A 114,155-nucleotide genomic window follows, 5' to 3' on the forward strand; every position below is an offset into this window, starting at 1 on the left:
CCGGCTCCGCGAGGAACACCCCGCGATCGTGCCGGGCTGGCACATGAACAAACGCCACTGGAACACCGTGAACACGGCGGAGCTCCCGGACCGCATGGTCCGGGAGCTCATCGAGGACTCGTACGACCTGGTCGTCGCCGGCCTGCCCAAGGCCGAGCGGCTCCGGCTCGACCGGGCCTGAACCCCGGACCCCGAAGCCGCACCGGACGGCGCGGACCCGGCCCGGCCGCGGCGGGCACTAGGCCTTGCCGCGGCCGACGCCGAGACCGACCGCGACCAGGGCCGCCGCCGCGACCACGAGGCCCGCGTCGATCGCCAGCACCGTACGCACCCCGTCGAACAGCGAGGACTGCGTGGTGGCGAGCACCCCGAGCAGCGGGATGCCCACGGTCAGGCCGACCTGCTGGGTGGTGGTGACGAGCCCCGTCGCGAGGCCCTGCTCCTCGTCCGGGACACCACTGGTCGCGGTCACGCCGTACGAGATGATCGCGCCGAGGTGGCACATGCTGGCCAGCGAGACGGCGACGGTGGCGAGCAGGGCGCCCGAGTGGCTGCCGAGGCCGAGCAGCGCCCCGATGAACACGCCCTGGCCGAGCAGCGAGCCGGCCAGGACCCGCCGGGAGCCGAAGCGGCCGATGAGCCGGGCCGCGTACGTACCGGCGAGGGCCGACGCGATGCCCTGGATGCCGAAGACCAGGCCGGTCTCGAAGGACGAGAGACCCAGGGTCTCCTGGAGGTAGAGGGTCAGGACGAAGACGACCGTCGACATCATCGAGAAGGTGACGAGGCCGCCCAGGTTGCCCCAGGCCACCGAGCGGCGCTTCAGCATCGGCAGCGAGACCAGCGGCGCCTCGGCCCTCGACTCGACGACGACGAACGCGGCGAGCAGGGCGAGGCCCACGACCAGGGTGCCCCACACGTCGGCGCCGCCGAAGCCGCGCTGGGCCGCCGTCGACAGGGAGTAGATCAGCGCGAGCAGACCACCGGTGACGGTGACGGCGCCGGGCACGTCGAGGCGCGGCCGCTCCGGGGTGCGGGACTCGGGCAGCAGACCCGGGGCGAGCGCCAGGACGACCGCCGCGAACGCGACGAGCAGGCCCATCGTGGAGCGCCAGCCGAGCGTGTCGGTCATGACACCGCCGAGCACCATGCCGATGGTGAAGCCGAGCGAGAGCAGCGTGCCGGAGATGCCGAGCGCCTTGTCGCGCTGCGGGCCCTCGGGGAACGTCGTGGTCAGCAGGGACATGCCGGTCGGCACGATGACGGCCGCGCCGAGCCCCTGCAGGGCGCGCCCGGTCAGGAACGACACCGGGTCCCAGGCGAGGGTGGCCAGCAGCGAGGCCGTGCCGAACAGGGCCAGACCCGTCAGGAACAGCTTCTTGCGGCCGAAGAGGTCCGCGATCCGGCCGAACAGGAGCAGGAAGCCGCCCGAGGGCAGGGCGAAGGCGGTGACCGCCCACTGCAGCGCGGACCGGCTCAGGCCGAGGTCCTTGCCGAGGGCCGGCAGCGCCACGTTCAGCACGGAGAAGTCGAGCGCCACCATGAACTGGGCGGCGCAGAGCACGAACAGGACCAGCTTGGCCCGGCCGCTGAGGCGGGCGTCCGCGGGGGACGCCGGGCTGCCGGCCGGGGTGCTCGCCGGGGTGGTGGGGGAGAGGGGGGAAGAGGGGGAGGGGGCCGGGCCGGTGGGCCCGGTGACTGCCGTCACCGTCGTCGTCGTATCGATCGCCATGGCCCTACCTTCGCGGCCCGGGAATGCCCGTGGAGAGTGGGAACTTATCCTGTTGGTGGCACCACCAGGCAGCCGGCAGGGGGAGTTCGTGGCTACACCGATCGACAAGCGACGCCGCAGTGAACTGCGCGAGTTCTTGATGAGCAGGCGGGCGCGGATCACGCCCACGCAGGCGGGGCTGCCCGACGGCGGGGCCCGCCGCCGCACCCCGGGGCTCCGCCGCGAGGAGGTCGCCGTGCTGGCCGGGGTCGGCGTCTCCTGGTACCAGTGGCTGGAGCAGGGCCGCGACATCACGGTCTCCCCGCAGGTACTGGACTCGGTGGGCCGGGTGCTCCGGCTGACCAGCGCCGAGCGCCGCCACCTGTACGTCCTGGCCGGGCTCAACCCGCCCGCCCCGGAGGTCGACCCGGCCAACGTCGACATGTGCCACGGGCTGCAGCGCCTCATCGACGCCTGGATGCCGTTCCCCGCGCACATCATGGACGCGTACTGGAACACCGTCATGTACAACGACGCGGCCGCGCTGGTCCTCGGGATGCGCCCCGAGATCGTGCAGAACTGCCTGATCGCGTTCTTCACCGACCCCATCTACCGCGAGCGCGCCAAGCAGTGGGAGGAGATCGCCTGCACCGTCGTGGCGCAGTTCCGGGCGGCCTGTTCGGAGCGGCCCGACGACGAGGGGTTCCAGGCGGTCGTCGAGCAGGCAAGGGAGCTGAGCCCGGAGTTCGTGGAGCTGTGGGAGCGGCGCGATGTCCAGCCCGGAGGGCAGCTCCGCAAGGAGATCGTGCATCCGGCGGTCGGCGCGCTGCACGTGGAGTCGACGCAGCTGCGCGTCCCGGCCCGCCCGGACCTGGTGATCGTGCTGCACACCCCGCTGCCGAACACCGGCACGGCCGAGAAACTGGAGTGGCTGACCTCGCCGGAGGGCCGGCGCGGGTCGATGTACCCGATCGCGGGCTGAGCCGCCGGTCGGCTCCGGCGGCCCGTTCCTTATGCTCGGGGCATGACACAGAGCACCGAACTCGACCCCGAGGACCGCAAGATCATCACGCTGGCGCGCAGCGCCCGCGCCCGCAACGGCGTGGCCGAGGGGGCGGCGGTACGCGACGAGACCGGCCGCACGTACGTGGCGGGCACGGTCGAGCTTCCCTCCCTGAAGCTTTCCGCGCTCCGCACGGCGGTGGCGATGGCGGTCGCGAGCGGGGCCACGTCGTTGGAGGCGGCGGCGGTGGTGTCGGAGTCCGCGGTGCTTGCGGAGGGGGATGTGGCGGCGGTACGGGATCTTGGTGGGCCGGGGGCCGTGCTTCTGCTGGCTTCGCCCAGCGGTGAGCTGAAGCCGGCGTCGTAGCCCCCGGGGGCCGGTTTTCCCACCCACCCACCCGTGCGGCGGGGTTGGCTGGTTCCGCCCCCCTGGGGCTCCGCCCCAGACCCCGTTCGCGCCTGAAGGGCGCTCGTCCTCAATCGCCGGACGGGCTGAGGATGCCGATGCTGGCCACCCTGCCAAGGTCAGCCCACCTAGGGGCACGGCTCGGGTTCCCTACAGGGGCGCGGGGAACTGCGCGAGAAGCGGGCACGGTCCGCAGGCGAAGGCGGGGTGCGGCCCGTAGGGGCCGAGGGAGCGCCGGTCGGCACCGAGTGGTCAGGGGCGCGGGGAGCGGGCGGGGCAAGAATCAAGGCGGTGCCCCTTGCAATCCCACCCCGCCCGCGCATCAATGGACGACAGTCGAAACCGACGGGCCGTCAGATCTGTGGGGCGGACCGGCGCGGGGCGCAGAGCCGCAGCCCCGGGCCGGAGTCGGACTCCCTCCGCGCGCTGAAGCGCAGCCCAGGCAGAGCCATGCCCGCACGCCCGCGCACCCGTGCACGTGGGCCGCCAGGGCTGCCGCGCGGTCGTGTGTCGATGGACGCGGCAGACGATCAACTCCCTGTCAGGGGAAGGGGAATCATGCGCACAAGCACCAGCAGGCCGGTCGCGCGGGCCGCACTCGCGGTGGGAGCGCTGGCCGTCGCCGGCCTCGCCCTCGCACCGAGCGCCGCCGCCGTGACACCGACCACCGCGACCGCCACGTACGACTGCGGGAGCTGGGGCGGCGGTGGCGCCACGCTCACCGCGACCCAGAGCGGCACGGCCGCGACCATCACGCTGACCTCGGCCGTCACCACCCCGATCGCCGTCGGCGCCAACCAGATCAGCGCCAACCTGACCCTCGCCAAGGGCGGCGGGGGCACCAGGGTGTTCAGCGGCAAGGCCAACCCGGCTCTGCTGGCGGGCAGTTCGGTCAAGATCGGCCCGTTGAACGGCACCGTGGCCGCCGGTGACAGCCTCAACTCGTACTTCGCCGGCACCGCTCTGAAAATGGTGATCTTCGGAATCACCGTCAACTGCGACGCGACGACCTCCCAGTCGCCGGGCCCGTTCGTGTTCTGACCCCGCACCAACGCCCCACCCCGCACCAACGCTCCACGCAGCATGGCCGGTGCCGTCCCGGGCGGCGCCGGCTTTCGTGTGCCCGGCCTCAAATGGCCTGGTCCTGCCGGATCTTGACAGTATCTGATGGGTCATCAGTTGCTGCGCCGGGATTCCATTGACTTCTTTTCGCGCCGAGCCGTCAATGGCCCCCTGTCGGCGCAGCCGAGCCGCGCTGTGCCACTTCATGAAGGGGGGCACGCCCATGTCGGAACGTCGAAGACGGCGTCTGGCCGCCGTATTGGGGGCGGTCGCACTCGCCGCGGGGACCGGTGCGCTCGCCGCACCCGCGAGCGCCCTGGCCGCGACGCCCGTCGACTTCGCCACGCACTGCATCCCGCCGGCCATCGCCGGCATCCCGCCCATCGACGGCACCACGAACGCGACCATCACCGTCGACAACGCGGCGCCCAAGGTCGGCGACAAGGTCACCGTCACCTACACGGTGAACAAGCCCGCCGCCAGCAACCCCGTCGACATCGCCCTGCCCGCCGACATCATGACCCCGACCGGCAAGGTCGTCCTCGCGGGCGCCCAGACCGGCACCGTGGACGTCACGGGCCCCAAGAAGAACGACCCGGTGCCCGGCAAGGGCGCGTTCCCGGCGTTCTCCATGAGCGGCAGCTTCACCGCCACCAAGGCCGGCGCGATCAGCCTCTCGCCCGGCGACTACAACATCCACACCAGTTACATCATGGAGCTGGACACCCCCTGCACCGTCACCAACCCGCCCGCGCCCGTCTCCGAGACGGTCAACGCCACGGACGGCGGCGGCCAGGTCAACCAGCGCACCATCACGGCCGACCCGGCCTCCGGCAACGCCGGTGACCGCACCACCGTCACCGGGGCCGCGTTCACCCCGAACGCGGACGTCACCGTCGCCGGCTGGAACGGCACCGCCACCACCGCCGACAAGATCACCTTCACGTCGGACGCCAACGGCGGCTTCACCGCCCGGCCGAAGATCACCGACCCGGCGACCACCGGGATCGTGGCCTACGAAGGAGCGGCCTGGGACCCCGCCAAGGGCGCGGGCCCCGTCGCGTACACCGTCAACAGCGGACCGCCGCCGACCGGACCGAGCCAGAAGCTCAACGCGGCCGTCACCGCGGGCACGCTGTCGATGTCCCAGGCCGGTGACAGCGTCGATCTCAGCGCCGTCGACTTCGGCAAGGGCGGCGCCTCCACCGGCGATCTGAACACGGTGACGGTCCAGGACTTCCGCGGCGGCCCCGCCGGCTGGTCCCTGACCGGCAAGGTCACCGACTTCACCGGCCCCGGCGGCTCCATCGGCGCGGGCAACCTCGGCTGGACCCCCGCCTGCACCGCCAAGGCCGGCTCCCCGTCCGTGTGCGCCGCGGGCTCCGCCGGAACCGTCGGCAGCGCGGGCGCGACCCTCGCCTCCACCCCGAACGCGGCGCTCACCGGCGGCGAGTTCACCGTCGACGCGAAGCTCTCGCTCGACGTGCCGGCGTTCACCCCGCCCGGCACCTACAGCGGCGTACTGACCCTCACCCTCACCTGATGTCCACCCGTGGGCCGGGCGCGCACCCGGCCGGCCCACCCGTACCCGGGGGTCCCGCACCGTGCCCAAGCCGTACCGCAAGCCGTCCGCACTCCTCCTCGCCGCCGCCGTCCTGCTCCAGTCCCTGCTCGCCCTCGGGCTCACCGCGCCCGCTGCGGACGCCGCCGACAACGGCAACTGGGCTGTGTTCCCCGCGAGTTCGGGGTCGGCGCAGCGGCCGTACTTCTACCTCTCCGCCACCCCCGGAACCACCGTCGACGACAAGGTGACCGTCACCAACAAGACGGCGGCGCCCCTCACGTTCCGGCTGTACGGGGCCGACGCGTACAACACCGAGCGCGACGGCGGGTTCGCCGTGCGCACCGAGAAGGAGCAGCAGACCGGGGTGGGCGCGTGGGCGAAGCCCGCGCGGAGCACGGTCACCGTGCCGGCGCGCTCCTCGCTCACCGTGCCCTTCACCCTCACCGTGCCCGACGGCGCGGAGCCCGGGGACCACGTCGGAGCCCTGGTCGCGCTCGACGACCGGGTCGCACCCGGGTCCACCGCGAACGGCAAGGTCGCCGTCGGGATCCAGCAGGCCGTGGGTGCCCGGATCTATCTGCGGGTCGGCGGACCCACCGTGCCCGCCCTCGCCGTCGAACACGTCGTGCTCTCCCAGCACCGGCCCCTCGTGCCCGGCACCGGCGCGAGCCGCACCGACATCACGTACACGCTGCACAACCGCGGCAACGTCACGCTCGCCCCGAAGGTCGACCTCGCCGCGAAGGGCCTCTTCGGCCGTACGCTGCTCAGCCGCGCCCTCACCAAGGTCCCCTCCGAGCTGCTGCCCGGACAGAAGGTCACGCTCACCGAGGAGTGGCGGGGTTCGCCCCAACTCGACTGGGGCGACGTCACGTTGACGGCGGCCGCGAAGGATGCGAAGGGGTCTGCGGGGGCCTCGTTCCTGGCCGTGCCCTGGTTGGCCGCGGCCCTGCTGCTGATCGCCGCCCTCGCCTTCGCCGCCCACCGCGTGGTGCGGCGCCGCGCCGGACGGCGGACCGTGCGTGTGAGCGGCCCCCTCAGGTCCGCAGGTATGACGCCCCGTTGAGGTCGAGGACCGTCCCCGACGCCCACTCGGCCGCCGGTGAGGCCAGCCACAGCACGGCCGCGGCGATCTCGTCCGCCGACGCCACCCGGCCGAACGGGCTCTGCGCACGGATCGCCTCGCCCTCGGCCCCGCTCAGCCGGTGCGCGACCCGCTCCGTCTCGAAGAACCCGGGGGCGACGGAGGCGACGCCGATCCCGTACGGGGCGAGGTGCACGGCGAGGGACTGGCCCAGCGCGTGCACCGCGGCCTTCGTCGCCCCGTAGGCCGGGTGGTCGGGCTCCCCGCGGAACGCGCCGCGCGAGCCGACGTTGATGATCCGGCCGCCCGAACCCTGCTCGATCATGCGGCGCGCGGCGAGATGGCTGAGGTTCGCCGTCGCGAGGAGGTTGACCGACACATGGCTCTGCCAGGCGGCCGCCCAGTCCTCGTACGCGGTGGTGGCGAGGGGGTGCGGGAGGTTCACGGCGGCGTTGTTGACGAGCACGTCGATGCCGCCGAGTGCGCCGGCCGCGGCGTCGGCGACGGTGCGGGCGCCGTCGGGGGTCGACAGGTCGCCGCCGACCAGCACGTGTCCGCTCCCCGCGAGGGAGGCCAGGGTCCGCTCGGCCTCCTCGCGCCGCGAGCCGAAGTGCGCGGCGACGGTGTCCCCCTGCGCCGCGAACCCCTGCGCGAGCGCACGGCCCAGTCCGCGGGTGGCTCCGCTGATGAGGATGCGGCGGGGGGTATGGGGGGAGGCCATGTCCATCCCCCCATGATGCCGCCCCCCTCCAACCCCGCCCCAAGGGGCCCCCTCAGCCGGCCCGACCGCTCGCACCTCGGCCCGTCCGGCGTTCGCTTTCAGCCCGTCCGGCGTTTGAGGACGAGCGCCCTTCAGGCGCGAACGGGGTCTGGGGCGGAGCCCCAGGGGCCTGTACCTCAGCCCGTTCATAACCCCCGGAGGGTTTCGGGAAGGGGCGGGGTGGGGCATCCCCCGGGGCCTGGGGCGGAGCCCCATCAACCCCGCCCCGGCTTTTGTCTGCGGACCGTGCTGGGGCACCCGCGCAGTTCCCCGCGCCCCTAGAAGTAGGGCACCCGGCGTCGCAGCCCGCCACCCGCGCCCGCCGCGGCGGAGCCGCGCAAACGGCACAGCCCCGCGCCCCTAAAGACGTAGGGCACCCGGCACCGAGCCCGCAGCCCGCGCCCCCGCGGCGGTGCCGCGCAGAAGGTGCAGGCCCGTGCCCTCGTAGGGCACCCAACACCGACCCGTCGGGGGTGGTGAGGGGGGTGGGGCGGAGCCTCGGGGGAGGGGCTGGGCGGCGCGGGGTCCGGGATCGGGGAGAATGGCGGCATGAGCGCTCGTACCCCTGCCGCTGACACCGCCGCCGAGACCACCCACCGGGCCGGCTTCGCCTGCTTCGTCGGCCGCCCCAACGCGGGCAAGTCCACCCTCACGAACGCTCTGGTCGGGCAGAAGGTGGCCATCACCTCCAACCGCCCGCAGACCACCCGGCACACCGTGCGCGGCATCGTGCACCGCCCGGACGCCCAGCTGATCCTGGTCGACACCCCCGGGCTCCACAAGCCGCGCACCCTGCTCGGCGAACGCCTCAACGACGTGGTCCGCACCACATGGGCCGAGGTCGACGTGATCGGCTTCTGCCTGCCCGCCGACCAGAAGCTCGGCCCCGGCGACAAGTTCATCGTCAAGGAACTCGCGGGGATCAAGAAGACCCCCAAGATCGCCATCATCACCAAGACCGACCTGGTCGACTCCAAGACGCTCGCCGAGCAGCTCATCGCCGTCGACCAGCTCTCCACCGAGCTCGGCTTCGAGTGGGCGCAGATCGTGCCGGTGTCGGCCGTGGGCGACGTGCAGGTCAAGCTCGTCGCGGACCTGCTCATCCCGATGCTTCCCGAGAGCCCGCCGCTCTACCCCGAGGGCGACCTCACCGACGAGCCCGAGCAGGTCATGGTCGCCGAGCTGATCCGCGAGGCCGCACTCGAAGGCGTACGGGACGAGCTGCCGCACTCCATCGCCGTCGTCGTGGAGGAGATGATCCCGCGCGAGGACCGGCCCGCCGACAAGCCGCTCCTCGACATCCACGCCAACGTCTACATCGAGCGCCCCAGCCAGAAGGGCATCATCATCGGCCCCAAGGGCAAGCGCCTCAAGGAGGTCGGCATGAAGTCCCGCAAGCACATCGAGGCGCTGCTCGGCACGCCCGTCTTCCTCGACCTGCACGTCAAGGTCGCCAAGGACTGGCAGCGCGACCCGAAGCAGCTGCGCAAGCTCGGTTTCTGACCGCACCGCCGTACGTACGCCACGACCCCCGCCGGGCACGTTCCGGCGGGGGTCGCGTGGCGTACGCAGGGGCTGATCCCGGTCAGGCCGCCTTCGGGGCGCAGCGCATCCCGATGTAGCAGCAGTCGGTGCCGTCCGGCAGGGTGGCGAAGACGACCGGCATCCAGTCCGCGCTGTACGCGCCGGAGCCCCCGCCCGCGAACACGGTGTCCGTGACCGCGACGAGCTCCATCTCCAGCGGCGGCGAGAAGTTCTTCATGCCGCCCGTGAACGCGTACACCAGATGCGGCTTCCCGTCCCGCTCGGAGACGGTGATGCGGACGCCCTCGCGTTGGTACACGCCGGTGAGCGGCGTGAAGTCGACCGCGACCGGCTCGGCGGGCGGCGCGAAGGGCGCGGGCATCCGCACGCCGGCCAGCTCGTCGAGGAGCTCGGCGAACAGGTCCTCGTACAGCCGGCGCGCGTCACCCCCGTTGGTCAGGAGCACCACCGCCACGTCGGCGCCCGGCACCACGCGCAGGAAGCCGTACTGGCCGATCGAGGCGCCGTCGTGGCCGAAGCCGTGGACGCCGTTCCAGTCGTACAGGGTCCAGCCGAGGCCCCAGCCGTCGGCGGCGACGGTCCACTTGTCGGGGGAGTCGACCTCGCGGGTCTGCATCGCGGCGACGCTCGCGGGGCTCAGGACCCGGGTCCCGTCGGGGGCGGTGCCGCCCGCGAGGTGCATCCGGGCGAGCCGGGCGACGTCGCCGGCGCTGGCGATGACCCGGCCGTAGGGGCCGGCCGAGCGGGGCATGAGGTCCCAGGCGGGCGCCGGCGCGGGGTCCTCGCCGTACTCCCCGAGGTGACCCATCGCGGCCCGGAACGCGAGCGCCTCCTCGGGCAGCGTCATCGTGTGGCTCACGCCGAGCGGGTCGAGCACCAGGTCCTTGAGGGCCTGGTCCCAGGTCGTGCCGGTGAGGACCTCGACGATGCGGCCCAGCACGTTGTAGCCGAGGCTGCTGTAGGAGCAGGCGCTGCCCGACGGGCAGTCGAGGGCGACCCCCTTGGCGGCGTCGACGTACCGTTCGAGACAGTCGTCCCCGCGCCCCGAGTCGACGGTGAAGTCGCAGGTCAGGCCGCTGGTGTGGGAGAGCAGCTGCCGGGGGGTGATCGTGCGGCTCGCCTTGTCGTCGGCGACGGTGAAGTCGGGCAGTACCGCGCGGACCGGCGCGTCCAGGTCGAGCTTGCCCGCGTCCACGAGCCGCATGACCAGCGTGGCGGTGTACGTCTTGGCGAGCGAGCCCAGCTGGAAGACCGAGTCGGTGGTGGCGGCCACGCCGGTGCGGGTGTGCAGCACCCCGGAGGCCAGCTCGTGGACGGTGCCGTGCGCCAGTACGGCGAGGGCGGCGCCGGGGACGTGGTGGGTGCGGCGGAGCTGGTCGAGCCGCGCCTGCCACCGGTCCAGATGGACGCGCTCACCGGCGGACCCGCTGACGCCCCAGGCCCCCTCGGCGCGCCACGCCCCCCGCTCGTCCCAGCTCACGTTCTTCGCCATCGGGTTCCCCTCCCGCAGTGCGTACGCTGTTCGCTCGCTGCGCACACTGTACGCAGACGGGTGCGGCCGGGGCAAGGGCCGGGCCGCCGGGCGGCCCCAACGGGCGTCAGGCGGCGACCGGTTCGGCGATCAGGGCGGTGCCGGCCGGGCGGAAGCCGAGGCTCGCGTACATCCGCGCCACGTCCGCGTCGCCGGCCGAGAGGAAGACCGTCGTCGCCCCCGCCGCGCGCGCGTCCGCGACCAGGGCCGCGGTCACCGCCCGCGCGAGCCCGCGGCGGCGCGCGGCGGGCAGGGTGCCCACAGCGACGATCTCGGTCACGGGCCCCACCGGGTTGTGCATTCCGGAACAGAGCGGGAGGCCGTCCTCGAAGGCGGCCGCCATCGCGGTGCGCCCCGCGCGGAGCCGCTCGGCGACCTGCTCGGCGTGGCCGTCACCGGCGTGCGCGGTGATCGCTGCGGTCAGCTCGGCCCGCCCCGCGGGGCCAACTCCCGTCCCGGGCGCGGCGAATGCCAGCCGGGGCACGACGAGCGCCGCGTGCAGCAGCGGGTCGGCGGCGTCCAGGACGCGCACCAGGGGATGGGGGCCGGCCGGGGGCGCCGCGGGGTCGAGGACCATCAGCGGGTGCTCGTGCACGGCGAGCCCCGACTCCTCGACCGCCGCGCGCAGCCACGGGCTCACCTCGGCGACCCACTCGAAGGCCTCGGGAGCGCCGAGTTCGCGCTGGCGGGCCCGTACCGCGTCCACGTCGGCGGCCGTCACCGGCCCGGAGCGGCCCAGCGCGGGCCGCGCGTAGTAGGGCCATCCCGCGCCCTCCCGGACGAACAGGGTCAGCGGGCCGAAGTCCTCGGCGCGGGCCGAACTCCTGGGCGCGGCATCGTAGTAGCGCTCCAGGGCGTCGAGCGGGGCGGGTGAAGGTGGGTTCATGGTCCGCATCCAAGCAGGGCGGCACCCCGCCCGCACCCGCGTTTCCGCCCGCCCGGACCAGGAGCCCGCGGACGCTACGCGCCTTCCTTCAACACCCTTGAGATCAGCTCGCGTTGGGCGTCCGTGAGGCGCGGGTCGGCACAGTGCACCGTGCGGCCGTCCACGGTGATCACATAGTGGAAGCCGTCCGGAACGCCCGTGACGGGCTCCTCGTGCCCCTCGTCGAGCGCCGCCTTCACCAGCGCCTGCCACGCCTCGGCATCGGGCCGGCCCGAGGTGTCGATCTCGGCCCGGCGCTCGATACCGGCGAACCCTCCTGAGCGACATACCTGGATACGCATGGCCCCTGTCTAGCAGCCGGCGCGGACCACGTCACCGGATCGCCCTCGGCCCGGCCGCGCACCTGCCCCGGCCGGGCCGCCCCGCTCACACCGGCTCAGGTGGCCGCGACCCCCACCTGCGACCAGGCCTTGACCACCGCCTGGTACTCCGCGCCGTCGCCGTACCGGGAGCGCGCCGCGGCCACGGTGAGCCGGGCGAAGTCCTTGAACAGCGGCTGGGTGCCGAGCCGGCCGCCGGTGAGCACGTCGTACCAGATCTGCCCGGCGCGCTCCCACGCGCTGCCGCCGAGGGCGTCCGCGACCAGGTAGAACGCGTGGTTGGGGATGCCGGAGTTGATGTGCACCCCGCCGTTGTCGCGGCCCGTCGTGACGTACTGGTCCATCGTGGCGGGCTGCGGGTCCTTGCCGAGGACCGGATCGTCGTAGGCGGTGCCGGGCGCCTTCATGGAACGCAGCGCCGACCCGTGGATGCCGGGCGCGAGCAGGCCCGCGCCGATCAGCCAGTCGGCCTGCGCGGCGTCCTGGCCGAGGGCGTACTGCTTGACCAGCGAGCCGAAGACGTCCGACATCGACTCGTTGAGCGCGCCGGGCTGGCCGAAATAGGTGAGGTTCGCGGTGTGTTGTGTGACGCCGTGGGTGAGCTCGTGGCCGATGACGTCGACGGGGAGCGTGAAGTCGAGGAAGACCTGGCCGTCCCCGTCGCCGAACACCATCCGCGTGCCGTTCCAGAAGGCGTTGTTGTACCCCTGGTCGTAGTGGACGGTGGCGTCGAGCGGCAGCCCGTTCCCGTCGATCGAACGGCGTCCGTACGCCGTGAGATACAGCTCGAACGTCGCGCCGAGCCCGTTGTAGGCGCGGTTCACGGTGGCGTCCTGAACGGGCTCCGCCCCCTCGGCCCGCACGGGCTGTCCGGGCAGGTCGGTGGAGTGCCGGGTGTCGTAGACGGTGCGGTGCGGCCGGTCCCCGGCGCCCTCCGGCGCCGCGGGCCCCTCGGGTGCCTCGGCGCCGAGAACGGTGGTCAGCCGGCGTTCGGTGCGCCGAGCGGCGTCCGCCACGAAGGTACGGCGGGCGAGCCGCGCGAGCGCGGGGTCCTCGGCCTCGATGAGCCGGTCGAGGACGTGGGGCGGGACGATGCCGCAGAAAACGGCCTGCTGTGTGCTGGCGTCCATGCCTGGAATGTGGCACCGGGTCATGCCGCTGTCACTACATGGAGCCAAGATGGTGAAGCGTGCTTTTACTACGCACGTGTTCCGGCCATTGCCGGGGCAGGGGGCTCGGGGCCGGTGTTGCGTCCCGTCGTCCCGCCCGCGTGAAGGCGTGGCCATGGCATTCGTCACGTTTCGGGCGGTTTGATCGATGCGTCCCGCATACTGATACGGGTCCGGCGTTCGCGCCGACCCTCGGCTAGGCTGCGGCATCATGCGTATCGGGCTGCTTCTTCTTAGCTGCCGCGGCGAGGGCCTGTAGTCGTAGGCCGACCCCCTCCCCGCGGGATCTGGTGTTGCGCTCGACAGTCGGCCGTCCCTCTCTTTGCCCCGAGGAGCCGCACGCCATGTCTCAGCCCGTCGGTCGACCGACCCCCGTCACCAACGCCACCCGGATGCAGAAGCCCTCCGGGATGCCGATCCACAAGTACGGCCGGTACGACGCCGTCGACATCCCCGACCGCACCTGGCCCGACGGCCGCATCACCCGGGCCCCGCGCTGGCTGTCGACGGACCTGCGCGACGGCAACCAGGCGCTGATCGACCCGATGAGCCCCGCCCGCAAGCGCGAGATGTTCGACCTGCTGGTGCGCATGGGCTACAAGGAGATCGAGGTCGGCTTCCCCTCCTCCGGCGAGACCGACTTCAACTTCGTACGCTCCATCATCGAAGAGGGCGCCATCCCCGAGGACGTGACGATCTCCGTCCTGACCCAGGCCCGCGAAGAGCTGATCGAGCGCACCGTGGAGTCGCTGCGCGGCGCCCACCGCGCCACCGTCCACCTGTACAACGCGACCGCCCCCACCTTCCGCCGCGTCGTCTTCCGCGGCACCAAGGAGCAGGTCAAGCAGATCGCCGTGGACGGCACCCGGCTGGTCATGGAGTACGCGGACAAGATCCTGGGCGACGAGACGATCTTCGGCTACCAGTACTCCCCGGAGATCTTCACCGACACCGAGCTGGACTTCGCCCTGGAGGTCTGCGAGGCGGTGTGCGACGTCTGGCAGCCCGAGGAGGGCCGCGAGATCATCCTCAACCTGCCCGCCACGGTGGAGCGTTCGACGCCGTCCACGCACGCGGACCGCTTCGAGTGGATGAGCCGCAACCTGTCGCGCCGTGAGCACGTGTGCCTGTCCGTCCACCCGCACAACGACCGCGGCACGGCGGTCGCGGCGGCCGAACTGGCGATCATGGCCGGCGCCGACCGCATCGAGGGCTGCCTGTTCGGCCAGGGCGAGCGCACCGGCAACGTCGACCTGGTGACGCTGGGCATGAACCTGTTCTCGCAGGGTGTCGACCCGCAGATCGACTTCTCCCAGATCGACGAGATCCGCCGCACCTCGGAGTACTGCAACCAGATGGAGGTCCACCCGCGCCACCCCTACGCGGGCGACCTGGTCTACACCGCCTTCTCCGGCTCCCACCAGGACGCCATCAAGAAGGGCTTCGACGCGATGGAGGCGGACGCGGCGGCCCAGGGCAGGACCGTCGACGAGATCGAGTGGGCGGTCCCGTACCTGCCCATCGACCCCAAGGACGTCGGCCGCTCCTACGAGGCCGTCATCCGCGTCAACTCCCAGTCCGGCAAGGGCGGAATCGCCTACGTTCTGAAGAACGACCACAAGCTGGACCTGCCGCGCCGGATGCAGATCGAGTTCTCGAAGATCATCCAGCAGAAGACGGACTCCGAGGGCGGCGAGGTCACCCCGGCCGCGATCTGGTCGGTCTTCCAGGACGAGTACCTGCCCAACCCCGAGAACGCCGGGGCTCGTTGGGGCCGCATCCAGCTGCGCTCCGGCCAGACGACGACGGACACGGACGGCCGGGACACCCTGACCGTCGAGGCGGTCGTCGACGGCAAGGACACCGTTCTGACCGGTACCGGCAACGGTCCGATCTCGGCCTTCTTCGCGGCGCTGGCGGCGACGGGGGTGGACGCGCGGCTGCTGGACTACCAGGAGCACACGATGAGCGAGGGCGCGTCCGCGCAGGCGGCGTCGTACATCGAGTGTGCGATCGACGGGGCGGTGCTGTGGGGGATCGGCATCGACGCGAACACGACGCGGGCGTCGCTGAAGGCGGTCATCTCGGCGGTCAACCGCGCGGCGCGCTAGCCGTTTCGCGTCCGCGGGTGCCCGAGGTAGTGCGGGCACCCGCGGACGCGCGCCGCTCCTCGCGCCCCCAGGGGTCCGGCCTTCAGGGTGCGGGTTGTGCGTGGCTGGCCCCGCGCCCCTGGCTACGCCATGCCGGGCAGCGTGCACATCCCCAGCCCGTCCGGCGTTTGAGGACGAGCGCCCTCAAGGCGCGAAACGGGGTCTGGGGCGGAGCCCCGGCAACCCCGGCTTTCGTCTGCGGACCGTGCCCGCGTCCCGCGCAGTTCCCCGCGCCCCTGGCTACTCCATGCCGAGCAGCATGCACATCCCCAGCCCCGGCGACCCCGCTTACGTCTGCGGATCGTGGTCGCGCGCCCGTAGGGGCCCCGCGCCGGGCGGCTGGGGGGTGGGAATTGGCCAATTGGCGGGGGCTCCTTCTTCCGGGGTGCTGACGCAACATCATTGATGTGGCTAACATCACGTCAACGCGGCAACGTTGCCGGAGCGTTACGGAGGTGCGCGGTGCGGCCAGCACAGGGACAGAACGGTACGAACCTGGGCATCGGGTCGACGCGCGGCCCGCGCCCCCGCCTCTGGTCCACCCGCACGCTGTGGCACACCGTCGGCGACGGAGAGTTCTTCTGCCCCGACTGCGGCGGCGACCGCAACTACCAGCGCCGCACGGGCCGCAGGCGCCTCACCGTCCTCGGCATCCCGCTGGTCACCCGGGGCAGCGCGGGACCCGTCGTGGAGTGCGCCGCCTGCCGGGGCCACTTCGACACGGAAACCCTGGACCACCCCACCACGACCCGCTTCTCCGCGATGCTCCGCGACGCCGTGCACACCGTCGCGCTCGCCGTCCTCGCCGCGGGCGGCACCTCGTCCCGTACGGTCACCGGCACCGCCGTCGCCACCGTCAGGGCCGCCGGGTTCGAGGACTGCACGGAGGACCAGCTCGTCGCCCTCATCGAGGCCCTGGCCGCCGACACCGGCCGCTTCCTCGCCGACCCGGTCGACGACACCGACCCCTGCGGCGCCGCGCTCGCCATCGAGCTCCACGAGGCGCTGGAACCCCTCGCCCCGCACCTCGCCCCCGCCGGCCGCGAGTCGATCCTGCTCCAGGGCGCGCGCATCGCCCTCGCGGACGGCCCGTACAGCCCGGCCGAGCGCGAGGTCCTCAGCACGGTCGGCGGCGCCCTCTCGCTCTGCGCGGACGACACCGCCCGCCTCCTCGCGGCGGCCCGCACCCCCTCCTGAACCCCGGGCCCCCGGGCCCCGGGCCGCGGCGGCTCAGGACGGCTGGGACGGCAGCCAGCCGTGCTGCACGGCCCGTACGCCCGCCTCGAACCGGCTGCGCGCCCCCAGCCGCTCCATCAGCTCCGTCGCGATGCGGCGCGCCGTGCGCTGGGACACTCCGAGCCGCTTCGCGATCGCCTCGTCGGTGTGGCCCTGCGCGAGCAGCGTGACCGTGGTCGACTCCTGCGGGCTCAGACCGTGCTGGTCGCGCACCGAGACGTTCCCCAGCGCACTGGCCGCCGCCCACACGCTGTCGAACAGCGCGCACAGCGCCGTGAGCGTGCCCTGTCCGGTGAGGACGACCGCACCGGCGGCCGTGTCGTCGCTGCTGACCGGAATGACGGCCGTCGACCGGTCGACGATGATCATCCGGGTGGGCAGTACCGGCACCGTCCGCACCTCGCCGCCCAGCTCCGCGATCCAGTTCACGTAGTCGACCGTGGGCTGGTGGTTGCGGACGCTGTCCAGATAGACCGTGCGCATCCGGATGCCGCGCCGCAGCTGAGCCTCGTTCAACGGCTTCGCCGCGGCGATGTTCGCCTCCGACTGCGCCCCGTTGGGCGCGAACGTGGCGACCTCGGTACGGGTCTCGCGCGCCAGCCTGGTGAGCCGGTCCCGGATCTGGTCGAGCCCGATGAGCTGCTCGACCCCCGGGCTTGTGGCCGCCGGACGCAGGTCGGCGTACTCCGCGATCAACTGCGCGGCAACGGCCCGCGATGCCTCCACCTTCTGCTGCTGCGCGGCCAGTTCGGCCTGCTGACGGGCCATCAGGATTTCCATCCCGATGTCCGGCGAGACCGCCCGGAGCCGTCCCTGCTGCTCGGCCGACGGCCGGATCAACGCGAGCTCGCTCAGCGTGTCCAGGGCCCGGCGCACATCGGCCTCCGGCATCCCCAGCGCCGCGACGAGCTCGGCCACCCCGCCCCGCGGATCGGCCAGCATCGTCCGGTAGACGGACTCCGCGGCCGCGTCGAGTCCCAACGCGGTCAGCATTCTCCCCAACCCCCCTCTTACCGTGGGGCTCCCCAGCCCCATCGTCCCCCCGCCCTCGGATCATGCCACGGTTGTCCCAGGTCAGGAACGTGCAAATCGGGCTCGGGACCCTCCTGGACGGAACCGGCCAGGGACGGAACCGTCCCTACCGTTTCCCCCCGGAGCGGGGTGCCGGGTTGAGAGAGTCGCCTCATGTACCTCGTGCACGCCCGACTTCTCGGGCCTCCGGGCGCCCCGCTGCCCCTGGACACCCTGGACCTGGTCAACGCGGGAGCCCGGCCGGACGACGGCCTGGAGCACGTCGCCGTGCACCCCGCCGCCCGGCCCCACCCCGTGATCGGCCTGTACGTCCGGGCGGACTCCCTGGCCGCCGCGGAACACCGCGCCTTCGCGCTGTGCCGGCGCGCCCTGAAGGAACGGGCGTTCGGCGGCTGGTCCCTGCTGAACGCGCAGGTCCCCCTCCTCGGCGCGTACTACGACGCGATGCTCGCCGCGCCCGGACCGGGGGAGGACCGAAACGGCCACGAGGAGGGCGGCCTGGACGGAAGGGGCCAAGGCCCCTTCGGGCCACCGCACACCTCTTCCACCCGGTCTGACCAGCGACGAAAGTAGTTCTCGCCAGCAGGGAACACCGCCCGGCAGGCAGGAACCGGGAAGCGCCACCGCGGGACGCGGACCGGTTCAGACCAACGAAATCGCCGTCAGAAATCCGGCACGGTCCCAGCGCCGTCCGGCACGAGAGGAACGAACCATCATGCTGCGCATCCGTATCGCCAAGGCCGCCGCGGTCACCGCCTTCGCCCTCGCCGCCGCCTTCGTCGGCCACTCCCTCGCCGCCCCGGCCGCGACTCCGGCCGCCATCCCGGCCCCCGCCTCCGCCCCGGCCTCCGCTCCGGTCGCCACCACCCCCACGACCGTCACCCCGGCCGTCAGCACCGGCGCCGGCACCGCGACCGTGACCCCCGCCGACTACATCTGGGGCTGACCCCGCCCGGCCCAGGGCCCAACCCCAGGCCGGCCCGCCCGACCCTGGGCTTCAACGAGCCCTCCACCGCGCCTACTTGAGCGTTGTCGGACCCGCCGGCGCCCACGCACCAGCTGCTCCTGCAGGGCAGCTGCAGCAGCCAGAGGCGCCCGGCCGACCGCCGCCCGGCCCACGTCACCCGGCCCCACGGTCACCCGGCCGACCGCCATCCCGGTCGACCCCTCGCGGCCCCCGCGCGCCGCCCCTCGTCGTCAGCACCATCTCCGCAGCATCACTTCCGAGGATCTGTCATGCCCAGAACAGAGCAGAACTCCCGTCCCCGCAGGGGGAAGGCGGCCCTGACCGCCCTGGCCTTCACGGGTGTCGCCGCCGGTGCCCTCTCGCTCGCCGGAGCGGGCCCCGCCGGTGCGGCGTCCGTCGCCACCTGGGACAAGCTCGCCCAGTGCGAATCGTCCGGCAACTGGTCGGTCGTCGACCCCACCCACCACTTCTACGGCGGGATCCAGTTCGACCTCCAGACCTGGAACGCCTACGGCGGCCGCCAGTACGCCACGTATCCCAACCAGGCCACCAAGAAGGAGCAGATCCTCATCGGGGAGAAGCTCCTGGCCGCCCGGGGTGCCGCACCCTGGCCCACCTGCGGCGGGCCCAGCGGCATCGCCAACGACCACGCCGACCCCTACCCCGCCGAGCCGCCCGCCCCGGTCGGCGTCGTCAAGCTGACCGCGGCCGACTTCAACGGCGACGGCACGAAGGACATCGTCGGCGTCGAGGCCGCCACCGGAAAGCTGTGGCTCTACCCCGGCAACGGCAACGGCACCCTCGGCGGCCGCATCCAGATCGGCTCCGGCTGGGACGGCATGAGCAACTTGGCCGCCGCGGACTACACCGGCGACGGCAAGGCCGACCTCGTGGCCGTCGACAACGCCACCGGCAGACTCTTCGTCTACCCGGGCTCCGGCGCCGCCGCCGGCATGAACACCCTCGGCGACCGCGTGCAGATCGGCACCGGCTGGAACTCCCTGCGCGACCTCACCGCCCTCGACGTCACCAAGGACAACAAGCCCGACCTGCTCGGCATCGACAACAACGGCGCGCTGTGGGCCTACCCGGGCAACGGCGACGGCGCCCTCGGCGCCCGCGTCCAGATCGGCTCCGGCTGGGACACCATGGCCGAACTCTCCAGCCCCGGCGACCTGAACGGCGACGGCAAGGGCGACCTCGTCGCCGTCGACCAGGGCGGCAAGCTCTGGAACTACCCCGGCACCGGCGCCCTGAACGGCACCGGCACCCTCGGCGCCCGCACCCAGATCGGCACCGGCTGGAACGCCATGCACCAGCTGGTCGGCGCGGACTTCAACGGCGACGGCAAGGGCGACCTCGACGCGGTCCAGGCCCCCACCGGCGCCACCGGCGCCTTCTACTTCTACCCCGGCAACGGCAGCGGCGGCCTCGCCGACCGCGCCCAGATCGGCACGGGCTGGTAGGCCCCGACGGCCCCGCCCCTCACCGGCCCCACCCGCCCCACCGCGCGGGCACCTCTCGACTTCGCTCCACCGAGCTCCACCAGCACCCCTGGCCACTCCCTCAACTTCGCTCACCCGGCGCCCAGTTCACCGCGCCCATTTTCTTGGAGAACACCCCATGTCGAAGTTCACCGGCACGCTGAAGAAGTCCGCCGTCGCCACCCTCGTCGCCGCCGCCGTCATCTCCGGCGTGAGCATCGCCGGCCCGACCGTCACCCCGGCCGCCGCGGCCGCCACGTCCTCCGTCGGCGGCACCATCACCACCGCCGAGGTGCTCTCCCGCGCCCAGAACTGGGTCGACCGGGGCATCCCCTACAGCCAGTCCGCGTACGCCACCGATGTCCAGGGCCGCACCTACCGCCAGGACTGTTCCGGGTTCGTCTCGATGGCCTGGCACCTCAACACCAGCCTCACCACCTGGTCCCTCCCGCAGGTCTCCCACCAGCTGAGCACCTACGACGACCTGCAGCCCGGCGACATGCTCGACAACATCGACGAGCACGTGGTCCTCTTCGCCGGCTGGGCCGACTCCGGCCACACCACCGCCCGGATCATGGAGGAGGCCCACACCGGCACCAACGCCCGGATCGACTCCTCGTACTACACCAAGTCCCGGCTGAGCTCCGGAGGCTTCAAGGCGTACCGCTACAACCACATCAGCGAGTCCACGCCCACCCCGACCGACGCCGGCATGACCAACCTCGCCGGCGGCGACTTCAGCGGCGACGGCAAGGCCGACGTCATCGCGGTCGAGGCGTCCAGCGGCAAGCTGTTCTACTACCCGGGCATCGGCGGCGGTTCGCTCGGCGCCCGCGTCCAGGTGGGCACCGGCTGGGACACGATGAGCGAGCTCACCTCGGGCAACTTCACCGGCACCGGCAACCTGGACCTCGCCGCCGTCGACAGCGACGGCGTGCTGTGGATCTACCCGGGCAACGGCAACGGCACCTTCGGCACCCGCATCAAGGCCGGCACGGGCTGGGACTCGATGCACGACCTCGCCGGCCTCGACCTCAACAAGGACGGCAAGAGCGACCTGGTGGCCGTCGACTCCGCCACCGGCAAGCTGTACGCCTACCCGGGCACCGGCAACGGCCAGTTCGGCGCCCGCGTCGAGATCGGCTCCGGCTGGAACGCCATGGACCAGATCGTCAGCCCCGGCGACCTGAACAAGGACGGCAAGCCCGACCTCGTCGCCCGTGACGTCGCCACCGGCAACCTCTACGTCTACCCGGGCGCCGGCGTCTTCAAGGGCGACGACACCCTCGGCGCCCGCGTCCAGATCGGCTCCGGCTGGAGCGCCATGACCAACCTGGTCAGCGGCGACTTCAACGGCGACGGCGTCGGCGACGTCGACGCCGTCCAGGCCAAGGCCGGCTCCACCGGCACCTTCTACTCCTACCCGGGCACCGGCGCCATCAACGGCATGAACACCCTGGGCGACCGCGTCCAGATCGGCACCGGCTGGTAACCCGCCCCGCGCCAGGGCCGTCCTCGCATCCCAGCGATGCGGGGACGGCCCTTCCCGGTCCGCCCGCCCCCTCTCCCGTACGAGTCCGAAAGGACCAGCACCGCCATGAAGACCCCGCTCCGCAGAACCGCAGGCACCGCCGCGGTGCTCGCCTCGCTCGTCACGGGGGCCCTCGGCACCGGCACCGCCTCCGCGGCCTCCACCGCGTTCCCCGACGGATCCATCGCCACCTACAACGCCATCACCCGCATCGACGCCTCCGGCATGGGCCTGCAGGGGGACAACGGCCGCGACGCCGGCCGCGTCTCGGCCTTCGAGGCCGCCAGCCCCGGTCTCACCCGCACCACCGTCAACGGAGTCCTCGCGAGCGGCACCGCCGCCATCGCGGCCCGCCCGCTGTGCCACGACACCAACATCGCCGGCGCCCGGGGCTTCTGCCCCTCCGTCCAGGACGACACCACCAGCGCCTGGGTGCCGCAGGGCATCACCGGATCCGGCGAGTCACCGCAGGCCGCGCAGCTCGTCAACGGCCGCAAGGTGCTCATCACCAGCGCCCACGCACCCGACGACCAGGGCGAGCGGCTCACCTTCGCCGACGTCACCGACCCCGCCCATGTCACCTACAAACACGCCCTGTTGGTGGGCGTGTCCGACGACAGCAAGAACTTCGCCCAGCTCACCGGGCACGCCAACAGCGTCGTCTGGTCCGGCAGCCGGCTGTACGTCGCGGCCATCGGCAGCGGCTTCGACGTCTTCGACCTCAACGACATCTGGCAGATGGACACGACGTCCGACACGGCGGTCGGCCGCGACACCGCGGGCAGGACCCACGGCGCCGGATTCACCTACGTCCTTCCCCGGACCGGGAGTTACGCCTACACCGGCGCCGGCAGCGGCTGCGGCTCCTACGCCGGCGTCCCCGACCGGCCCTGCATCACCGCCGCCTCGCTCGACACGTCCGGCGACACCCCCGCCCTCGTCACCGCCGAGGGCGACGGGAACAGCACCGAAGGCAACTTCGGCCGCGCCACCGCGCCCGTCGTGCGCTGGCCCATCGACCTCACCACCGGCAGGCTGAGGGCCGACGCCTCCGGACACGTCACCGCCTCCGAGGCCTACGCCTCACCGATGGGCGGTGTCCAGGGCGTCGCCATGAACAAGGGGCGCTTCGTCCTCGCCGGCGCCTGCCCCGAGTGGGTCGCCGCCGAACACCAGACGAAACCCGTCGTCGAATTCGACAGCTGCCTGTACGAGGCCCGCGCCGACGAGCCCGTACACCTCGTCACGCGTACCGCCGTCAACCTGCAGAACTTCTCCTACTGGCCCGGCACCGACCAGCTGTGGATGGTCAACGAATACGGCGGCGGCCGCATCGTCGCCAACGCGCCCTGGCCCGACGCCTCCCCGGTACCGGCCGGCATCATCCGGACCACGTCGGCCGACTTCACCGGTGACGCCCGCGCCGACCTCGTCGGCGTGGAGGCCGCCACCGGCAAGCTGTGGCTCTACCCCGGCAACGGCAACGGCACCTTCGGCGACCGGATCCAGATCGGCACCGGCTGGGGAGCCATGGACAAGCTCGCCGCCGCCGACTACACCGGCGACGGCAAGGCCGACCTGCTGACCGTCGACACGGCCACCGGAACCCTGTACGCCTACGCGGGCACCGGCACCGCGAACGGCATGAACACCCTCGGTGCCCGCACCCGGATCGGCACCGGCTGGAACGACATGCGCGAGCTGACCGCGCTGGACGCCGACGCTGACGGCCACACCGACCTCGCCGCCATCGACCGCGCCGGAACGCTCTGGGTCTACCCCGGCACCGGCACGCCCAACGGGACGGGCACCCTGGGCAACCGCACCAGGATCGGCTCCTCCTGGAACACCATGACCGAGCTGACCAGCACCACGGGCCACGACCTGCTCGCCCTCGACTCCACCGGCGCCCTGTGGTCCTACCCCGCGACGGGCGGCATCAACGGCACGAGCACGCTGGGCGCCCGCACCCGGATCGGCACCGGCTGGGACAGCATGCGCCAGCTCACCGGCGCCGACTTCGACGGCGACGGAACGGGCGACGTCGACGCCGTCCAGGCCCCCGCGGGCGCCACCGGCCCCCTGTACTTCTACCCCGGCACCGGCCCCGTCGGGCTCGGCGAGCGCACACAGATCGGCGTCGGCTGGTGACACGGAACGCGCCGCGCTGACACCGACGCCCCACACGAGGCGGGCCGGCTCCACGGCCCGCCTCCGCGCGTCAGCCCTACAGCGTGTACGCGCACATCTAGCTCTTCGACATGCCGTCCCGATGGCCCGCGACGGCCCCCCGAGGCCCGCCCGCCCGTACGCCTGCGCCCGCCCGCCGCTACTCCCCGGGGAGTAACGGCAGCCGCCCGGACACCCGGGGACGTACGGACCATCTCGCCCGTGGGCCCGACGAACCGCGCCCGAGCGGGCGGAACGCTGGAACCAGCCGGGCAGGCCACAGGGGCCCTACCGAAACACCCGGCCGGAGGGGGACCCGCGATGGGGTCAGCCACAGCGGGGCCGGCGCAGGCCAAGGCCTCAACTCCCGTACGACGCCGCGCGGTTCCCTGGGGCGTGCTCGCCCTGTGGGTGATCGTGCTCGCCGTCGCCGGATCGTTCGCCGGCCGACTCGGCGACGTACAGCGCGACCAGAACACCGACTACCTGCCGGCCGGCGCCGACTCCACCCAGGTCGCGAAAGTCCAGGACCGGCTGCCCGGCGGCGAGATCACCGGCCTCGTCCTCGTCTACCACCGCTACGGCGGACTCACCCCCGCCGACCGCGCCACCGCGACCCGCCAACTCGCCACGCTCACCGTCCCGCCCGGCACCCACGCCACGAAGACACCCGCCGAACTGGCCGCCGCCACCGACCCCAAGGACTTCGCCGCCGTCCCAAACGGGCCCGCCGCCACCTCCAAGGACGGCGCCACCCTCATGTACGCGCTCTCCACCACCGCACCCGCCAAGAACGACGACGCGAAGAAGACCTTCGTCGACGACGTACGGGAACACGCCGCCGACACCGACGGCATGAGCGTGCGCGTCGGCGGCGACGGCGCGCTCGCCGTCGACGCCCGCGGCGTCTTCGGCTCCCTCGACGGCACCCTGATGCTCGCCACCGGCCTCGTCGTCGCCCTGCTCCTCATCCTCACCTACCGCAGCCCCGTGCTGTGGCTCGTGCCGCTGCTCGCCGTCGGCGCCGGCGCGGTGTGCGCACGGGCCGCCGTGTACGCCCTCGCCACCTGGACCGGGATCACCGTGACCAGCCAGAGCGCCGGCATCATGACCGTCCTCGTCTTCGGCGCCGGCACCGACTACGCGCTCCTCCTCGTCGCCCGCTACCGCGACGAACTGCGCCACACCCCCCAGCCCTACGACGCGATGCGCGCCGCGCTGCGCGGCTGCGGACCCGCGCTGCTCGCCTCGTCCGGCACCGTCGTCGCGGGCCTGCTCTGCCTGCTCGCCGCCGACCTCAACAACATCCGCGGCCTCGGCCCGGTCGGCGCCGTCGGCGTGCTGTGCGCCCTGGCCGCGATGCTCACCCTGCTGCCCGCCCTCCTCGTCCTGCTCGGACGCCGCGTGTTCTGGCCGCTCGTCCCCGCGTACGGAAGCCAACCGCGGCGCCGCCGCCGCGACCTGTTCGCCGCCATGGGAAGCTCCGCCGCCAAACGACCGACAGCCGTCCTGCTCACCGGGGTCGTCCTCCTCGGCGCCCTCGCCCTCGGCGCGTTCCACCTGCCCGGCGCACTCAAACAGGACGACAGCTACACCACCAGACCCGAATCCGTCGTCGCCATGACCACCCTCGCCACCGCCTTCCCCGACCGCAGCAGCCGCCCCATCGACGTCGTGGCCCCCACCGCCACCGCCGACCAAACCCTCGCCGCGGCCCGCACCGTCGACGGCGTCGCGAGCGCCCGGCGCGGCCGCACCGGCGGCGGCTGGACCGAAATCGCCGTCACCGCCAAGGACGCCCCCGAATCCGCCGGCGAAACCGCCACCATCACGCGGCTGCGCTCCCGCCTCACCGGCGCGCACATCGGCGGCGCCAGCGCCCAGGCCCTCGACCTCGCCGACACCAACGCCCACGACCGGCTCGTCGTCATCCCCCTCGTCCTCGCCTCCGTCCTGCTCGTCCTCGCCCTGCTGCTGCGCAGCCTCGTCGCCCCCCTGCTGCTCATCACCGCCGTCGTCCTGGTGTGGGGAGCCGCCCTCGGCATCGGCGGCCTCGTCTTCGGACCACTCCTCGGCTTCACCGGACTCGACCCCGGCCTGCCCCTGCTGACCTTCGTCTTCCTCGTCGCCCTCGGCGTCGACTACGGCATCTTCCTCATGCACCGCACCCGCGAGGAAACCCGCCACGGAGCCCCACCACGCGAAGCCGCCCTCACCGCGCTGCGCACCACCGGCGCAGTCATCGCCTCCGCCGGCACCGTCCTCGCCGCCACCTTCGCCGTCCTCGCCTCCCTGCCGCTCGTCATGTTCGTCGAACTCGGCACGATCATCGCCGTCGGCGTACTCCTCGACACCTTCCTCGTCCGCACCTACCTCGTGACCAGCGCCAACCTGCTGCTCGGCCGCGCCGTGTGGTGGCCCGGACGGCTCTCCCGCACCCCCACCGCCACCGAACAGGCCCCGCAGCTCCTCGACACCCGGCACTGAGCGAGAGGATGGCAGGGTGCCAGACGTGAACCGACCCACCGGCGAGCCGAGCCCCGATGCCCGGCCGGGCAAGCGGCTGACGCACCTGCTGCACCGCGACCCCCGCACCGCCGCCCACCCGCTGCGCACCGACACCGCGCTCGCCGCCGGCGCCGGACTCCTCGGCGCGGCCATCGCCTACGCCGACACCACCCTGCGCCCCGACACCACCGGCTGGGCCCTGCTCACCGCCTCGGCCCTCGCCCTGATCGGGCGGCGCGCCCACCCCATGGCCACCCTCGCCCTGGCCGTGCTCTGCATCGCCCCCTACCAGCTCCTCAACAACGCCCACATGGGCACCATGCCGATGGCGATGACCGCCCTCTACACCGTCGCCGTCACCGGCACGGTCCGCCGCACCGCGACCGTCGGCGCCTGCGTCGTCGCCATCGCCATCGCCGGCATGTCCTTCAACGGCGTCCACCGCGTCTTCGACGTGTTCCGCACCTCCGGCTGGCTCGTCGCCGCCCTCGTCCTCGGCGTCGCCGTGCACAACTCCCGCATCCACGTCGCCGAACAGCGCGCCGCCGCCGCCCGCGAAAGCGAACGCCGACTCACCGAGGAACGCCTGCGCATCGCCCGCGACCTGCACGACCTGCTCGCCCACAGCATCACCCTCATCGGGGTCCGCACCTCGGTCGCCGCCCACGTCCTGACCGCCACCCCCGACCGCCTCGACCGCGCCGGCCTCGCCGCCGCCCTCGACTCCATCGCCGACACCTGCCGCGAGGCCCGCGCCGAACTCCGCACCACCCTGACCGTGCTGCGCGCCGACGAACACGGCCCGCTGCCCGACCTCACCGGCCTCCCCGACCTCGCCCGCAGCGCCGGCGCCGACCTCGCCGTCGACACCACGGGCACCCGCGTGCCGCCCGCCGTCGGCGCCGCCGCCTACCGCATCGTCCAGGAGTCCCTCACCAACGCCGTCCGCCACGCCGGGCCCGACGCCACCATCCGCGTCCGTGTCGAGACGGGCGGACCGGCCCTGCGGGTCACCGTCACCGACGACGGCCACGGCCCCGCCGCCACCGGCACGGGCTTCGGCATCCTCGGCATGCGCGAACGGGCCCGCAGCGTCGGCGGCACCCTGGACGCCGGCCCGCACCCCGACGGCGGCTTCCAGGTCACCGCGCACCTGCCGCTCCCGCCGAGCCCCGCGCACGACACCACCCCGGAGACGACCGCATGACCACCGCGCCCGGCGACCCCATCCGAGTCCTCCTCGCCGACGACCAGACCCTCGTACGCTCCGCCTTCGCGATGCTCGTCGAGTCCGCGCCCGACATGGCCGTCGTCGGCGAGGCCGGCACCGGCGCGGAAGCCGTCGCCCTCGCCCACGCCGCGCGCGCCGACGTCGTCGTCATGGACCTGCGGATGCCCGGCACCGACGGCATCGAGGCCACCCGGAAGATCGCCGCCGCGGAAGACCTCGCCGGAGTGAAGGTCCTCGTCCTGACCACGTACGACACCGACGACAACGTCCTGGAGGCCCTCCGCGCCGGCGCCTCCGGATTCCTCGTCAAGGACACCCGGCCCGCGGAACTCCTCGACGCCATCCGCACGGTCGCCGCCGGCGACGCCCTGCTCTCACCCGGCCCCACCGCGAGCCTCATCGCCCGCGTCCTGCGCGCCCCCGGCCCGGCGACGGGCGGCGGCACCGGAGCGGTGGCCGCGCTCTCCGACCGCGAACGCGAAGTGCTCACCCTGGTCGCCCGCGGCCTCAACAACACGGAGATCGCCGACACCCTCGCCCTGAGCCCCCTCACCGCGAAGACCCACGTCAGCCGCATCATGGGCAAGTGCGGCGTACGCGACCGGGCCCAGCTGGTGATCCTCGCGTACGAATCGGGCCTGGTGGTCCCGGGCGGATGAGCCGAAGGGGACGGGACACGGCGGGGCGGGGCGGGCGGCTCAGCCCCGGCCGGGCTGCTTCGACCGCGTACCGTCGGCCGGCTGGATCAGCGAATCCTCGGAAGGCCGCGTCGTGACGGAGCCCCTGGCCGGATCGGCGGCGGCGGGCAGCGGGGCGAGCTCGGCGCCGTTCCAGCGCAGCGTCGTCGCGGACTGGTGGTCGCGGCCGCCCGCGGGCTCGGTGACCACCAGGTCCGTGCCGAGCGTCTCCGCACTCAGACCGGGCCGCCCCGCGTATTCGAGGACGGCGTGGGCCCGCTCGCCCACCGCGGTGTACACCCACAGGATCGTCCGGCCCAAGTCGTCGTAGGCGAGCACCAGTTCACGCTCCCCGTCCCCCGTGAGATCGGCATACGCCGGCGGCCGCAGCCGGCACGACGAACCGTCCGGGCACTCCTTGAGCCCGCTCTGCACCGCACGGTCCGTACCGGGATCGGCGGCCAGCAGCCGCACCCCGTCGATACGCGTGAAATCCCCGCCCGGCACCGTCACGCCCGGCACCGGCCCCCGCGCGTGGAAACCCTGACCGGGCTTGGCGGGCGCCGCGGACGCGGTGCGGCCGGGCCACAGCGGCGAAGCGGTGACGGACGCCGACGGCGTCGGCGCGGGCCCGTCGTCCCGCACCCCCTCACCCGCCGAGCACCCCGCGAGCACCAGCACGACAAGCGCACAGCCCGCCGCGCGAGCACGGCGGACGGTCGTCGGCAGCGGCATTCCGGTCCGTCCAGGGGTGAGATCGACGACAAGCGTCAAGGCCAAGCGGAACGAGAAGGCCCGCTGCCGCAATGGTGCCCCATCGGGCTGTGCGAACCCGGTGAACCGAGGAGCTCCGCCCCGCACGAGCTGCCCGGAGCGCTTGAACGGCAAGGGCGGCGCCCAGCGGCGTGATCCCTGCCACGTAGCCCCGCCGGGCCGGTGGCCCCGCTCGCACAGTTCCCCGCACCCCTGGCGGGATGGGAGCCGCCCGGCGCGCCCGGGGTCTGGGGCCGAGCCCGGAAGGCGTGCGGGAGAATGGGCGCATGAGCCTGTTCCGCGACGATGGCATCGTGCTGCGCACCCAGAAGCTGGGTGAAGCCGACCGCATCATCACGCTGCTCACCCGCGGACACGGGCGGGTGCGGGCCGTCGCGCGCGGGGTGCGGCGCACCAAGTCGAAGTTCGGGGCCCGGCTCGAACCGTTCAGCCACGTCGACGTGCAGTTCTTCGCACGCGGCAGCGAACTCGTCGGCCGCGGCCTCCCCCTGTGCACCCAGAGTGAGACCATCGCCCCGTACGGTGGCGGCATCGTCGCCGACTACGCCCGCTACACCGCCGGCACCGCCATGCTGGAGACGGCGGAACGGTTCACCGACAACGAGGGCGAACCCGCCGTCCAGCAGTACCTGCTCCTCGTCGGCGGCCTGCGCACCCTAGCCCGCGGCGAACACGCCCCCCACCTCATCCTCGACGCCTTCCTGCTGCGCTCCCTCGCCGTCAACGGCTACGCGCCGAGCTTCGACGACTGCGCGAAGTGCGGCATCCACGGCCCCAACCGGTTCTTCTCCGTCGCGAGCGGCGGCGTGGTCTGCGGTGACTGCCGCGTACCCGGCAGCGTCGTACCCTCTGCGGAGGCCGTCGGCCTGCTCAGCGCGCTGCTCACGGGGGACTGGGAGACGGCGGACGCGAGCGAGCCGCGGCATGTGCGGGAGGGAAGCGGGCTCGTATCGGCCTATCTGCACTGGCACTTGGAGCGCGGCCTGCGCTCCTTGCGGTACGTAGAGAAGAACTGAGCGGCGTCACAGCGGCACAGAGCATCTGACGCAGAGCATCTAGGGAGAGAGCTCCACATGGCAGTACGCGGAATCCTGGGCGGCCGGTCCCGGCGCGACTACAAGACCCCCGAGCCCCACCACTCGGGCGCGGTACCGCCGAAGATCCCGGCCGAGCTGGTGCCGAACCACGTCGCGTGCGTCATGGACGGCAACGGGCGCTGGGCCAAGGAGCGCGGGCTGCCCCGCACCGAGGGGCACAAGGTCGGCGAGGGCGTCGTCCTCGACGTGCTCAAGGGCTGCCTGGAGATGGGCGTCAAGAACCTCTCCCTGTACGCCTTCTCCACCGAGAACTGGAAGCGGTCGCCCGAAGAGGTCCGCTTCCTGATGAACTTCAACCGTGACGTCATCCGGCGCCGCCGCGACGAGATGAACGAGCTCGGCATCCGCATCCGCTGGGTGGGCCGCATGCCCAAGATGTGGAAGTCCGTGGTGCAGGAGCTCCAGGTCGCGCAGGAGCAGACCGTCGACAACGACGCGATGACGCTGTACTTCTGCGTCAACTACGGCGGGCGCGCCGAGCTCGCGGACGCGGCGCAGGCGATCGCGCGGGACGTGGCGGCGGGCAAGCTCGATCCGTCGAAGGTCAACGAGAAGACCTTCGCGAAGTACCTGTACTACCCGGACATGCCGGACGTCGACCTGTTCCTGCGGCCGAGCGGGGAGCAGCGGACCTCCAACTACCTGATCTGGCAGTCGAGTTACGCGGAGATGGTGTTCCAGGACGTGCTGTGGCCGGACTTCGACCGGCGTGACCTGTGGCGGGCCTGTCTCGAATTCGCCTCCCGCGACCGGCGTTTCGGGGGAGCGATCCCCAACGAGGCGCTGGCCGCGCTGGACAAGAGCGGCGACGCCCCCCGCCCCTGACCCCGCCCCACACGAACGGGGTCCCCGGGGCCCCGCCCCGGCCCCCGTTCCGCACCCGAAAGCCGCTCGTCCTCAACCGCCGGACGGGCTGGGATGGCCTGGATGGGGCATGCCGCCAAGACCAACCCCGCTAGGGGCGCGGGGAACTGCGCGCCAAGCCACGCACGGTCCGCACCCTGAAGCCGGCCCCTGGGGCTCCGCCCCAGACCCCGTTCGCGCCTGAAGGGCGCTCGTCCTCAAACGCCGGACGGGCTGAGGTGGCCCGCACGGGCCGGGGTCGAGCAGCCGGACGGGCTGGGGTGGCCGATGCTGGGCACCCTGCCCGAGAGCAGCCCACCTGGGGGCGCGGGCACGGTCCGCACCCGAAGGCGGGGTTGCCTGGGGCTCCGCCCCGGGGCTTGGCGGGTCGGCGTCCCGCGGAGCTACTCCGCGCCCGCGCACACCTCACACGTCCCGAAGATCTCCACCGTGTGGGCCACGTTCACATACCCGTGCTGCGACGCGATCGACTCCGCCCACTTCTCGACCGCCGGCCCCTCGACCTCCACCGCCTTGCCGCACACCCGGCACACCAGGTGATGGTGGTGGTCGCCGGAGGAGCAGCGCCGGTACACCGACTCCCCGTCGCTGGTGCGCAGCACATCCACCTCGCCGGCGTCCGCGAGGGACTGCAGCGTGCGGTAGACGGTGGTCAGGCCCACCGAGTCGCCCCGGTGCTTGAGCATGTCGTGCAGCTCCTGCGCGCTGCGGAACTCGTCCACCTCGTCCAGCGCCGCCGCCACCGCGGCACGCTGCCGGGTCGACCGGCCTCGTACGGGGGCGGTATTGGACCCGCCGAGCGGCGCTGTCGTCACAGGTGCCTCCAAGCCTTGACCCGTACAAACCTTCCTCGGGCCATTGTGCCAGCTCCCGCTCAGGCCGTGACCTCGCCGGCCTGAGGCTTTGCGGGGCCGGGCACGCCACCGGGTGCCCCGCCGGGTACGTCGAGGCCGCACTCGCCCTCGCCCGGCGACGCCGCCGCCGTGGCGCGGGCCCGCCGCCTGGCCAGGGGCGCGGCGAGCGCGGTCAGGGCGATGAAGATCGCGATCGTGAACAGGACGATGACGGCGCCGGGCGGCACGTCCTCGTAGTACGTGACGACCGTTCCGCTCAGCGTGACCGTCACGCCGATCGCCACCGCGATCGCGAAGGTCCAGGCGAAGCTGCGGGACAGCTGCTGGGCGGCGGCGACCGGCACCACCATCAGCGCGGAGACCAGGAGCAGGCCCACCACCCGCATCGCGACCGTGACGGTGACCGCCGCCGTGACCGCGGTGAGCAGGTTCAGGGCGCGCACCGGCAGTCCCGTCACCCGGGCGAACTCCTCGTCCTGGCTGACCGCGAAGAGCTGGCGGCGCAGGCCGACGGTGACGATCAGGACGAACGCGGCGAGGAGGCTGATGGCCCACACGTCGGAGCGGGAGACCGTCGCGAGGGAGCCGAAGAGGTAGGAGTTGAGGTTGGCGGTGGAGCCGCCGGGCGCGAGGTTGATGAAGAGCACACCGCCCGCCATGCCGCCGTAGAACAGCATCGCGAGCGCGATGTCGCCGCGCGTCTTGCCGTACCAGCGGATCAGTTCCATGGTGACCGCGCCGAGCACGGAGACCAGGGTCGCCATCCACACCGGTGAGGTGGAGAGCAGGAAGCCGAGGCCGACGCCGGTCATCGCCACGTGGCCGATGCCGTCGCCCATGAGGGCCTGGCGGCGCTGGACGAGGTAGATCCCGACGGCCGGCGCGGTGATGCCGACGAGGGCGGCGGCGAACAACGCCCGTTGCATGAAAGCGGAGTTGAGGAGTTCCATCATGATCAGGTCAGCAGTCCCGTGCGTACCGGCTCGGCGGCCGTGTGCGGATGTACGTGGTCGTGGCCGGGCAGCGCGTGCTGGCCGACGGCCCTCGGCGGCGGCCCGTCGTGCACGACGCAGCCGTCGCGCAGCACCACCGCCCGGTCGATGAGGGGTTCCAGCGGCCCGAGTTCGTGCAGGACGAGCAGGACGGACGCACCGGCGGCGACCTGTTCGCGCAGGGTCGCCGCGAGGATCTCCTGGCTCTCGATGTCGACGCCCGCCATCGGCTCGTCCATGATCAGGAGTTCGGGTTCGGCGGCCAACGCCCGTGCGATCAGGACGCGTTGGTGCTGGCCGCCGGAGAGTGCGTCGACGGAGTCCTTCGCGCGGTCGGCGAGGCCCACGGCCGCGATCGCCGCGTCGACGGCCTCGCGGTCGGCCTTGCGCAGGACGCCGAAGCGGGCCCGGGAGAGGCGGCCGGTGGAGACGACCTCGCGGATCGTGGCGGGCACGCCGCCCGCGGCCGTGGTGCGCTGCGGTACGTAGCCGACGCGCCCCCAGTCGCGAAAGCGCCGGCGGGGGGTGCCGAAGATCTCGACGGTGCCGCCGCTGAGCGGCACCTGGCCGATGAGGGTGCGGATCGCCGTCGACTTGCCGGAGCCGTTCGCGCCGAGCAGGGCCACGACCTCGCCGGGCATGACGGTCAGGTCGATGCCGCGCAGGACGGGGCGCGAGCCGAGCTCGGCGGTCACCTTGGTGAGGGCTATGACGGGGGAGGGGGATGCGGCGGGGGTGGGGGCCGCGGAGGGCGTGGCAGGGGCTGCGGGTGTGACGGGCGCCATGGCGGGAGCCTCCAAAGCGGTGGGCAGGATGGTCACTTGGCGGTGAGCGCCGTGGTCAGGGCGGTCAGGTTGGACCGCATCACCGAGAAGTAGTCGGTGCCCCTCGACCGGTCGGTGATCCCCTCCAGGGGGTCCAGGACGTCGGTCTTGAGCGAGGCGTCCGAGGCGAGGGTCTTGGCGGTCTTGTCGCTGACCAGCGTCTCGTAGAAGACGGTCGTGACGCCGTCGGCCTTCGCCATCTTCTGGAGGTCCCTGATCCGCGCGGGGCTGGGCTCGGAGTCCGGGTCGAGGCCGTTGATGGCCTCCTCGGTCAGCCCGTAGCGCTCGGCGAGGTAGCCGAAGGCGGCGTGGGTGGTGATGAAGACCCGGGAGGTGAGGGCCGTGGAGTTCTTGAGGGCGGCCGCGTACTCCTTGTCGAGGGCGCCGAGCCTGCCCACCAGCGTGTCGGTGTTCTTGCGGTAGTCCGCGGCGTGCGCGGGGTCGGCCTTGGCGAGGGCGGCGCCGACGCCCTTGGCGACCTCGGCGTACTTCACCGGGTCGAGCCAGATGTGCGGGTCGTCGCCGGCCTCGGAGTGACGGTGGCCGTGCTCGCCCCCGCTCCCTCCCGCCTCGTCGCCCTGCTCGCCTTCGGCGCCGGTGGTGTGGTCGTGGGCCGCGGCGTGGCCGCCCACTTCGTTGCCGTGCTTCTCCATCGAGGTGAGCGTCGAGGCGTCGATCTTCGTCTTGAGGTCGGCCTGGGCGACCGCCGCGTCGACGGCGGGCTGGAGGCCCTTGAGGTAGACGACCGCGTCGGCGTCGTTGAGCTTCGCGGTCTGGCGGGCGCTGATCTCCAGGTCGTGCGGCTCCACGCCGGGCTTGGTCAGCGCGGTGACCGCCACATGGTCCCCGCCTATCTGCTCGGTCAGGAACTGCAGCGGATAGAACGACGCCACCACGTCCAGCCTGCCGTCCTTCCTGCCGTCGCCGGAGCCTTCCGCACCGCAGGCCGTGAGGGCGGTGAGGCCGAGGAGGGCGGCGCAGGAGAGGGCGGCCGTGGGTATGAGGCGGCGTACGTTCATGACATCCATTTTCAACAAAGATGGAAACGGTTGTCAATAATCAGTACGGGTGGCCCCCCGCACAGGACCCCGCGCGACAACCGATTTGATAGAGGGGGTGCGACCGCCGGTAATCTGAAGGCTTCGCCGTTCCCCCGTTCACGTCGTCGTTAATGAAGAGAGCACCGTGGCCGCCGACAAGATCGACACCATCGTCAACCTGAGCAAGCGCCGTGGCTTCGTCTACCCGTGCAGCGAGATCTACGGCGGCCAGAAGGCCGCCTGGGACTACGGGCCGCTGGGTGTCGAGCTGAAGGAGAACCTGAAGCGCCAGTGGTGGCGCTACATGGTCACCTCGCGTGAGGACGTCGTCGGCATCGACTCGTCGGTGATCCTGGCCTCCGAGGTCTGGGAGGCCTCCGGCCACGTCGCCACCTTCACCGACCCGCTCACCGAGTGCACCTCCTGCCACAAGCGTTTCCGCGCGGACCACCTCGAAGAGGCGTACGAGGAGAAGCACGGCAAGGCCCCCGAGAACGGCCTCGCCGACCTCAACTGCCCCAACTGCGGCAACAAGGGCACCTTCACCGAGCCCAAGAGCTTCTCCGGCCTGCTCTCCACCCACCTCGGCCCCACCCAGGACACCGCCTCCGTCGCCTACCTGCGCCCCGAGACCGCCCAGGGCATCTTCACCAACTTCGGCCAGGTCCTGCAGACTTCCCGCAAGAAGCCGCCGTTCGGCATCGCGCAGATGGGCAAGTCCTTCCGCAACGAGATCACGCCCGGCAACTTCATCTTCCGCACCCGCGAGTTCGAGCAGATGGAGATGGAGTTCTTCGTCAAGCCCGGCGAGGACGAGCAGTGGCAGGAATACTGGATGGAGCAGCGCTGGAACTGGTACACCGGCCTCGGCCTGCGTGAAGAGAACATGCGCTGGTTCGAGCACCCGCAGGAGAAGCTCTCCCACTACTCCAAGCGCACCGCCGACATCGAGTACCGCTTCAGCTTCGGCGGCAGCGAGTGGGGCGAGCTCGAAGGCGTCGCCAACCGCACCGACTACGACCTCAACGCCCACTCCAAGGCCTCCGGCCACGACCTGGTCTACTTCGACCAGGAAGCCGGCGAGCGCTGGACGCCGTACGTCATCGAGCCCGCAGCCGGTGTCGGCCGCGCCATGCTCGCCTTCCTCCTCGACGCCTACAGCGAGGACGAGGCACCCAACGCCAAGGGCGTCATGGAGAAGCGCGCCGTGATGCGCCTCGACCCGCGCCTCGCGCCCGTCAAGGTCGCCGTCCTGCCGCTCTCCCGCAACCCGCAGCTCTCCCCGAAGGCCAAGGGCCTCGCGGCGGACCTGCGGCAGAACTGGAACATCGAGTTCGACGACGCCGGTGCGATCGGGCGCCGCTACCGCCGCCAGGACGAGATCGGCACGCCGTTCTGCGTCACCGTCGACTTCGACACGCTCGACGACAACGCGGTGACGGTGCGCGAGCGGGACACGATGGCGCAGGAGCGGGTCTCCCTCGACCAGATCCAGCAGTACCTCGCCACCCGCCTCCTCGGCTGCTGACCCCCCGGGGCTCCGCCCCCGCCCGACCCCACCACGGGTCTCGGACGGGAGCGGGGCCCCGCGCCCCTGAGCGGGTTGCCCTCGGCAGCGTGCCCGGCGTCGGCATCCCTCCCCCTGGGCAGGGCGCCCGGCCGCGGCATCTTCAGCCGGTCCGGCGTGCGAGGACGAGCGCGCTTTCAGCCGGTCCGGCGGTTTGAGGACGAGCGCGCCCTTTCAGTCTGTCCGGCTGCTCGGTGCCGGGCGCCCACCTCCAGCCCGTCCGGCGTTTGAGGACGAGCGCCTTTCGGGCGCGAACGGGGTCTGGGGCGGAGCCCCAGGAGCCTGGACCTCAGCCCCCTCTTCCCGCCCCCGGAGGGTTTCGGGAAGGGGTGGGGTGGGGCATCCCCCGGGGTCTGGGGCGGAGCCCCAGCAACCCCGCCTGCCGTCTGCGGACCGTGCTGGGGCACCCGCGCAGTTCCCCGCGCCCCTAAAAACGTAGGGCACCCGGAGCCACACCCGCGACCCGAGCCCGCTGCGGCGGAGCCGCGCAGAAGGCTCAGCCCCGCGCCCCTAAAGACGTAGGGCACCCGGAGCCGCACCCGCGACCCGAGCCCACCGCGGCGGAGCCGGGCAGAAGGCTCAGCCCCGCGCCCCGAGTAGGGCACCCGGCACCGAGCGACCGGCCGAGCCCACCGCGGCGGAGCCGGGCAGAAGGTGCAGCCCCGTGCGCCCACGCAAGGCGCCCGGCGCCGCTACGGTTTGCGGAGGGCGACCCTCGCGCAGACCGCCGCCATCGGCAACTCCGCCACCAACGCCAGCGCCAGCGCAGTCGCGAACTCCGTACCCGCCGCCGCAGTCGTGACATCGAACCACGCGTCCACCAACAACACCGCCCCCGTCGCCGCAGCAACCTGCGCCGCACGCGGATCATCACGCCGCAGCAACACCCCCGTCCCCGTGAGCCCCAACGCCAGCAACGCGTCCAACCCCACCCACGCCGTAGCCCAGTTGGACACCTCCGTCGACCGCGGCAGCGTCTTCGCCAGCACCACCATCCACGGCACCAGCGCAAGCCCCGCCCCCGTCACAACCGTCGCCAGACGCGGCCGGCGCCATGCGCCCCAACCACCCACAACGGTGGACACCGACCGGCTCGGACGGGTCTGCGGGGCGACGAGAGTCATGACGACGGGCTCCTTCCGGCCCGACGGTCCCTCCGCCCGAGCACAGCCCCAGACTTCCCCGCCGCACCACCCCAGGTCAGTAACGCGACTGTCCGAACCCACGGTGGTGCTGGCTACACCCCCCACCGGGCAACAGCATGATGGAACGCCCCCCACCAGCCCAACTACCCTGAGCACATGGCAACTCCCGGCCCGCTGCGGCGCGCGTACCACTGGAGCGCAGCCCACGCGCCGTGGTCGGCGTGGGCCTGGCGCAACACCGCCCTCGTGGCCGCCGCCGTCCCCATGGCCACACCCGCCGCACTCGCCGTCACCTTCCTCACCTTCCACCCCGGCAGCGCCCTCACCGCCCTCGCGGCCGTGCTCGCCCTGTGCCCCCTGCTCACCACCCTCCAACGCAGCCGCTTCTGGTCACTGACCGGCCACGACATACCCGCCATCCACTGGCCCCGCCCCTGGTACCACCGGCACGGACTCATACCCCGGCTGCGCGCCGAAACGACCTGGCGCCAATACGGCTACCACCTGCTGGTCTCCCCGCTCGCCGCACTCGGCGGCGCCCTCGTCGTCATCGGCTGGACCGCCGGCGCCGCCTTCGCCCTCGTCTTCTCCTGGGCCTGGGCCCTGCCCGCCGGCCAGCGCCCCACGGGCTGGAGCGACAAGTACGTCGGCTTCACCATCCTCGGCGTCCTGCTCCTCCTCGCCACCCCCGCCCTCGCCGCGCTCATCGCCCGCCTCGACACCGGCGCCGCCACCGCCCTCCTCGGCCCCAACCGCGCCAAAGAACTCGAACGCCGCGTCGAGGACCTCGCCGAAAGCCGCGCCGACGTCCTCGACGCCGCCGACCTGGAACGCCGCCGCATCGAACGAGACCTCCACGACGGCGCCCAACAACGCCTGGTCTCCCTCGCCATGAACCTCGGCATCGCCCGCGCCACCCTCACCGACCTGCCACCCGAAGCCCGCGCCGTCATCGACGAAGCCCACCGCGAGGCCAAAGAAGCCATCGAAGAACTCAGCAACCTCGTCCGCGGACTCCACCCCGCCGTCCTGGAGGACCGCGGCCTCGACGCCGCGATCTCCGGCATCGCCGCCCGCGCCCCCTTCCCCGTCGACCTCACCGTCGACCTCGACCGGCGACCCACACCCACCATCGAAGCCGTCGCCTACTTCGTCGTCTCCGAAACCCTCGCCAACATCGCCAAACACGCCCACGCCACCCGCTGCTCGGTCCACGTCCGCCGCCACACCACCACCCTGACGATCACCGTCACCGACAACGGCATCGGCGGCGCCGACCCCGCCGCCGGCACCGGACTCCTCGGCCTCCACAAACGCGTAGGGTCCATCGACGGAACCCTCACCATCACCAGCCCCCACGGGGGCCCGACCACCATCACTGTGGAGCTGCCGTGCGGGCTGTGATCGCCGAAGACTCAGTACTGCTGCGGATAGGACTCGTCAAAGTCCTCGACATGGCCGGATTCGACGTCGCCGCCGAAACAGGCGACGCCGAAACCCTGCTCACCGCCGTCGAAACCCACCGGCCCGACCTCGCCCTCGTCGACGTCCGCATGCCACCCGGCTTCACCGACGAAGGCGTACGCGCCGCCCTGATGATCCGTCAACAATGGCCCGGCACCGCCGTACTGCTCCTCTCCCAATACGTCGAAGAACGCTACGCCGCCGACCTCCTCGCCACCCAGAGCGGCGGCATCGGCTACCTCCTCAAGCAACGCGTCGCCGACGTCGAGGAGTTCATCGACGCCCTCAGGCGCGTCGCCGCCGGAGGCACCGCCCTCGACCCCCAAGTCGTCGCCCAGCTCCTGCTGCGCCGCGGCGGCGGACCCGACCCCCTCGAACGCCTCACCCCCCGCGAACGCGAAGTCCTCGCCCTCATGGCCGAAGGCCGCTCCAACGCCGGCATCGCCGCCGAACTCGTCGTCAGCGAAAGCGCGGTCGCCAAACACATCAACAACATCTTCGCCAAACTCGACCTGCCCATCGCCGACGGCGACCACCGCCGCGTCCTCGCCGTCCTCCGCTTCCTCAACGGCGGCCCCGCATGACCCCCACCGGCACAGACACCGAGCAGCCCACACCACCCCGGGCCACCACACCCCCCGGCGGCACGACCGGCCCGAGCACGACACACGGACCCGACACCCAACGCCCCCGCCACCGCCTCCCCTGGATCCTCGTCGCGATCACCGGCGCCCTGTTCATCGTCGTGCCGCTCACCACCTCCCTCCTCGCCGACCACGCGAGCCGCACCGGCGCCTACACCGGCCCCGACAACGACCGCCCCCACACCGTGTCCGCCGTCGAAGTCGACGCCGGATCAGCCCAGATCACCGTCACCACCGGCCCCGCCCGCCACGTCGCCCTGGACGCCACCCTCAACTGGCTGCTGAAAAAACCCACCATCGACCGGACCTGGGACGGCGACACCCTCAAAGTCCACGCCCAGTGCAACGGCTACGTCGACCGGTACCTCCAGAACTGCCAGATCGACCTCCACCTCACCGTGCCCCCCGAAGTCGCCCTCACGGTACGCAGCGACTCCGGCGCCATCCGCGTACGCGACCTGACGGGACCGGCCGACCTCACCAACGGCTCCGGCGGCATGACCCTGCGCGGACTCAAAGGCACCGTCCGGGCCACCGTCGGCTCCGGCGAGATCGAAGCAACCCAACTCGCCACCCCAGAAGCCGACTTGAAGACGGGCTCCGGCACCATACGCGCCGAATTCACCGCCCCTCCCCGCCGCGCCAACGCCGTCGCCGGCTCCGGCACCGTCGCCCTCACCGTCCCCGACGGCACCCACTACCGCATCCTCGGCCACTCCGGATCGGGAGCCCGCACCATCGCCGACACGCTCGCCGACAACACCTCCGACCACACCCTCGACGTCTCCAGCGGCTCGGGCTCCGTCACCGTCGGCTACCCCGCCTGGGGCCCGCCGGCCGGCTGACGCCGCAAACCCTGCACCAACAGATCCACCACCGCCCCGAACTCGTCCCGGATCGACGGCCGCGACCACTCCGCCGCATACACCGGATCATGGAAGCGGCCCGTCGCGTCGAACACCGCACGCGCCGACACCGCCGCCGCGTCCGGCACCGCGAACTCGCCCCGCTCCACACCGAACCGCACGATCACCGTCAGCTGATCCACCAGCTCACCGATGTGCTCCTCCACCACCCGGCTGTTCTCCCGCAGCAGCACCTCATACGTCTCGAACAGCTCCGGGTCGTCACCCGCCTTGTGCATCTTCGCCAAGAACAGCTCGCTCAGCCACAGCCGCAGCACCACCGCCGACTCCAGATCCTGACGGGACGCGATCTCCCGCAACAGCTCCGTCGAACGGTTCAGCCACCGCTCCGTGACCGCCTCACGCAACGCCGCCTTCGTACGGAAATGGCGGTACACACTGCCATGACTCACCCCCAGCTGACGCGCGACATCGACGACCGTGGCCTTCACCGGCCCGTGGCGGCGCAGCACCTCCTCGGTCGCGACGAGGATGCGCTCGGCGGTCAGTGGTTCCGTACTCATGGCCATGACGTTACCTGTGCTCCCAACGGCCCGACGGGCCTGTGGACAACCCCGGGTGACAGACTTGTCCACAGGTCAGGACGGTCCCCGAGCCCCGGCGAAAGGCTCAGCGCTCGCTGTCCAGATGCGCCATCTGCGCCGCCGGATACCGCTCACCCGCCGCCGCACCCGCCGGCACCGCAGCCTCGATCGCGGCCAGATCCTCCGCGGACAGCACCACATCCAGCGCCCCGAGCGCCTCCGCGAGCCGCTCCCGCGTCCGCGCACCGACCAGCGGCACGATGTCCGCACCCCGGCCCTCGCCCTGCGCCAGCACCCACGCGATGGCGATCTGCGCCACCGAGACACCCTTCTGCTCGGCGATTTTCCGCAGCGCCTCCACCAGAGAGAGGTTGTGCCGCAGGTTCTCGCCCTGGAAACGCGGGCTCATGCCGCGGAAGTCACCCGGAGCCAGCTGCCGGTCCGGCGCGAAGTGCCCGCTGATCAGACCGCGCGAGAGGACCCCGTACGCGGTGACGCCGATGCCCAGCTCCACGGCGGCCGGCAGGATCTCCTCCTCGATGCCGCGCGACACCAGCGAGTACTCGATCTGCAGATCGGAGATCGGAGCCACCGCGGCGGCCCGGCGCAGCGTGTCCGCCCCGACCTCGGAGAGACCGATGTGCCGCACATGACCGGCCTGCACCAGCTCGGCGATGGCGCCGACCGTCTCCTCGATCGGCACATCCGGATCGATCCGCGCGATCCGGTAGACGTCGATGTGGTCGACCCCGAGCCGCTGCAACGAGTACGCGGCGAAGTTCCGCACCGCGGCCGGCCGCCCGTCATAACCCGACCAGCCGCCGTCCGGGTCCCGCAACGCCCCGAACTTCACACTGGTCAGCGCCTGTTCGCGGGCCGCGGCGGGAGCGGAACGCAGCGCCTCGCCGATGAGCATCTCGTTGTGGCCCATCGCGTAGAAGTCGCCGGTGTCCAGGAGGGTGACGCCGGCGTCGAGCGCGGCGTGCACGGTGGCGATGGACTCGCCGCGGTCGGCCTCTCCGTACAGGGCGGACATGCCCATGCAGCCGAGACCGAGCGCGGAGACACGGGGGCCGGTGGTACCGAGGGTGCGGGTGCGCATGAGGGGCTCCTTGATGGCGGAGGGGTGGGGCGGGATACGTATCCACCATGACATGACAGATGACAGATTTCAATATCTGTCATCTGTCACCGCCCCGGGGAAGCAACACGGACCCCGGCGCGAGCGGGCCCGCCGCGCACGCCGAAGGGCCCGGACCGTGTGCACGGTCCGGGCCCTTCGGGTCACGCGTCCCCGCTCACCGCATGACACGCGGCAGCCGCAGGCTGAGGAGTGCCGTGACGACGACGAGGCCGAGCTGCGCCAGGAGCGTGACGACGAGCGCGTCCCGCATGCCGAGCGAGGGGGCGAGGGCGAGGAAGAGCGTGCCCAGGGTGGCCACCCCGAGAGCGAGCGCGGACTGCTGGGTGGTGACGACCACGCCGCCGCCCACTCCGGCCCGGTCGGCCGGTATGTCGGAGAGCATCAGCCGGATGAGGACCGGGAGCTGGAGGCCCTGGCCGAGGCCGGCCACCGCGACGCCGGGGGCGAGTTCGGCGACGGTCAGGCCCGACCAGCCGTGCCACACGGTCAGCGTGAGCAGGGCGATACCGGCCGCCTGGATCACACCGCCCGCGCTCACGACGCGGGTGCCGAACCGGCCGATCAGCTTCGGCCCGGCCAGCGACGCCGCGAAGAAGGCGGCCGCCATCGGCACCAGGGCCAGACCGGCGGAGACCGGTCCCATCCGCAGCCCCTGCTGCAGCACCACCGCGACGACGAACATGAAGCCGCTGAAGCCGATCGAGAACGGCACGACCATCACGAGGCCACGGCGCAGCGACTCCGTGTCCAGCAGGCTCGGCGGCACCAGCGGTGTCCGGCCCAGCCGGTCGGCCCGCCGCTCGACCAGGAAGAAGGCGATCGCCGCGAACGGGAAGACACCGAGCGCGACCCACGTCCACAGCGGCCAGCCCGCGGCGCGCCCCTCGGTGAGCGGGAGCAGCAGCGAGAGCAGGGAGAGCGCGAGGAGCAGGGTGCCCGCCACGTCGATGGTGGCCGGCCTGTCGGAGCGGGTCTCGGGGACCGTGCGCACGGCGAGGACCAGGCCGACGACGGCGACGGGCACGTTGACCAGGAACACCGAGCGCCAGCCCGTGCCGGCGACGTCGGCCGCGACCAGGACGCCGCCGAGGATCTGCCCGGCGACCATGGAGAGCCCGCCGGTCGCCCCGTACAGGCTCATCGCCCTGGCCCGGCGCGGGCCCCGGGTGGTGGCCTGGATGGTGGCGAGGACCTGCGGCAGCATCAGCGCGGCCGCGGCGCCCTGCGCCACCCGTGCGCCCACCAGCGTCCAGGCGGTCGGCGCGAGACCGCAGGCGAGCGAGGTGAGGGCGAACGCCGCCATGCCCGTCAGGAACAGCCTGCGCCGGCCCGCCATGTCGCCGAGCCGCCCGCCGAGCACGAGCAGCACCGCGTAGGCGACGCCGTATCCCGCCACGACCAGTTCCAGCGTCGCGGGCCCCGCGGCGAGGTCGCTGTCGATCGACGGCAGCGCGACATTGACGATAAAGAAGTCGATCATGGGCAGCGCGGCGCCGAGCAGCACCGTGAACAGGCCGAGGGGCCCGATGACCGCCCCGTGATGGGCCACCGGAACGGACCCGGAAGCAGGGGAGGCCGACGTGGCCGGAGAAGCGGGAGAGGTGGGGGAGGGCTGAGAGGTCGTCCGTACCGTTGTTTCGCTCACGATGAGGACGATCCACCTTTTCTCAGCCTGGTACCAGAGTCTTCTTATCCTGGTACTACTACTACCTGGACACCGGCTGACAAGGGCCGACGCGTACGGCACCCTGAGTCCATGAGCCCTGTGGCACCGGCGAGCGACGTCCGCCGCCATGAGCTGGCCGAATTCCTGCGCAGCCGACGCGAGCGGATCACCCCCGAGCAGGTCGGCCTGCCGCCCGGCCGGCGCCGCCGCACCCCGGGGCTGCGCCGCGAGGAGGTCGCCCAGCTCTCCGCCGTCGGCGTCACCTGGTACACCTGGCTGGAACAGGCCCGCGACATCCAGGTCTCCCCGCAGGTCCTCGACGCCCTCGCGCGGGCCCTGCTCCTGGACCCCAGCGAGCGCAGCCACCTCTTCGCACTGGCCGGCGCCCTCGACCCCACACCCAACGCGCCCTGCCCCCGGGTCACCCCCGCGCTGCGCGCCATGCTCGACCAGCTGGGACCGATCCCGGCCTGCGTCCAGAACAGCCGGTACGACATCCTCGCCCACAACCGGACGTACGGCCGGCTCCTGTGCGACCTGGACGCCGTGCCGCCCGAGGACCGCAACTGCCTGTGGCTGGCCTTCACCAACCCCCAGTGGCGGGCCTCCGTCGTCGACCTGCCCGACATGAACCGGCTGATGGCCGCCAAATTCCGCGCCTCGATGGCCGAGCACCTCGCCGAGCCGGCCTGGAAGGCGCTGCTCGCCCGCCTCGAAGGGGCGTCCGCGGAGTTCCGCGAGGTGTGGGCCCGGCACGAGGTGGTCACCCAGGGCGGCAAGACGAAGTACCTGCGCAACGCCCACGTCGGCCTGCTCTCCCTCGAACACACCAATCTGTGGCTCGGCCCGACGGCCGGCCCGCGCCTGGTGATGTACGTGCCCTGCGACGAGGAGACCCGCGAGCGCCTGGAGCGCCTCCAGGCGCTCGCCGCGGGTGACCGCGCTCAGGCGTTGGCGTCCGCCGGCGTCTGAGCCACGGGCGCCTCCAGGCGCCGCGCGGTGCGGCGCGCCGACTCGTGCGCCCACTTCCCGCTCGTGGCGAGCCCGAGCAGCAGCACGCTCAGACCGCACCCCGCGATGATCCACCACGCGGGCCGCGCCGCGTCCGGGAAATGACCGGCGTACGCGCCCGCCGAGACGCCCGCCATGCCGCCCGCGAGGACCGCGCCGATCACCGCGACGCCCAGCGTCTGCCCGATCTGCCGGCTCGTGGAGGCGACCGCCGCGGCCACACCGGCCTGCGCTCGGGGCATCCCGGAGACCGCCGTGTTGGTGATCGGCGCGTTGACCATGCCGAAGCCGAGCCCGAACAGGACGTACCCGGTGAACAGGAGCGCCGTGGTCCGCTCGGCGTCGAAGAGCGCGAACAGCAGCCCGCTCGACGCCATCGCCACGCCCGCGATCAACAGCGACAGCCGCGGGCCCCGGTTGCCGACGAGCCGGCCCGAGACCGGCGCGCACACGAAGGTCAGCGCGGCCATCGGCAGCATGTAGAGCCCGGCGTTCAGGGCGCTCAGACCGCGGGCGTTCTGCAGATAGAGGGTGTTGAGGAAGAGGAACCCGCTGAGCGCGGAGAACGCGGAGACCGCTATCACCGTGGCGCCGCTGAACGGGGCACTGCGGAAGAACCGCAGATCGATGAGGGGCTCGGCGCGCCTCGGCTCGTACACCAGGAGCCCGATCAGCGAGGCCACGGCCAGCGAGGCGAAGGCGAGGATCTTCGGCGAGTCCCAGCCGGCGCTCGGCACCTCGATGATCGCGTACGTCAGCGAACCGAGCAGCGCGATGACCAGGAGCTGACCGACCGGGTCGGGGCGGCGCGGCTTGGGCGCGCGCGACTCGGGGATGAAGCGCCACGTCAGGAACAGCGCGATCGCACCGACCGGCAGGTTGAGCCAGAAGATCGAGCGCCAGCCCACCGATTCGACCAGGGCGCCGCCGACGATCGGCCCCATGGCCATCGAGATGCCGACGACGGCTCCCCACACGCCGATGGCGCGGGCGCGTTCGCGGGCGTCGGTGAAGGTGTTGGTGATGATCGACATCGCGACGGGGTTGAGCATCGAGCCGCCCACCGCCTGCACCATCCGGAAGATCACGAGGGTGGTGAGGCTGGGCGCGAGCGAGCAGAGCAGCGAGCCGATGGTGAACAGGACCAGACCCGTCTGGAACACCTTGCGGCGGCCGATGCGGTCGGCGGTCGACCCCGACAGCATCAGGAGCGAGGCGAGGACGAGGGTGTAGGCGTCGATCGTCCACTGCAGACCGGAGACCTCGGCGTGGAAGTCCTTCTGCAGGGAGGGGAGGGCAACGTTGAGGACGGTGTTGTCGAGACTGACGATCAGCAGGCTCAGGCAGCAGATCGCCAGGATGAGCATCCGTCGGCGGTGGGTCGGCTCGGACATGGCTTCGATAGTACGCCTAACTAATAATAACCGGCGACGCGACGCCGGCCCCGAAGAGCCGCCTCCCGCATGCGCGACAATGAACAGATGACCACGCTCTCCATCGGCCCGCACACCGTGCAGCCGCCCGTGGTGCTCGCACCCATGGCCGGCATCACCAACGCCCCGTTCCGCACCCTGTGCCGTGAGTTCTCCGGCGGCAAGGGCCTGTTCGTCAGCGAGATGATCACCACGCGGGCGCTGGTCGAGCGCAACGAGAAGACCATGCAGCTCATCCACTTCGACGAGAGCGAGACCCCGCGCTCGATCCAGCTCTACGGAGTGGACCCGGTCACCGTCGGCAAGGCCGTCCGCATGATCGTCGACGAGGACCTCGCCGACCACATCGACCTCAACTTCGGCTGCCCCGTCCCCAAGGTGACCCGCAAGGGCGGCGGTTCGGCCCTGCCCTACAAGCGGCCCCTGCTCCGCGCGATCCTGCACGAGGCCGTCACGGGCGCGGGCGACCTGCCGGTCACCATGAAGATGCGCAAGGGCATCGACGACGACCACATCACCTTCCTCGACGCCGGCCGGATCGCCGTCGAGGAGGGCGTCACCGCGATCGCCCTGCACGGCCGCACCGCCGCCCAGCACTACGGCGGCACCGCCGACTGGGACGCCATCGCCCGCCTCAAGGAGCACGTCCCGGAGATCCCGGTCCTCGGCAACGGCGACATCTGGTGCGCCGAGGACGCGCTGCGCATGGTCAAGGAGACCGGCTGCGACGGCGTCGTGGTCGGCCGCGGCTGCCTCGGGCGCCCCTGGCTCTTCGGCGACCTGGTGGCCGCGTTCGAGGGCACCGACTCCTTCGCGCGCCCCACGCTGCGCACGGTCTCCGAGGTGATGCTGCGGCACGCGACGCTGCTCGGCGAGTGGATCGGCGACGAGACCCGCGGTGTGATCGACTTCCGCAAGCACGTCGCCTGGTACCTGAAGGGGTTCTCGGTCGGATCGGCGATGCGCAAGTCCCTCGCGGTCACCTCGTCCCTGGAGGAACTGGCCGCTCAGTTGAGCGAGCTGGACCTGGACCAGTCGTGGCCGGACGGTGCGGACGGCCCGCGCGGCAGAACGTCCGGAAACAACCGGGTCGTCCTGCCGGACGGCTGGCTGAAGGACCCCTACGACTGCTCCGGCATCACGATGGAAGCCGAGCTGGACACCTCCGGCGGCTGATCCGCGCCGGTCCGGATCGTGCCGGACCGGTCCAAAGAGCGGTCCGAAGTCTGGAATCCCGCTCGATCGAGCGCGTGATTCTCGCCACCCCTGATAGGGGTTGCGCTCAGATGAGCACTTTTTGCGTGGTTGCATCTCTGAAAGGGGTGGCACTCAGTGCCACCCCTTCTTCGTTCAAGTGATGAACTCACCTGTCGTGAGATCCGCTCAAGTGAGCGCATCCAGGCCCTTTCTTTACCTTCTTCGTTCAAGTGATGAAGGCACCGCCTCACCCCTCCCTACGCGCCAGTCACTTTCGATCTGGTGGCGGACGAGTGGTTACGACCCCGTGACGCCCAAGTGCACGTACCGAGACACCTTCGATCTGGGTATGTTCCTCGCCGTCAGGGCAGCCACCGCGGATTCGAGGAGTCGAGACCCGTGTCGGAAGACAGCAACCTCCAGCACACCCAGAAGTTCGTCTACGACTTCACCGAGGGGAACAGGGACCTCAAGGACCTTCTCGGCGGGAAGGGCGCGAACCTCGCCGAGATGACCAACCTCGGCCTCCCCGTCCCGCCCGGGTTCACGATCACCACCGAGGCCTGCAAGGTCTACCTCGACAGCGGCAACGAGCCCGCCGAACTTCGCGACGAGGTCACCGCACACCTCGACGCCCTCCAGACCACCATGGGCAAGAAGCTCGGCCAGGCCGACGACCCGCTGCTCGTCTCCGTCCGCTCCGGCGCCAAGTTCTCCATGCCCGGCATGATGGACACCGTCCTCAACATCGGGCTCTCCGACAAGTCCGTCACCGGCCTCGCCAAGCAGTCCGGCGACGAGCGGTTCGCCTGGGACTCCTACCGCCGCCTCATCCAGATGTTCGGCAAGACCGTCCTCGGCGTCGACGGCGAACTCTTCGAGGAAGCCCTCGACGAAGCCAAGGCCGCCAAGAAGATCACCGTCGACACCGACCTCGACGCCGGCGACCTGAAGAAGCTCGTCAAGCACTTCAAGAAGATCGTCAAGACCGAGGCCGGACGCGACTTCCCGCAGGACCCGCGCGAACAGATGGACCTCGCGATCTGCTCGGTCTTCGAATCGTGGAACACCGACCGCGCCAAGCTCTACCGCCGCCAGGAGCGCATCCCCGGCGACCTCGGCACCGCCGTCAACATCTGCTCCATGGTCTTCGGCAACCTCGGCCCCGACTCCGGCACCGGCGTCGCCTTCACCCGCGACCCCGCCTCCGGCCACCAGGGCGTCTACGGCGACTACCTCCAGAACGCCCAGGGCGAGGACGTCGTCGCCGGCATCCGCAACACCGTCGCCCTCGCCGACCTGGAGGGCATCGACAAGAAGTCCTACGACCAGCTCATGGGCATCATGGAGACCCTGGAGACCCACTACAAGGATCTCTGCGACATCGAGTTCACCATCGAGCGCGGCCAGCTGTGGATGCTCCAGACCCGCGTCGGCAAGCGCACCGCGGGCGCCGCCTTCCGCATCGCCACCCAACTCGTCGACCAGGGACTCATCGACGAGGCCGAGGCCCTCCAGCGCGTCAACGGCGCCCAGCTCGCCCAGCTGATGTTCCCCCGCTTCGACGACGGCGCCAAGAGCGACCTCATCGGCCGCGGCATCGCCGCCTCACCCGGCGCCGCCGTCGGCAAGGCCGTCTTCGACTCGTACACCGCCGTCAAATGGTCCCGCTCCGGCGAGAAGGTCATCCTGATCCGCCGCGAGACCAACCCCGACGACCTCGACGGCATGATCGCCTCCGAAGGCATCCTCACCTCCCGCGGCGGCAAGACCTCCCACGCCGCCGTCGTCGCCCGCGGCATGGGCAAGACCTGCGTCTGCGGAGCCGAGGAGCTGGAGGTCGACACCAAGCGCCGCCGCATGACCACCCAGGCCGGCACCGTCATCGAAGAGGGCGACGTCGTCTCCATCGACGGCTCCACCGGCAAGGTCTACCTCGGCGAAGTCCCCGTCGTACCGTCCCCCGTCGTCGAGTACTTCGAGGGCCGCATGCACGCCGGCGCCGACGACGCCGACGAACTGGTCGGCGCCGTCCACCGCGTCATGGCCTACGCCGACCGCGTACGCCGCCTGCGCGTCCGCGCCAACGCCGACAACGCCGAGGACGCCCTGCGCGCCCGCCGCTTCGGCGCCCAGGGCATCGGCCTGTGCCGCACCGAGCACATGTTCCTCGGCGAACGCCGCGAAATGGTCGAGAAGCTCATCCTCGCCGACACCGACGACGAGCGAGAGACGGCACTCAGTGCCCTGCTCCCGCTCCAGAAGAAGGACTTCATCGAGCTGTTCGAGGCGATGGACGGACTCCCCGTCACCGTCCGCCTCCTCGACCCGCCGCTCCACGAATTCCTGCCCGACATCACCGAACTGTCGGTACGCGTCGCCCTCGCCGAGTCCCGCAAGGACGCCAACGAGAACGACCTGCGCCTGCTCCAGGCCGTCCACAAGCTGCACGAGCAGAACCCCATGCTCGGCCTGCGCGGCGTACGCCTCGGCCTCGTCATCCCCGGCCTGTTCGCCATGCAGGTACGGGCGATCGCCGAAGCCGCCGCCGAACGCAAGAACGCCAAGGGCGACCCCCGCGCCGAAATCATGATCCCCCTCGTCGGCACCGTCCAGGAGCTGGAGATCGTCCGCGAGGAGGCCGACGCCGTCATCGCCGAGGTCGAGGCCGCCACCGGCACCGAACTCAAGCTGACCATCGGCACCATGATCGAACTGCCCCGCGCCGCCCTGACGGCCGGCCAGATCGCCGAAGCCGCCCAGTTCTTCAGCTTCGGCACCAACGACCTCACCCAGACCGTGTGGGGCTTCTCCCGCGACGACGTCGAAGCCAGCTTCTTCACCGCCTACCTGGAGAAGGGCATCTTCGGAGTCTCCCCGTTCGAGACCATCGACAAGGACGGCGTCGGCTCCCTCGTACGCTCCGCCGTCCAGGCCGGCCGCGCCACCCGCCCCGACCTCAAGCTCGGCGTCTGCGGCGAGCACGGCGGCGACCCCGAGTCGGTGCACTTCTTCCACGAGGTCGGCCTCGACTACGTGTCCTGCTCGCCGTTCCGCATCCCCGTCGCCCGCCTCGAAGCCGGCCGCGCCGCGGCCGAGTCCAAGGGCAGCGACAGCCGCTGAGACCCCGGAACCGCCGCCGGGTCCCCGACCCTCACCACCGATCCGGCGGCGGCTCCGGCCACCAAGAAGGGGCAGCAACCCTGTGCGGGGGTGCTGCCCCTTTCGTGTGCGCACTTCCCCGACCGCCGAAGCACCGGCCCCGCCAGGTGTGCGGCCGCTTAATTCCGGTTGAATGGCGGACATTTAACAGGGCCGTGGCCGGAAATGCAGAGTGCGGTTCACGGATCCCCACCCGTGAACCGCACTCTGTCAACCACGCCGAGCACGGAGCCGCCACCTACGCCCACCGCCGCCAGAACCTGTGAAGCCCCCCACGGTCTTCGCAGAATCTTTCCGGTTGGCTCGGTGTCGTGCCCGACGAGGTACAGCTTTTCGTCCCCGGGGCACCTTCCGCGAGGCCTTTCAACTGTGGCTGAAAGGCCCGTGGTCACGGGCAGTGACGGGAGGCATACTCAGTCGAGTCGGTCGGGGGATCAATTGCGGATGCAACACAACGCAACAGGTTGCAACACAGTGGACAGGTGGGGTTTCGGTGCTGCGCATTCATTTCACCGGCGAGGATCTGGCCCGGCTCCGTATGGCGCCGGGTCCCGACACGCTGTGGGAAACGATTCTCAGCTTTCACCGCTTAAGGGACCGGCGGGGCGCTTCCGTATTCGGCGAATGGCGACAGGAAACTCGCGCCCGGCTCAGCGGAGAAACACGATTGCTCTCCGCAGTCGTACCGTGTCGGGGATATTTCCCCGACTTTCTCACCCCGCCCCGCGGCCCCCATTCCCTCGACGCCGGACTTGAACGCATACGCGAAACCGGCCCCGAACGCCTGAACGAAGAACTCTCCCGGCTCCCCGGCGGCCGGCCCTCCACCGGCTGGGCCGCCTCCCTCGCCGACGGCTGCACCACCCAACTCGGCCGCCTCGCCGACGCCCTGGCCGCCTACCACCACGCGGCCGTCTCCCCCTACTGGTCCCACATACAGACCCGCGTCGACGCCGACCGCGCCGCCCGCGGCCGCGCCCTCCTCGACGGCGGCGCCGGCGAACTCCTCGCCTCCCTGCCGCCCATGCTCCGCTGGCGTGCCCCCGTCCTCGAAGCCGACTACCCCGTCGACCGCGAACTCCATCTGGGCGGACGCGGCCTGCTCCTGCAGCCCTCCTTCTTCTGCCGCCGCACCCCCGTCGCCCTCCAGAACCCGAAACTCCCGCCCGTCCTCGTCTACCCCGTCACCCACACCCAGGCGCCCTACGAATCCCCGCCAGGACCAGACCGCGGCACCTCACTCGGCCGCCTCGTCGGCCACACCCGCTCCAGCGTCCTGCACGCCATCGGCAACGGCTGCACCACCAGCGAACTCGCCCGCAGGGCAAGCGTCTCCCTCGCCTCCGCCAGCCAGCACGCCGGAGTGCTCCGCGACGCCGGCCTCCTCGTCACCCTGCGGCACGGCAACTCCGTCCTGCACACCCTGACCCCGCTCGGCTCCGCCCTGCTGTCCGGCGGCACACCCCCCGCGCCGCGCCGGCCTCAGTCGTCGATCCCCGAACGCTCCACGCCCGCCACGATGTAACGCTGGAGCAGCAGGAACACCAGGACCAGCGGCACGATGGACACGGCCGCCGCCACGAACAGCTCGTGCAGCCGCACCACTTGAGCCGTCGTGAACGTCGACAGCGCCACCTGCACCGTCCACGCCCCACGGTCCTGCCCGATCACCAGCGGCCACAGAAAGGAATTCCAGGCACCGATGAACACAATGGTGCCGACGGCCGCGAACACCGGACGCGCATTGGGTACGACGATCCGCCAGTACGTCCGCCAATACCCGAGACCGTCCACCCGGGCCGCATCCTCAAGCTCCCGTGGAAATCCCGTGAAGAATTGGCGGAAGACGAAGCACGCGAACCCCGAGAACAGGGTCGGAACGATCAGACCACGCAAGCTCGACACCCAGCCGAGCGACGAAACAAGAACGAAACTTGGTACGAACGTGACCGCCGCCGGAACCATCAGCGTCCCCAGCACCGCATAGAACACCTGGTTGGCGAAGCGGTACGGGATCCTCGCCAGCCCGTACCCCGCCAGCGACGCCAGCACCAGCGTCCCCACCGTCGTCGCCACCGCGATCAACGCCGAGTTCAGCAACGACCGCGCCATCGGCACCGCCGGATCCTCGAACAGCTCCCGCACGTTCGACCAGTGCAACGTCGACGGGAAGAACGTCCACGACGGCGACGTGATGTCCTGCTCGGCGGCGAGACCGTTGCGCACCAGCAGATAGAACGGCACCAGAAACAGCAACGCCAGCACCACAAGCACCACCGCCCGCAGCGCCCGCCCCGCCCGCACCAGCGCGTCGTCCACCCCGGCCCCCACCCGCCCCCGCGCCGCCCTCACGCCTCGGCCTCCTTCCGCCCCAGACCGAACCACCGGGCCTGGAACACCGTCACCACCGCGATGATCAGCGCCAGAATCACCGCACCCGCACTGCCCATCCCCAGGTTCTGCCCCTGACCCAGCGCCGTGTAATACAGATAGACCAACGGCGGCCGCGCATAGGGCGGATAACCCCGCGCGTCCGACAGAAGGTTGTAGAACTCGTCGAACGCCTGGAACGCGTTGATCACCAACAGCAGCACCACCGCCACCGACGTCGTACGCAACTGCGGAAACGTGATGTGCCGGAACACCTGCCACCCCGGCCGCGCCCCGTCGACCGCCGCCGCCTCGTACAGCCGCGGACTGATCCGCTGGAGCCCCGCCAGGAAGAGGATCATGTAGAACCCGGCCTGCAGCCACAGCCGCACCGTCACGATGACCAGCCAGTACCAGGGCGGATGCGTCGTCGAAAGCCACGCCGTCTGATCCGCCCCGAACCAGCCGAGCACCGTGTTCGCCAGACCGAACCGCACCCCGTTGAAGATCGACAACTTCCAGATCAGCGCCGCCACCACATACGAACAGGCAGCGGGCAGAAAGAACACCGACCGGAAGAACGCCTGGAAGCGGCGCATCCGGTTCACCATCAGCGCGAGCCCCAGCGCCAGCCCGTACGTCGCCGGCACGATGAACAGCGAGAACACCGCGAACGTGCCGAGGCTGGAGGTGAACGCCCCGTCCCGCAGCATCGCCGAGTAGTTCCCGAACCCCACGAAGTCGCTCGGCGAGACCGTGTTGTGCGCGTCGAAGAAACTGAGGTACACACTCCACAGCAGCGGGACGTACGTGAACAGGGCGAGCCCCGCCGCGAACGGACCGACGAAGATCCAGAACCAGAGCGTGTCATGGGCCCGGCGCCGCAGCACGGGGCGGCGCGGGGGCGTCGGGCGTCGCACGGCCGTCAGCGCTTCTTCACCCGCTGAAGTTCATCATTGGTCTTTCGGATGACAGATTTCATCTCACTGTCAGGGCTCGCCCCGTCCTTGATGATCCGGCTCAACGCGTCCTGGTACGCGCTCTGCATCGTCGGCGTCCACAGCAACGGCTGCGCGTAGCCGTCCTCCGTCACCAGCCTCACCACCTCGGCCGCCGCGCCCTGCCGCAGCTTGGCCGCCTTCTTGGCGAGCGAGAGCCGCGCCGGGATGTGGAAGCCGTACGACAGCGCGAAGTCCTCCTGGAAATCGGCGCGTTCCACCCAGAGCCACTTCACATACGCCTCCGCCTCGGCCCGGTGCTTCGACCGCGTCGACACCGCCGCGGCATACGCCCCCACCGGCACCGACGGCTTACCGCCCGGCCCGTCCTTCGGGAACGGCAGCACCCCGAAATCGTCCCCGAACGCCTTCTGCACCGCCGGAAGCGCCCACAGCCCCGACCACTGCATCGCCGTCAGACCCTGCACGAACGCCGACGGATCAGACCAGTCGCTCGGCGCACCCAGCAGCAGCGACTTGTCCGTGTACAGCTGGCGCAGCTTCCCCAGCGTCCGAGCCGCCGCCGGGTCGTCGAAACCCGCCCTGCCGTCATCGGTGACCAGGCTGAGCCCCGCCGCGTACAGAGGCGTACCGCCCAGTACGCCGGCGCCCCCGTCGTTCCCGAGGAACAGCCCCTTCACCGTGTTCCGTGTCAACGCCTTCGCCGCGTCCACGAGTTCGTCCAGCGAACCCGGCGGCCGGACCCCAGCGTCCCGCAGCAGGCTCTTGCGGTAGTACAGGAACTGGGTGTCCACGACCTGCGGGACACCCCAGATCCTCCCGTCGTACGTCTTCGGCGCGAGCACCGCCGGATTGAAATCGTCCCGCACCCCGTCGAACAGGGCCGTGAGATCGGCGACCTGGCCGCCCTGGATCTGGTCCAGCGTCGGCCCGTTGACCTCGAAGACGTCCGGCCCCGACGACGTGAGCAGCGCCGCAGCGGTCTGCTGGTCGTAGTTGCCCGGCCGCCACTGCACGGAGACCTTCGCCTTGCCGTACGCCGCCGCGTACCGGCGCACCGCCGCCTCGGTCCCGCTCTCCCCGTACTGGTGGTACCAGTGGTCGAGCGTCACCTTCCCGTCCGCCGAACCACCCGTGCCACGGCCGGTGTTGGAGCCGCACGCCGTGAGCAGACCGCACGCGGCCCCGGCGCCGAGCAGTGCCCTGCGACTGATCGTCATGGCGTACGCCCCCTCTTCGTCGTCCCGCTCCACCGCTCAACGATCAACCATGAGGGGCGATTACGACAGGGCTGTTGCGACGGTGTGTCGGTCGTACGGCCGCCCCGCCCGAGGATGGCCGAAAGTCGGCCACGAGAGAGCGATGAGTTTCCCGCCCGCCGCCGGTCCACCCCTCGTAAGCAACGCCACGGCCCCCGAGGGAGCACACCATGCCCACCATGATCTTCGTCAATCTGCCCGTGAAGGACCTGGACCGTTCCAAGGACTTCTTCGGCAGGCTGGGCTACACCTTCAACCCCCAGTTCACCGACGAGAACGCCGGCTGCCTGGTCATCAGCGACACGATCTACGCCATGCTCCTGACCGAGCCGTTCTTCAAGAACTTCACCCAGCGCCAGATCGCCGACACCGCCACCACCGTCGAATCGATCGTCTGCCTCAGCGCCGACAGCCGCGAAGAGGTCGACCGCCTCGTCGACACCGCGCTGACCTCCGGCGGCTCACCCGCCAACGACACCATGGAACAGGGCCCCATGTACGGCCGCTCCTTCCTGGACCCCGACGGCCACCACTGGGAGGTCATGTACATGGACCCGGCCGCGGTCAACAGCTGAACAGCGCCTCGTACGTCACGCCGGTGAGCTGCTCGGACGCCGTCCACAGCCGCTCACCGGCGAGGTCGTTCACCGTCCAGGGCGCCCGCCAGGACGGTGCGGGCGCGCCGCGCCACATCATCAGGGACGGCCCCGTGAACGAGTCGGGCCGCACCCCGGGCGCGGTCGCGGCGTACAGCGTGGGCAGCGCGCCGGCCTCCGCGGGCTGGGCCATGATCCGGTTGCCGAGCTCCACGATCCGCTCGGCCCTCCTGCGGCCCTCCATCCGTACGGCCTGCGTCTGCAGATTGGTGGCGGCGTACCCGGGATGCGCGGCCGCCGCGACGACGTCGGAGCCCGCGGCCTCAAGGCGCCGGGCCAGCTCGTGGACGAACAGCAGGTTCGCCGACTTGGAGCGCCCGTAGGCGACCCACCGCCGGTAGCGGCGGTCACTGTTGAGATCACCGATATCAATGTTCGACAGTGCGTGCATGCCACTCGACAGGCTCACCACCCGGCCCGCCCCGGCCGCGCGCAGCCGGGGCAGGAGCAGCCCGGTGAGCGCGAAGTGGCCGAGGTGATTGACGCCGAACTGCGTCTCGAACCCGTCGGCGGTCCTGCCGTGGGGCAGTGCCATCACGCCCGCGTTGTTGATCAGCAGATCGAGGCGTTCATACGGAAACGCTTCCGCGAACGCCCGTACCGAGGCGAGATCGGCGAGGTCGAGCAGCAGCAGCTCCACGTCCGCGCCCGGCACGTCGCGGCGGACGCTCTCCACGGCCTGCCTGCCCCGCGCCTCGCTGCGGCAGGCGAGCACCACGCGTGCGCCTCGCCGGGCGAGCTCCCGCGCCGTGACGAGGCCGATCCCGCTGTTGGCCCCGGTGACGACCGCCGTGCGGCCGCTCTGGTCGGGGATGTCCTGAGCGCTCCAGCCACGTTTCATCCCCCCACCGTACCGGCCGGTATGCCGGAAGGCGGGTCATCTAGCGCGCGTGCTCGGTCTCGTAGGTGCGGACGGTCTGCGCCTCGTCGTCGAGGCAGGCCCCGGTCTCCAGGTCGAAGCGGTGCTTGAGGAGTGGCGAGGCCACATAGGGGCGGCCCTCCGGTGTGGAGCCGAGCAGCCCGCGGGACAGGACGTAGGCGCCGGTGAACGGGTCACGGTTGTCGATCGCGTAGGTGCGGCCCCGCCGGTCGGTGAAGACGGCGGCCTGGCGGCCGTCGGGCAGGAGCGCGGCGACGCCACGCCCCGGGGTGAGGCGGGCGGTCTCGCAGACCGCGACGGTGCCGTCCTCCAGCTTGAGGTGGACCATGGTCATCGGGTGGCTCCCAGGGTGAGGAGGGGAAGTTCCGGCTTGATCTGGTCGCGCTCCGGGACGAAGCGCACCGAGGGGTCGGGTGCGCCGGGCGCGTTCACGAAGGACACGAAGCGGGCGAGCCGCTCGGGGTCGTCGAGGGTCTCGGCCCACTCGTCGCGGTAGCCGGCGACGTGCGCGGCCATGAGGGCTTCGAGTTCGGCGCAGATGCCGAGCGAGTCGTTCACCACCACGTCCCGGACGTGGCCGAGGCCGCCCTCGATCCGCTCCAGCCATACCGAGGTCCGCTCCAGGCGGTCGGCGGTGCGGATGTAGAACATGAGGAATCTGTCGATCAGACGGACAAGTTCGTCATCTGTCAGATCCTGGGCGAGCAGGTCGGCGTGGCGGGGGCTCGCGCCGCCGTTGCCCCCCACGTACAGGTTCCAGCCGTTGGCGGTGGCGATGACCCCGAAGTCCTTCGACTGGGCCTCGGCGCACTCGCGGGCGCAGCCGGAGACCGCCGACTTCAGTTTGTGCGGCGACCGCAGGCCCCGGTAGCGCAGCTCCAGGTCGATGGCCATCCGTACCGAGTCCTGCACACCGTAGCGGCACCAGGTCTGGCCGACGCACGACTTCACGGTACGCAGCGACTTGCCGTAGGCGTGCCCGGACTCGAAGCCGGCGTCGACCAACCGGGTCCAGATGGAGGGCAGTTGGTCGACGCGGGCGCCGAAGAGGTCGATGCGCTGGCCGCCGGTGATCTTCGTGTAGAGGCCGAAGTCGCGTGCCACCTCGCCGATCACGATGAGCCGGTCCGGGGTGATCTCGCCGCCGGGGATGCGCGGCACGATCGAGTAGGAGCCGTTGCGCTGCAGGTTGGCGAGGAAGTGGTCGTTGGTGTCCTGGAGCGCGGCCTGTTCGCCGTCGAGGATGTGTCCGTTGCCGAGGGCGGCCAGGATGGAGGCGACGGTCGGCTTGCAGATCTCGCAGCCCTCGCCGCCGCGCGCCTGGGCGCGTCCGTGCCCGTCGAGGAGTGCGGTGAAGGTGGTCAGGCGCAGCGCCAGCGCGATCTCGTACAGCTCCTGGCGGGTCTGGGCGAAGCAGCCGCAGAGGCCGGTGTCGCCGGATTTCGGGAGCAGCATCCCGATGGTCTTGACGCAACTGCCGCATCCGGTGCCGGCCTTGGTGCACCGCTTGACCTCGGGCAGGGTGGAGCAGGCGGTGATGGCGGCCTTGGTGACGTTGTGGCAGGAGCAGATGACGGCGTCGTCGGGCAGGGATTCCGGGCCGAGCGCGGCGGGCGCGCCGAGCCCGGCGGGCAGGACGAGTTGCTCGGGTGCGACGGGCGGCACGTGCCCGGTGAGCGGGCGGAGCGTGCCGTAGGCGTCGGCGTCGCCGACGAGGACGCCGCCGAGCAGGACGCCCTCGCAGGAGATGACCAGTTTCTTGTAGACGCCGGAGCGGGAGTCCGCGTACACGACGTCGAGGCAGCCTTCTGCGGTGCCGTGCGCGTCGCCGAAGGAGGCGACGTCGACGCCGAGCAGCTTCAGTTTGGTCGACAGGTCGGCACCGGTGAAGGCGCGTTCGCCGGCGGCGGCGATGGTGTCGGCGGCGGTCTCCGCCATGTCGTAGCCGGGGGCGACGAGTCCGTACACCCGGCCGTCGGCGGCCAGCGCGCACTCGCCGATCGCGAAGACGGCGGGGTCGCTGGTGCGGCACTGTGCGTCGACGACGATGCCGCCGCGCTCGCCGACCGCGAGTCCGCAGGCGCGGGCCAGCTCGTCGCGGGGGCGGACGCCGGCGGAGAACACCACGAGGTCGGTCGACAGATGAGAGCTGTCGGACAGTGTCATTCCATTGACGTGTCCCTCCGCACCGGCGGTGATCTCCTGCGTGCCCACACCCGTGTGCACGGTGAGGCCCATGTTCTCGATGGTGCGCAGCAGCGCCGCGCCGCCGCCCTCGTCGACCTGGACCGGCATCAGGCGGGGCGCGAACTCGACGATGTGCGTGTCGAGGCCGAGGCCGCGCAGCGCGCCGGCGGCCTCCAGGCCGAGCAGTCCGCCGCCCACCACGGCGCCGGTCGTCGCGGTCTTCGCGTACGCCTCGATGGCGAGCAGGTCCTCGATGGTGCGGTAGACGAAGCAGCCGGGCAGGTCCTTGCCGGGGACGGGTGGTACGAAGGGGTACGAGCCGGTCGCCAGGACGAGCGTGTCGTACGCGAAGGTGCGGCCCGAGCGGGCGGTGACGGTGCGCGCCGCCCGGTCGACCGACTCGGCGGGGTCGTCCACGTACAGCTCGATGCCGTGTTCCCGCAGGAAGCCGTCGGGTACGAGGCCGAGTTGGTCGGGTGTCCTTCCCTCGAAGTAGGAGGTGAGGTGGACGCGGTCGTACGCGGGGCGGGGTTCCTCGCACAGCACGACCACCCGGGTCCGCCCGGTCGCGCCGCGCTCGGCCAGCGCTTCGAGGAAGCGCTGGCCGACCATGCCGTGGCCGATGACGACGAGGGTGGAAAGGTGTTCGGTGGGCACGTCAGGAACCTCCGTCGTGGGTGAGCAGGTGGAGCAGGGGCGCGTCGGGTACGGGTTCGTCGGTCCCCCAGGTCCTGGCGAGGGTCCCGACCGCGCCGAGGTCGCCGAGGAGTACGCCCCCGACCAGGCGGTCGCCGCGTACGACGACCTTGCGGTAGGCGCCCCGGGTGGCGTCCGCGAGGTGGGCCACGTCGTCGCCGGGGCGGGGTGTGGGCTCGCCGAACGCGGCGAGGTCCAGGGGGCGGGGGCCGCCGAGTGTGAGCCGGGTGAGGCCTCGGGTGCCCGGGTAGGAGCCGCGTCCGGTGGTGAGCAGTTCGCCGAGGGCGTCGGCCTGTTCGAGGGCGGGGCCGGCGAGTCCGTACACCGTGCCGCGGTGCTCGGCGCAGTCGCCGACGGCGTGGATGAAGGGGTCGGAGGTGCGCAGCTCGTCGTCGACGACGATGCCCTGGGCCACGTCGAGGCCGGCGTCGAGCGCGAGGCCGGTGCGTGGGCGGACGCCGGTGGCGAGGACGACGAGTTCGGCGCCGAGGACGAAGCCGTCGGCGAGTTCGACGTCGGTGCCGGCCGGGCCGGTGAGCCCGCGGACCCGGCATTCGGTGTGCACTTCGACGCCGAGGAGTTCGAGGTGGTCGCGGAGCAACGCGGATGCTCCGGCGTCGAGTTGACGTTCCATCAGACGCTCGCCCTGCTGGGCCAGGACGACCTGGGCCCCGCGTTCGGCTAGGGCCCGCGCCGCCATCACCCCGAGCAGTCCGCCTCCGATGACCACGGCGCGGGCGCCCTCGCGGGCCCGTTCGCGCAGGGCGAGCGCGTCGTCGAGGGTGCGGAAGGGGTGGACGCCGTCGGGCAGCCGGCCGCCGCGCAGTCCTCGCAGCGGCGGCAGTACCGGGTTCGAGCCGGTCGCGAGCACGAGGCGCCCGTAGGGGACGGCGCTGCCGTCGTCGCAGTGCACCACCCGGGCCGCCCGGTCGATCCGCACCGCCCGCACGCCCCGCCGCACCGGCACCGGGGGCAGGGCCGTCACCTCGGGGCCGTACCGTCCGGCGAGCACCTCCGCGAGGAGCACCCGGTTGTACGGTGCGTGGGGCTCCTCGCCGATGACGGTCACCGGGACACGCCGGGCCAGGCGGGCACCCGCTGTGCCGCCGCCGATCACCACGATGTCCGTACTCATGTGCCCCAGCGTGGGCGCGCGCTGTTTCCCGGTGGCATCCCGCCGATTACCGCGGGGGAACCTTGCGCTCAGCGGGGCGGGTGGCGGGGTGTGAGGAGCGGGACGGGGCGGGACGGCGCGCGGGGGGTGGGGTAAACCGAACCATGAAGATCCGTGGTGGCACGATCGAAAGGGCGGCCCGGGGGCGGGAGCCTTGAGGCATGGACCTCGCGCAGCGGAACTCCGCACCCACTCCGACCGCACCCACTCCGACCGCATCGACCTCGACCGCCGCCACCGCCGCCACCCTCGTGGACGCGCCCGGCTCGGATCAGCACGCGCGGCACCGCCGCAGGGCCGGCGACGGGGGCCGGAGGGGGTTTCCCGGCGGGTGGAAGGCCTTCCTCCGTGAGCCGTTCCGGGCGGCGACGTGGCTGCGGTTCGCCTACCTCCTGCTGGCGTTGCCCGTCGGCATCGTGTGCCTCCCCATAGCCCTGGTCGGCGGTCCGGCCGGCCGGATCCAGCGCGGGCTCGCCCGCAGGCTGCTCGGGGTGGAGGTGGCCGACCCCGACCGTGGCGGCCGCACCGGGCTGCTCGCCCTCGCCCATGCCGTGATCAGCCTGCCGCTCAACCTGATAGCGCTGACCGTGTCCGGCTACTTCTGGACGGTCGTCCTCATGAACCTGGCCTATCCGTTGCGGCCCGGCGGTGACCCCACCGATGCCTGGGGCGGTCCCACGATGGCCGGGGCGTGGGCGGTGCACGGCATAGGCGGCGGCGTGAGCTTCCTGCTCATCACGCCGTGGGTGATGAAGGGCTTCACGGTGATCCAGGCCCGGCTGGTGAAGGGCTTCCTCGGCGCGGACCGCACCGGGCTCCTGAAGGCGACCTGGGTCGCCCTGGCGCTGGCGCTGGTCTGCGCGATCCTGTCCATACCCGTGATCCACCAGCTCTGACCGGCGGGCCTAGGTTGTTCCCATGCACCGTCTGCGCCTGCCGCGACCCGTGGAGTTCCCCTACCGGCGGGACCGTCTCGACACGGTCGCGAGGGCCGCGCTCTACTCGCTCGTCGCCCTGCCCCTCGCCCTCGCCGGTCTCGTGGCGGTCGGCGTGGTCCTGCTGGCCGGCGCTGTGCTGTCGTGGACGGCGCCGGGGCTCTGGCTCATCGCCGCCGGTGTCCGGGGCGCGCTGGCGCTCGGAGACCTCCAACGCGGCCTGGCGCGCGCCCTGTTGGGGCTGGTGATCGAACGGCCCGAGCGTGCGGGGACCAGCGGGATGCTCGACTGGCGGCGTTCCGTGCTGGGAGGAGGGCCCGGATGGCGGGCGGTGGGCTGCGCCCTGGCCGCCCCGCTGACGGCCCTGCTGCCCCTGCTCGCCGTGTACGTGGGCTTCGTGCAGGGCGTGCTGCTCACCCTGTATCCGGTGCTCAAGCGGTGGAACTACTTCACGATCCGGGAGCCCGACGGATCCGTACGGCATGTGGGGCTGGAGGTGGGGGGAGTGGAGTTCGACAGCTGGCCGCGGTGGCTGGCGCCCTTCGCGCTCGGCCTGCTCCTGCTGTACGTGGCGCCCTGGCTCGACCGGCACGCGCTCGCCCCGCACCGGATGCTGCTCACCGCGCTGCTCGGCCCCGACCGTGCGGACCAGCGGATCCGGACGCTGGAGGAGACCCGGGCGCAGGCCGTCGACGATGCGGCGGCGACCCTGCGCCGTATCGAACGCGACCTGCACGACGGCACCCAGGCACGCCTGGTGGGCCTGGGGATGCACCTCACGATGATCCGCGAGCTGGTCGCGGGCGGCGCCGATCCGGAGCGGATCCTGAAGGTCGTCGAGACCGCGCAGAGCAATGCCAAGCAGGCCGTCGCCGACCTGCGCAACCTGGTCAAGGGCATTCATCCGCCCGTGCTCGACCAGGGCCTCGACACGGCGCTCGCGACCCTCGCCGCGGACAGCGCCCTGCCCGTGCGGGTGGAGTGCGGCATCGAGGGCAGACCGAGTCCCGCGATCGAGTCCATCGCCTACTTCTGCACCGCCGAACTGCTCGCCAACGCGGCCAAGCACAGCGGGGCTTCGCGGGTGAAGGTCACCGTGACCGGGGCGGCGAAGATCCTGCTGCTGATGGTCGAGGACGACGGGTGCGGGGGAGCGGTGGTGGGAGCGGGCAGTGGGCTGGCCGGTCTGCGGGCCCGGGTGCGTACCGTCGACGGTTCGCTGACCTGTAACAGTCCGGCCGGAGGGCCTACGGTGGTGAGCGTGGTGCTGCCGTTCAGGTGAGCGGCGGCCGGGCGGGTACCGGTGCCACGCCCGGCGCCGCCGGAGCCACCGGTAGGGCTACCAACAACAGAACGGGTCACCGTATGCGCGTCGTCATCGCCGAGGACTCCTCGATCCTTCGCGACGGGCTCGTCCAGCTCCTGGAGATGCGGGGCGTGGAGGTGGCGGCCGCGGTGGCTGACGCGCAGGCGCTGCTCGCCGCGGTCGCCGAACACCGGCCCGACGTGGCGGTGGTGGACATCCGGCTGCCGCCGACCCAGACCGACGAGGGGCTGCGCGCGGCCGTGGAGATCCGCCGCACGGCCCCGGACACCGGGGTGTTGATCTTCTCGCAGTACGTGGAGACCGCGTACGCGGCGCAGCTCATCGGTGACGGCGGGGCGGGGGTGGGGTATCTGCTCAAGGAACGCGTCGTGGACATCGGCGAGTTCGTGAACGCGCTGGAGCGGGTGGCGGCGGGCGGCACCGCGCTCGACCCGGAGGTGGTGGCCCAGCTGTTCGGCGCGAGCCGGCGGGCCGCGGCGCTCGACGCCCTCACCCCGCGCGAACGGGAGGTGCTGGGGCTGATGGCGGAGGGCCGCACCAACCATGCGATCGCCGAGGGGTTCGGGGTGTCGGAGCGGGCGGTGGAGAAACACATCGCGAACATCTTCACCAAGCTGAACCTGCCCCCGTCGGAGTCGGGCCACCGCAGGGTCCTGGCCGTCCTGCGCTACCTGGACCGCGCCGCCAACTGAGCCGGTGGTCGGGCTTGGTGGGGGTGCGGTGGCCGGGAGGCGGCCCTGGGCTCTTAATGGGTGGTCAGGCGATCCTCAAGGCGGCCTTAAGGATCGCTGATCCGCCGCTGACCAGGGGTTTTCGGGGGGTGTGTCGACCTAGGCTGCCGGGCGTGACGATCGAGGCCACCGACCCGCAGCTTGCCGCGTATCCGGCGTTGTCCGCCTATCTCGCGCTCCAGGCCCGGCAGGAGCAGCACGAAGGGCAACGCGAGCGACGGGAGGAGCAACCGGAGCGACAGCCGGACGGACAACTGGAGGGGCCATGGGAGTGGGCAGGGGGGAGTGGGGGAGGCGGGGAGCAACTCGGTTTCTGCGGGGCTGTGTTGAGGGTGCCGGAGGGGCCTGAGGTGGGGGAGCTCCGGGGGCCCGCGGTGGGGGAGGTCCGGGGGGCCGCGGTGGGCGGGGGCGCGGTGGCGGCGGGCTTGGCGGGCGGCGGCGCGGGCGGCGATTCGTGCGGGGGCGGGCGCGCGGTGCGGGTCCTGCCTCGGGTCATGCGCCGGGGGATCCTGGCGGGGGCCGGTGCGGTGGGGCTGCTGTGGGGGACACAGGCCGAGCCGTCCGCGCGCCTCGACGTGCTCTTCGCGAGCGGGGCGCACCTGTCGGGACTGCTCGCCGGCTACGGGATCCTGGTGATGCTGCTGCTCATGGCGAGGGTCCCGGCCGTCGAACACGGCGTCGGTGCCGACCGGCTCGCCCGCTGGCACGCGCGCGGCGGGCGTTACGTCCTGATGCTCGTCGGGGCGCACCTGGTGCTCGCGCTGTGCGCGTACGCCGCGTACACCGGCACCGATCTGCTGCGGTCGGCCGGGCGGCTGCTCGGCTACGGGGGCATCCTGGCGGCCGCCGTCGGCACGCTCGCGTTCGCGGCCGCCGGGGTCAGTTCGGTGCGGGCGGCGCGGGCCCGGATCTCGCAGGAGACGTGGCGCGCCCTGCACTTCCTCACCTACCTCGGTGCCGGGCTCGCCTTCGCCCACCAGCTGGTCGGGCCGGACGTGGCGGGCGGCCCGCTGACCGTGTGGGCGTGGGCGATGCTCCACGCGAGCGTCGCCGTGCTGATCGTCTGGTACCGGGGCGTCGTTCCGGTGCGACAGGCCCTGCGGCACGGGCTGTACGTGGTGGAGGTGCGGGACGAGAGCCCCGACGTCGTGTCCGTCGTGATGCGCGGCACCGGTCTCGACGCGCTGCGCGCCGAACCGGGGCAGTTCCTGCGCTGGCGGTTCCTGCGGCGCAGGCTCTGGCACACCTCGCTGCCGTTCTCGCTGTCCGCTCCGGTCCGGGACGACACCGTACGCATCACCGTGAAGGCGCTCGGTGTGCACAGCCGGCGCGTCAGGCGGCTGCGTCCCGGCACCCGGGTCCTGGCCACGGGGCCGTTCGGCGCGATGACCCCGCACCGCCGTACCCGGCGCAAGGTGCTGCTCCTGGCGGGCGGGGTGGGCATCACGCCGATGCGGGTCCTGTTCGAGACGCTGCCCGCCGAGCCCGGCGATCTCACGCTGCTCTACCGGGCGGGCAACGCGGCCCAGTTGGTGCTGCGCGAGGAGCTGGAGGCCATCGCCGCCGCGCGGGGGGCCGGGCTGCACTATCTGCTGGGGCCGTCGGACGCCTCCTTCGACCCGCTCGCGCCGCAGGCCCTGCGCAACCTCGTCCCCGACCTCGCCGCACACGACGTCTTCCTGTGCGGACCCGGCGCCATGGCCCACGCCGCGACCGCCTCGCTGATCAGGGCCGGGGTGCCCGAGGAACACATCCACACCGAGCAGTTCAGCTTCTGAGGGCGCCCGCCCGCGGCGCCCTCCCCGCGGGTCCCGCCCGCGGTGCGCGCCGGACCCGCGGGACATACCGCGTCGCCGGACCCGCAGGGCATCCCGCGCCGGACCCGCAGGACACACACGTCGAGGAATGAGGAATCGCCGAGTCATGGCCCGTCACCGCAAACGCCCCGCCCCCGTCCCGCTGGACCGTGCCCGGCGCCGGCTCGCCGCGGGGCTCACCGCCGCGAGCGCGCTGGCCGCGACGTTCCTGGCCGTGTCGGTCACCCCCGCCGCACCCCCCGCCCCGGACCGTCCCGCGGACGTCCACGCCCTCGGCGACGGCGCGGGCGGACACCGGTAGCGGTGGTGGCGGTGGTGGCGGTGGCGGTGAGGAGGGTCGTGGGGGACCCGTGGCGGGAGCGGGAGGTGATGCGGTGTGGCGGTCAGAAGGTCTTCGTCTCGCCGGCCCCGGTGCGGACCATCCCCGTCAGGTGGGCGAAGGCGACCACGTTGCCGCGGTAGCCGGCCTGCGGGGAGAAGCCGCCGCCGCAGGTGATGAGGCGTAGCTCCGGGCGGGGCGCGGGCCCGTACACCTTGGCGTCGGGGAACGCGTCGTTCTCGTACACCTCGACCGCGTCGACGGCGAAGACCGCGGTCACGCCGTCCGTGCGGGTGACCTCGACGCGGCTGCCCTTCTTCAGGGCGCCGAGCGCGTAGAAGACGGCGGGGCCGTGCGCGTCGTCGACGTGGCCGGCCATCACGGAGGTGCCGCGGGAGCCCGGGGCAGCGCCGTCCTTGTACCAGCCCGCCTTGTTGGTGCTGCCCGGCGGCGGCACGTCGAGGCTGTGGTCGGCGCCGAGTCCCAGGCGCATGACGGGTGCGTCCACGCCGATCGCGGGGATCGCGACGCGTACGGGGTCGGCGGGCGGGAGGCCGCCGGGGGGCGGGAGTTCGGTGGTGGCCCGTGTGGTGCGCCGGGCCGGGGAGTCGGCGGGGAGCCCGGCGCGGCCCGGCGCCGGGCCCGCCGTGAAGGCCTGTGCGGCTGACGGCTGGGGCGGTTGCACGGGTTCGAGGCCGCGTTCGATCAGCCACACTCCGCTGAACGCGGCGATCACCATCAGCCAGCCCGCGTTGCGCCGCGCGGCGGGGGTCGACAAGGGCGGTCAGCCCCGGCCCTGCGTGCCGCTCGCCCGGCGACGCAGCAGCCAGGTGCCGCCCACGGCGGCCGCGGCGATGACCGCCGCGCCCACCGCGATCTCGGTGGTGTCGGGGCGGACGCTGCCGCCGACGCCGGTCTTGACGTGGCCGTGCGGGTCGTTGCCCTCCCACGGCTTGTCGCGCCCCTGCTGGTCCTTCCACTCCCAGGACTTGTCGCGGTCCGGCTGGTCCTTCCACTGCCACGAGGTGTCGGAGTCCCGGTGGTCGCCGTCGCCGCCGGTGACCTTCAGCTGGGCTTCGACGGTCCGCCCGCCGTCGCACCGCACGCTGATGCGGAACGAGCCGGGCTTGGTGTGCGAGGCGACCTTGAACTGCCCGGCGAGGACTTCCTTGTGGGTGGAGGCCGCCAGCGGGAAGTCGCCGGCGCCCACCGTGTTCGCGTCGCCGGTGGCGTGCCCCGAGGGGCCGCATGCCGTGGTGTTCGCGGTGACCGTCGCGCCGGGTGACGCACTGGTGGGCCACAGTTCGAGTGAGCCGTCGGGCCGGCTGTCGGCGTACGCGAGCGCACCCGCCGGGCCCAGCGCGGCGGCGCCCGCCAGCAGGGTGCTCGTCAGGAGTCGGGCAGTACGCATGGATCCTCCGAAGGCGCGGTGCGGGCTCGGGCTCCGCTCGGCTCCGCTTCTCGTTCAGGCTCTCGTTCCGGGTCTGCTTCCGCTTGGTGGTTCTGCCTTCGACTTAAGGGGCGTACGGGCCGCCGTGCCCGTCGGCGGGGGGCGAACGAGTGACACGGGGTGGGCCGTACGGGTGGCCGGCCGCCCGGCGTGGCCCGCGTCCCGGGCGTCACCTCCCACCGGCCCCACCCGGCCCACCGGCCCCACCCGGCCCACCCGGTCTCGCCGCCCCCACTCGGCCCCACCCGGCCCCACCCGGTCTCACCCGGGGTGGATCACATCCCAGGGCGCTTCCTCGTACGCCCGCCACACCACCTTCATGAGCTCCGCGTCGACGGCGAACTCCCGCTCGTCGATCCGGCCCACCGGCGCGATCCCGCGCGAGTTGGTGACGAACGCCGCGCTGTAGGTGCCGAGCCCGGCCAGGGTGACCTCGCGGCGCACCGACTTCAGGCCGTATGCCACGAGCCTCGGTTCGAGCACCGCCATGGTGACGCCGACCAGCGCGGGGCGGTCCGGCCACACCACCGAAACGCCGTCCCAGAACGCGATGTTGGTGATCGCACCCTCCGCCACGGCGCCGCCGTGCCCGGTCAGCAGGGCGTCGCTGAAGCCCTGGCGGCGGGCGAGGCGGCCGTAGTAGGCCTGGGCGAAACCGCCGAGGTGCTTGAGGTGGGCGACGGGCCGCTCGTACGGCACGGAGAGCAGCGACTGCGCGGTGGACGGCATCTCGCCGGGCTCGTTGACGACGACCATCACGGTGGGCGCGTCGTCCGGTCCGTACACATGGACGCGGACCGACGCGTCCGGGGCGCCGGCGGCGTCGAGGGCGCGTGCGACCAGGGAGCGGACGCGTTCGCCGGGCAGGGCGGGGCCGAACAGTTCGCGGGTGCCCTCGTCGAGCCGCGCCAGGTGGTGGGCGAGGCCGCGGACCCGTCCGTCGCGCACCTGCAGGGCGGTGAAGTGCCCGTAGCCGCCGGTGAGGGCGGGGACGAGCAGGTTCTCGGCGTCGGCGGGGCGGCCGTCGATCTCGACGTACGGAAGTGTCATGGGCCACAACATAGTTCGCCCCCGCACGGGCTTGACCTCGACCAAGCTTGAGGTTGAATCCTTCTCGGCATGGACATCACCACAGCCGCATCGGCTGCTCTCCGACTCACCGTCGTCATCGCCTCCAACCGCGAGGGCCGCTTCGCTCCGGTCGTCGCCGACTGGTTCCTGGCCCGCGCCCGGGAACACCAGGGTCTCGCCGTCGAGGTCGTCGATCTCGCCGAGACGGAACTGCCCACCGCCCTCTCCCACCACCCCTCGCCCGCCGCGCAGGCCCAACTGGCGCTCGTCACCCCGAAGCTGGCCGACGCCGACGCGTTCGTGGTGATCACCCCCGAGTACAACCACTCCTTCCCCGCCCCGCTGAAGAACGTCATCGACTGGCACTTCGCGCAGTGGCAGGCCAAGCCGGTCGGCTTCGTCTCCTACGGCGGGATCTCCGGTGGGCTGCGCGCCGTCGAGCAGCTGCGGCAGGTCTTCGCGGAGCTGCACGCCGTGACCGTGCGGGACACGGTCAGCTTCCACCAGGCGCAGGGCCTGTTCGACGAGGACGGCGAGCACCGCGAGCCGTTGCAGGCGGACGCCGCGGTGAAGAAGATGCTCGACCAGGTCATCTGGTGGGCGCGGGCGCTGCGGGACGCCAAGGAGCTGCGCCCGTACACCGGTTGAGGGGGCGACGCGGCCGGGCGCGCGGTGCTCAGGCCCTCGGCAGGCTCACCACGGCGAGCGCGCCGCACCCGTCCGGCGCGTTGCGCAGGGTCACGTCGGCGCCGATGACGTGGGCCTGGCCGAGGGCGATGGTCAGGCCGAGGCCCGTGCCCTGACCGCGTTCCCGCGCGCCCGTCACGAAGCGCTGCGGCCCGTTCTTCAGGAGGTGCTCGGGGAAGCCGGGCCCGTGGTCGCGCACGCTGACCGATGCGCCGTCCACGGTGACCTCGACGGGTCCGGCGCCGTGCCGTCTGGCATTGGCGACGAGGTTGGCGACGATCCTCTCCAGACGGCGGGCGTCGGTCTGCACGAGAACGCCGGCGCCCACGGGGGTGGCGCCTGCGGGGGTGGTGCCTGCGGCGCCGCTCACGGGGGTGGCGCAGCTCAAGGGGTCGCCGGTGCTCGACAGGGTGGCGGCGCTCGATGGGGCGGCGCCGCCCTCGCGGTCCCGGCGCGTCAACTCCGTTGACGCGCCGCACCGTTGGAGGATCGCTGTCACCGTGCGGTCCAGGGGCAGCGCCTGGAGGTGGGGTTCCTCGGCGTTCGCGTCGAGCCGGGCGACCTCAAGGAGGTCCTCGGTCAGGGTGCGCAGCGCCGAGACCCGGTTGCGTACGAGGTCGGTGGGGCGGCTCGGCGGCAGCAGTTCGGCGGCCGTGTGCAGTCCGGTCAGCGGGGTGCGCAGCTCGTGCGCGACGTCCGCGGTGAACCGCTGCTCGGCCACCAGGCGCTCCTGGAGGGAGGCGGCCATCGTGTCCACCGCGCAGGCCAGCTCCGCCACCTCGTCCTGCCGGCCCCCCGGGGCGGGCCGGCCGATCCTGGCGTCGAGTTCGCCCCCGCTGATGCGGCGCGCGGTGGCCGCGGCGGTACGCAGCCGACGGCTCAGCCGGCTCGCCAGCCCGGCGCCGCCGAGCGCGGCGAGCCCCACCACGACAGCGCCCCAGGCCACCAACTCGCCGTCCAGCTGGCCCAGTTCACCCACCGCGGCATCCAGCGGCCGACGCACCGAGAGGACCCGGTCCCCGACCGGGCGGGCCGCCCACACCTGCGGATGCGGGCCGGTCAGGTCCAGATAGGTGCTGCGCTTCCCGGCGAGCGCGGAGGTGAGCAGCGGGTCGGGCAGCTCCGGGTCGTTGAGTGCGGCGCGGGCGTCACCGCGGTCCACCTGCCCGGTCAGCTCGTACACCTGCCGTACGTGCATGAGCTGGGCGAGCGCGGACTCGCGGGCCGTCGAGGCGATCTGCGCGGAGCGCGACTGGTGGATGAGCAGCCCGATGGTGACGGCGACCAGGGCGCAGCCCGCCGCGAGCAGCGCGGCGATCTTCCAGCGCAGGCTGAGCCCGGTGAGCGCGCGGCGCGGGCTGAACCCCGCTGCCGTCCGGCGCGGGGGCCGCCCGCCGCCGGCCGTCATGAGCGTTCCCGCGGGCCGGCCGCCCGGCCGGGACAGCCCGGGGCCGGCGGGTCCATGTTCCGGTACGTCTTGTCGTCGCTGACCGGGGACATGCGGGTTCCGTCCCAGCGGTAGCGGACCGTCTGCTGGGCGCCGTCGTCGGCGGCGCCCCGGGTCACCAGGTCGGCGCCGACGGTCTCGACGGCGAGGCGGCTGCCGGAGGTGTACAGGATGGGGACGACCTTGCCGTCGCGGGCGGTGTAGACGATGACGACGGTGCGCCGGTTCTCCAGGTCCGCCGAGAGGATCAGTTCGGGGGCGCCGTCGTGACCCGTCAGGTCGTGCAGCACGGGCGGGCGGATGCCGGGCCGCCCCGGGTGGCCGATCAGGGGCAGCCGGGTCAGCCCCTTGGCCGCGGGGTCGGCGGCGAGGACGGCTTTCGGGTCCAGGGCGCGCAGCCCCTCCTTCGGTACCCGGGGGGCGCCGTCGAGCGGTGCGCGCGGCTCGGGGCGGCCGGAGCCCATCACGCCGTTGCGCCGCGCGTCGCTCTCGTACCAGGCGGGCCACAGCTGCTGCGGCCGCGGCTGGAGCGGCACCTCGTAGGCCCGGTCGCCCTCGACGAGGCCCGAGCGGGCACCGCACCCGGACAGGGCGACGAGCACCGCGGCGACGCCGAGAGCGGCGGCGCCCACGGCGACGGCTGTGCGGATCACCCGCAGGGAGTGGAGCATCGTGGAGAGCCCGGCTTCGGGAGAGGACAGAGGACAGAGGTCAGAGGACAGAGGTCAGAGAGGCGAGAGGAGAGAGGCGAGAGAAGAGGGGCGAGAGAAGAGGGACGGGAGCAGAGGGCGGAGGGCGCGGCCGGGGCACCAGCCGTCTGCGCCGACCCTAGGAGCGGATCGTCACGGATTGCGGGACGTCGTGTAACAGCTGTGCGTACGCCCGCTCCGTCCGGCAGGATCGGGACCTTGAGCCCTGCCGGAGGGCCCGCGCCGGGCCCGGCCGCATCTTTGAGGGAGGACGCCGTGACATCGGCCGAAGCGCTGACCGTGTGGACCACGACCGACAGCGAGGACAAGGCGGCGGCGCTCGCCCGTGGCGCGGTGGAGGCCCGCCTCGCGGCCTGTGCGCAGATCGCGGGCCCTGTCACCTCCGTCTACCACTGGGCGGGCGGCATCGAGACGACACGGGAGTGGCAGGTGCTCCTCAAGACCACCGCCGCCCGCTACCAGGCCCTCGAACGTCACCTCCTGGCCGCCCACGACTACGAGACCCCCGAGATCATCGCGACGCCCGTGGTGGCGGGGAGCCCCGCCTACCTGGCGTGGATCACCGCCGAGACGGCCGCCCGGTGACCCCCGCCGCTTCCACCGCCGAGGCCCCGCGGCCCTTCTTCGTCTACGGCACGCTCCGCCCCGGCGAGCGCTACCACCGGCGTTTTCTGCGCGGCCGTACCGTCGGCGAACGCCCGGCCCTGCTGCCCGGCGCCGTCCTGTACGACGGCCCCGGCTACCCGTATGCCACCGCCGGGCCCGGCACCGTCACCGGCGCCCTCATCGAGGTGGCCCCCGCCGAACACGGTGAACTCCTGGGCGCACTCGACGAGTTGGAGGAGTACATCGGCCCCGGTCATCCGCGCAACCTGTACGACCGGGTGGCGCGCGAGGTGGCCGTTCAGGGGGCGGCCGTGCTCGCCTGGGTGTATCTCGCCGCGCCCCGCCTCGCCCGCGAACTCCTCGCCGGGGGCGCCCCGATCCCCGGCGGCGACTGGCTCAGCCGGCCGGCCGGGCCGGTTCGACCCGTACCGCGCACACCTTGAACTCGGGCATCTTCGACACCGGGTCGAGCGCCGGGTTGGTCACGGTGTTGGCCCGGCCCTCGCCCGCCCAGTGGAACGGCATGAACACGGTGTCCGAGCGGATCGCGGTGGTGACACGGGCCGGCGCGGTGGCCCGGCCGCGCCGCGAGGTCACCGTCACCGCGTCGCCGTCGCCCACCCCGATCCTGGCCGCGAGCAGGGGGTGCATCTCGACGAACGCGCCGGGCGCGGCCGTGTTGAGCTCCGCGACCCGGCGGGTCTGCGCACCCGACTGGTACTGGGCGAGCACCCGGCCCGTCGTGAGCACCACCGGATACGCGCGATCGGTCTCCTCGTCGGGTCCCCGGTGGGTGACGTCCACGAACCTGGCCCGCCCGTCCGGCGTCGCGAACCGGTCGAGGAAGAGCCGGGGCGTGCCCGGGTGCGTCTCGTCGGGACAGGGCCAGAACACGCCGTCCTCGTCCTCGATCCTGCGGTAACTGATGCCCGCGTAGTCTGCGGCGCCACCGGCCGACGCCCGGCGCAGCTCCTCGAACACCTCCTCCGGGTCGACGGGGAATCCCCTGGCCGTCTCCTCACAACCGAGCTTTTCCGCAAGGGCGTTGAGGACGGCGAGGTCGCTGCGTACGCCGGCCGGCGGGGTGACGGCGGCGCGGCGCAGCAGCACCCTGCCCTCCAGGTTGGTCATCGTGCCGCTCTCCTCCGCCCACTGCGTCACCGGCAGGACGACGTCGGCGAGGGCGGCGGTTTCCGAGAGCACCACGTCCGCGACGGCGAGGAAGTCCAACGCCCGCAGCCTGCCCTCGACATGGGCCGCGCGGGGAGCCGATACGACCGGGTTCGACCCCATCACGAGCAGCCCCCGCACGTCGCCGCCGAGCGCGTCGAGGAGTTCGTAGGCGCTGCGGCCGGGCCCGGGGAGCGAGTCGGGCGGCACGCCCCACACCCCGGCCACATGGGCGCGGGCGGCCGGGTCGGTGAGCTTGCGGTAGCCGGGCAACTGGTCGGCCTTCTGGCCGTGTTCGCGGCCGCCCTGTCCGTTGCCCTGCCCGGTGAGGCAGCCGTACCCGGACAGCGGGCGTCCCGCCCGGCCGGTCGCGAGGCAGAAGTTGATCCACGCGCCCACCGTGTCGGTGCCCGACGCGTGCTGTTCGGCGCCGCGCGCGGTGAGCACCATCCCGTCCGGCGCGTCGCAGAACAGGGCGACGGCGGCGCGGAGTTGGGGCACGGGCACGCCGGTGATCTTCTCGACCAGCTCCGGCCAGTGCGCCATCACCGCGGTCCGCGCCGCCTCCCAGCCCGTGGTCCGCTCGGCCATGAACGCCTCGTCGGCGCGGCCCTGGGCCACCACCAGGTGCAGCAGTCCGAGGGCGAGCGCGAGATCGGTGCCGGGGCGCGGCGCCAGGTGCAGGTCCGCCTGCTCGGCCGTCCGGGTCCTGCGCGGGTCGACGACGATCAACGTGCCGCCGTTCTCGCGCAGTTCCCGCAGGTAGCGCACGGCCGGGGGCATCGTCTCGGCCAGGTTGGAGCCCGCCAGGACCACACAGCCGGTCTTCGCCACGTCCGCCAGCGGGAACGGCAGGCCCCGGTCGAGTCCGAACGCCCGCTGGTGGGCGGCGGCCGCCGACGACATGCAGAACCGCCCGTTGTAGTCGATCTGCGAGGTCCCGAGCACCACCCGGGCGAACTTCCCGAGCGCGTACGCCTTCTCGTTGGTGAGGCCGCCGCCGCCGAACACCCCGACCGCGTCGGCGCCGTGTTCCTCGCGCACCGAGCCGAGCCGCGCGGCGACCAGGGCGAGGGCCTCGTCCCAGCCGGCCGGTTCCAGTGTGCCGGTGGCGGCCCTGCGGATCAGCGGCTCGGTCAGGCGCAGCCCCCGGGAGAGCAGCGCGGGCGCGGAACTGCCCTTGCCGCACAGGGCGCCCCGGTTCACCGGGAAGTCCCGCGGGACCACTTCGAGGCCGCCGGGCGCGCCGTCCGCGGGCCGCAGCCCCATGCCGCACTGGAGCGAGCAGTACGGGCAGTGGGTGGCGGTCACGGGGGAGGGCGCGGCGTCGGTGAGCATGGCCCCAGGCTGCGCCCGGCGTGTTACGGCCTCCCGCGGCGCCGGTTACACGCCCGGTGCCGTGCCCTCATCGCGGGACGGCCGGCGCGGTGAGGAGCGCCGGTCCTCGGCGTGGGAGGCGCCGCGGGAGGCTCCCACCCGGGGCGCGGTGGCCTCCCCGGCCCGTGCGCGGCTCAGCCCGCGAGGGCCTTCGCGACGCCGGGCTCCCTGGGGCCGAGGAAGGTGGGGTCGGGCTCGACCACCACGTCGAGGAGCGCCTTGCCGGCCGCGAACACCTCGCGGGTCCCGCCGTAGTACCAGGTCACGTCGTGCGCGGCGTCGACACCCACCCCGTAGGAGCGCACGCCCGCCGCCTCGCACAGCGCCACCGCGCGCCGGATGTGGAAGCCCTGGCTGACGAGCACGGCCCGGTCCACTCCGAAGACCTTCTTCGCCCGGACACAGGAGTCCCAGGTGTCGAACCCGGCGAAGTCGGCGACCACGCGCGTGCCGGGCACGCCGTGCCGCACGAGATAGCCGCGCATCGCGTCGGGTTCGTCGTAGTCGGTGCGGCTGTTGTCGCCGGTGACCAGGACCGCCTTGACCTTGCCCGCCCGGTACAGCCGCACCGCCGCGTCGAGCCGGCCGGCGAGGTACGGCGAGGGCTCGCCCTTCCACAGGCCGGCCCCGAACACGACGGCGACCCCGGCGGCGGGCGCGTCGTCGACGGTGCCGATCCGGCCGCCCGTGCCGGCGTACAGCCAGGTGGCCGGGGCGAGCGCCAGGACACACGCCGCGGCCACGCCCTGCACCAGGCGCCGCTGTCCGGTGCGGGTGCGCGGCAGACGCGGTCGCTTCGGTCGGATGCGCGGCACGTGGTCCCCCCGGGGATCGGACAGATGTCGGTGTACGCGGTGCGGGCCGCCGTACACCGGGAGGGACGCGGGCGCCGCCGCCCCGGTTCGCGGTACGCCGGCTCCGTACAGCTCTGTGACACGGGGGCGGGCCGGCGGGGCGCGCGCCGCCGGGCCCTTCCTCCCCGCACACGCACACGCACACGCACGCTGCGCCCCGCGCCCCCGTGAGCCCCCCGACACCCCTCGTGACGACCCGGCAACGCCCCCGCAACACACGCCCGGCACGATCGGTGCATGACGGAGCAGCGGCGAATGGGCACGGCGGAGCCGGGGGCCGGGCGGCGGACGCGCGGGGGCCGGGCGGGCGGGCGGCCCGCGCTCGTCGCCGTCGCGCACGGCAGTCGTGATCCCGGCGCGCTGCGGACGGTCACCGCGCTCCTGGACCGGGTGCGCGCGCTGCGGCCGGAGCTCGATGTCCGGCTCGGCCACATCGAGACGGCACGGCCCCTGCTGCCGGGCGCCCTCGCCGAGCTGCGCGGGCGGGCCGTCCTCGTGCCGCTGCTGCTCGGCCGCGGCCACCACGTCAAGCACGACGTCCCGCACGTCCTGGCCACCGCGGGCGCCCATCTGGACGCCCGGGTCGCGGCGCCGCTCGGACCGCATCCGCTGCTCGTCGAGGCGCTGTACGGGCGGCTCGTCGAAGCCGGCTGGCGGCCCGGCCCCGGGACCGCTGCGACCAGCGCGGTCGTGCTCGCCGCCGCCGGGTCCCGCGATCCCGAATCGGTGGCCGGCGCGCGCCGCACCGCCGAGCTGCTCAGCGAGCGCCTCGGCGGGGTGCCGGTGGTGCCCGCCTACGCCTCGGCCGCCTCGCCGACCGTGCCCGACGCGGTGCGCGCCCTCGCCGCGCGCGGCAGGCACCGGGTCGCGATCGCCTCGTACTTCACCGCTCCGGGACGTTTCGCGACCGAGACCGCGGCCGGGGCGCCCTGGCTCGCCGCGGCGCCGATGGGGGCGCATCCGGCGGTGGCACGCCTCGTACTGCACCGCTACACAGAGGCGTTGACGCGGGCGCCGTTCCCCGCGCCGCTCTCGCCGGCGCCGGGACTCCTGACCGTGTGACGTTTCTTCGCGCGGGGCGTGACACGGGTCCCGGGAGGCCTTCGACGCCCCCTTGAGCCCACTTGTCACCGTCTCCGTTTACTGTCGGTGCATGGAGTTCTACGCCGAGGCCGACACAGAACGCTGGGCCGCCGAGCCCGACAAGCGGCCCGGCCGCACCGCCTTCCAGCGCGACCGGGCGCGGGTGCTGCACTCGGGGGCGCTGCGCCGGCTGTCCGGCAAGACGCAGGTCGTCACGCCCGGCTCGCGCAGCCAGGCGTGGGACGCGAGCCCCCGCACCCGGCTCACGCACTCCCTGGAATGCGCCCAGGTGGGCCGCGAGCTGGGCGCCGCGCTCGGCTGCGACCCCGACCTCGTCGAAGCGGCCTGCCTCGCCCACGACATGGGCCATCCGCCGTTCGGCCACAACGGCGAGCAGGCGCTCAACGAATTCGCCGGTGACATCGGCGGGTTCGAGGGCAACGCCCAGTCGCTGCGCCTGCTCACCCGGCTCGAACCGAAGCGCTTCGTCCGCTCGTCGGTGACCGGCGAGCCGGTCAGCGTCGGCCTCAACCTGACCCGCGCCGCCCTGGACGCGGCGACCAAGTACCCCTGGGCGCGCGGCGGCCACCCCAGCGACCCGGCCTCCGTGAAGTTCGGGGTCTACGAGGACGACCTGCCGGTCTTCGCCTGGGTCAGGGAGGGCGCCGCGCCCTACCGCAAGTGCTTCGAGGCCCAGGTGATGGACTGGTCCGACGATGTGGCCTACTCCGTCCACGACTTCGAGGACGGCCTGCACGCCGGGCACATCGAACCGGGCGCGCTGCTCTCCGCGACCGAGCGCGCCGAGGTGTGGCGCGTCGCGATCGGCCGGTACGTGGAGGCGGACACCGACCCCCAGGAGCTGGCCGACGCCCTGGACCGGCTGATGGAGCAGGAGTGGTGGCCGCACGGCTACGACGGCTCCGCGGTCTCCCAGGCCCGCCTGAAGGACGCCACGAGCCAGCTCATCGGCCGGTTCTGTCTCGCCGCCGAGAGCGCCACCCGCGCCGCCCACGGCACCGGACACCTCACGCGGTACGGGGCCGAGCTGGTCGTGCCGCGTGCCGCCCGCAACGAATGCGCCGTACTGAAAGCGGTGGCCGACCGCTACGTCATGCAGCGCGACGAGCAGGAGCGGCTCCGCGCCGACCAGCGCGTCGTGCTGGCCGAGCTCGCCGAGGCGCTGACCGTACGGGCCCCTTCCGAGGGGCTCGACCCGCAGTTCCGGGCGCTGTACGAGGAGGCGGACGACGACCGCGACCGCAAGCGCGTGCTCGTCGACCAGATCGCCTCGCTCACCGACGCGGCGGCCCGCTCGCTTCACTCCAGACTCACCGTGCACCACCGGTAATCCAGGCCGACCCGGCGTCCCAACGGAGCAAGCCCTCTTCCCCCCTAACGCTCCGTGCGGGACGCTCGCAGATGGCGGCGCCGCGCAGCAAGCACCGAGGAGGCATCAAGTGGTCGACGCAGATCGGACATTCGTCATCGTGGGAGGCGGTCTCGCCGGGGCGAAAGCCGCCGAGACCCTCCGCACCGAGGGTTTCAGCGGGCGGGTGATCCTCATCGGCGACGAACGGGAGCACCCCTATGAACGGCCGCCCCTGTCCAAGGGGTTCCTGGCCGGCAAGGAGGAACGCGACAGCGTCTTCGTGCACGAGCCCGCCTGGTACGCACAGCGTGACATCGAGCTCCACCTGGGCCAGCCCGTCACCGCCATCGACCGCGGGGCCAAGACGGTCCGCCTCGGCGACGGCGCGCTCATCCAGTACGACCGGCTGCTGCTCGCCACCGGCGCCGAGCCGCGCCGTCTGGACATCCCCGGCACCGATCTGGCCGGCGTCCACCACCTGCGGCGCCTGGCCCACTCCGAGCGGCTGCGGCACGTCCTGAAGGCACTCGGCCGCGACAACGGTCACCTCGTCATCTCGGGAGCCGGCTGGATCGGCCTGGAGGTCGCCGCCGCCGCCCGCGGGTACGGCGCGGAGGTCACCGTCATCGAGCCGGCGGCCACCCCGCTGCACAACGTGCTGGGCCCGGAGCTCGGCCAGCTCTTCGCCGACCTGCACGCCGAGCACGGCGTCCGCTTCCACTTCGGGGCCCGCCTCACCGAGATCGTCGGCCAGGACGGCATGGTCCTGGCCGCCCGCACCGACGACGGCGAGGAGCACCCCGCGCACGACGTGCTCGCCGCGATCGGCGCCGCCCCGCGCACCTCGCTCGCCGAGACCGCCGGGCTCGCCATGGTCGACCGGGAGCACGGCGGGGGCATCGCCGTGGACGCCTCGCTGCGCACCTCCGACCCCGACATCTTCGCCGCGGGCGACGTGGCGGCCGTCCACCATCCGCTCCTCGACGTGCGGCTGCGCGTCGAACACTGGGCCAACGCCCTCAACGGCGGCCCCGCCGCCGCCCGCGCCATGCTCGACCAGGACGTCTCCTACGACCGCATCCCCTACTTCTTCTCCGACCAGTACGACGTCGGCCTCGAATACTCGGGCTGGGCGCCGCCCGGCTCCTACGACCAGGTCGTGATCCGCGGCGACACGGGCAAGCGCGAATTCATCGCGTTCTGGCTCAAGGACCGCCACGTCCTGGCCGGAATGAACGTCAACGTGTGGGATGTCACAGAGCCCATCCAGGCCCTGATCCGGGGCGGCGCCCCGGTCGACACCGAGGCGCTCGCCGATCCCTCCGTCCCGCTCGGCTCCCTCGCACCCTGAGTGTCGGTGCGTCCCCGTAGACTTCACGCGTGGCAGGCAGGATCAACGATGACGACGTGAAGGCGGTACGGGACGCGGTCCCGATCGACGCCGTCGTGTCCGAGTACCTCCAGCTGCGCAACGCGGGCGGCGGCAACCTCAAGGGCCTGTGCCCCTTCCACGACGAGAAGTCCCCGTCCTTCCAGGTCAGCCCGAGCAAGGGTCTCTTCCACTGCTTCGGCTGCCAGGAAGGCGGCGACACGATCGCCTTCGTCCGGAAGATCGACCACCTGTCGTTCTCCGAGGCGGTCGAGCGGCTCGCCGCCACCGCGGGCATCACCCTGCGCTACGAGGAGGGCGGCTACAACCCCTCCCACCAGCGCGGCGAGCGCATCCGCCTGGTCGAGGCCCACAAGGCGGCCGCCCAGTTCTACAGCGAGCAGCTCGGCAGCCCCGAGGCGGAGATCGGCCGGAAGTTCCTCGCCGAGCGCGGCTTCGACCAGGCGGCAGCCGCCCACTTCGGCGTGGGCTACAGCCCGGCGGGCTGGGACCACCTGACGCGCTATCTGCGCGGCAAGGGCTTCAGCGACAAGGAACTGCTCACCTCCGGCCTCGCCCAGGAGAGCCGCCGCAACCCCATCGACCGCTTCCGCGGCCGTCTGATGTGGCCGATCCGCGACGTGTCGGGCGAGGTCGTCGGCTTCGGCGCGCGCAAGCTGCGCGACGACGACAACGGCCCCAAGTACCTGAACACCCCCGAGACGCCGATCTACAAGAAGTCGCAGGTCCTGTACGGCATCGACCTCGCGAAGAAGGACATCGCCAAGTCCAGCCGGGCCGTCGTCGTCGAGGGGTACACCGACGTCATGGCCTGCCACCTGGCCGGCGTCACCACCGCGATCGCCACGTGCGGCACCGCGTTCGGCGGCGACCACATCAAGATCCTGCGCCGCCTCCTCATGGACAACGGCTCGGCGCGGGTCATCTTCACCTTCGACGGCGACGCGGCCGGCCAGAAGGCCGCCCTGCGGGCCTTCGAGGACGACCAGAAGTTCGCCGCCGAGACGTACATCGCGATCGCGCCGGACAACATGGACCCGTGCGACCTGCGCCTGGCCAAGGGCGACGAGGCCGTCGCCGAGCTGGTCCAACCCCGCACCCCGCTCTTCGAGTTCGCGATCCGCCAGATCGTCCGCCGCTACGACCTGGAGACCCCGGCCGGCCGGGCCGCCGCGCTCGACGAGGCGGCCCCCATCGTCGCCCGCATCAAGAACGTGGCGTCCCAGCACGAGGTGGCCGTCCAGCTCGCCGGGATCCTCGGCATCCTGGACACCCAGTTCGTCGTCAAACGCGTCGCCCAGCTCGCCCGCTGGGCCCGCGACCGCGGCGGCAAGGGCCCCGCGCCCGCCCCGGGCCGCGGCCGGCCGTACGAGAACGCGGCGCCGGGACCGTCCCTCGCCTCCGGGCCCGCCCTGAACCTGCGCAGCCCCGCCCACCGCACCGAACGCGAGCTCCTCAAGCTGGCGTTGCAGCACCCGCACCTGGTCTCCCCGGCGTTCGACGCGTACGGCGTCGACGAGTTCACCGCCCCGCCCTACGCCGCGGTCCGCCAGTGCATCCAGGAAGCGGGCGGCGCCACCGACGCGCCCTCCGACTACCTGCCGGCCGTCATGGACTGCGCGCCCAACGACGTGGTGCGCGCCCTGGTCACCGAGCTCGCCGTGGAGGCCGTCCACGCCCGCACCGTCGACGAGGCGTACGCGGGCGAGCAGCTCGTCGCGGTGCGCCGCCGGGCCGTGGACCGCCGCCTCCTCGACATCCAGGGCACTTTGGCGCGCCTGGGCCAGCACGGCGACCCGGCCCAACTGGCCGCCGTGCAGAACGAGTTGTGGGTCCTCCAGCAGTACGGTCAGGCCCTGCGCAACAAGGGCGCGGCGGCGCTGTAGGGCCCTCGCGGCAGGGCCCGGCCCGCCCCGCCAAAAGGGCCGGGACCTCCCCGGGGCCCGCCCCGCGCGGCGCCCGTCGGACCCGTCCGGGTAACCACCCGCTCACGGACGGCTTCAAAAAGTCACCGCACGCCCGTCGCGGCGACCCTGTCTCGTACCCCACACTGGATGGCGGTGCCTGAGTCCTCGGAGCGCGGCCGGCCCACCCCGGCAGGTGGACGCCTCACCCCCGCGGATCCGCTCAACGATGTGTACGGGACGGAAAGCGGCCCGGCCGCCCCCGTCCCGCTGTCGCACGCCCCCGATCCGGCAGCGATCACCCTGGAGGTCGCCCCCGTGCAGACCCGGACCCTGACCGACCACGACGTCGTCGCGGCAGCCGTACCGCCGCAGCCGCGGGCCGTGCACCGCCCCGGGGCGGAGCCGTCCGGGCCGGACGCGGGGCGCGCGTCCGAACCACCCGAGGAAGAGGCCCCCGAACCCCCCGGCCCGCGGCCGAGCCGCGCCGACACGGGCGGCCCCTCCTCCGACCTGTTCCGCCAGTACCTGCGCGAGATCGGCCGCATCCCGCTGCTCACCGCCGTCGAGGAGGTCGAACTCGCGCGGCGCGTCGAGGCCGGCCTGTTCGCCGAGGAGAAACTGAACACCACCCCCGACCTAGACTCCCAACTCGCCGTGGACCTCGACAAGTTGGTCGTCATGGGCCGCATGGCCAAGCGCCGGCTCATCGAGGCGAACCTGCGGCTCGTGGTGTCCGTGGCCAAACGGTACGTGGGACGCGGCCTGACCATGCTCGACCTGGTCCAGGAGGGAAACCTCGGCCTGATCAGGGCAGTCGAGAAGTTCGACTACGCGCGCGGCTACAAGTTCTCGACGTACGCGACCTGGTGGATCCGCCAGGCCATGTCGCGGGCGCTCGCCGACCAGGCCCGCACCATCCGCGTCCCCGTCCACGTCGTCGAACTCATCAACCGCGTGGTGCGCGTACAGCGCCGCATGCTCCAGGAGCGCGGCTACGAGCCGACCGCCGAGGAGGTGGCCGCCCACCTCGACCTCACCCCCGAACGCGTCGGTGAGGTGCTGCGTCTGGCCCAGGAACCGGTCTCGCTGCACGCGCCGGTGGGGGAGGAGGACGACGTCGCGCTCGGCGACCTCATCGAGGACGGCGACGCCGCCTCGCCCGTCGAGTCCGCCGCGTTCCTGCTGCTCCGCCAGCACCTGGAGGCGGTGCTCTCCACGCTCGGCGAGCGCGAACGCAAGGTGGTGCAGCTGCGCTACGGGCTCGCGGACGGCCGGCCGCGCACCCTGGAGGAGATAGGGCGGATCTTCGGGGTGACCCGGGAGCGGATCCGGCAGATCGAGTCGAAGACGCTGAACAAGCTCCGCGACCACGCGTTCGCGGACCAGCTGCGCGGCTACCTGGACTGATCCGGACCAGACACGGAAAGGGGCCGGCACGCACCGCGTACCGGCCCCGACCTCCCAGCGGATCAGTCGACTTCGGCGACCGCCTGGGCGAACTGGGCCGCGTACAGCCGGGCGTACGCGCCGTCCGCCGCCAACAGCTCCTCGTGCGTGCCCTGTTCGACGATCGAACCGCTCTCCATCACCAGGATCACGTCCGCGTCGCGGATCGTGGAGAGCCGGTGCGCGATGACGAACGACGTGCGCCCGTGGGCGAGCCGCGCCATCGCCTTCTGGATCAGCACCTCGGTCCGGGTGTCGACCGAGCTCGTCGCCTCGTCGAGGACCAGGATCACCGGGTCGGACAGGAACGCCCGCGCGATGGTGATCAGCTGCTTCTCACCCGCGCTGACCCCGGTGCCCTCGTCGTCGATGACGGTGTCGTAGCCCTCGGGAAGCGTCCGGATGAAGCGGTCCGCGTGGGCCGCCTTCGCCGCCTCCTCGATCTCCTCGCGCGTGACGTCCTTCGGGGCGCCGTACGCGATGTTGTCCGCGATGGAGCCGCCGAACAGCCAGGTGTCCTGGAGCACCATGCCGATGCCGGCCCGCAGCTCCTCACGGGTCATCCTCGCCGCGTCCACCCCGTCCAGGGTGATCCGGCCGCCGGTGACCTCGTAGAACCGCATGAGCAGATTGACCAGCGTCGTCTTGCCGGCGCCCGTCGGGCCGACGATGGCGACGGTGTGGCCGGGCTCCACCGTCAGGGAGAGGTCCTCGATGAGCGGCTTCTCCGGCTCGTAGCGGAACGACACGTTCTCCAGGGCGACGGCGCCGCGCAGCACCTCGGGGCGCTCGGGCGTCGCGGTGTCCGGCTCCTGCTCCTCGGCGTCGAGCAGCTCGAAGATCCGCTCGGCGGAGGCGACACCGGACTGCACCAGGTTGGCCATGGAGGCGACCTGGGTCAGCGGCATCGAGAACTGCCGCGAGTACTGGATGAAGGCCTGCACATCGCCGATGGACAGCGAGCCCGTCGCGACCCGCAGACCGCCGACGACCGCGACCAGGACGTAGTTCAGGTTGGACACGAACATCATCAGCGGCTGCATGACACCGCTGTTGAACTGCGCCCTGAACGACGCCTCGTACAGCGCGTCGTTCTGCTCGGCGAACGCGTCGGCCGACTCCTGCTGGCGTCCGAAGACCTTCACCAGGGCGTGCCCGGTGTACATCTCCTCGATGTGCGCGTTCAGCTTGCCCGTGGACTTCCACTGCTGGACGAACTGGGGCTGCGAGCGCTTGCCGACCTTCGTCGCCACGACGATCGACAGCGGCACCGTGATCAGCGCCACGAGCGCGAGGAGCGGCGAGATCCAGAACATCATCACCAGGACGCCGACGATGGTGAGCAGCGAGTTGATGAGCTGGCCCATCGTCTGCTGCATCGTCTGCGAGATGTTGTCCATGTCGTTGGTGGCGCGGCTGAGGACCTCGCCGCGCTTGGCCTTGTCGAAGTAGGACAGGGGCAGCCGCGACAGCTTGGCCTGGATGTCGGCGCGCATCCGGAACACGGTCCTGTTGATGGCGCGGTTGGAGAGCCGGGTCGCCACCAGCATGAGCAGGCCGGCGCCCACGTACACGGCGAGCGCGGCGAGGAGCACGCCGCCCACGCCGCCGAAGTCGATGCCGTGGCCCGGCGTGAAGTCCACCCCGGACAGCATGTCGGCGAGGCCGCCCTGGCCCTTGTGCCGCAGGTTGTCCAGGGCCTGCGCCTTGGAGACGCCCTCGGGGATCTGGCGTCCGACGACCCCGGCGAAGATCAGGTCGGTCGCCTTGCCGAGGATCTTGGGGCCGACCACCGAGAGGGCGACGCTGCACACGACCGCGACGAGCATCACGCTCAGCGTGGCCTTCTCCGGGGCGAGCCGTTTGACCAGCCGTTTCCCGGAGTCCTTGAAGTTCATCGACCGCTGATCCGGGCCGCCGCCCATCATCATGCGTCCACCGGGCCCGCTCATGCCGCCTCAGCCTCCGTCAGCTGGGAGAGCACGATCTCCCGGTACGTCTCGTTGCCGTCCATCAGTTCGTGATGGCGGCCGGTCCCGACGACGCGACCCTCGTCGAGGACGATGATGCGGTCGGCTTCCCGGATGGTGGAGACCCGCTGGGCGACGATCACGACCGTGGCCTCGGCGGTCTCCCGGGCGAGCGCGGAGCGCAGCGCCGCGTCGGTCGCGTAGTCGAGCGCCGAGAAGGAGTCGTCGAAGAGGTAGATCTCCGGGCGCTGCACCAGGGTCCGCGCGATGGCGAGCCGCTGGCGCTGGCCGCCCGACACATTGGTGCCGCCCTGCGCGATGGGCGCGTCCAGGCCGCCGTCCAGCTTGCTGACGAACTCCTTGGCCTGCGCCACCTCCAGGGCGTGCCACAGCTCCTCGTCGCTCGCGTCGGGGTTGCCGTAGCGCAGGTTGGTGGCGACGGTGCCGGAGAACAGGTACGGCTTCTGCGGGACGAGCGAGACGGTCTTGGCGAGCAGCACCGGGTCGAGGGTGCGCACGTCCTCGCCGTCGACCAGGACCTGGCCGTCGGTCGCGTCCATCAGGCGCGGCACCAGGCCGAGCAGGGTGGACTTGCCGCTGCCGGTCGAGCCGATGATCGCGGTGATCTCGCCGGGCCGCGCCACGAGCTCCACGTCGCGCAGTACGGACGCCTCGGCGCCGGGGTACGTGAAGTCGACGTCCCGTACCTCCAGGTGGCCGTGGCGGCGCAGTTCGAGGACGGGGCTCTTGGGCGGCACCACGCTGGTGGCGGTCCCGAGGACCTCCTCGATGCGCTCGGCACACACCTCGGCGCGCGGCACCATCATGAACATGAAGGTGGCCATCATGACGGCCATCACGATCTGCATGAGGTACGCGAGGAACGCGGTGAGCTGGCCGATCTCCATATGGCCGCTGTCGATGCGGTGCGCGCCGAACCAGACGACGGCGACCGAGGAGACGTTCACGACGGTCATGACGGTCGGGAACATCAGCGCCATGAGGCGGCCGGTGGCGAGGGAGACGTCGGTGAGGTCGGTGTTGGCGCCCCTGAAACGTCCCTGCTCGTACTCGTCGCGCACGAAGGCGCGGATGACGCGGTTGCCGGTGATCTGCTCGCGCAGCACCCGGTTCACGGTGTCCAGGCGGGTCTGCATGGTGCGGAACAGCGGCCGCATCCGGCGCACGATCAGGGAGACCGCGATGCCGAGGACGGGGACGACGGCGAGCAGCACCGCGGAGAGCGGCACGTCCTGGCCGAGCGCCATGATGATGCCGCCGACGCACATGATCGGCGCGGACACCATGAGCGTGAACGCCATGAGGACCAGCATCTGGACCTGCTGGACGTCATTGGTGGTGCGGGTGATCAGGGACGGCGCCCCGAAGTGTCCGACCTCGCGGGCGGAGAACGACTGCACCCGGGCGAAGACCGCGGCCCGGACGTCCCGTCCGAGGGCCGCCGCGGTCCTGGCGCCGTAGAACACGGCGCCGATGTTGCAGAACACCTGGACGAGGCTGATGGCGATCATGATGCCGCCGTGTCCGAGGATGTAACCCGTGTCACCGTTCACGACACCGTTGTCGATGATGTCCGCGTTCAGGGTGGGCAGGTAAAGGGTGGCGCTGGTCTGCAGCAGTTGCAGCAGCACCAGCAGGGTGATCGGTCTCTTGTACGGCCCTAGGTGGGTCCGCAGGAGTCGTATGAGCACGCGCAGGCTCTCCGGGTCGGCAAGATCGGGGGTTCGACCCCCCATCTTGCGACACTCCACCCCTGGAAGCTCAAGCGATTATCGACCCCGAGTCAAAAGGAATAGCAAAGAGCGTACGTCGGGTCCACGTCAAGCACCCTGGCCGAAGGCCCCGGGGTGGATCTCGTCACGCGTCGCGATGTACTGCTGGCGCACCGCCTGTCCCACGGCCAGCTCCTCGCCCGGCTCGAAGACCTGTGCCGACGCGCCCTGCCAGGCCGGCGGGGTGTGCGCGGCGAGCGTGCCCCGCGCGACCCCGAGCGCCCAGGCGGCCTGCCGGGCCGCGCCGAGCGCCGCGTACTCGGCGGGCTGCGGCACGACGACCTGCGTACCGAACAGGGCCGGCGCGACGGCCTGCACGGCGGGCAGTTCGGCGGCGGCGCCGAGCAGGAACACCCGCCGCACCTCGACGCCGCGCCCGCGCAGCACGTCCAGGGCGTCGGCGAGCGAGCAGAGCATGCCCTCGAAGGCGGCCCGTGCCAGGTGCTCCGGCTTCATCGACTCGCGGCGCAGCCCCGTCAACGTGCCCGCCGCGTGCGGAAGCTGAGGGGTCCGCTCGCCTTCGAGGTAGGGCAGCAGGACGAGGCCGCTGGCGCCGGGCGTGGAGGTGAGGGCGAGGTCGCTGAGCGCGGCGAGGTCGTCGACGCCGAGCATCTGCGCCGTTCCGCGCAGGGCACGGACGGCGTTGCTCGTGTGCACGACCGGCAGATGCATTCCGGTCGCGTCGGCGAAGGACGTAATCATCCCGCTCGGGTCGGCCAGTGCCTCGTGATGCACGGCCATCACGGAACCCGAGGCGCCGAGCGAGACCACCGCGTCGCCCGCGCCGACGCCGAGCCCGAACGCGGCCGCCATCGTCTCGCCCGTACCGGCCGAGATCAGCAGGCCCTCGGGGGTGGTGCCGGCCGCGTCGGACGGACCGAGCACCTCGGGCAGCGCCACCTGGTGGCCGAGGGCCAGCTCGACGAGGTCGGGACGGTAGAACCCGGTGGCCGCCGACCAGTACCCGGTGCCGGACGCGGCGCCGCGGTCGGTGGTGCGCCGGGCGGGCCGGCCAAGCAGCTGCCACACCAGCCAGTCGTGGGCCTGGAGCACACCGGCGGTGCGCTTTGCGGCCTCCGGCTCGTCACGCGCGAGCCAGCGCAGCTTGGCGACGGCCTGCGCGGCCTGCGGCACACAGCCGACGGCCTGCGCCCACGCCTCCCGGCTGCCGAGCCCGTCCACGAGATCGGCGGCGGCGACCTGGGCCCGCTTGTCGTTCCCGGTCAACGCGGGCCGCACGAGGTTGCCCTGACCGTCCAGCGGCAGGAGCCCGTGCTGCTGGGCCGCGACCCCGATGGCCTGGACGCCTTCGAGGAGCCCGCCGGTCGCGGCCTCCCCGAGCGACAGCAGCCATGCCTGCGGATCGACCTCGGTGGCCTTCGGCTCGACCGGGTGAGGTGCGTACCCCTGTCGCAGCACGGCGCCCGTGTCCGTGTCGCAGACGACGATGCGCGTGAAGGCGGAAGAGCTGTCAAGACCGGCGACTATCCCCATGGCCTTGATTCTGCCGCACGGGCGGGGCGGCCGGGCCGGGGGTCAGGTGTTGCTGGTGCCCCAGTCGTCCTCGGCGCCCTGTCCGCGCCGGCGCAGCGAGCGCACCCGGCCCGTGACGGAGGCGGGCACCTTGTCCCCGACCTTGTCGCTCACCGCGTGGAACGCCTTGCCCGCGACATCCCGCGAGGTCTGCGCGGCCGACTCGGCGGTGTTCCGCACGGCGGGGTTCTGAGCCACCTGACGTGCGGACTTCTTCAACTGCTCGTAGCGCTCCCGGCCGGCCCGGGTCCCGAGCACGTATCCAAGAGCCAGTCCGGCGGCGAACGTGAGCCGGTATCGCATGGCGGTCACCCTTCCCTAGCGTGTGTGCCGCGCCTACCCGCGCGGCCCCGTGATCACCCGGGGCGGAACCGATTGGCGGAGCACCCCCCTGCTTGCGCTAATGTATGTGTCGCAGCGAACGCACGCCGCCCGGGATCACTCCAGGTGGGTACGTTCGACGCGACGAGGCATTCCCCTGTAGCTCAATTGGCAGAGCAGCCGACTGTTAATCGGCAGGTTACTGGTTCGAGTCCAGTCGGGGGAGCTCGGTCTCCTGTAGCTCAATTGGCAGAGCAGCCGACTGTTAATCGGCAGGTTACTGGTTCGAGTCCAGTCGGGAGAGCAGCGGAATCGGACCCTTCGGGGTCCTTTTTCGTATCCGGTGGAACCACCGGGATCCCCGCGAAGTCCTCATGGGCGTGCGAAGCCGACCATCCGAGGCAGGAGATCGTATGAGCGGCTATGCTGCGGCAGACGGCACGCACACATGTGCGCGACGCGCCGTAAGGGGCGGTAGCTCAGCCGGTTAGAGCAGCGGACTCATAATCCGTCGGCCGTGGGTTCGAGTCCCACCCGCCCCACTTCCGCAGGTCAGAAGAAACGTTCTGACCTGCGGATACGCGGCTCTGGACGCGCTTGGCGACAGGCTCGCGGGTGCCCCCGCACGAGCCCCGGACGCGCCCCGCGCCCGGCCGGCGCGAAACCCCTCCTTTGGCCTACACGGCCGGTGCTCCCCTCCCTCGGCACGGCGGGACGCGACGTCTCTCGAACGACCTGAGTACGGACCTGAGTACGACCACTCAGGCCTCCGCCCCTGCCGGGGACGGAAGCTGACGCCATGACAACACCGCCCCGCGTCCCGCTGCCGCCCTTCCCGCCCGCGCCGCCGGCACCGCCGTTCCAGCCGGTGCAGCCGCCCGTCCGGCGCGGACGGCGCGCCTGGATCGCCGTGGCCGTGGGCGTACTGATCGCGGCGCTCCTCGCCGGGGCGACGGCCTGGTGGCTGACCCGGGACGACGACACCTCCCCGCCGGCCGGGCGGCCCCGCGTGACCGACACCAAGGCCGGCCTCTCGTACGCGATCCCCGAGGGCTGGAAGCACGACGAGAACAAGCACTTGATCGACGCCTTCACCTCCTCGATCGCCCGGACCGGCCCCGACAGCCACCACGGGGCGGTGGTGCTCGCGGGGCGCGGCGGTCCCGTCGACGCGTCGTCGCTGCGGCAGCGCACGGAGACGGCGGCGCGCTCCAACGCGGAGTTCTTCTACCCCGACAGCGCGCAGAAGCTGGAGGAGTCGCAGCCCGCGCAGGTGCACGGACGCCCCGCGTACACGGTGGTCGTGAGCACCAGCGGCACCGACGGGACGACGGGCCGGCTGCGCCTCACGATCATCACGCGCACCAACGGCCAGTCGGCCTTCCTGCTCGGCGTCGCCATGTCCCCAGAGCCGGCCGACGTCCGCGAGGTCGACGCGGTGCTGGGGAGCGCGGCGGTGGAATAGGGATATGGCCGTCGATTCTGACCACCTGCCGGAGAATTCGGTGAGCGCGGCGGAACGCGACGCTCAGGAACGGCCCGGCCGGACGGTGTCGCATCCGCGCCGCTTCGTCTCCGAATCCGCGAAGGCCTTCAGGGCCGCGTTCGCGAAGTCGGGGGAGTAGTGGGCCACCGGATAGGTGCGGGTGTCGGTGTCGTAGAGGCGGGTGACGAGGAATGTCGCCGGTTCGCTGGAGCCGGGGCACGCGGCGGTGGCCGAGGCGAAGTCCTGGGGCTCGTCCGGGAGCTTGAGGGCGGGGGCGCCGCCCTTCTCCCTGAACGCTTTCGCGCTGGTCCCGTAGAAGGCGTACAGGCCGTATCCGGCCTTGGCGCCCGCGCGGGTGGCCAGGTAGCAGTTCACCTGGGGGGCTCGGGCATCCGTCGGGAACTCCACCGCTTCGGGCACGCCGTCGTGGGCCGCGGCCGAGGCGAGGGAGCGCAGCGGGGAGCACGAGCCGGCCGCCCGGCCGAGGGGCTCGGACGGGAGCCGCCCCGTGCCGTAGGGGGGCGCCGTCACCCGGGTCAGGCGCTGTCCTCCCGACGTCCGGCAGCCATGCCGGCCCGCCGCATCGAGCGCCGTCTCGGCGGTGACGCGGCCGAGCCCGGTGAGCACGGCCGGGTCCGACTGCGCGCCGGGCGGCGGCCCCGTCAGGGTGCCCGTGACGACCAACGACTTGGCGGGGTCGTCCGCGCAGTCGAGCGAAACCAGGACACTGGGGGTGCCGTCGTTCCGTACAACGCCCGGCCAGCCCGCGCCGAGTGGTGCGACCGCGCCCCTGTATCCGTTGCGGAGGTCCCCGAACCGGGCGCGCGTTTCGGCGGTGGAGACCGCGTCCGCACTCCACCGCAGGGTCATCTGCAGGGCGGAGTGAGGCCCGGAGGACCCCTTCACCAGACAGTCGCCCAGCGCGCCGTCGCCGGACCCGAGATCCTCGGCATGCGAGTGCGAGGAGCCGAGCGCCCCTTCCAGCCCGCCCTGCGCCAGGTTCCCGCCACAGGCGCGGTCCACCGACCGGCCGTCGCGCCAGGCGCCGTACATGCCGGTGCTGTAGAGGACTTGGGCCACGACGGCCAGTACGACGACGAAGGTGCCCGCGTACCAGCCCGGGTGGATCCGCCGTGGCCTGGAGGTCTTCTGCATGGTGCTCATTCCGTCGAGTGCCGGCGGGGCAGTTGCGCCCTGGGTCAGCGGTCGGCCCGCAGGTAGCGCAGCGAGTCGTTGCGGCTGAGGTCGTACTGGTCCTGCCCCGCGTGCAGGAAGTACTTGGTGTAGTCGCTGTCGATGTCGTGGCCCCGGCTCTGGCCCCACATGCGGACCATGTGGTCGACGTCCCGCTGGCCCGCGTCGTAGGACTTGGCGTTCGCGTCGGTCGCCGCGAGGTTCGCCTCCGCGGTGTGCTCCTTGTTGGACTCGTACGTCCACACGTCGACGCTCTTCGTGGCGAGGTCCCCGACGGGGCTGAGGTCGGCCACGGGGTTGAACATGAGCGCCGTCCCGAGCGACGTGCCGATGCCGTGGTTGAAGTCGGCAGCCCACTGGGTCTTCTTGAACCGCTCGTCGAAGATGATGTCCGCCCTGACGCCGTCGTAGGCGCCGACGGCGCGGGACGACTCCACGATGCGGTCGTGGACCGTCTTCTCGCCCGCGTCCTGCGGAAGGGCGGCCAGCACGTCGTGCGCGTGCTGCTGCTCCGCGCCGTAGAGGTGCCCGTAGGCCTCCGGGTCGTTGGCGATGCCCCGCAGCAGCTTCGTGAGGTGGTCGGGGGCGAGGGCCAGGTGCGCGCCGTCCTTGTCCTCCCAGACCGTGCCCTGGCTGTTGTAGGGGATGTCGTAGTGCGAGTCCGACTTCGCGAACGTCTGGTGGGTGTCGGGGGTGTACGAGGTCATGATGTGCGCCAGCGGTTCCGTCAGGTTCTTGGGCAACTCCTGGGCGTGGTTGTCCGCGTTCAGCGTGTCGATCGTCTGCCGCAGGATGTCTGCCTGGGTCGCCGTGTGATGTCCGGCGGGGTGGTAGGAGCCCGGGGCGTCGCCGGTCGTGGCGGCCTCGAGGGCCGCGCCGAAGCCCTTGCGGACGTCGCCGTCCTCCACCGTGACCGGCATGCCCTGGGTGGTGCCGCCGGGCGGAGTCGCGAAGTGGTCCACGACGGTGTCCCAGTCGCGGCCGTGCAGAAGGTAGTTGAGGTTGTCGTTGTGCGCCGGGTCCAGATAGGCGGTACTGGTCGCCGGGTCGTGGGACATGATGCCGAGGACGCCGTCGAGGGGGTCGTTGGCGAACCAGCCCCGGTCGCCGCCGCTGAACTGGTCCCGGAGCGACCAGACGGAGCCGAGGTTGCCCTTGGCGGTGAAGGACGTCTCGGCGTGCCGGATGTCGTCCGCGGTGTCCTTGAGGAACTGCCCGTTGTAGCCGCCCCCGTGCTGCATGAGCGTCACCAGGCTCTGGTAGCCCCTGACCCGTTCGCCGGGGATCTTGCTGACGCCGTCCAGCGTGAACTCCTCCGTACCGGCATTCCTCAGTTCGTTGCGGAAACGCTGGTAGAAGGCGGAGGTGGGGTCGGCGGTGGCTGTCGCCAGTGTCGTGGCGAGGCCCTTCTGGATGTCCAGGTACTGGCCGCTCTGCTTCTTGTCCTTGATATAGGCAAGGCTGTCGAGGGAGTTGGAGAGCTTCAGGGTGCCCTTGGCACCCAGGTCGTCCAGCAGGGTCCGGCTGAAGGCGGTGTCGCCGGAATTGTCGCGGAACAGGCGCTGCAGCTCCTGGTAGTCGTGGGCACTCGCGTCTCCCGCGTCGATGCGCAGCGCGATGTCCCTGCCCTCGTCCGCCTCGTACTGCTCGATGTCGCCCTTGGCCTGCCCGTTGAAGCCGTTCCTGGTGCCGTCGCTGACGACGGCGTCCTTGACCACTTGGGTGAGGGCCACCTCGAACCCCTCGTCCGCGTCGCTCACGCCGCGGACGGCGTTGTCGATGCGGGTCTGCCAGGCTCCCGCCTTCTCCCGCGCGGACTGCTGGTAGTCGGGGTCGTGGTGATAGGCGGTCAGCTCGCCCTGGTCGAGCTTCGAGGCGTCGAAGGTGACGTAGCCGGTGGGCGAGACGGCCATGCCGTCCTTGATGGCGGCGTCCCGTTCCGACTCCACCTTCCTGCGCAGGTCGACGAACTGGGTGTGTGCGTCCCGCAGCAGCGAGGCCATGGCCCTTGCCTCGGTCTGGGCGTTCTTGTACTCGTTCAAGGTGATGGTGAACGTGGCGTTGGCGGCCCCGGCACTCTCACCCACCCACCGCGCGGGGAGCGAGACGGTGTGCACCTTGTCGTGGTACAGCGTCTCGTGTTCCTTGAACTGGCCCGCCATCTCGTCCCACTTCGCCGCCGCGGTGGTCAGGGTGGTCAGATCGGTCGCCAATATTTCCTGGTACGTGGGCATGGAGTGCTCGGGTTTCTCCGTCGGTGCGAACGAGGTCAGTACAGGTCCAGGGACGAGCCGGGCCGCTTGATGTCGCCGTAAACTCCCAAATCCGTATGGAAGAAGAGGGAGTTGGTGCCACGCAGGGCCGACTTCTCGCCGCCCAGGCGGTTCATGAGCGCCTGCACCTGTTCGCTCCAGGTCTGGTGCGCCTTCTTCAGAGCCCCGGAGGTCGCCCAGCCGTGCCCGTCGTGCGGCCCGAACGCTTTGACGGCCGCTTCCGTCGACTCATCGGCGTGGTTGCCGGACTTCTTGGTGTCCGGTTCGAGATGGGTCTCGATGGTGTCGGCCGCAGACTTCTTCGCCGCCGGCGTGGAGAGGAAGTCTGATTGGCCGGGGCCCGTCAAGAGGGGTGGCCCCGGCGGCTGGTGATCCAGGCTCATGCGGGACTGGCCGCCGTTCCCGCCCGTCGTATCCACGGTCATGCGACATGCTCCCCCGGTCCGCTGGCGGCGGCCGGAGCGTCCTGCCGTCCTCGGGCCGCCTCATGACTGACAGGGTCATGATCCTAAGGGCCCTGGGGCTCAGGAGGGGGTGACCGAGAGCACATCCCGGGCGAGCGGGGCGAGAGAGCGGGTCGTGCGTGGACGGAGTGGACGAAGACTCCCGGTGGCGGGCACGGGGAGTGCGGCTGCCGGGAGCCTTCGGCCAGGAGCCTGGGATTACGAATCTTTCACAGGGCGGACTGGAAGGCCGAGGCGCTCGGGACGTTGGCGGCGGCCGTCGTGACGCGGCCGAGGGCGGCGGGGACGTGGCCGGCGTGCTGGGCGGCGGCGCGGGCGGTGAGCGGGACGCGGCGGGCGGTGCGCGGGGTGGCGGTGGTGCGGGCGGTGGCGGAGATCAGGGTGTTCATGGTGGGCCTCTCGGCGAGATGCGTCGCCGCCCCCGCCTGATGAAGGCGGGGGCGGCGATGACGTTTACTGATCGGGGGAAGCGTAGCGGCGGGTGGGGGGTTCGGCGCGCGCGTGCAGGCGTGGCGCGGAGGCGGCCCCGGCAACCGGTTCGGACCGTCGGGGCCCGGACCTGAGGCGATGGATGCGCGGCGGCTCCCCGGCCGATCCGAGCGGCCGCACAACCGTCGCGAAACTGTTGTCCAGCCCGTTGACCCGGCCGGGGTACGACCACCCGGCTCCGCCCCCTCCAGGCACACCCCCCTGTGAAGTCGGCCCTACCTCCCCCCGCCCGGCCGGGGTTAGCATCCCGCGTGAGCGAACAAGCCGAGCAGCCTGCCCAGACCACCCCCGTGCCGCCGTCCGGTGCGGGCGGAGCCGACCCGGGGGAGGGGGGCGCCGCCGCGCGGGCCCGGGGGCGGATATTCGCCGATCTCACCCCGTTCCGGATATCCGCCGACTACCGCAGGCTCTGGTTCGGCAACATGGTCTCCTGGGTCGGCAGCGGCATGACCGCGCTCGCGATCTCGCTCCAGGTCTACGACCTCACCGGCTCCAGCTTCTACGTCGGCCTGGTCGGCATCTTCACCCTCGTACCGCTGGTCGCGTTCGGACTGTACGGCGGTGCCATCGCCGACACGGTGGACCGTCGCAAGCTCGGCCTCTACAGCGCGCTCGGATCCGCCGTGCTCTCCGCGGTGCTCTCGGCCGGGACGTTCGCCGGCGTCGCCGACGTGTGGTTCCTGTACGCCGTCATCGCGCTCCAGTCGATCTGCCAGGCGCTGAACGGGCCCGCCCGCTCGGCGATGATCCCCAAGCTGCTGCCGCCCGAGCACCTGCCCGCCGCCAACGCCCTCAACTCGATGATCATGACGACCGGCACGCTCGTCGGCCCGATGCTGGGCGGCCTCGTCGTCGGCTTCGCCGGGTACAGGACGGCGTACCTCATCGACGCGATCACCTTCGCCGCCTCCCTCTACGCGATGTGGCGGCTGCCCGCGATGCTGCCGGAGCGCGCCGCCGGCACCAAGCGGCCCTCCGTCATGGAGGGGCTCCGGTTCCTGGCGACCCGGCCCAACCTGCGGATGACGTTCTTCAGCGACTTCTGCGCGATGATCCTGGCCCACCCGCGCGCGCTGTTCCCGGCCGTCGCCGTCCTCTGGTACGGCGGCGACGCCCGCACCACCGGCCTGCTCGTCGCCGCGCCCGCGATCGGCGCGCTGCTCGGCGGGGTGTTCTCCGGCTGGCAGGGCCGCGTCCACCGGCACGGGCTCGCGGTGCTGATCTCGGTGGGCGGATGGGGCGCCGCGATCGCGGCGTTCGGCCTGACCCGGCAGTTGTGGCTGGGCCTGTTCATGCTCGCCGTCGCCGGGTTCTCGGACACCGTCTCCATGGTGTTCCGCAACACGATGATGCAGGTCGCCGCGCCGGACGAGATGCGGGGCCGGCTCCAGGGCGTCTTCATCGTGGTCGTCGCGGGCGGGCCGAGGCTCGGTGACTTCCTCGCGGGGACGGTTGCCGATCTCACCTCGCCCACGGTGATGGTGGTGGGCGGGGGGTTGGCCTGTGTCCTCGCGGTGACGGTGCTCGGGGTGAGCCGGCGGAGCTTTGCGCGGTACGACGCGCGGTGGCCTGCGGCGTAGGGGGCGGCTCGTGCGGCTACTTGCGGGTGCGGCTCCCTGGGGCTGCGCCCCAGACCCCCCCGAGGGGCTCCGCCCCTCGAACCCCGGCGGGGGCTCCGCCCCCTGCACCCCCGTTCGCGCCTGAAGGGCGCTCGTCCTCAAACGCCGGACGGGCTGAGGGTGCCCACCCCACCCCGCAGGGCTACTCGCCCAGTACCCCCCGCGCCACCCCCAGCTCCACCAAGTCCTGTGGGCGCAGGCGCAGTTGGGCGGCTGTGTGGTGGATCTCGGACGGGGGGCGCTTCAGGATGGCTGCCGCGAGCTCCGGGGCGATCACCGAGAAGTAGCTGTCGGCCGTCACCCACGTCCGGTCGGGGGAGGTCAGGGCCAGGGCGCCGCCCGAGCCGCCCTCGCCGATGACCAGGGTGGTGACCGGGACGCGCGCGGCGGCCACCGCGGCGAACGCCTCCGCGATCGCCGCGCCCTGCCCGGCGCGTTCCGCCGCCGCGTCGTTCGCGGCGCCCGGCGTGTCGACGAGGGTCAGGACCGGGATGCCGAGACGGTCGGCGAGGCGGATGACGCGGGCCGCGGTGCGGTAGCCCGCCGGGCGGGTCGCGGTGCCGGTCTGCGCGGCGTACGCGTAACTCGCCCCCCGGTGCAGGCCGAAGCCGCACAGCATCCCGGGGTCCACGCCCCCGCACCGGTCGCCCACCAGTTCCTGGCGGTGCGGGAAGTACGCGTCGAGGTAGGCGTCCGCGCGGGGCCGGCCCGCCGCGCGGGCCCGGCTCACCGCCTCCCAGCCGTCCGCCGGCAGGCCCGACTCCCCGAACGGGGCCGGGGGCGGCGCCGGTTGGGACCCGCCGGAGCCGAGGAGGGTCAGCCAGCCCGCGAGCACGCCCCGCAGATCCTCCGTGCGTACGATCGCGTCGATCTGCCCCGCCGCGAGCTGGCCCTTCGCCCGGTAGGCCGCCGGATCCGCGTCCGCCGGGCGGACCCGGGAGCCCGCGAAGCCGATCTGGGCGCCCGGCAGGGCGAGGACCACATCGGCGCCCGCGCCGAGCGTGGCCCAGCCGCCGCCCGTCGTCGGGTCGCGCACCACCGCGATCTGTGGCAGGCCCGCCTCCTTGAGCAGCGCCGACTGCCGTGCCACGCGCTGGAGTTGGACCAGTGCGAGCATGCCCTCCTGCATGCGGCTGCCGCCCGTGGCGATCAGCGAGACGAGCGGCAGCCGGCGCTTGCGTGCCGTCTCGTACGCCAGCTCCAGGCGGTCACCCGTCCGCTGCCCGAGCGAGCCGCCCAGGAAGCCGAACTCGAAGGAGACCAGCACACACGGCCGCCCCTCGACCGAGGCCACCCCGCACACCACCGACTCGCTCTCGCCGGTCGCCTCCGCGGCCCGCGCGCGGGAGGCGCCGTAGCCCGTCCAGGAGAGCGGGCCGTCCTCGGGGAAGTCCCGTGCGGGCGGCGGCAGTTCGACGAAGTCGCCGGTCACCAGGGCGATCGCCGCCCGCGCCGGGATCCGCCGGGAGCTGTCAGGCATGCAGGGCTCGCTTCATGATCTTGCCCATGTCGTTGCGGGGCAGTTCGGCCAGGTAGCGCACCACGCGCGGGCGCTTGTGCGGGGCGAGCTGGGCCGCGACGTGATCGCTCAACTCGGCGGCGTGCGGCGGAGACTGGGGGTCGCTCGGCACGATCCACGCCACGATGCGCTCGCCCAGGTCGGCGTCGGGTTCGCCCGTCACCGCGGCCTCGCGGACACCGGGGTGGTCGAGCAGGACGTTCTCGATCTCGCCCGCGCCGATCTTGTAGCCGCCGCTCTTGATGAGGTCGGTGGCCTTGCGGCCGACGATCCGTACCTGACCGTCCGCGTCGACGCTCGCCATGTCGCCGGTGCGGAACCAGCCGTCGTCGGTGAAGGCCGCGGCGCTCGCGTCCGGGCGGTTCAGATAGCCGCTGAACAGGTTCGGGCCGCGCACCTGGATCTCGCCGATGCCGTCGGCCTCGTCGGCGAGGCGCAGGCCGACGCCCGGGAGCGGGGCGCCGACCGTGCCGGGGCGGGCCCCGCCGTCCGCGCGCTCGGCGCACAGCATCAGCGTCTCCGTCATGCCGTACCGTTCGATCACCGCGCGGCCCGTCGCCCTCGTGATGCGCCGGTGATCGGGCGCGGTCAGCGCCGCCGAGCCGGACACGAGCAGCCGCGCGCCGGCCAGCGCCCTCGTCAACTCCCGGTCGTCGTCGACGGCTTCGGCGATCCGGTGGTACATCGTCGGCACCCCGAACAGCATGGTCGCGCCCGTCGACAGCTCCCGCGTCACCCCTTCGACGGAGAAGCGGCCGAGGTGGCGCACCGAGCCGCCGCGGCGCAGCGGGCCGAGGACGCCCAGGATCAGGCCGTGCACGTGGAACAGGGGAAGGCCGTGCACCAGGACGTCGTCCGCCGTCCAGTCCCAGGCCTCCCGCAGCGCGTCGAGGGTCGCGGCGATCGCCCGGCGGGGCAGCACCGCGCCCTTCGGCGGGCCGGTCGTCCCCGAGGTGTAGACGATCAGCGCGGGCGTCTCGTCGCCGGGCTCGGCGGGCAGCTCGCCCGCCGTCCCGGACAGGGGCACGTCGATCCGGGTCAGGCCGTCCAGCGCGGCGGGGAGCCGGTCATCGGGTGAGGCGAGGACCACGCTCGGCTCGCTGTCGCCGACGATGTGCGCCAGCTCCCGCTCGCCGGTCTTCGGATTCAGCGGCACCACCGGCACGCCCGCGACGAGCGCCGCCACCACACCCACCACGGTCCGCGGGGTCGGGGTCGCCCAGAGGGCGACCCGCCCGGCGCCCGCGATCCGGGACGCCAACGAGCCTGCCGCGCCGGCCAGTTCGGCATAGGTCAGCACCTGATCGCCGAAGCGCACGGCCTCCCGGGGCTCGGCTGCGGACAGGGAGGGGAAGAGAGGGGACACGTACGGGACTCCTCGGCGTCGACGGCTCGGCGGCGCCCGAACCGTGCCGGGCCCCAGGTCGTCGACCCTACGCGGCGTCGTCCGGACGCATGATCCGCATCCTGCCGTACGGCTCCCCGCGTTCCGCTGGAGTCGGGGGAAAGGGTGAGCGCCGTCACGGGAACGGGCCGCGGGGCGGTGGCGTACGGGACGGGATTTCGCTCGCGGGGCCGGGGCGGGTGTGGCCGCCCCGCGCCGGGGTGGTGTGCGGCCGGCGGGCTACTGGAGCGGGGCCTGCCAGGTCAGGGTGGTGCCGCGGATGCCGTCGTCGCGCATGCCGTTGTCGACGACGGTGAGCCGTACCGCGGGCCGCCCGTCCGGCAGTTCGGCGCCCGCGTCGACGACGACGCGCACCGAGGACACCCCGGCCCTGCGGTGTGCCGCGGCGAGCGCGCCGCGCAGGGCCGCGACCAGCTGGCTGTCGACGGGCTCGCCGACCAGCGCGTCGACCGCGCCGTCGAAGCGCACCGAGGGCCGGAAGCCGAGGAGGGCGCCCGCCCCCGCCGTCTCGCGCAGGACCCGGCCGCGCAGCGTCGTCGGGGCCTCGGCGGGCGGCTGCTGGAGCGCGAAGATCGCGGTGCGTACCTCCTGGATGGTGGAGTCGAGCTCGTCGACGGCCCGGGTGAGCAGCTCGTCCGTGTCGTCGGCCGCCGTCTTCTCGGCCCGGCGCCGCGTCGACTCCAGCATCATCTCGGTGGCGAACAGCCGCTGGACGACCAGGTCGTGGAGGTCGCGGGCGATCCGGTCGCGGTCCTCGTACACGGCGAGCTGCTCGCGGTTGTGCTGGGCGTCGGCCAGGACGAGCGCGAGGGCCGCCTGCGAGGCGAACTGGGAGGCGAGCAGCCGGTCCACCGCGGTGTAGGGGCGGGCGCCGCGCCTGCGGGGCAGCGCCAGGGTGCCGATGAGCTTGCCGCCGCTCTGGAGGGGGAGCATCATGCTCGGCCCGAACCGGGCGCGCACGTGGGTGGTCATACGGGGGTCGGTCGCCGAGTCCTCCAGGAACACCGGCTCGCCGCCCAGGAGTTGGACCAGGACCGGCGAGCCGGGCTCGATGGTCGTGCCGACGATGTCGTCGGGATCGTCCGGCGCGGACGCGGCGACGATCTCCATGCCGCCCGCGGGGGTGGGCTGGAGCACGACCCCGGCGGCGGCGTCCGCGAGCAGCCTCGCCCGTTCGGCCACCGTCGTCAGGGCGTTGGCGGCGGTGTCGCCGGTGAGCAGGGAGGTGGTGACGGCGGCGGCGCCGTCGATCCAGCGCTCCCGCAGCCGTACGGTCTCGTAGAGCCGGGCGTTGCCGACGGCGATGCCCGCCTGCGCGGCGAGGACCCGCAGCAGCGCCAGGTCGTCCTCGGTGAAGGGGCCGCCGTGCTTCTCGGTGAGGTAGAGGTTGCCGAAGACCTGGGTGTGCACGCGGATCGGTACGCCGAGGAACGAGCGCATCGGCGGATGGCCGGGCGGCAGGCCGGCCGAGCGGGGGTCGTCGCGCCGGTCGCCGAGGCGCAGCGGCTGCGGGTCGTGGATGAGGGCGCCGAGCAGCCCGGTACGGCCGTCGGGGAGCGGGCCGATCCGCTCGCGTTCGGCGTCGGTGAGCCCGGAGGTGAACAGGTCGGTGAGCCGCCCGCGCTCGGGGTCGACCACACCGAGCGCCCCGTACTTGGCGCCGGTCAGCTCGGTCGCGGTGTCCACGATGTGCTGGAGCGTGGTGCGCAGTTCGAGATCGGTCCCGACGCTGAGCACGGCCTGCAACAACATCGGCAGACGGGGCGCCGCGCTCTGGGCGGCGGCGGGCGCGTCAGCGGGGGCATCGGGCCTCCCGGCCATCCCGGGTGCGTCGGCCACCCCGGCCGCGTCGCCCGGGGCTTCGTGCCGTGTCGGGTCCGCGTCGGCCGGGGCTTCGTGCCGTGTCGGGTCCGCGGTGCCCGGGACGTCTCGCCGCACCGGGCCCGCGGCGCTCGGGACTGACCGCGCCGCGGGTGCCGGTCCGGTCGGCCTCTCCGCGTCACTCATCCTTCGAGGATCCCTCACCGCCGCCCCTCGCCCCGGGCGGCACCGCTGTCGTGCCGCTCACTCGGCCATCTCAATCGGCCATCGGGCTGAGGGGGCTGAGGACCATCGGCTGGATCTTGCCTTCGAGCATCGCGCCGAGGCCCTGGATCGCGCACACGTCGGGGCGTTCCGCGATGTGCACCGGTACGCCCGTCGAGTCCCGCAGCATCTGGTCGAGGCCGGGGAGCAGCGCGCTGCCGCCGACCATCATGATGCCGCGCTCGGCGAGGTCGGCGACCAGGTCGGGCGGGCACTCGCGGAGCACCTTGCCGATGCCGTCGAGTACCGCGGTGAGCGGCGTGTGGATCGCGTTGCGGACGGCGGCGGTGTCGACCTGCACCGAGCGGGCGAGGCCGGTCGCCACGTCGCGGCCGTGGATCTCGGTGGACGCGGGCCCCTGCGGGGTGAGTCCATTGCCGCGCAGGGCCAGCTGCAGCGGGCGTACCGACTGGCTCGGCAGCATCAACTCGTGCTGGTGGCGCAGGTGTTGGATGACGGCGTGGTCGATGGCCTCGCCGCCGACCGGGATGCGTACGGCCGTGACGATGGCGCCGAGCGACAGCACCGCGATCTGCGTGGTGGCGGCGCCGCACACCATGATCATGGTGGCGGTGGGCTGCTCCACGGGGAGCCCGCACCCCACGGCCGCCGCGATCAGTGTGTCGACGAGCTCGACGCGGCGTGCGCCGAGCCCCACCAGCGTCTCCATCGCGGCGCGCTGCGCGAGCGGGTCGCTGCCGTGCGGGGTGCAGGCGGCGGCGCGCAGCCGGGGCTTGCGGCGCAGCTGGCGGCGCAGCTTCTCGCCGAGCAGGTGGCGCAGCATGCGCTGGGCCATCTCGATGTCGACGACCGTGCCGCCGGACACCGGGCGGGCCACGCGGATGTAGTCGGGGGTGCGGCCGGTCATCTGCTCGGCGAAGGTGCCGACCGCGATGAGCGCACCGGTGCGCGTATTGACGGCGGCCACGCTCGGCTCGTCCACGACGAGCCCGGCGCCCTTGATGTAGACCCGGGTCCTGGCGGCTCCGAGGTCTACGGCTACATGGCAACGGCGCAACTGCTCAAGACTGACGGTCACGGCAGATCCTCCCGAGAGCGGTACGTGTTTCGCTTTCTGCGACCGGTACGTAGTTCGCATCATGCGTTCGCGCGAAGACCGGCGCGCGCTGGGATGCGCCGGTAGGGGAGGGGCCGGCTGACGGGCAGCCAGAAACCGGGAGGAGGACGGCTGGGCCCACCGGCCGCCGCTCGGCGCGCAGCCGCAACGCGCCGCACCCGGAGCCGCCCCGCCCGGAGCACGTCCCGCCGCAGCCGGAGCCGCCCCGCCGACCCGGAGCCGCCCCGCTCGGAACCGCTACGGCAGGAGCCGTTGCAGCAGGCCCCATGTGAACTCCGCCACCCGGGTGCCGCCCCCCGGCAGGGTGATCTCCAGCTGCCAGCGTGTCGGGGCCGAGCCCTCCATCGGGCGGGCCGGGGGGAAGGCGCGTGCTGCCTCGTCGACCGTGCAGGACCAGGGGCGCAGGTCGTCCTCGGCGCGCAGCTCCGGGCCCGGCAGGCCGGGGGTCCGGATCAGCCACTCGTTCCACACCGCGCCGCCGGGCCCGGCGAGCACCTCGAACCGCAGCTCCGGCCAGAGCGGCACCGGCCACAGGTGGGCCTCGCACTCCAGGTCGCCGATGGTGCGCGGCACGACCGCCTCGGGTGCGCCGAGCACCGAGCGGTAGCGGGAGAGCGCCCCTCGGGAGCGCGCCGAGCGGAGCATGGCCTGCCAGCGCTTGTTGGCCTCGCGCATGTCCGCGAGGGAGGCGCCGAGCCGCTGACGGGCGTCCTCGACGAGACCCGGCTGGTGGTCGGCCATCCGCCGCAGCAGCACGAGTTGGAACTCCATCGGGCCGAACGGCCGCGTCCCGGTTTCCGTCATGACGTCCATCCTGCCCGGCCCCACTGACAACGCCCCGGTGCATGGCGATTCGTCACGCGGCCACGCCCGCGCCGCGATCCTTCCGCACAAGATCCACACATCTCCGGCCCCTTTTGTTGCCCGGCCGCCGCATAGCCTCCCGGAGCCATGGATTACTGCCACGCCTGCCGACGGCACCTCAACGGCGCCCTGGCCTGCGCCGGATGCGGGACCCCCGCGCAAGAGCTGGCGCCCGCACCCGAGGACGAGCTCCTCGTGCATGCCGGCGCGCCGCCGTCCCGCCGCGGCGCGGAGGTGCTCGCGCCGTCCGGTCACCGGCGTGCCCGCAAGGGGCGCCGGGCCCGGCGCAAGCGGGGGAAGGCGGTCCTGTTCGGCTCCGCGGGCCTGGTCCTGGTGGCCGGCGCGGTGGGCTTCGTACAGATGGCGATGGAGCCCCCGGTCAACGACCGCGCCTCCTCCGTGCAGGAGGACGAGACGATCTCCGACCCCCAGCCCCTGCCCTCGGGCAGCGCGGTGACGGGTCCGTCGAGACCCACCGCCGAGCCGGTCTCCTCGCGCAGACGGGGCTCCGGCGCGGGCGCCGGGTCGCCCGGTGGTGCCGACGGGCCGCGGCATGCCGGTCCCGCGCCGAAGGAGACGCCGTCGGGGTCCGTGGACCCCCGGCCCTCGTCGGCCCGGCCCTCCGACTCCGTTGCGCCGGGCGTGTCCGACCCGCCCGGCCCGGGTGGGCCCGCGCCCTCCGCGTCGCCGTCCTCGGCCGCGCCGCCGCCTCCGCCCCCACCGTCGCCGTCGCCCTCGCCCAGCGCGACGTGCCACCGCTTCCTGTGGTGGTGCGCGTGACCCGGCGGGCCCCCGCCCGTCCGGGTTGGCCGGGAGAGCGCGGGGTCAGGGCTCCCGCGTCACGTGCCCAGCATTCTCTTCAGTAGGTCCCGCAGCACCCTGCGCTCGTCCGGCGACAGCTCCGCCAGCGGCTCCCTCGCGAAGTCGAGGGACTCGCGCAGATGGGTCGCGACGGTGCCGCCCTCGGCGGTGGGCGCGGCCAGCTTCACCCGGCGGTCGGCCGGGTCGGGGCGGCGTTCCACCAGGCCCCGGGCTTCGAGGCGGTCGACGATGCCCGTGATGTTCGACGGCTCGCACTTCAGTTTCTGGGCGATCTGCCGCATCGGCAGCGGCTCGTGCGCCAGCAGCCCGAGCACCCGCGCCTGCGCGCCGGTGAGGGAGTGCGCGGCGGCGGCCCGCTCGTACTCCTCGTAGTAGCGGCTGACGATCGTGCCGATCAGCTCGACGACTTCGAGGCTCAGGGGATCCGTTCGGGGGGCCATGCCCTCAGCCTACCGACTTACTTGACAATCTCAAATATATGGGAGCATGGTTCTTTCAGTACCTGAAGTATTCGGCCCGTGCCGCCACCGACGCGATGTGTGTCGCGTGCCCGGCCCCAAGGTACTGATGTGCCCGATGTACCCGTCAGTTTTTGCTTCGCAGGAGGACGCACCCCATGGCCACCTCGTCCGCACTCCCCACCACCAGCCGCGCCTGGCACCTCGTCGCCCGCCCGAACGGCTGGCCCGTGCCGTCCGACTTCGCGCTGCGGGAGACCCCCGTCGCCGAGCCGGGCCCCGGCCGCATCCTGGTCCGCAACGTGGCCATGTCGGTCGACCCGTACATGCGCGGCCGCATGAACGACACGAAGTCGTACGTCGCGCCGTTCAAGCTGGAGCAGCCCATGGAGGGCGGCGCGGTCGGCGAGGTCATCGCCTCCGCCGACGACCGGTTCGCCGTCGGCGACCACGTCCTGCACGGGCTCGGCTGGCGCGAGTACGCCGACCTGGACGCCCAGCACGCCGTCAAGGTCGACGCCGGGCTCGCCCCGCTCTCCGCCTACCTCGGCGTCCTCGGCATGCCGGGTCTGACCGCGTACGCGGGCCTCCTGGAGGTCGGCTCCTTCAAGGAGGGCGACGTCGTGTTCGTCTCCGGCGCGGCCGGCGCCGTCGGCAGCCAGGTCGGCCAGATCGCCCGCCTCAAGGGCGCCTCCCGGGTCATCGGCTCCGCCGGCTCCGACGAGAAGGTCAAGTGGCTCGTGGAGGAGCTCGGCTTCGACGCCGCCTTCAACTACAAGAAGGGCCCGGTCCTGGAGCAGCTGCGCGCGGCCGCCCCCGACGGCATCGACGTCTACTTCGACAACGTCGGCGGCGACCACCTCGAAGCCGCCATCTCGGCGCTCAACGTGCACGGCCGCGCCACCCTCTGCGGTGCGATCGCGGGCTACAACGACACCGAGCCCACCCCCGGCCCGCGCAACATGATGATGATCATCGGCAAGCGCCTCCAGCTCAAGGGCGTCCTGGTCGGCGACCACTACGGCATGCAGCAGCAGTTCGTCGGCGAGGTCGCGGGCTGGCTGGCCTCCGGCGAGCTCAAGTACAACGAGACCGTCGTCGAGGGCATCGAGAACGGCGTCGAGGCGTTCCTCGGCATGCTGCGCGGCGAGAACACCGGAAAGATGGTCGTCTCGCTCGGCAAGTAGCTCCCCGGGGAGTGCGTCCTGGCGCGACGGGTACGCGGTCGGGTGTCCGGAGGCGAGTGAGCCGCCGGGCCACTCGCCGCGCGGTCCGGGCCGCGTGAGCCGGCGGACGGCCGCATCGAGTGAGCCATCGCACACTCCGCCTCACGGTTTCCGCGATCCGATAAGGTTTTTCCACATCCCGGCGGCCGTGAGGCGCGAGCGGCCGCGTACCCAGGAGGAGCACCCCAGCATGTCCATTCAGAAGTCCGAGGTCCTCTACACCGCCGTCGCCACCGCCGAGAACGGCCGTGACGGCCGCGTCTCCACCGACGACGGCCAGCTGGACGTCGTGGTCAACCCGCCGAAGGAGATGGGCGGCAACGGCGCGGGCACCAACCCCGAGCAGCTCTTCGCCGCCGGTTACAGCGCCTGCTTCCAGGGCGCCCTCGGCGTCGTCGCGCGCAACGAGAAGGCCGACATCTCCGGCTCGACCGTCACCGCGCACGTCGGCATCGGCAAGAACGACGACGGCTTCGGCATCTACGTCGAGATCACCGCGTCCATCCCGAACGTGGACCGCGCCACCGCCCAGGACCTGATCGAGAAGGCCCACCAGGTCTGCCCGTACTCCAAGGCGACCCGCGGCAACATCACGGTGAACCTCGCCGTCGCGTAGTCCCGTGTCACGCATCGCGTGATTCCGTGTCATCGAAGGGCCGTGCCGGTGCGCGGCCCTTTTGTGATGATGGCCCGCATGACCTTCCCCGAGACGGCCCCGTACGACCACGGCATGCTCGACACCGGTGACGGCAACCTCGTCCACTGGGAGGTGTGCGGACACCCGGAGGGCAAGCCCGCCGTGGTGGTGCACGGCGGCCCGGGATCCGGCGCGACACCGTACTGGCGGCGCTACTTCGACCCCGACCGCTACCGCGTCGTCCTCTTCGACCAGCGCGGCTGCGGCCGCTCCACGCCACCGGTCAGTGACGCCTCGACGAGCCTCGCCACCAACACCACGCACCACCTCGTCGCCGACATGGAGCGGCTGCGCGAGCACCTGGCCGTCGACACGTGGCTGGTGTTCGGCGGCTCCTGGGGCGCCACCCTCGGCATGGCGTACGCCGAGGCGCACCCGGAGCGGGTCAGCGAGGTCGTCCTCGTGTCGGTCACGACGACCGGCCGCGCCGAGGTGGAGTGGGTCACCGAGGGCGTCGGCGTCCACTTCCCCGAGGCGTGGGCCGCCTACCGCGCCGCGGGACGGCCCCGCGCGGGGGAGCGGGTGGTCGACGCGTACGCCCGGCTGCTCGCCGACCCCGATCCGGCGGTGCGCGAGAGGGCGGCGTACGACTGGTGCCGCTGGGAGGAGACCCACGTACGGCCGCCGGGGGCCCGGCTCCCGGACTCCTTCGGCGACTCCCGGTACGCCGACCCGGCCGTACGCATGACCATCGCCCGCCTCGTCACCCACTACTGGCGGCACGCCGCATGGCTGGAGGAAGGCCAACTCGTCGCGGGCGCCGCCGCGTTGGCCGGCATACCCGGGGTACTGATCACCGGGGCGCAGGACCTGAGCTCGCCGCCCGACCCGGCCCGCGCGCTCGCGGCCCGCTGGCCGGGGTGCGAACTCCACGTGATCGACGACGCGCGCCACGGTTTCGGCCACCCGGAGACGAACGCCGCCGCGCAGGCCGCGCTCGACCGGTTCGCGCGCCGCTGAGACGTCCCCGCGGCGGATTCCCTCATCCGGGTGGCCGGATAGGGTCGGAGCCATGCGTGACATAGGGGCGGGCTTCGGATATCTGGTCAAGGGGCAGCGGTGGGCGGCCGGGCACGGCAGGTCGCTCGGCATCGGACTGCTCCCCGGCCTCATCACGCTCGTCCTGTACGCGGGCGCGCTGATCGGGCTCGCCTACGGCGCGGACGACGTCGTCGGCTGGGCGACCCCGTTCGCCGACGGCTGGTCCTCGCCCTGGCTCGCCCTGTTCCGCGGCTTCCTGACCGTCCTCGTCTTCGCGCTCGGCGTGTTCCTCGCGGTCGTCTCCTTCACCGCGGTGACCCTCCTCGTCGGCCAGCCCTTCTACGAGAAGCTCTCCGCCGACGTCGACCGCGCCGAGAGCGGCGGCGAGGCTCCCGAGTCGGGCCTGCCGCTCTGGCGCGAGCTGTGGATCTCCGCGCGTGACTCCCTGCGCGTCCTGGTCCGCGTCGCGTTCTACGGTGTCCTGCTCTTCGGCCTCGGCTTCGTCCCGGTGATCGGGCAGAGCGTGATCCCGGCGATCGGGTTCTGCGTCACCGGCTTCTTCCTCGCCGAGGAGCTCACCGCGGTCGCCCTCCAGCGCCGCGGCATGGAACTGCGCCCCCGCCTGGCGCTGCTGCGCTCGCGCCGCCTGCTGGTCCTCGGCTTCGGTGTGCCGCTCGCCGTCGCCTTCGTCGTCCCGCTGGTCGCGGTCTTCCTGATGCCGGGGGCCGTCGCGGGCGCGACCCTGATGGTGCGCGACCTGCTCGACGAGCCGGCCGGGTCCGACGGCGACGACCCGGACGCCGACGGCCGGGCGCGGCGCGGGGACGTCGGCGCGCCCGGAGCGGCGCCGGCCGCCTGCTGACCCCCCGGGGTCCGTGCTACCCGGCCGCCACCGCCACGATCGCCCGCATCTGGGCCACGATGTCCAGGCGGTTGCGGACGAACTGCGGATCGCTCACCGTGCCCGTCTCCGGGTCGGTGTTGCCGGGGCCGAACTCCAGGACCGGCGTGTGCACATGGCCGCCCGGGACGGTGCGGCCGAGGCGGTCGCGGAGCAGCGTGGCCCGGTAGGCGATCTCGTTGGAGAGGTAGTCGCCGCCGCCCCCGGCCCGCGCCGCCGACCCCGGGGTCGGCCCGTCGGGCCGGTCGACGGGGGTGGTCGCGCCCGCCGGGATCTCGGTCACGTCGGTGTGGTCGTAGACCGGGAAGCGGCCGGTGTTCGCGGCCACGATGCTTTGGTACGGGAGTGTCGTGCGGGTCCACTGGGGCTGCGTGGCCGGATCGCTCACCGGGACCGGGCCCGTGTCCGAGGCGTTGACGTTGTCCGGGAAGCCGCCCCGCCAGGCCCCGTTGAAGCGCTCCACGTCGATGCGGCCGACCCGGCCCTGGCTCACCGTGGTGAAGGCGTCCACCTCCGGCAGGACCGGCGTGAGGGCCCGCTCCACGGCGCCGTCCGCGAAGTCCTGCCAGCGCACCGGGAACGTCATGGTCTCGATCCGGGCGCGCTGCCCGTCGGCGGTGCGGATCCACGTGCCGTCCAGGGCGAGCGCGGTCGCGCCCGACGGGTTGCTGATGCGGATGTCGCTGTCCAGCGTGAACGGGTCGAAGCCGGTCACCAGGATGCGCTTGAAGCCCTTGCCCGCGGGATAGTCGACGCTCTTCTGGCCGCGCGAGGTCTGTTCGACGCGGTCGACGAGCGCGGCCCGGCCGGCGTCGGAGAGGGTGAACGACGGCTGCCAGAGCCGCAGTTCACGAGTGAGGCCGAGCCTGGCCCAGTACAGCGGGCGGTCGTCGTCGCGGCTCAGGTCGCCGCCGGCCGGGCCCCGGCCCTGTACCCGGTCGACCGCCCGCTGCCACAGCCGTGTTCCCTCGCGCCCGACGAGCCGCCGGGCCGCGTCGTAGGACCGTACGTCCCGGAGGGCGCGGGTGAACTCCGGTGCCACGTCGGCGAATCCGCTCCGGGCCAGGATCTCCTTCGGTACCGCGCCGTCGAGGCGCAGCTCCTCGACGGTGGCGGTCCGGGGCGCCGTCGCCGGCCCTCCCGGCGGTGCCTGTCCCGTCGCCGCCCGCGCGGGGGCCGGGCCGAGCAGCGCGCCGCACGTCAGCGCCGCCAGGGCCAGGCCGAACCGTGCCGCCCGTACACGTCGTCGCACCGTGGATCCTTCCGTCGGGGTCGGGTGGCGCCCAGTATTCGCAAGGAAGTCCCGTGTGGATAGAGGGAGTTATGAGCCGTCGGGGCCGTGGAGCAGCGTCACGAAGTCTCGGAAGGCGCCCGCCATGTCCACCGCGTCCGGGTCGAGGAGCCACTGGTACTGCAGGCCGTCCATCACCGCGGCGAGCAGCGGCGCGGCGCGCTCCGGGGGGAGGCCGCCGGGCAGCCGGTCGCCGAACTCGGCCCGCAGCACCGTCGCCATCTCCTCGCGCACCTGGGTGTAGCGGTGGGTGAAGAAGGGGCGGGCGGGGTGGCCGTCGGTCACCGATTCGCCGAGCAGCGCCGAGAAGGTCTGGACGATGCCGGGCCGCATGGCGTTGTACTCGACCAGGGAGGCGAGCAGTTCGAGCCGCCAGCCGTCGGCCGCCGCGCGCCGCCCGCTGGTGTCCCACTGGTCGCGCTCCTCCAGAACGGCGACGAGCAGCGCCTCCTTGGTGGGGAAGTAGTGGAGCAGCCCCTGCTGGGTGAGGCCGACCCGCTCGGCTACCGCGCCGAGCGACGCTCCGCGGTAGCCGCGCTCCGCGATCACCTCAAGGGCGGCGCGCAGGATCTCCGCGCGCCGTTCCTCGCTCCTGGCGCTCCTGGTCCTCGCCATGTCTGCCCCCGCTTCGTGCTGGTCCGTCGGTGTTCCGAGAGGACCGTACGGCATCCTATTATCACGGTAAGGTAACTAACCCTACCGTTCTACAGGTAAACCGGTCACCATGGGCCCATCAGCGGACTTCTCCGAGGAGGTACGGCCGTGGCCGGCGCATCCGAATCCACCCCCGACTACACCGAGGCCGTCGAGGCGGCCCTGGGCAAACTCGACCTGGAGGCCAAGACCCGGCTCCTCGCCGGGCAGGACATGTGGTCACTGCCCGCGCTTCCCGAGATCGGGCTGCGGTCCCTGGTCATGTCCGACGGGCCGATCGGAGTGCGCGGCGTGCGCTGGACCGCCGACGACCCCTCGATCGCACTGCCCTCGCCGACCGCGCTCGCGGCGACCTGGGACCCGGAGCTCGCCCACCGGGCCGGCACGGTGCTCGCCCAGGAGGCCCGCCGCAAGGGCGTCCACGTGCTGCTCGCGCCCACGGTCAACCTGCACCGCACCCCGCTCGGCGGCCGGCACTTCGAGTGCTACTCCGAGGACCCCTGCCTCACCGGCGAGATCGCCTCCGGCTACGTCAACGGCGTCCAGGGCGGCGGCGTCGGCACCACCGTCAAGCACTTCGTCGCCAACGACGCCGAGACCGACCGCTTCACCGTCGACAACGTCATCGCGCCGCGCCCCCTGCGCGAGCTCTACCTCGCCCCCTTCGAGGCGATCGTCGAGAACGCCCACCCCTGGGGCATCATGTCGGCCTACAACCAGGTCAACGGCGTCACCATGACCGAGAACAGCCGCCTCCAGAACGAGGTGCTGCGCGGCGAGTGGGGCTTCGACGGGTTCGTCGTGTCCGACTGGATGGCCGCCCGCTCCACCGTCGGCGACATCCTCGGCGGCCTCGACGTCGCGATGCCGGGCCCGGCGACCGTGTACGGCGACGCGCTCGCCGCGGCCGTCCGCTCCGGCGACGTCGACGAATCGGTGGTCGACGACGCGGTACGCAACGTGCTGCGGCTCGCCGCCCGTGTCGGCATCCTCGACGGCGTCGAGCCGGCCGTCACCGAACTGCCCGCCCCCCTCGACGGCCAGGCCCTGGCCCGCGAGGTCGCGCGCCGCGCCTTCGTCCTCGTACGCAACGAACGCGACACCCTGCCCATCGACCCGGCGCGGGTGCGCACCGTGGCGCTCATCGGCGCCGCGGCCCGTGACGCGCGGGTGCTCGGCGGCGGCTCCGCCACCGTCTTCCCCGAACGGATCGTCTCCCCGCTCGCCGGGCTCACCGCCGCGCTGCCCGAGGGCGCCCTCACCTACACCGTCGGAGCCGACCCCAGCGACGAACTCGCCCCCGCCGAGCAGGGGTTCGAGCTGCGGGCCGTGTGCCGCGACGCCGAGGGCGCCGTCCTCGGCACCGGCTCGCTGCCCTCCGGCCAGGTCCAGTGGATCGGCGACGACCTGCCCGCCGGGGTCACCCACGAGTCGCTGCACTCCATCGAGGTCACCGGCACCTTCACCCCGCGCGAGAGCGGCGAGCACACCTTCGGGACCCGAGGCATCGGCGCGTTCACGCTCACCGTCGACGGCGGTGCCCTGTGGGAGGGCACGCAGGAACTGCGCGAGGGCGCCGACCCGTTCGAGGCGTTCTTCGGCGCCCCCGCCGAACGCGGCCGCACCCACCTCACCGCGGGGGAGCCCGTCGAGGTGTCCCTGCTGCACACCGTGCACCGGATGCCCGGCGCCGCGCTCACCGCCGTGATGTTCTCGCTCACCCACCTCGGGCCGCAGCGCGACGCGGACGAGCTGATCGCCGAGGCCGTCGAGGCGGCGCGCTCCGCCGAGGTCGCGGTGGTGGTGGTCGCCACCACCGACCGCGTCGAGTCCGAGGGCTTCGACCGGAGCGACCTGCGGCTGCCCGGCCGTCAGGACGACCTGGTGTCCGCCGTCGCCGCCGTCAACCCGAACACCGTGGTGATCGTCAACTCCGGTTCCCCGGTGGAGCTTCCGTGGCGCGAGGAGGTCGCGGCGGTGCTCCTGAGCTGGTTCCCCGGGCAGGAGGGCGGCGCGGCCCTCGCCGACGTGCTGCTCGGCCACGCCGAGCCCGGCGGGCGCCTGCCCACCACGTGGCCGGCCCGCCTGGCCGACGCCCCCGTCACCGAGGTCCGCCCCTCCGACGGCCAACTCGCCTACTCCGAAGGCCTGTTCATCGGCTACCGGGCGTACGACCGCTCCGCGGTGACGCCGGCGTACTCCTTCGGACACGGGCTCGGATACACGATCTGGGAGTACGAGTCCCTGGAGGTGACCCCGGCGCTCGCCACGGTCCGGGTCCGCAACGCGGGGGCGCGGGCCGGACGCGAGACCGTGCAGATCTATCTGGCGCCGGTCGCCGACGCGGTCGAGCGGCCGCGGCGCTGGCTCGCCGGGTTCGCCTCCGTGGAGGCCGGTCCCGGCGAGACGGTCGAGGTCGACATCCCGCTGCGGGGGAGGGCGTTCGAGATCTGGGACGAGTCGGCGGGCTCCTTCCGCTTCGTCCCCGGCCAGTACGAGGTGCGGGCGTGCCACTCCCTCGTGGACGCGCGGCTCAGCGCGACGCTGGAGGTCTAGCGACCCCGCCCCGCCGACGGGGCCGCCCTTCGCAGGGTGCCTGGCATCGGCATCCCTCACCCTTGGCGGGGCGCCCAGCCTCGGCATCCTCGCGTGCCCTTGGCAGGGCGCTTGGTCTCGGCATCTCTCCCCCTTGGCGGGGTGCCTGGTCTCGGCATGCCTCTCCCTTGGCGGGGTGCCTGGCATCGGCATGCCTCTCCCTTGGCAGGGCGCCTGGTCTCGGCCTCCTCAGCCCGTCCGGCGTTTGAGGACGAGCGCCTTTCGGGCGCGAACGGGGTCTGGGGCGGAGCCCCAGGTCCTGAACCCCAGCCCCCCTCTTCCCGCCCCCGGAGGGTTTAGGGAAGGGGCGGGGTGGGGTCATCCCCGGCCGTCGGGTGCGGACCGTGCTGGGTCACCCGCGCAGTTCCCCGCGCCCCTGTAGGTGACCCGGAGTCGACCGGTCGCACCCACCGCGGCGGAGGCGCGCCAAGGGCACAGCCCCGCGCCCCTAGTAGGGCACCCGGCACCGAACGGATCACCCGCGCCCACCGCGGCGGAGGCGCGCAAAAGGATGCAGCCCCGCGCCCCTGTAGGTGACCCGGCACCAAGCCCGGCACCCGCGCCCACCGCGGCGGAGCCGCGCAAAAGGCACAGCCCCGCGCCCCTAGTAGGTGACCCGGCACCGAGCCCGGCACCCGCGCCCACCGTGGCGGAGCCGCGCAAAGTGCACAGCCCCGCGCCCCGGTAGCGCACCCGGAGTCGAGCTGATGGCATCGCAGGCGGCCCCCGGGGTCAGCCGGGGTTGGTGATGTTCTGGTAGGCGATTTCGGCCAGGCGGGCCTGGCCGTCGCGGCTGGGGTGGAACCAGTCCCACGGGCTGAGCTGCGTGCCGGTGAAGCCGTAGCCGAAGACCGCGCCCCCGTCGTACCGGCACGCCCGATCCTTCGCGCACACCTCCGCGAGAACCCGGTTGTACGCCACGACCCGCTCGTACACCGCCTCCCGCCGCGCCGACGCCGCCGCCCCCAGATCATCCGCGTCGGCCAGCATCGACTGGCAGATGCCCAGCTTCCAGATCTGCTTGCCCAGCGGGCTGCCCCGCCCGGTCGACCACAGCCGCTTCAGGTCCGGCACGCTCGCCACGTACACCTGCGACGCGGGGGAGCCGGCGCGCAGCTCGCGCAGGGCCTGCTCGAACTCCGTACGGAACGTCGCCACCGGCGTCATCGCCGACACATCGTCGCGGCAGGCGTCGTTGGCCCCCGTCATCACCGTGACGAGCCCGGGGTGCTCGGCCGCGGCCCGGCCCATCTGGGCCGGCAGCTCGGACATGCGCGCGCCGGACTTCGCGAAGTTCCAGCTGTGCGTGGGCGCCGCGGGGCCCAGCAGACGTACCGCGAGCGAGTCGACGCCGGTGTCGCTGCCGGTCGCCCAGGACACCTCGGGGCAGTCGGCGAGGACCGAACAGGCGTCGAAGCCGCGGGTTATCGAGTCGCCGACCGCCGCGAGCGAGGCGGGGCTGCGGTTCCAGGCCGGCGAAGGGCTCGGGGAGGGCTTCGCCGGGGCGGAGGGGCGCGCCGAGGGGTGCCCGCCGCCCGATGAGCAGCCCGCGGCCAGGGCGAGCGCGCCCGCGACGAGCGCGGCGGCCGTGACGCGGACACGACGGCTTCGGCGGCTGTCCGGCATCAGGGGTCCCTCTCCGTGCGGCGGTCGGCGGGCTTTCGCGGCGTCCTCGCGGGTGAAAGCTTGGTGTCCGAAGACGCTCCGACCGACATTACGACACCCTTGGCGGGGCTCCGCGCGGTAGCTTTGGGCCGTCCAGCCAGAGGAACCACGCCAGACGGCTCCGGTAAATTACATCACGTCACATACTGTCCCTTTTCTGGAGATTAGCTCCCGATGCTGTTTACTGTTGATCCCAGGGGCAGATGGACAAGTGCTGTCCTGACCGGGAACGGCAGGGGCGCGAGGCCGCTGGGGAAGGCGAACCTCGAACCGCACTGGAGGTCCCGGTGACGACACGTGGAGTTCTCTACGTCCACTCCGCCCCGCGCGCGCTGTGCCCGCACGTCGAGTGGGCCGTGGCCGGCGTCCTGGGGGTGCGCGTCCAGCTCGACTGGATCCGCCAGCCCGCCTCGCCCGGCACCTGGAGAGCCGAGTTCTCCTGGCGCGGCGAACCCGGCACCGCCTCCAAGCTCGCCTCC

The 114,155-nt window shown here is 72.5% G+C and carries 98 protein-coding genes and 3 tRNA genes (2 of these 101 only partly in view); 53 read left to right on the forward strand and 48 right to left on the reverse strand.

What is annotated here, in order from left to right:
- A protein-coding gene (locus OOJ98_RS04635) for an MmcQ/YjbR family DNA-binding protein (protein WP_267053322.1) crosses the window boundary here: on the forward strand, window positions 1–181 show its 3' portion. Its footprint begins 173 nt before the window's first position; only the last 181 of its 354 coding nucleotides appear in the window; its start codon lies beyond the left edge, outside the window; the stop codon is at window positions 179–181.
- Window positions 182–238: 57 nt separating this feature from the next.
- On the opposite strand, the gene OOJ98_RS04640 is transcribed toward OOJ98_RS04635, so the two are convergent.
- Window positions 239–1,732, reverse strand: coding sequence for an MFS transporter (locus OOJ98_RS04640; RefSeq protein WP_267053323.1), 1,494 nt, complete (start codon window positions 1,730–1,732; stop codon window positions 239–241).
- Between the two features lie 139 nt (window positions 1,733–1,871).
- Here OOJ98_RS04640 and OOJ98_RS04645 point away from each other — a divergent pair, with 139 nt between their 5' ends.
- From OOJ98_RS04645 to OOJ98_RS04665, 5 genes are all read left to right on the forward strand, one after another.
- Window positions 1,872–2,693, forward strand: coding sequence for a helix-turn-helix transcriptional regulator (locus OOJ98_RS04645; protein ID WP_267055511.1), 822 nt, complete (start codon window positions 1,872–1,874; stop codon window positions 2,691–2,693).
- Between the two features lie 42 nt (window positions 2,694–2,735).
- Window positions 2,736–3,080 (forward strand): cytidine deaminase, encoded by a 345-nt coding sequence (locus tag OOJ98_RS04650; RefSeq protein WP_267053324.1) that lies wholly within the window; start codon window positions 2,736–2,738, stop codon window positions 3,078–3,080.
- 597 nt (window positions 3,081–3,677) lie between these two features.
- Window positions 3,678–4,160, forward strand: a complete 483-nt coding sequence (locus OOJ98_RS04655) for a hypothetical protein (protein ID WP_267053325.1) — start codon at window positions 3,678–3,680, stop codon at window positions 4,158–4,160.
- A gap of 244 nt (window positions 4,161–4,404) precedes the next feature.
- Entirely contained in the window at window positions 4,405–5,724 is a 1,320-nt protein-coding gene (locus OOJ98_RS04660) for a beta-xylosidase (protein ID WP_267053326.1), read from the forward strand.
- A 61-nt stretch (window positions 5,725–5,785) separates the two neighbouring features.
- Window positions 5,786–6,811: a DUF916 domain-containing protein gene (locus tag OOJ98_RS04665; protein WP_267053327.1), complete on the forward strand. Its 1,026-nt coding sequence runs from the start codon at window positions 5,786–5,788 to the stop codon at window positions 6,809–6,811.
- On the opposite strand, the gene OOJ98_RS04670 is transcribed toward OOJ98_RS04665, so the two are convergent.
- Window positions 6,783–7,550: an SDR family NAD(P)-dependent oxidoreductase gene (locus OOJ98_RS04670; protein WP_267053328.1), complete on the reverse strand. Its 768-nt coding sequence runs from the start codon at window positions 7,548–7,550 to the stop codon at window positions 6,783–6,785. The two genes, OOJ98_RS04665 and OOJ98_RS04670, sit on opposite strands and share 29 nt — an antisense overlap.
- Window positions 7,551–8,138: 588 nt before the next feature.
- On the opposite strand from OOJ98_RS04670, the gene era reads away from it, so the two are divergent.
- A complete protein-coding gene (gene era, locus OOJ98_RS04675; RefSeq protein ID WP_267053329.1) occupies window positions 8,139–9,092 on the forward strand; it encodes a GTPase Era in 954 nt (317 codons plus the stop codon).
- A gap of 82 nt (window positions 9,093–9,174) precedes the next feature.
- Here era and OOJ98_RS04680 read toward each other — a convergent pair whose 3' ends face one another.
- From OOJ98_RS04680 to OOJ98_RS04695, 4 genes are all read right to left on the reverse strand, one after another.
- Window positions 9,175–10,626 carry a serine hydrolase gene (locus OOJ98_RS04680; RefSeq protein WP_267053330.1) on the reverse strand — a complete coding sequence of 484 codons (1,452 nt, stop codon included), beginning with the start codon at window positions 10,624–10,626 and terminating at the stop codon, window positions 9,175–9,177.
- Window positions 10,627–10,732: 106 nt separating this feature from the next.
- On the reverse strand, window positions 10,733–11,551 hold the full coding sequence (locus OOJ98_RS04685) for a GNAT family N-acetyltransferase (RefSeq protein WP_267053331.1): 819 nt from the start codon (window positions 11,549–11,551) through the stop codon (window positions 10,733–10,735).
- Window positions 11,552–11,625: 74 nt separating this feature from the next.
- Window positions 11,626–11,892 (reverse strand): protealysin inhibitor emfourin, encoded by a 267-nt coding sequence (locus tag OOJ98_RS04690; RefSeq protein ID WP_267053332.1) that lies wholly within the window; start codon window positions 11,890–11,892, stop codon window positions 11,626–11,628.
- 95 nt (window positions 11,893–11,987) lie between these two features.
- Window positions 11,988–13,061 carry a M4 family metallopeptidase gene (locus tag OOJ98_RS04695; protein ID WP_267053333.1) on the reverse strand — a complete coding sequence of 358 codons (1,074 nt, stop codon included), beginning with the start codon at window positions 13,059–13,061 and terminating at the stop codon, window positions 11,988–11,990.
- 383 nt (window positions 13,062–13,444) lie between these two features.
- Here OOJ98_RS04695 and leuA point away from each other — a divergent pair, with 383 nt between their 5' ends.
- Window positions 13,445–15,211: a 2-isopropylmalate synthase gene (gene leuA / locus OOJ98_RS04700; RefSeq protein WP_267053334.1), complete on the forward strand. Its 1,767-nt coding sequence runs from the start codon at window positions 13,445–13,447 to the stop codon at window positions 15,209–15,211.
- 534 nt (window positions 15,212–15,745) lie between these two features.
- Window positions 15,746–16,447, forward strand: a complete 702-nt coding sequence (locus OOJ98_RS04705) for a TerB family tellurite resistance protein (protein WP_267055512.1) — start codon at window positions 15,746–15,748, stop codon at window positions 16,445–16,447.
- A 33-nt stretch (window positions 16,448–16,480) separates the two neighbouring features.
- Here OOJ98_RS04705 and OOJ98_RS04710 read toward each other — a convergent pair whose 3' ends face one another.
- Window positions 16,481–17,479, reverse strand: coding sequence for a LuxR C-terminal-related transcriptional regulator (locus OOJ98_RS04710; protein WP_267053335.1), 999 nt, complete (start codon window positions 17,477–17,479; stop codon window positions 16,481–16,483).
- A gap of 192 nt (window positions 17,480–17,671) precedes the next feature.
- Between OOJ98_RS04710 and OOJ98_RS04715 the strand changes: the two genes are divergently transcribed.
- The 8 genes from OOJ98_RS04715 to OOJ98_RS04750 all read left to right on the forward strand — a co-directional run bounded on the left by OOJ98_RS04715 (window position 17,672) and on the right by OOJ98_RS04750 (window position 28,067).
- Window positions 17,672–18,091: a hypothetical protein gene (locus OOJ98_RS04715; RefSeq protein ID WP_267053336.1), complete on the forward strand. Its 420-nt coding sequence runs from the start codon at window positions 17,672–17,674 to the stop codon at window positions 18,089–18,091.
- Window positions 18,092–18,233: 142 nt separating this feature from the next.
- Complete coding sequence (locus OOJ98_RS04720; RefSeq protein WP_267053337.1) at window positions 18,234–18,464, forward strand: hypothetical protein; 231 nt, start codon at window positions 18,234–18,236, stop codon at window positions 18,462–18,464.
- A 290-nt stretch (window positions 18,465–18,754) separates the two neighbouring features.
- Window positions 18,755–19,951: an FG-GAP-like repeat-containing protein gene (locus OOJ98_RS04725; protein ID WP_267053338.1), complete on the forward strand. Its 1,197-nt coding sequence runs from the start codon at window positions 18,755–18,757 to the stop codon at window positions 19,949–19,951.
- A 157-nt stretch (window positions 19,952–20,108) separates the two neighbouring features.
- Window positions 20,109–21,461, forward strand: coding sequence for a VCBS repeat-containing protein (locus tag OOJ98_RS04730; RefSeq protein ID WP_267053339.1), 1,353 nt, complete (start codon window positions 20,109–20,111; stop codon window positions 21,459–21,461).
- A 105-nt stretch (window positions 21,462–21,566) separates the two neighbouring features.
- On the forward strand, window positions 21,567–23,651 hold the full coding sequence (locus OOJ98_RS04735) for a VCBS repeat-containing protein (protein WP_267053340.1): 2,085 nt from the start codon (window positions 21,567–21,569) through the stop codon (window positions 23,649–23,651).
- Between the two features lie 339 nt (window positions 23,652–23,990).
- Window positions 23,991–26,156, forward strand: a complete 2,166-nt coding sequence (locus OOJ98_RS04740; RefSeq protein WP_267053341.1) for an MMPL family transporter — start codon at window positions 23,991–23,993, stop codon at window positions 26,154–26,156.
- Between the two features lie 25 nt (window positions 26,157–26,181).
- Window positions 26,182–27,384: a sensor histidine kinase gene (locus OOJ98_RS04745; protein WP_267053342.1), complete on the forward strand. Its 1,203-nt coding sequence runs from the start codon at window positions 26,182–26,184 to the stop codon at window positions 27,382–27,384.
- Window positions 27,381–28,067: a response regulator transcription factor gene (locus tag OOJ98_RS04750; protein WP_267053343.1), complete on the forward strand. Its 687-nt coding sequence runs from the start codon at window positions 27,381–27,383 to the stop codon at window positions 28,065–28,067. The genes OOJ98_RS04745 and OOJ98_RS04750 overlap by 4 nt, the downstream gene beginning before the upstream one ends.
- Before the next feature lie 39 nt (window positions 28,068–28,106).
- Here OOJ98_RS04750 and OOJ98_RS04755 read toward each other — a convergent pair whose 3' ends face one another.
- Entirely contained in the window at window positions 28,107–28,820 is a 714-nt protein-coding gene (locus OOJ98_RS04755) for a hypothetical protein (RefSeq protein ID WP_267053344.1), read from the reverse strand.
- 305 nt (window positions 28,821–29,125) lie between these two features.
- Between OOJ98_RS04755 and recO the strand changes: the two genes are divergently transcribed.
- Window positions 29,126–29,875 (forward strand): DNA repair protein RecO, encoded by a 750-nt coding sequence (recO, locus tag OOJ98_RS04760; RefSeq protein ID WP_267053345.1) that lies wholly within the window; start codon window positions 29,126–29,128, stop codon window positions 29,873–29,875.
- 57 nt (window positions 29,876–29,932) lie between these two features.
- Window positions 29,933–30,781, forward strand: coding sequence for an isoprenyl transferase (locus OOJ98_RS04765; RefSeq protein ID WP_267053346.1), 849 nt, complete (start codon window positions 29,933–29,935; stop codon window positions 30,779–30,781).
- A gap of 422 nt (window positions 30,782–31,203) precedes the next feature.
- Here OOJ98_RS04765 and OOJ98_RS04770 read toward each other — a convergent pair whose 3' ends face one another.
- From OOJ98_RS04770 to OOJ98_RS04785, 4 genes are read right to left on the reverse strand one after another with little or no spacing between them, the layout of a single operon-like run.
- Window positions 31,204–31,635 carry a Fur family transcriptional regulator gene (locus OOJ98_RS04770; RefSeq protein WP_267053347.1) on the reverse strand — a complete coding sequence of 144 codons (432 nt, stop codon included), beginning with the start codon at window positions 31,633–31,635 and terminating at the stop codon, window positions 31,204–31,206.
- A 59-nt stretch (window positions 31,636–31,694) separates the two neighbouring features.
- Window positions 31,695–32,624 (reverse strand): metal ABC transporter permease, encoded by a 930-nt coding sequence (locus tag OOJ98_RS04775; protein WP_267053348.1) that lies wholly within the window; start codon window positions 32,622–32,624, stop codon window positions 31,695–31,697.
- A gap of 5 nt (window positions 32,625–32,629) precedes the next feature.
- Window positions 32,630–33,451, reverse strand: coding sequence for a metal ABC transporter ATP-binding protein (locus OOJ98_RS04780; RefSeq protein ID WP_267053349.1), 822 nt, complete (start codon window positions 33,449–33,451; stop codon window positions 32,630–32,632).
- Window positions 33,452–33,483: 32 nt separating this feature from the next.
- Complete coding sequence (locus OOJ98_RS04785; RefSeq protein WP_267053350.1) at window positions 33,484–34,509, reverse strand: metal ABC transporter substrate-binding protein; 1,026 nt, start codon at window positions 34,507–34,509, stop codon at window positions 33,484–33,486.
- A 166-nt stretch (window positions 34,510–34,675) separates the two neighbouring features.
- On the opposite strand from OOJ98_RS04785, the gene OOJ98_RS04790 reads away from it, so the two are divergent.
- Window positions 34,676–36,058, forward strand: a complete 1,383-nt coding sequence (locus tag OOJ98_RS04790) for a glycine--tRNA ligase (RefSeq protein WP_267053351.1) — start codon at window positions 34,676–34,678, stop codon at window positions 36,056–36,058.
- 731 nt (window positions 36,059–36,789) lie between these two features.
- Here OOJ98_RS04790 and OOJ98_RS04795 read toward each other — a convergent pair.
- The gene (locus OOJ98_RS04795) at window positions 36,790–37,221 is read right to left on the reverse strand and encodes a hypothetical protein (RefSeq protein ID WP_267053352.1); all 432 of its coding nucleotides are present in this window, start codon (window positions 37,219–37,221) and stop codon (window positions 36,790–36,792) included.
- 177 nt (window positions 37,222–37,398) lie between these two features.
- Here OOJ98_RS04795 and OOJ98_RS04800 point away from each other — a divergent pair, with 177 nt between their 5' ends.
- Genes OOJ98_RS04800 through OOJ98_RS04810 form a run of 3 tightly spaced genes read left to right on the forward strand, consistent with a single transcriptional unit; the run spans window position 37,399 to window position 40,195 of the window.
- The gene (locus OOJ98_RS04800; RefSeq protein WP_267053353.1) at window positions 37,399–38,646 is read left to right on the forward strand and encodes a histidine kinase; all 1,248 of its coding nucleotides are present in this window, start codon (window positions 37,399–37,401) and stop codon (window positions 38,644–38,646) included.
- Window positions 38,634–39,290: a response regulator transcription factor gene (locus OOJ98_RS04805; protein ID WP_267053354.1), complete on the forward strand. Its 657-nt coding sequence runs from the start codon at window positions 38,634–38,636 to the stop codon at window positions 39,288–39,290. Before OOJ98_RS04800 ends, OOJ98_RS04805 begins: the two co-directional genes overlap by 13 nt.
- Entirely contained in the window at window positions 39,287–40,195 is a 909-nt protein-coding gene (locus tag OOJ98_RS04810) for a DUF4097 family beta strand repeat-containing protein (RefSeq protein ID WP_267053355.1), read from the forward strand. The genes OOJ98_RS04805 and OOJ98_RS04810 overlap by 4 nt, the downstream gene beginning before the upstream one ends.
- Here the strand turns inward: OOJ98_RS04810 and OOJ98_RS04815 are convergent.
- The 3 genes from OOJ98_RS04815 to OOJ98_RS04825 all read right to left on the reverse strand — a co-directional run bounded on the left by OOJ98_RS04815 (window position 40,165) and on the right by OOJ98_RS04825 (window position 43,493).
- Window positions 40,165–40,785: a TetR/AcrR family transcriptional regulator gene (locus OOJ98_RS04815; protein WP_267053356.1), complete on the reverse strand. Its 621-nt coding sequence runs from the start codon at window positions 40,783–40,785 to the stop codon at window positions 40,165–40,167. The two genes, OOJ98_RS04810 and OOJ98_RS04815, sit on opposite strands and share 31 nt — an antisense overlap.
- Before the next feature lie 100 nt (window positions 40,786–40,885).
- Window positions 40,886–41,902 carry an aldo/keto reductase gene (locus OOJ98_RS04820; protein ID WP_267053357.1) on the reverse strand — a complete coding sequence of 339 codons (1,017 nt, stop codon included), beginning with the start codon at window positions 41,900–41,902 and terminating at the stop codon, window positions 40,886–40,888.
- Between the two features lie 196 nt (window positions 41,903–42,098).
- Entirely contained in the window at window positions 42,099–43,493 is a 1,395-nt protein-coding gene (locus OOJ98_RS04825; protein ID WP_267053358.1) for an MFS transporter, read from the reverse strand.
- A 207-nt stretch (window positions 43,494–43,700) separates the two neighbouring features.
- Here OOJ98_RS04825 and OOJ98_RS04830 point away from each other — a divergent pair, with 207 nt between their 5' ends.
- Entirely contained in the window at window positions 43,701–44,582 is an 882-nt protein-coding gene (locus tag OOJ98_RS04830; protein ID WP_267053359.1) for a helix-turn-helix domain-containing protein, read from the forward strand.
- Here OOJ98_RS04830 and OOJ98_RS04835 read toward each other — a convergent pair.
- Complete coding sequence (locus OOJ98_RS04835) at window positions 44,555–46,015, reverse strand: MFS transporter (protein WP_267053360.1); 1,461 nt, start codon at window positions 46,013–46,015, stop codon at window positions 44,555–44,557. The two genes, OOJ98_RS04830 and OOJ98_RS04835, sit on opposite strands and share 28 nt — an antisense overlap.
- Window positions 46,016–46,102: 87 nt before the next feature.
- Between OOJ98_RS04835 and dusB the strand changes: the two genes are divergently transcribed.
- From dusB to OOJ98_RS04850, 3 genes are all read left to right on the forward strand, one after another.
- On the forward strand, window positions 46,103–47,230 hold the full coding sequence (dusB, locus tag OOJ98_RS04840; protein ID WP_267055513.1) for a tRNA dihydrouridine synthase DusB: 1,128 nt from the start codon (window positions 46,103–46,105) through the stop codon (window positions 47,228–47,230).
- A 420-nt stretch (window positions 47,231–47,650) separates the two neighbouring features.
- Entirely contained in the window at window positions 47,651–50,374 is a 2,724-nt protein-coding gene (gene ppdK / locus OOJ98_RS04845) for a pyruvate, phosphate dikinase (protein WP_267053361.1), read from the forward strand.
- 532 nt (window positions 50,375–50,906) lie between these two features.
- Window positions 50,907–51,938: a helix-turn-helix transcriptional regulator gene (locus OOJ98_RS04850; protein ID WP_267053362.1), complete on the forward strand. Its 1,032-nt coding sequence runs from the start codon at window positions 50,907–50,909 to the stop codon at window positions 51,936–51,938.
- Here OOJ98_RS04850 and OOJ98_RS04855 read toward each other — a convergent pair.
- From OOJ98_RS04855 to OOJ98_RS04865, 3 genes are read right to left on the reverse strand one after another with little or no spacing between them, the layout of a single operon-like run.
- Entirely contained in the window at window positions 51,896–52,732 is an 837-nt protein-coding gene (locus tag OOJ98_RS04855) for a carbohydrate ABC transporter permease (RefSeq protein WP_267053363.1), read from the reverse strand. The two genes, OOJ98_RS04850 and OOJ98_RS04855, sit on opposite strands and share 43 nt — an antisense overlap.
- A 29-nt stretch (window positions 52,733–52,761) precedes the next feature.
- Window positions 52,762–53,703: a carbohydrate ABC transporter permease gene (locus tag OOJ98_RS04860; RefSeq protein ID WP_267053364.1), complete on the reverse strand. Its 942-nt coding sequence runs from the start codon at window positions 53,701–53,703 to the stop codon at window positions 52,762–52,764.
- A gap of 5 nt (window positions 53,704–53,708) precedes the next feature.
- Complete coding sequence (locus tag OOJ98_RS04865; protein ID WP_267055514.1) at window positions 53,709–54,962, reverse strand: ABC transporter substrate-binding protein; 1,254 nt, start codon at window positions 54,960–54,962, stop codon at window positions 53,709–53,711.
- A 209-nt stretch (window positions 54,963–55,171) separates the two neighbouring features.
- Here OOJ98_RS04865 and OOJ98_RS04870 point away from each other — a divergent pair, with 209 nt between their 5' ends.
- Entirely contained in the window at window positions 55,172–55,576 is a 405-nt protein-coding gene (locus OOJ98_RS04870; protein ID WP_267053365.1) for a VOC family protein, read from the forward strand.
- Here the strand turns inward: OOJ98_RS04870 and OOJ98_RS04875 are convergent.
- Genes OOJ98_RS04875 through OOJ98_RS04890 form a run of 4 tightly spaced genes read right to left on the reverse strand, consistent with a single transcriptional unit; the run spans window position 55,566 to window position 60,555 of the window.
- Window positions 55,566–56,498, reverse strand: coding sequence for an oxidoreductase (locus OOJ98_RS04875; protein ID WP_267053366.1), 933 nt, complete (start codon window positions 56,496–56,498; stop codon window positions 55,566–55,568). The genes OOJ98_RS04870 and OOJ98_RS04875 overlap by 11 nt on opposite strands.
- Before the next feature lie 40 nt (window positions 56,499–56,538).
- Window positions 56,539–56,871, reverse strand: a complete 333-nt coding sequence (gene nirD / locus OOJ98_RS04880; RefSeq protein WP_267053367.1) for a nitrite reductase small subunit NirD — start codon at window positions 56,869–56,871, stop codon at window positions 56,539–56,541.
- Window positions 56,868–59,336: a nitrite reductase large subunit NirB gene (gene nirB, locus OOJ98_RS04885; RefSeq protein WP_267055515.1), complete on the reverse strand. Its 2,469-nt coding sequence runs from the start codon at window positions 59,334–59,336 to the stop codon at window positions 56,868–56,870. The genes nirD and nirB overlap by 4 nt, the downstream gene beginning before the upstream one ends.
- 46 nt (window positions 59,337–59,382) lie before the next feature.
- A complete protein-coding gene (locus tag OOJ98_RS04890; protein WP_267053368.1) occupies window positions 59,383–60,555 on the reverse strand; it encodes an NAD(P)/FAD-dependent oxidoreductase in 1,173 nt (390 codons plus the stop codon).
- Between the two features lie 200 nt (window positions 60,556–60,755).
- Here OOJ98_RS04890 and OOJ98_RS04895 point away from each other — a divergent pair, with 200 nt between their 5' ends.
- From OOJ98_RS04895 to OOJ98_RS04915, 5 genes are all read left to right on the forward strand, one after another.
- Window positions 60,756–61,490, forward strand: a complete 735-nt coding sequence (locus tag OOJ98_RS04895) for a sensor domain-containing protein (RefSeq protein ID WP_267053369.1) — start codon at window positions 60,756–60,758, stop codon at window positions 61,488–61,490.
- 22 nt (window positions 61,491–61,512) lie between these two features.
- The gene (locus tag OOJ98_RS04900; protein WP_267053370.1) at window positions 61,513–62,811 is read left to right on the forward strand and encodes a sensor histidine kinase; all 1,299 of its coding nucleotides are present in this window, start codon (window positions 61,513–61,515) and stop codon (window positions 62,809–62,811) included.
- A gap of 83 nt (window positions 62,812–62,894) precedes the next feature.
- Window positions 62,895–63,548, forward strand: coding sequence for a response regulator transcription factor (locus tag OOJ98_RS04905; RefSeq protein WP_267053371.1), 654 nt, complete (start codon window positions 62,895–62,897; stop codon window positions 63,546–63,548).
- 533 nt (window positions 63,549–64,081) lie between these two features.
- Window positions 64,082–65,365 (forward strand): ferredoxin reductase family protein, encoded by a 1,284-nt coding sequence (locus tag OOJ98_RS04910; protein ID WP_267053372.1) that lies wholly within the window; start codon window positions 64,082–64,084, stop codon window positions 65,363–65,365.
- 145 nt (window positions 65,366–65,510) lie between these two features.
- Window positions 65,511–65,705, forward strand: coding sequence for a hypothetical protein (locus OOJ98_RS04915; RefSeq protein WP_267053373.1), 195 nt, complete (start codon window positions 65,511–65,513; stop codon window positions 65,703–65,705).
- Between the two features lie 82 nt (window positions 65,706–65,787).
- Here OOJ98_RS04915 and OOJ98_RS04920 read toward each other — a convergent pair whose 3' ends face one another.
- From OOJ98_RS04920 to OOJ98_RS04930, 3 genes are all read right to left on the reverse strand, one after another.
- Window positions 65,788–66,462, reverse strand: coding sequence for a class F sortase (locus OOJ98_RS04920; protein WP_267055516.1), 675 nt, complete (start codon window positions 66,460–66,462; stop codon window positions 65,788–65,790).
- A 45-nt stretch (window positions 66,463–66,507) separates the two neighbouring features.
- Entirely contained in the window at window positions 66,508–67,134 is a 627-nt protein-coding gene (locus OOJ98_RS04925; RefSeq protein ID WP_267053374.1) for a hypothetical protein, read from the reverse strand.
- A 300-nt stretch (window positions 67,135–67,434) separates the two neighbouring features.
- Window positions 67,435–68,223 (reverse strand): aminotransferase class IV, encoded by a 789-nt coding sequence (locus tag OOJ98_RS04930; RefSeq protein ID WP_267053375.1) that lies wholly within the window; start codon window positions 68,221–68,223, stop codon window positions 67,435–67,437.
- A gap of 69 nt (window positions 68,224–68,292) precedes the next feature.
- Here OOJ98_RS04930 and OOJ98_RS04935 point away from each other — a divergent pair, with 69 nt between their 5' ends.
- Window positions 68,293–68,892 (forward strand): NADPH-dependent FMN reductase, encoded by a 600-nt coding sequence (locus OOJ98_RS04935; protein WP_267053376.1) that lies wholly within the window; start codon window positions 68,293–68,295, stop codon window positions 68,890–68,892.
- 28 nt (window positions 68,893–68,920) lie between these two features.
- On the opposite strand, the gene OOJ98_RS04940 is transcribed toward OOJ98_RS04935, so the two are convergent.
- Window positions 68,921–70,339 (reverse strand): HAMP domain-containing sensor histidine kinase, encoded by a 1,419-nt coding sequence (locus OOJ98_RS04940; RefSeq protein WP_267053377.1) that lies wholly within the window; start codon window positions 70,337–70,339, stop codon window positions 68,921–68,923.
- Window positions 70,336–71,031, reverse strand: a complete 696-nt coding sequence (locus OOJ98_RS04945; RefSeq protein ID WP_267053378.1) for a hypothetical protein — start codon at window positions 71,029–71,031, stop codon at window positions 70,336–70,338. The genes OOJ98_RS04940 and OOJ98_RS04945 overlap by 4 nt, the downstream gene beginning before the upstream one ends.
- A 312-nt stretch (window positions 71,032–71,343) precedes the next feature.
- On the opposite strand from OOJ98_RS04945, the gene cutA reads away from it, so the two are divergent.
- On the forward strand, window positions 71,344–71,673 hold the full coding sequence (gene cutA, locus OOJ98_RS04950) for a divalent-cation tolerance protein CutA (RefSeq protein WP_267053379.1): 330 nt from the start codon (window positions 71,344–71,346) through the stop codon (window positions 71,671–71,673).
- Window positions 71,670–72,137: a gamma-glutamylcyclotransferase family protein gene (locus tag OOJ98_RS04955; RefSeq protein ID WP_267053380.1), complete on the forward strand. Its 468-nt coding sequence runs from the start codon at window positions 71,670–71,672 to the stop codon at window positions 72,135–72,137. The genes cutA and OOJ98_RS04955 overlap by 4 nt, the downstream gene beginning before the upstream one ends.
- Here OOJ98_RS04955 and OOJ98_RS04960 read toward each other — a convergent pair.
- Window positions 72,091–74,202 (reverse strand): molybdopterin oxidoreductase family protein, encoded by a 2,112-nt coding sequence (locus tag OOJ98_RS04960; RefSeq protein WP_267053381.1) that lies wholly within the window; start codon window positions 74,200–74,202, stop codon window positions 72,091–72,093. The genes OOJ98_RS04955 and OOJ98_RS04960 overlap by 47 nt on opposite strands.
- Before the next feature lie 173 nt (window positions 74,203–74,375).
- Window positions 74,376–75,056, reverse strand: a complete 681-nt coding sequence (locus OOJ98_RS04965; RefSeq protein WP_267053382.1) for a vancomycin high temperature exclusion protein — start codon at window positions 75,054–75,056, stop codon at window positions 74,376–74,378.
- A gap of 294 nt (window positions 75,057–75,350) precedes the next feature.
- Here OOJ98_RS04965 and OOJ98_RS04970 point away from each other — a divergent pair, with 294 nt between their 5' ends.
- The 5 genes from OOJ98_RS04970 to OOJ98_RS04990 all read left to right on the forward strand — a co-directional run bounded on the left by OOJ98_RS04970 (window position 75,351) and on the right by OOJ98_RS04990 (window position 82,254).
- The gene (locus tag OOJ98_RS04970) at window positions 75,351–76,157 is read left to right on the forward strand and encodes a sirohydrochlorin chelatase (protein WP_267055517.1); all 807 of its coding nucleotides are present in this window, start codon (window positions 75,351–75,353) and stop codon (window positions 76,155–76,157) included.
- Window positions 76,158–76,248: 91 nt separating this feature from the next.
- On the forward strand, window positions 76,249–77,529 hold the full coding sequence (locus OOJ98_RS04975) for a deoxyguanosinetriphosphate triphosphohydrolase (protein WP_267053383.1): 1,281 nt from the start codon (window positions 76,249–76,251) through the stop codon (window positions 77,527–77,529).
- 109 nt (window positions 77,530–77,638) lie between these two features.
- On the forward strand, window positions 77,639–78,901 hold the full coding sequence (locus tag OOJ98_RS04980; RefSeq protein WP_267053384.1) for an NAD(P)/FAD-dependent oxidoreductase: 1,263 nt from the start codon (window positions 77,639–77,641) through the stop codon (window positions 78,899–78,901).
- Between the two features lie 29 nt (window positions 78,902–78,930).
- Window positions 78,931–80,826, forward strand: a complete 1,896-nt coding sequence (gene dnaG / locus OOJ98_RS04985; RefSeq protein ID WP_267053385.1) for a DNA primase — start codon at window positions 78,931–78,933, stop codon at window positions 80,824–80,826.
- A 174-nt stretch (window positions 80,827–81,000) separates the two neighbouring features.
- Window positions 81,001–82,254 carry an RNA polymerase sigma factor gene (locus OOJ98_RS04990; RefSeq protein WP_267055518.1) on the forward strand — a complete coding sequence of 418 codons (1,254 nt, stop codon included), beginning with the start codon at window positions 81,001–81,003 and terminating at the stop codon, window positions 82,252–82,254.
- A gap of 62 nt (window positions 82,255–82,316) precedes the next feature.
- On the opposite strand, the gene OOJ98_RS04995 is transcribed toward OOJ98_RS04990, so the two are convergent.
- The 4 genes from OOJ98_RS04995 to OOJ98_RS05010 all read right to left on the reverse strand — a co-directional run bounded on the left by OOJ98_RS04995 (window position 82,317) and on the right by OOJ98_RS05010 (window position 87,892).
- Window positions 82,317–84,245, reverse strand: a complete 1,929-nt coding sequence (locus tag OOJ98_RS04995) for an ABC transporter ATP-binding protein (RefSeq protein WP_267053386.1) — start codon at window positions 84,243–84,245, stop codon at window positions 82,317–82,319.
- The gene (locus OOJ98_RS05000) at window positions 84,242–85,975 is read right to left on the reverse strand and encodes an ABC transporter ATP-binding protein (RefSeq protein ID WP_267055519.1); all 1,734 of its coding nucleotides are present in this window, start codon (window positions 85,973–85,975) and stop codon (window positions 84,242–84,244) included. Before OOJ98_RS05000 ends, OOJ98_RS04995 begins: the two co-directional genes overlap by 4 nt.
- 129 nt (window positions 85,976–86,104) lie before the next feature.
- Window positions 86,105–87,550 (reverse strand): FGGY family carbohydrate kinase, encoded by a 1,446-nt coding sequence (locus tag OOJ98_RS05005; protein WP_267053387.1) that lies wholly within the window; start codon window positions 87,548–87,550, stop codon window positions 86,105–86,107.
- Between the two features lie 42 nt (window positions 87,551–87,592).
- Entirely contained in the window at window positions 87,593–87,892 is a 300-nt protein-coding gene (locus OOJ98_RS05010; protein ID WP_267055520.1) for a YtxH domain-containing protein, read from the reverse strand.
- A gap of 171 nt (window positions 87,893–88,063) precedes the next feature.
- Here OOJ98_RS05010 and OOJ98_RS05015 point away from each other — a divergent pair.
- The 4 genes from OOJ98_RS05015 (at window position 88,064) to OOJ98_RS05030 (ending at window position 89,375) form a co-directional block, all read left to right on the forward strand.
- Window positions 88,064–88,136 (forward strand) — tRNA-Asn (locus OOJ98_RS05015).
- A gap of 5 nt (window positions 88,137–88,141) precedes the next feature.
- Window positions 88,142–88,214, forward strand: a tRNA-Asn gene (locus OOJ98_RS05020).
- Window positions 88,215–88,378: 164 nt separating this feature from the next.
- Window positions 88,379–88,452 (forward strand) — tRNA-Ile (locus tag OOJ98_RS05025).
- Window positions 88,453–88,709: 257 nt separating this feature from the next.
- A complete protein-coding gene (locus tag OOJ98_RS05030) occupies window positions 88,710–89,375 on the forward strand; it encodes a hypothetical protein (RefSeq protein ID WP_267053388.1) in 666 nt (221 codons plus the stop codon).
- 63 nt (window positions 89,376–89,438) lie between these two features.
- Here OOJ98_RS05030 and OOJ98_RS05035 read toward each other — a convergent pair whose 3' ends face one another.
- The 4 genes from OOJ98_RS05035 to OOJ98_RS05050 all read right to left on the reverse strand — a co-directional run bounded on the left by OOJ98_RS05035 (window position 89,439) and on the right by OOJ98_RS05050 (window position 93,716).
- Window positions 89,439–90,551, reverse strand: coding sequence for a hypothetical protein (locus OOJ98_RS05035; protein ID WP_267053389.1), 1,113 nt, complete (start codon window positions 90,549–90,551; stop codon window positions 89,439–89,441).
- Window positions 90,552–90,595: 44 nt separating this feature from the next.
- Entirely contained in the window at window positions 90,596–92,824 is a 2,229-nt protein-coding gene (locus OOJ98_RS05040) for a hypothetical protein (protein ID WP_267053390.1), read from the reverse strand.
- A 35-nt stretch (window positions 92,825–92,859) separates the two neighbouring features.
- Complete coding sequence (locus tag OOJ98_RS05045; protein WP_267053391.1) at window positions 92,860–93,288, reverse strand: hypothetical protein; 429 nt, start codon at window positions 93,286–93,288, stop codon at window positions 92,860–92,862.
- A 248-nt stretch (window positions 93,289–93,536) separates the two neighbouring features.
- Entirely contained in the window at window positions 93,537–93,716 is a 180-nt protein-coding gene (locus OOJ98_RS05050) for a hypothetical protein (RefSeq protein ID WP_267053392.1), read from the reverse strand.
- Between the two features lie 390 nt (window positions 93,717–94,106).
- Here OOJ98_RS05050 and OOJ98_RS05055 point away from each other — a divergent pair, with 390 nt between their 5' ends.
- Window positions 94,107–95,396, forward strand: a complete 1,290-nt coding sequence (locus OOJ98_RS05055; RefSeq protein WP_267055521.1) for an MFS transporter — start codon at window positions 94,107–94,109, stop codon at window positions 95,394–95,396.
- Window positions 95,397–95,577: 181 nt separating this feature from the next.
- Here the strand turns inward: OOJ98_RS05055 and OOJ98_RS05060 are convergent, their stop codons facing one another.
- The 5 genes from OOJ98_RS05060 to OOJ98_RS05080 form a co-directional block, all read right to left on the reverse strand.
- Window positions 95,578–96,915 (reverse strand): carboxyl transferase domain-containing protein, encoded by a 1,338-nt coding sequence (locus tag OOJ98_RS05060; RefSeq protein ID WP_267053393.1) that lies wholly within the window; start codon window positions 96,913–96,915, stop codon window positions 95,578–95,580.
- Complete coding sequence (locus OOJ98_RS05065) at window positions 96,908–98,320, reverse strand: acyl-CoA synthetase (RefSeq protein ID WP_267053394.1); 1,413 nt, start codon at window positions 98,318–98,320, stop codon at window positions 96,908–96,910. The genes OOJ98_RS05060 and OOJ98_RS05065 overlap by 8 nt, the downstream gene beginning before the upstream one ends.
- A 258-nt stretch (window positions 98,321–98,578) precedes the next feature.
- Window positions 98,579–100,180, reverse strand: coding sequence for a GAF domain-containing protein (locus tag OOJ98_RS05070; protein WP_267055522.1), 1,602 nt, complete (start codon window positions 100,178–100,180; stop codon window positions 98,579–98,581).
- 256 nt (window positions 100,181–100,436) lie between these two features.
- A complete protein-coding gene (locus tag OOJ98_RS05075) occupies window positions 100,437–101,483 on the reverse strand; it encodes a rod shape-determining protein (RefSeq protein WP_267053395.1) in 1,047 nt (348 codons plus the stop codon).
- Between the two features lie 276 nt (window positions 101,484–101,759).
- Window positions 101,760–102,326, reverse strand: coding sequence for a hypothetical protein (locus OOJ98_RS05080; RefSeq protein ID WP_267053396.1), 567 nt, complete (start codon window positions 102,324–102,326; stop codon window positions 101,760–101,762).
- A 147-nt stretch (window positions 102,327–102,473) separates the two neighbouring features.
- On the opposite strand from OOJ98_RS05080, the gene OOJ98_RS05085 reads away from it, so the two are divergent.
- The gene (locus OOJ98_RS05085; protein WP_267053397.1) at window positions 102,474–103,166 is read left to right on the forward strand and encodes a hypothetical protein; all 693 of its coding nucleotides are present in this window, start codon (window positions 102,474–102,476) and stop codon (window positions 103,164–103,166) included.
- Window positions 103,167–103,225: 59 nt separating this feature from the next.
- Here the strand turns inward: OOJ98_RS05085 and OOJ98_RS05090 are convergent, their stop codons facing one another.
- Window positions 103,226–103,648: a MarR family winged helix-turn-helix transcriptional regulator gene (locus OOJ98_RS05090; RefSeq protein WP_267053398.1), complete on the reverse strand. Its 423-nt coding sequence runs from the start codon at window positions 103,646–103,648 to the stop codon at window positions 103,226–103,228.
- Between the two features lie 176 nt (window positions 103,649–103,824).
- Between OOJ98_RS05090 and OOJ98_RS05095 the strand changes: the two genes are divergently transcribed.
- The 4 genes from OOJ98_RS05095 to OOJ98_RS05110 all read left to right on the forward strand — a co-directional run bounded on the left by OOJ98_RS05095 (window position 103,825) and on the right by OOJ98_RS05110 (window position 107,432).
- Window positions 103,825–104,853: an NADP-dependent oxidoreductase gene (locus OOJ98_RS05095; RefSeq protein ID WP_267053399.1), complete on the forward strand. Its 1,029-nt coding sequence runs from the start codon at window positions 103,825–103,827 to the stop codon at window positions 104,851–104,853.
- Window positions 104,854–105,082: 229 nt separating this feature from the next.
- On the forward strand, window positions 105,083–105,508 hold the full coding sequence (locus OOJ98_RS05100) for an organic hydroperoxide resistance protein (RefSeq protein WP_267053400.1): 426 nt from the start codon (window positions 105,083–105,085) through the stop codon (window positions 105,506–105,508).
- 78 nt (window positions 105,509–105,586) lie between these two features.
- On the forward strand, window positions 105,587–106,549 hold the full coding sequence (locus tag OOJ98_RS05105; RefSeq protein ID WP_323177879.1) for an alpha/beta fold hydrolase: 963 nt from the start codon (window positions 105,587–105,589) through the stop codon (window positions 106,547–106,549).
- Between the two features lie 52 nt (window positions 106,550–106,601).
- Window positions 106,602–107,432: an EI24 domain-containing protein gene (locus tag OOJ98_RS05110; protein WP_267053401.1), complete on the forward strand. Its 831-nt coding sequence runs from the start codon at window positions 106,602–106,604 to the stop codon at window positions 107,430–107,432.
- A gap of 16 nt (window positions 107,433–107,448) precedes the next feature.
- Here the strand turns inward: OOJ98_RS05110 and OOJ98_RS05115 are convergent, their stop codons facing one another.
- Window positions 107,449–108,723 carry a pyroglutamyl peptidase gene (locus OOJ98_RS05115; RefSeq protein ID WP_267053402.1) on the reverse strand — a complete coding sequence of 425 codons (1,275 nt, stop codon included), beginning with the start codon at window positions 108,721–108,723 and terminating at the stop codon, window positions 107,449–107,451.
- Window positions 108,724–108,792: 69 nt separating this feature from the next.
- Window positions 108,793–109,377 carry a TetR/AcrR family transcriptional regulator gene (locus OOJ98_RS05120; protein WP_267053403.1) on the reverse strand — a complete coding sequence of 195 codons (585 nt, stop codon included), beginning with the start codon at window positions 109,375–109,377 and terminating at the stop codon, window positions 108,793–108,795.
- Window positions 109,378–109,524: 147 nt separating this feature from the next.
- On the opposite strand from OOJ98_RS05120, the gene OOJ98_RS05125 reads away from it, so the two are divergent.
- A complete protein-coding gene (locus tag OOJ98_RS05125) occupies window positions 109,525–111,972 on the forward strand; it encodes a glycoside hydrolase family 3 protein (RefSeq protein WP_267053404.1) in 2,448 nt (815 codons plus the stop codon).
- A gap of 771 nt (window positions 111,973–112,743) precedes the next feature.
- On the opposite strand, the gene OOJ98_RS05130 is transcribed toward OOJ98_RS05125, so the two are convergent.
- Window positions 112,744–113,637: an SGNH/GDSL hydrolase family protein gene (locus OOJ98_RS05130; protein ID WP_267053405.1), complete on the reverse strand. Its 894-nt coding sequence runs from the start codon at window positions 113,635–113,637 to the stop codon at window positions 112,744–112,746.
- Window positions 113,638–113,963: 326 nt separating this feature from the next.
- Here OOJ98_RS05130 and OOJ98_RS05135 point away from each other — a divergent pair, with 326 nt between their 5' ends.
- Window positions 113,964–114,155, forward strand: the 5' end (the start) of a protein-coding gene (locus OOJ98_RS05135) for a DUF3145 domain-containing protein (RefSeq protein WP_267053406.1). It continues 303 nt past the right edge of the window; only the first 192 of its 495 coding nucleotides appear in the window; the start codon lies at window positions 113,964–113,966; the stop codon falls past the right edge of the window.

The organism is Streptomyces sp. NBC_00083 (assembly GCF_026343295.1).
Taxonomy (GTDB): Bacteria; Actinomycetota; Actinomycetes; order Streptomycetales; family Streptomycetaceae; genus Streptomyces.

Bases quoted from the DNA above. Each gene is read 5' to 3' on its own strand.
- OOJ98_RS04740 (WP_267053341.1), top strand. From the start codon at position 23,991: ATGGGGTCAGCCACAGCGGGGCCGGCGCAGGCCAAGGCCTCAACTCCC.
- OOJ98_RS05100 (WP_267053400.1), top strand. From the start codon at position 105,083: ATGTCCATTCAGAAGTCCGAGGTCCTCTACACCGCCGTCGCCACCGCC.
- OOJ98_RS04725 (WP_267053338.1), top strand. From the start codon at position 18,755: ATGCCCAGAACAGAGCAGAACTCCCGTCCCCGCAGGGGGAAGGCGGCC.
- OOJ98_RS05130 (WP_267053405.1), bottom strand. From the start codon at position 113,637: ATGCCGGACAGCCGCCGAAGCCGTCGTGTCCGCGTCACGGCCGCCGCG.
- OOJ98_RS04715 (WP_267053336.1), top strand. From the start codon at position 17,672: ATGTACCTCGTGCACGCCCGACTTCTCGGGCCTCCGGGCGCCCCGCTG.
- OOJ98_RS04875 (WP_267053366.1), bottom strand. From the start codon at position 56,498: ATGAAACGTGGCTGGAGCGCTCAGGACATCCCCGACCAGAGCGGCCGC.
- OOJ98_RS04815 (WP_267053356.1), bottom strand. From the start codon at position 40,785: ATGGCCATGAGTACGGAACCACTGACCGCCGAGCGCATCCTCGTCGCG.
- OOJ98_RS04915 (WP_267053373.1), top strand. From the start codon at position 65,511: ATGGCCCGTCACCGCAAACGCCCCGCCCCCGTCCCGCTGGACCGTGCC.
- OOJ98_RS04810 (WP_267053355.1), top strand. From the start codon at position 39,287: ATGACCCCCACCGGCACAGACACCGAGCAGCCCACACCACCCCGGGCC.
- OOJ98_RS04670 (WP_267053328.1), bottom strand. From the start codon at position 7,550: ATGGCCTCCCCCCATACCCCCCGCCGCATCCTCATCAGCGGAGCCACC.
- OOJ98_RS04900 (WP_267053370.1), top strand. From the start codon at position 61,513: ATGCACCGTCTGCGCCTGCCGCGACCCGTGGAGTTCCCCTACCGGCGG.
- OOJ98_RS04710 (WP_267053335.1), bottom strand. From the start codon at position 17,479: ATGCTGACCGCGTTGGGACTCGACGCGGCCGCGGAGTCCGTCTACCGG.
- OOJ98_RS05110 (WP_267053401.1), top strand. From the start codon at position 106,602: ATGCGTGACATAGGGGCGGGCTTCGGATATCTGGTCAAGGGGCAGCGG.
- OOJ98_RS05090 (WP_267053398.1), bottom strand. From the start codon at position 103,648: ATGGCCCCCCGAACGGATCCCCTGAGCCTCGAAGTCGTCGAGCTGATC.
- OOJ98_RS04890 (WP_267053368.1), bottom strand. From the start codon at position 60,555: ATGAGTACGGACATCGTGGTGATCGGCGGCGGCACAGCGGGTGCCCGC.
- OOJ98_RS04695 (WP_267053333.1), bottom strand. From the start codon at position 13,061: ATGGACGCCAGCACACAGCAGGCCGTTTTCTGCGGCATCGTCCCGCCC.
- OOJ98_RS04895 (WP_267053369.1), top strand. From the start codon at position 60,756: ATGGACCTCGCGCAGCGGAACTCCGCACCCACTCCGACCGCACCCACT.
- OOJ98_RS04905 (WP_267053371.1), top strand. From the start codon at position 62,895: ATGCGCGTCGTCATCGCCGAGGACTCCTCGATCCTTCGCGACGGGCTC.
- nirD (WP_267053367.1), bottom strand. From the start codon at position 56,871: ATGACCATGGTCCACCTCAAGCTGGAGGACGGCACCGTCGCGGTCTGC.
- OOJ98_RS04780 (WP_267053349.1), bottom strand. From the start codon at position 33,451: ATGGCGCCCGTCACACCCGCAGCCCCTGCCACGCCCTCCGCGGCCCCC.
- OOJ98_RS04920 (WP_267055516.1), bottom strand. From the start codon at position 66,462: ATGGTGATCGCCGCGTTCAGCGGAGTGTGGCTGATCGAACGCGGCCTC.
- OOJ98_RS04690 (WP_267053332.1), bottom strand. From the start codon at position 11,892: ATGCGTATCCAGGTATGTCGCTCAGGAGGGTTCGCCGGTATCGAGCGC.
- dusB (WP_267055513.1), top strand. From the start codon at position 46,103: ATGACCACGCTCTCCATCGGCCCGCACACCGTGCAGCCGCCCGTGGTG.
- OOJ98_RS04865 (WP_267055514.1), bottom strand. From the start codon at position 54,962: ATGACGATCAGTCGCAGGGCACTGCTCGGCGCCGGGGCCGCGTGCGGT.
- OOJ98_RS04685 (WP_267053331.1), bottom strand. From the start codon at position 11,551: ATGAACCCACCTTCACCCGCCCCGCTCGACGCCCTGGAGCGCTACTAC.
- OOJ98_RS04750 (WP_267053343.1), top strand. From the start codon at position 27,381: ATGACCACCGCGCCCGGCGACCCCATCCGAGTCCTCCTCGCCGACGAC.
- OOJ98_RS04975 (WP_267053383.1), top strand. From the start codon at position 76,249: ATGGAGTTCTACGCCGAGGCCGACACAGAACGCTGGGCCGCCGAGCCC.
- OOJ98_RS05035 (WP_267053389.1), bottom strand. From the start codon at position 90,551: ATGCAGAAGACCTCCAGGCCACGGCGGATCCACCCGGGCTGGTACGCG.
- OOJ98_RS04680 (WP_267053330.1), bottom strand. From the start codon at position 10,626: ATGGCGAAGAACGTGAGCTGGGACGAGCGGGGGGCGTGGCGCGCCGAG.
- OOJ98_RS05050 (WP_267053392.1), bottom strand. From the start codon at position 93,716: ATGAACACCCTGATCTCCGCCACCGCCCGCACCACCGCCACCCCGCGC.
- OOJ98_RS05005 (WP_267053387.1), bottom strand. From the start codon at position 87,550: ATGGGGATAGTCGCCGGTCTTGACAGCTCTTCCGCCTTCACGCGCATC.
- OOJ98_RS05105 (WP_323177879.1), top strand. From the start codon at position 105,587: ATGACCTTCCCCGAGACGGCCCCGTACGACCACGGCATGCTCGACACC.
- OOJ98_RS05060 (WP_267053393.1), bottom strand. From the start codon at position 96,915: ATGCCTGACAGCTCCCGGCGGATCCCGGCGCGGGCGGCGATCGCCCTG.
- OOJ98_RS04765 (WP_267053346.1), top strand. From the start codon at position 29,933: ATGGCAGTACGCGGAATCCTGGGCGGCCGGTCCCGGCGCGACTACAAG.
- OOJ98_RS05120 (WP_267053403.1), bottom strand. From the start codon at position 109,377: ATGGCGAGGACCAGGAGCGCCAGGAGCGAGGAACGGCGCGCGGAGATC.
- OOJ98_RS05040 (WP_267053390.1), bottom strand. From the start codon at position 92,824: ATGCCCACGTACCAGGAAATATTGGCGACCGATCTGACCACCCTGACC.
- OOJ98_RS04995 (WP_267053386.1), bottom strand. From the start codon at position 84,245: ATGAGCGGGCCCGGTGGACGCATGATGATGGGCGGCGGCCCGGATCAG.
- OOJ98_RS04640 (WP_267053323.1), bottom strand. From the start codon at position 1,732: ATGGCGATCGATACGACGACGACGGTGACGGCAGTCACCGGGCCCACC.
- OOJ98_RS04820 (WP_267053357.1), bottom strand. From the start codon at position 41,902: ATGCGCACCCGCACCCTCGGTACCACCGGCCCCCGTGTCTCCGCGCTC.
- OOJ98_RS04660 (WP_267053326.1), top strand. From the start codon at position 4,405: ATGTCGGAACGTCGAAGACGGCGTCTGGCCGCCGTATTGGGGGCGGTC.
- OOJ98_RS05080 (WP_267053396.1), bottom strand. From the start codon at position 102,326: ATGACGGAAACCGGGACGCGGCCGTTCGGCCCGATGGAGTTCCAACTC.
- OOJ98_RS04775 (WP_267053348.1), bottom strand. From the start codon at position 32,624: ATGGAACTCCTCAACTCCGCTTTCATGCAACGGGCGTTGTTCGCCGCC.
- OOJ98_RS05085 (WP_267053397.1), top strand. From the start codon at position 102,474: ATGGATTACTGCCACGCCTGCCGACGGCACCTCAACGGCGCCCTGGCC.
- OOJ98_RS04650 (WP_267053324.1), top strand. From the start codon at position 2,736: ATGACACAGAGCACCGAACTCGACCCCGAGGACCGCAAGATCATCACG.
- era (WP_267053329.1), top strand. From the start codon at position 8,139: ATGAGCGCTCGTACCCCTGCCGCTGACACCGCCGCCGAGACCACCCAC.
- OOJ98_RS04960 (WP_267053381.1), bottom strand. From the start codon at position 74,202: ATGCTCACCGACGCCGCGCCCTCCCCCGTGACCGCCACCCACTGCCCG.
- OOJ98_RS04755 (WP_267053344.1), bottom strand. From the start codon at position 28,820: ATGCCGCTGCCGACGACCGTCCGCCGTGCTCGCGCGGCGGGCTGTGCG.
- nirB (WP_267055515.1), bottom strand. From the start codon at position 59,336: ATGGTCGGCCAGCGCTTCCTCGAAGCGCTGGCCGAGCGCGGCGCGACC.
- OOJ98_RS05030 (WP_267053388.1), top strand. From the start codon at position 88,710: ATGACAACACCGCCCCGCGTCCCGCTGCCGCCCTTCCCGCCCGCGCCG.
- OOJ98_RS04935 (WP_267053376.1), top strand. From the start codon at position 68,293: ATGGACATCACCACAGCCGCATCGGCTGCTCTCCGACTCACCGTCGTC.
- OOJ98_RS05070 (WP_267055522.1), bottom strand. From the start codon at position 100,180: ATGGCCGGGAGGCCCGATGCCCCCGCTGACGCGCCCGCCGCCGCCCAG.
- OOJ98_RS04930 (WP_267053375.1), bottom strand. From the start codon at position 68,223: ATGACACTTCCGTACGTCGAGATCGACGGCCGCCCCGCCGACGCCGAG.
- OOJ98_RS04720 (WP_267053337.1), top strand. From the start codon at position 18,234: ATGCTGCGCATCCGTATCGCCAAGGCCGCCGCGGTCACCGCCTTCGCC.
- OOJ98_RS04870 (WP_267053365.1), top strand. From the start codon at position 55,172: ATGCCCACCATGATCTTCGTCAATCTGCCCGTGAAGGACCTGGACCGT.
- OOJ98_RS04910 (WP_267053372.1), top strand. From the start codon at position 64,082: ATGCGCCGGGGGATCCTGGCGGGGGCCGGTGCGGTGGGGCTGCTGTGG.
- OOJ98_RS04785 (WP_267053350.1), bottom strand. From the start codon at position 34,509: ATGAACGTACGCCGCCTCATACCCACGGCCGCCCTCTCCTGCGCCGCC.
- OOJ98_RS04940 (WP_267053377.1), bottom strand. From the start codon at position 70,339: ATGACGGCCGGCGGCGGGCGGCCCCCGCGCCGGACGGCAGCGGGGTTC.
- OOJ98_RS04970 (WP_267055517.1), top strand. From the start codon at position 75,351: ATGGGCACGGCGGAGCCGGGGGCCGGGCGGCGGACGCGCGGGGGCCGG.
- OOJ98_RS04925 (WP_267053374.1), bottom strand. From the start codon at position 67,134: ATGCGTACTGCCCGACTCCTGACGAGCACCCTGCTGGCGGGCGCCGCC.
- OOJ98_RS04800 (WP_267053353.1), top strand. From the start codon at position 37,399: ATGGCAACTCCCGGCCCGCTGCGGCGCGCGTACCACTGGAGCGCAGCC.
- recO (WP_267053345.1), top strand. From the start codon at position 29,126: ATGAGCCTGTTCCGCGACGATGGCATCGTGCTGCGCACCCAGAAGCTG.
- OOJ98_RS04730 (WP_267053339.1), top strand. From the start codon at position 20,109: ATGTCGAAGTTCACCGGCACGCTGAAGAAGTCCGCCGTCGCCACCCTC.
- OOJ98_RS04830 (WP_267053359.1), top strand. From the start codon at position 43,701: ATGAGCCCTGTGGCACCGGCGAGCGACGTCCGCCGCCATGAGCTGGCC.
- OOJ98_RS05010 (WP_267055520.1), bottom strand. From the start codon at position 87,892: ATGCGATACCGGCTCACGTTCGCCGCCGGACTGGCTCTTGGATACGTG.
- OOJ98_RS04795 (WP_267053352.1), bottom strand. From the start codon at position 37,221: ATGACTCTCGTCGCCCCGCAGACCCGTCCGAGCCGGTCGGTGTCCACC.
- OOJ98_RS04645 (WP_267055511.1), top strand. From the start codon at position 1,872: ATGAGCAGGCGGGCGCGGATCACGCCCACGCAGGCGGGGCTGCCCGAC.
- OOJ98_RS05045 (WP_267053391.1), bottom strand. From the start codon at position 93,288: ATGACCGTGGATACGACGGGCGGGAACGGCGGCCAGTCCCGCATGAGC.
- OOJ98_RS04735 (WP_267053340.1), top strand. From the start codon at position 21,567: ATGAAGACCCCGCTCCGCAGAACCGCAGGCACCGCCGCGGTGCTCGCC.
- OOJ98_RS04835 (WP_267053360.1), bottom strand. From the start codon at position 46,015: ATGTCCGAGCCGACCCACCGCCGACGGATGCTCATCCTGGCGATCTGC.
- leuA (WP_267053334.1), top strand. From the start codon at position 13,445: ATGTCTCAGCCCGTCGGTCGACCGACCCCCGTCACCAACGCCACCCGG.
- OOJ98_RS04655 (WP_267053325.1), top strand. From the start codon at position 3,678: ATGCGCACAAGCACCAGCAGGCCGGTCGCGCGGGCCGCACTCGCGGTG.
- OOJ98_RS05095 (WP_267053399.1), top strand. From the start codon at position 103,825: ATGGCCACCTCGTCCGCACTCCCCACCACCAGCCGCGCCTGGCACCTC.